Source organism: Paracraurococcus lichenis (assembly GCF_030657435.1).
In the GTDB taxonomy this organism is placed as follows: Bacteria; Pseudomonadota; Alphaproteobacteria; order Acetobacterales; family Acetobacteraceae; genus Paracraurococcus; species Paracraurococcus lichenis.
Genome location: NZ_JAUTWS010000011.1, coordinates 109,253 through 191,357, shown reverse-complemented (window position 1 = coordinate 191,357; position 82,105 = coordinate 109,253). Strand labels below are relative to the sequence as shown.

Genomic DNA, 82,105 nt, shown 5'->3' with positions numbered 1-82,105 from the left:
GGATCGGACCCTGACGACCGCCCCGGGATGGAGGTCGGGTAGGGACGCTGAGCGGACACCGCGGCCGGTGCCCCGGCAGGCCTTCGCGGATCGGGCCACACGTCGCGCCGCCCAGGCCCCCGAGCGGAAAGCCTGCGCATTGCTTATTGCGGCGCGAACTCGAGAGGGTTGCCGAGGGCAGGCGTCCGTTCGAACGGCACCCCACCGCACCAGATCTTGGGTGGGCGCACAGACGTAAACGTGAGCGGCTGATCGTGTTATCGCCGCACGGATCCGGGATCGTTCGGATTAGAACTCTCCGGAAAGACATTGCCGGTTCAGAGCCTCGGTGATTTTCCTGCAATTCAGCTTTGGGTAGGGAACATGCCAATGCGTTCTTTACACTCAAGTTGCATGGCCTGGATTGTCGCACTTGCGACGCTGGTCCTGTCCAACGGGGAAGCGTCCAGCCAGACCCTGTACAGGACCACGCGGGTACTGGACGAGAAAGGCAATGCCTGCCAGAGCGCGTCCCCGTGCACGGCCATCGAGACGGATGAGGTCTCCGTGGATGCCGGCAGATCCAGGACCGTTCTGGTCCAATGCCCTGGCGATCATCCCAACCTCCTCGGGTGGGATGCGAGGCGCCACGAGCACATCACGGTGGGTGTCGTGGCCACTGGTACCGGAGGGCTGACGCTGGTCATCGGCAACAATGCCGACGCCACCGGATCGGCCACGGTGATCCTCGGCTGCACCGAGCAGCGGATCCGCCCCACATCCTACCTGCAGTCCGTCGGGGCCGTGCCCACCAACCGCCGCGCCGTCATCAGCAACGCACCCTAGAGCATTCTCAGGCTGACTGCGCAGCGTGAGAATGCTCCAGGCGCTTGATTTACAGAGCAGAGTCTCGCCTCCGAGCGCTTCCACTCTGCGACGACTTGCTCTGGCGAGTCTATTCTTTCAAATCTTTCAGAAGCGGGAGAACACCAATGCCGCTGATCCTCGTTCGCGCCCTGCTGGTGGGCACCCTCATCCTGATCCTCTGCCCCGGCCTCGGAGCGGCCCAGTCCAGCGTCGGGAGTTCCAGCGACCCGTGTTCCGGCATCCCGAACTGTCAGCTCACGCCGCAGGCGCCCATCAAATTCGGCGCCAGCGACACCAAGGGCTGGGCTTTCTACTGCGATGGCAACTACCCCTATTACTGGGGCGGCTACTACGCAGGCGATTACAACCGTTGGAAGCAGGACAATAACTGCTTCACGACGGCAGAGAACAACGCCGGCGAGGTCGGCGCCCCCAACAAGCTGGACGTGACGATCACCAACTGGTGCTTGAAAGACGAGACTTACAACATCTCGATCGCATGCTCCAGCAACCCGCCGCCCAGCTTCGCGCCGGCCTGCGGCTCCCGCACCGAGAGCCAGCCGATTTTCAAGGATCCGGGATGCCCGCAGAGCAACACCAAGAACACCTGCAATAACACTCAGGGGATCATGTGCCTCCAGACCTGGACCGAGCAGTGCAGCAACAACATCCAGTATTTCTGCACCCTCGACATCTACCTCGACCTGACGACCTGCACGCCCTGCACCGAGACGAACTGAACGCCGGGCTGCCCTGACGGGGGCGAGGTCGGTGCAACTCGGGACCCGTTGCCTCGGCCCTGCGCGCCGGCCGCCGCGACCCATCGGGCGGGGGTTACTTCCGCGCTGCCCGCGACGAAATCAGGGGCATGATGCAGGCTATCCTCCGCACCGCCTTCCCCCTGCCCGCCGGACGCAGGCGCCCCTTCACCTGGCCCTGGCAGGACCGCGCCGGCCGGCTCTCCCTGCTGCGCGCCGTGGTCTTCGCCCTGCTGCTGGCGCCCGCCGCCTGGGTCGCGGCCGAGGCGGCGCTCGGCCTGCTGGGGCCGGAGCCCTGGAAGGCCGCACTCAAGGAGATCGGCCTTTGGACCATCCGGCTGCTGCTGGCGACGCTGGCCATCACGCCGCTCGGGACGATCGTCTCGGAGCCGCGCATCCCGGCGCTGCGGCGGCTGCTCGGCCTGACCGTGCTGGCCTATGCCGGGCTGCATCTGGCCCTCTATGCCGGGCATGAGAGCTTCGACCTCGGCAAGGTCGTCGCGGAGATCGTGCTGCGGCCCTACCTGACCATCGGCTTCGTCGCGTTGGCCGGGCTGGCGGCGCTCGGCTGGACCTCGACGGATGGCTGGATCCGGCACCTCGGCCCGCGCTGGAAGCAGGTGCACCGGCTGGCCTTCCCCATCGCCGCGCTCGGCGTGCTGCATTTCTACTGGCAGTCCAAGTCGGTGGTCTGGGAGGCGGTGCTGGCCGGCGGCCTGCTCTCCTGGCTGCTGCTCTGGCGGCTGCTGCCCGCCGCCTGGCGGGCGCGGCCACTGGCGCTGCTGGCGCTGGCGCCGCTGACCGCCCTGGCCGCGGCCGGGTGGGAGTATCTCTGGTACGCGGTGGCGACCAGGCTGCCGGCCGAGCGCATCCTGCTCGCTAACCTCGACGTCGCCTTCGGCCTGCGCCCGGCCGTCTGGGCCGGGGTCGCGGCGCTGGCCGTGCCGGTGCTCGCCCTGCTGTGGCGCCGGAACCCGGCGCGCCGCCCGGTTACGGTCGGTCGCTGAGGCGGCGGGCCGAGTCCGCCCGGCCGGCGGATAGCCCTCGCGCGGCCCGCCGGCGACACCGCCCCACGGCGGGGCTCCGTGGCGTCCCGCCGGCGCTTCGGCACCTGGGCGGCGGCCTGCGGGCGCGCCGTTCGGCGTGCGGACGACCCGGGCGCCGCCTGGCCGGCCACCGAAGGGGCGGCTCGGCTTCAGGTGAGGCTCGCGTCTCCGCCGCCGGGTCAGCCCCGTTGCAGCCGCGCCGGCGGCCGGACCAGCGCCGTGGCCAGGCCGGCGGCCAGCGCATCCTCCGTCAGGGCGCGCGCCCAGTCGGCGCCTGATCGGGTGGTGCCGCCGCGCGCCGCCCGCCCGGCCAGGGTGCCGAGCACGGCACCCGCCAGGCCGGCCAGCGCGCCCTCCGCCTCCGAGGCGCCGCGCCCGGCCAGCGCCGCGCCGCCGGCCGCGCCGAGTGCGAGCCGGAGGAGGAAGGAGGGCGCGATCCGGCGGTCCGGCGCGAAGGGCATCTTGTCGCCGGCCATCTCGGCGAGGGCGGCCGCCATGGCCAGGTTGCGCGGTCCGGCGCCGCCCGGGATCCAGCCGGCCCGCGCCCGCCCGAGCGAGGCCGCCCAGGCCAGCGCGGCCGCCGCCGTCATGGTGCGCATGCCGGCGACGAGGCCGATGCCGAAGGATGCCCAGAGACTGCCCATGCCACCGCCCGCGCCATGCGGCCCGCCGCGGTCCGGGCCATCCGGGCCGCCGCCGCTGCCGGGCAGAAGCCGCCGGCGGGGCGATGGTTGCGGCCCGCGCGGCGGCGTCAGAAGTAGGGCGCGAGGTTCGCCCGGATGCGCTCCAGCACCGGCCGGTCCCGCGCCGGCAGCGGGAAGTCCGTGCCCGTGATGGTCTCGAAGGCCTCGATATAGATCCGCGCGGCCTCGAGATTCACCTCGGGCGGGATCTCCGGCACCGCGTCCTTGTAGGGGTCGCAGCGGGCGACGACCCAGGACCGCACGAAATCCTTGTCGAAGCTCTGCGGCGCCTGGCCGGCCTCGAAGCGCTCGGCATAGCTGCCCGCGAACCAGTAGCGGCTGGAATCCGGCGTGTGGATCTCGTCGGCCAGCAGGATCCTGCCCTCGGCGTCGAAGCCGAACTCGTATTTGGTATCGACCAGGATCAGGCCGCGCGCGGCCGCCATCTCCCGGCCGCGGGCGAAGAGCGCGAGGGCGAGGGCGGAAACCTGCTCCCACTGTGCCGCCGTCAGCAACTTGCCGTCCACGATCTGCGCCGGTGTCAGCTCCTCGTCATGGCCGGCGTCGAAGGCCTTGCTGGTCGGCGTCAGGATGGTCCGCGGCAGCTTCTGGTTCGGCCGGAGGCCCTCGGGGAAGCGGTGGCCGTACATCTCCCGCCGCCCCGCCCTGTACATCGAGAGGATCGAGGTGGAGGTGGTGCCCGCGAGGTAGTCCCGCACCACCACCTCGACCGGCATGATCGAGAGGCGCCGGCAGACCAGGACATTGGGGTCCGGGTATTCGATGACGTGGTTGGGGCAGAGGTCGCCCGTCCGCTCGAACCAGTGGCGGGCGAGCTGGGTCAGCACCTGGCCCTTCAGCGGCACCGCGGTCAGGATCCGGTCGAAGGCCGAGAGGCGGTCGGTGGCAACGATGATCCGCCGCCCGTCCGGCAGGTCGTAATTCTCCCGGACCTTGCCGCGGTAGTGGTTCGGCAGCTCCGGGATCGTGGCGTCGCGGAGGACGAAGTCGGCATAGGGGGCGAGGTCGGCGGCGCTGGTCATGGGGTGGTTTAGGCTGCCGCGGCAGGCGGGCGCCAGAGGGCGGCACGGGTGCGTCGCCCTACCGCCGCAACAGCCCCATGGCGACGGGCAGGCCGGCCATGACCACGCCGAGGCCGATCCACTGTGCCGCCTCCGGCCACTCGCCGGCCACGGGGATGCCGAAGAGGACCGCGAAGGCCGGCACCATGGCCGGGAACATCGCCGCCCGCGCCGCACCCAGCAGCGCCACGGCCCGCGAGAAGGCGAAGACCGAGAGGGCGCCGACCAGCCCGCCCTGGATCGCGGCCTGCAGCGCCAGCACCCGCCAGCCCTGCGCCAGCATCGCTGCCGGGTCCCCGAAACCGAGCCAGAGGCCAAGGCTGGCGACGCCGCCGAGGACTGAAACGACCGCCGTCGCGGTCAGCGGATCCGCGCGGAACAGCCGGCTGGCGAGGGTATAGCCCGCCCAGAGCAGCCCGGCCGCGGCGAAGGCCAGGTCGCCGCGCCAGGCGCCGCCCTCGAACCCCGCGCCCGAGACGATGCCAAGCCCGAGGAGCACGACGCCCAGGCCGAGCCAGCGCAGCGGCGCCACCCGCTCCCCCAGGACCAGCGCCGCGGCCAGCATGGCGCCGATCGTCAAGGCTGCCGGCTGCACCACCGCGCCATGGGCGAGCGGGGCGAAGCGGTAGCCGAGGGTGGAGGCCAGGATGAAGGGCGGCCCGGCGAGGACCGCCAGCAGCAGCCCGCGCCGCCAGCCGAGGCCGCCGAGCCGCAACGGCCGTCGCCGCAGCAGCACCGGCAGCAGGATCAGCCCGGCGACGCCGTAGCGCAGCAGCGAGAAGTCGAGCGGCGCGAGGCCACCGGCCACCCCGACCCGCGCGAAGGCCAGGTAGCTGCCCCAGGCGAGGGCGGCGACCAGGCCCCAGACGAGGCCCAAGAGAGCCGGGTCGAGCCCGGCCATGACGGCGGGGCGCCGGGTCGGGGAGGCGAGGGCGGCGCTCATGCCACCCTCCGCGACGCCAGCGCGGCCAGCGCTTCGGCCGGTTCCACCCGGTTGCGGTAGTCGGCCTCCGCCCGGCCGAAGACCAGCCGGCCCTCGGCGCCGGCGACGAAGGTGCCTGGGATCGGCAGCGACCAGCCCACCTGGCCGTTGATCCTCGGCAGGTCGTGGCCGAAGCGGGTGTAGAGCGCGACCAGGTCTGGCGGCAGGTCGAACAGGATGCCGAAGGCGCGCGCCGCCAGCCCCTCGCTGTCCGACAGCACGGGGAAGGCGAGGCTGTTCTTCTCCAGCGTCGAGAGCGACTCGTCCGGCGTCTGCGGGCTTATGGCGACGAGCCGTACCCCTGCCGCCTCCATCGCCGCCAGCTCCCGCTGCCAGGCGCGGAGCTGCAGGTTGCAGTAGGGGCACCAGCCGCCGCGGTAGAAGACGAAGACCGCGGGGCCGAGGTCCCGGAGACGCACCGGCCGGCCGTGCACGTCCGGCAGGGTGATGTCCGGGACCTCCGCGCCGGCGCCGAGCGCCCGCGCCTCGATCCCCTCGGCCTTGAGATCCTCGATCTGCGCCGCGATCAGCGCCTGGGCCTCGGCCGGGGCCTTCTTCCGCCACTCCGCGGCGAAGGCGTCGAGCTCCTGCTGCAGCATGGTGCGTCTCCTTGGGTCGGGGGTGGGTAGGCATCAGGCCGCGCGGCGGGAGGGCGCGGTCCAGGCGGTCTTCGCCATGAAGGCGTCGAGCGGCGTCTTCGTCAGGTGGTTGACGTAGTTGCTGATGGTCTTGGTGGCGACGGCCAGCACCACCTCCAGCACCTGCGCGCGGCTGTAGCCGGCGGCGAGGAAGGCTTCGACCTGCGCCTCCGACAGGCGGCCGCGCTGCTCGACCACCGCGGCGGTGAAGCGGGCGAGCGCATCGAGCTTCGCATCCGGCAGCGGCGTGCCCTCGCGCAGCGCCGCGATGCTCGCCGCATCCAGCCTGGCCGCGCCGGCGAGGACGCTGTGGCCGGAGACGCAGTACTCGCACTCGTTGATGCGGCTGGCGGTGATGAAGGCGACCTGCTGCTCGGCCGGCGTCAGCGTGCCCTGGCCGACCAGGCCGAAGAGCGTGTCGTAGCCCTGCAACGCGGTCGGGCTCTCGGCCAGCGTCGCGTGCAGGTTGGGGATGAAGCCCCAGCCTTTTCTGATCTGCGCGAGCTGCTCGCCGGCGGGGGCGGTCTCCGGCGTGTGGCGGGTGAAGTCGGTCATGGCCCTGTTTCCTGTTTCGGGCGCCGGCGTCATCGCCGGGCGTGGGGAGACCTTGCCGTGCCGCCGCGCCCGGCGGATCGCGGCCCGAACGGCTTGCCCCTATCCGCTTTGCTGATAGGGCAACGGTCGGGCATCCTGTCCGGGCATGGACCTGCTGCTGCATTTCCGCGCCTTCGTGCGCGTCGCCGAGCTCGGCGGCTTCTCCGCCGCCGCCCGGGCGCTCAACACCTCCCAGCCCGCGGTCTCCCGCCAGGTCGCGGATCTCGAGGCGCGCCTGGGCGCGCGGCTGCTGCACCGCTCCTCCACCGGCGTCTCGCTGACCGAGGAGGGGCGGGTCTTCCTGGATGCGGCGCGGCAGGCGCTGGATGCGGCCGATGGCGCGCTCGGCGCGGTCGGCGCCCGGCGCGGCGAGGTCTCGGGCGAGGTGCGGCTCGGGACGCCGCTCGCCTTCGGGCGGCTGCACGTGGTGCCGCGCCTGCCGGCGCTGCTGGAGCGGCATCCGGGCCTCTCGATCGACCTGGTGCTGGGGGATGCCTTCGGCGACCTGGTGCAGGAGGGGCTGGACGCGACCATCCGCATCGGTGTGGTCACCGACCCGGGGCTGATCCTGCGGCGGATCGGGCTGACCCGGCGGGTGACGGTGGCGAGCCCGGCCTATCTGGCCAGGGCCGGCATCCCGGAGCATCCCGGCGACCTCACGGGGCACGCATGCCTGCGCTTCGCGGGCCTCTCGACCGGCGATGTCTGGAGCTTCGAGCGGGGGGGCGAGGTGGTGCGGGTGCCGGTCAGCGGCCGCTTCCGGGCGAGCGCGAGCGATGCGGTCCGGACGGCTGTCCTGGCGGGCATGGGCGTCTTCGTCGCGCCGGTCTGGCTGTTCGGGCCGGAGATCGCCAGCGGCGAGGTGGTGACGCTGCTGGAGGACTGGGCGCCGCCGGCAATGCCGATCCAGGTGGCGACCAGCAGCCGGCGGCAGGTGCCGCCGCGGGTGCGGGCGGTGACGGAGCACCTGGCGGCGGAGTTCCGGCTGGACCCGCTGCTGACGGATTACGGGCTGGGGTGAGGGGCTTGCCGCCCCGCTCCGCCCCGGTCAGGTTCGCCGCCCCGATCGGAGGAACAGCCCATGGCGCGGAAGTATCGCATCGCCGTCATCCCCGGCGACGGCATCGGCAAGGAGACGACGCCCGAGGGCCTGCGCGTGCTGGACGCCGCCGCCCGCCGCTTCGGCTTCGAGCTCGAGCTGACCCATTACGACTGGTCCTGCGACACCTACGCGAAGACCGGCAAGATGATGCCCGACGACGGCATGGAGCGGCTGAAGGAGAGCGACTCGATCTTCCTCGGCGCCGTCGGCTGGCCCGGCGTGCCCGACCATGTCTCCCTCTGGGGCCTGCTGATCCCGATCCGCCGCGGCTTCGACCAGTACGTCAACCTCCGGCCGTGCAAGCTGATGCCGGGCGCCCGCACGCCGCTCGCCAATCGCGGGCCGGAGGACATCGACTTCTACGTGGTCCGCGAGAACACCGAGGGCGAGTACAGCTCCGTCGGCGGCCGGATGTTCGAGGGGACGGAGCGCGAGTTCGTCTCCCAGCAGTCCATCCTGACCCGCACCGGCACCGACCGCGTGCTGCGCTACGCCTTCGAGCTGGCCATGACCCGGTCGCGGAAGAAGGTGACCAGCGCCACCAAGTCGAACGGCATCACCTTCACCATGCCCTACTGGGACGAACGCTTCGCCGCCATGGCCAAGCACTACCCGGAGGTCACGACCGACCAGTTCCACATCGACATCCTCTGCGCGCATTTCGTGCAGCACCCCGACTGGTTCGACGTGGTGGTCGGCTCCAACCTCTTCGGCGACATCCTCTCCGACCTCGGCCCGGCGGTCGCGGGCTCCATCGGCATCGCGCCTTCGGCCAACATCAACCCGGAGAAGGCGCACCCCTCGATGTTCGAGCCGGTGCATGGCTCGGCGCCCGACATCGCGGGCAAGTGGATCTGCAACCCGATCGGGCAGATCTGGTCGGGCGCGATGATGCTGGAGCATCTCGGCGAGAAGGCCGCGGCGGATGCGATCGTGACGGCGATCGAGAAGCACCTGGCCGAGGGTGGCCCGCGCACCCGCGACATGGGCGGCAATGCCGGCACGGTCGATGTCGGCAAGGCGCTGGCGGAGGTGGTCGGGCGGGCCTGACCGCCGCCCCCGGCACCGCGCCGCGGGGGCGGGATGCGCGGGGCGAGCCCGGGCGGGGGTGATGCTCCGCCCCGGCCGCCACCTGCGAGGCGCCCTCCCGCGGCGGGACAGTGGCGACGGCCCTGGGCATCCCGTAGGATGCGCCCATGTCGGTCGCCCTCCGCCCCAGCATGACGCTGGCGGAGTTCCTGGCCTGGGAGGACGGGCAGGACCTCCGCCATGAATTCGATGGTTTCCACCCGGTCGCGATGACGGGCGGGACACGTGCGCACGCCATCCTGCAGGGCAATCTCATGGGCGCGCTCCATGGCCGTCTGCGAGGCGGCCCATGCCGGGCCTTCGGCAGTGACCTCAAAGTCGAGGTTGCCGGGTCCATCCGCTATCCCGATGCATTCGTCGTCTGCACCGGCGGAGCCAATGACAGCACCGTCGTCCGTGACCCGGTGGTGATCTTCGAGGTCCTCAGCCCCTCCACCGCCGCCAACGACCGGATCACCAAGAACCGCGAATACGCCGCCACCCCCTCGGTCCGGCGCTACGTGATGCTGGAGCAGGACCGCATCGCCGCCACCGTCTTCGCCCGCATCGAGGGCGAGTGGCGCGGCGCCCTGCTGACCGAGGCCGACACGCTTCACCTGCCCGAGATCGGCATCGCATTGCCGTTAGCCGAGCTCTACGAGGACATGGACCTGCCTCCTGACCCGGATTCTGCCGCCCGCGAAACTTGAACCCCTGTTCAGGCATCGCTAGGATATCGACTGGTTGCGAGTGATTCGCAATTAGCTCGCGACCGGAGGAACTCGGAATGGGTCAGGCTGCCATCCCCGTCACGACCATCGTCCGCCGCTGCGAGCGCGCGGTGGTGACGGCCTACCGCGAACTGCGGGAGACGGGGTCGGACGATTTCTGCGCCTTCCGGGCCTGCACGACCCTCTACCGCGTCCACCACCCCGAGGCCTCGGTGCAGGAGGCCCGCCGCCTGGTGGCCGAATGGATCGACCACCATGTCGTGCACGGCGATGCCGGGCCGACCCCGGGCTGCGACTGCGACTGAACCATCCGGGCTGACCGCAGCGCCCGGTCAGCCCCGCGCCCAGGCGATCGCCGCCCGTGCCAGGGCATCGATCGTGTCGACGACCGCGAAGGGCAGGGCCGGCCCCGCGGTGATGCCGAGCGGGATCTCCGTGCAGCCCAGCACCACCGCCCGCGCCCCGCGCGCGACGAGGCTGCGCGCCGCCTCCGCCAGGGGTTCGTAGGCCTCCGCCACCCGGTTCGCCTTCACCAGCGCGATCGCCGGCGTCACCAGCCGGGCCATCACCTCCGCATCGGGCAGCAGGCAGTCCCGGCCGGCGCCGGCCAGCCCCTCCTGGTACAGCCCCATCGCCAGCGTCGCCGCCGTGCCCATGACGCCGACCGGGCCCGGCGCCACGCCCTGCCGGTGCAGGTCCTCGGCCGCGGCATCGACGATATGCAGGATCGGCAGGCGGGTCGCCGCCCGCATCCCCGCGAACCAGCCATGCGCGGTGTTGCAGGGGATGGCGATGGCGCCGCAGCCGGCGGCCTCCAGGCCACGCAGGCCGCGCAGCAGGGCGGGCAGCGGGTCCTCCCCGGTGCCGAGCCGCGCCGCCGTCCGGTCCGGCACCCGCGGGTCGGACCAGAGCACCGTCGGGATGTGGTCCTGGTCCCGCTCCGCCGGGGTCAGCAGCGTCAGCCGCACCATGAATTGCGCGCTGGCCAGCGGTCCCATGCCGCCCAGCACGCCGAGCATCTTCTCCGTCACCCCAGCGACCCTTCCCTGCCGAAGGGGCGCATCCTGCCGCATCAGGGCAGGCGCATGAAGTTGGCGCTGGCCGCGGCGCGCGACATCAGCGCCCGCATGTCCGGATCCTCGTGCCCGTCCTCCCGCGTCAGGGCGTCCATCGGGCAGAAGAACTCGTGCGGATGCGCCACCTGGGTGCGCGCGAAGCCCTCGTAGTGCCGGTTCTTCAGGCCGAAGAGCACGCGGATGTCGCGCACCGGCAGGGCCAGGGGCCGGGTCGGCTCCTCCTGCAGCAGGCGGATCAGGCGCCAGCGCGGCGTCGGGTCGCCCGGCTGCACCGGCGCGAGCAGCCAGGGCACCGGGCACACCGCCAGCAGCGAGGAGGTGGAAGGCGCGAAGCGCGAGCGCTTGTCGAGCAGGTTCTGCAGGGAGGAACAGGCTTCGATGCAGAGGATGTCGACATAGGGATCGGCGGGCGTCGGGCTGAAATGCAGCCACAGCCCGTCCGGCAGCGTGCGCAATCGGTCGGCGCCCGGGAATTTCAGGAAGGGATGCGCCGGGCCGGCGGCATCGCCCGGGCGCCCGCGCAGCCAGGTGCCCGGCTGCTTCATGCTGTGGGCCACACCGGGCGGGCGCTGTGGCCATTTCCGCAACTGGCTGCGGACCTTCCGGTCCAGGGCCAGGTGGTGGGTCGCGGCGAGGGCCTCGCTCATGGGGTGTATTCCTGCATGCTTCATACAACAAGCAGGTTAATGCTGTGAGTTGGTTGTCGACTCTGCAAGGGTTTTTCGCGCGGAGCGTGTAGAATTACCCCCGTATCACGCGCTTTGTGAGCGATGCTTTAACTCTCAATTTGAAACTCTACTGGGGTCCGGCGCGGTCGCCGCAGGATGACCGCAGAACAAACCGAGTCTATTTCGGCGATATTTGGCCACAATTCAGGCGGGCCAGAGGCTCGGTTCCGAGGCCGGTGAGACGGGCGTCGCCCGGGACCGGCTACGGCAGCCCCGAACGCAGGACGCCCGCCGGATCGCTCCGGCGGGCGTCCCAGGATCGGGCCGGCGGTGCGGGATCAGCCGCGGCGGGACACCGGCACGTAGTCGCGCAGCGTCGCGCCGGTATAGATCTGCCGCGGGCGGCCGATGCGCTGCGCCGGATCCTCGATCATCTCCTTCCACTGGCTGACCCAGCCGACGGTGCGCGCCACCGCGAAGAGCACGGTGAACATGCTGGTCGGGATGCCCATCGCCTTCAGGATGATGCCCGAGTAGAAGTCGACGTTCGGGTACAGCTTGCGCGAGATGAAGTAGTCGTCCGAGAGGGCGATCCGCTCCAGCTCCATCGCCATGTCCAGCAACGGCTCGTCCTTGATGCCGAGCTCGGCGAGGACCTCGTGGCAGGTCTCCTTCATGATCTTGGCGCGCGGGTCGAAGTTCTTGTAGACCCGGTGGCCGAAGCCCATGAGCTTGGTGTGGGAGTTCTTGTCCTTCACCTCGCGGATGAACTGCGGGATGTTCTCGGGCTTGCCGATCTCGGCCAGCATCTTCAGCACCGCCTCGTTGGCGCCGCCATGCGCCGGGCCCCAGAGGGCGGCGATGCCGGCGGCGACGCAGGCGAAGGGATTGGCGCCGGTCGAGCCCGCGAGGCGGACGGTGGAGGTGGAGGCGTTCTGCTCGTGGTCGGCGTGCAGGACCAGGATGCGGTCCATGGCGCGCGACAGGATCGGGTTGTTCTTCCACGGCTCGGTCGGAACCGCGTTCAGCATGTACAGGAAGTTCTCCGCGTAGGAGAGGTCGTTCCGCGGGTACATGAAGGGCTGGCCGAGCGAGTACTTGTAGGCCCAGGCGGCGATGGTCGGGATCTTGGCGATCAGCCGGAAGGCCGCGATCTCGCGCTGGTGCGGGTCGTTGATGTCGAGGTTGTCGTGGTAGAAGGCGGCCAGCGCGCCGACCACGCCGCAGATCACCGCCATCGGATGCGCATCGCGGCGGAAGCCGTCGAAGAAGCGGCGGAGCTGCTCATGCACCATGGTGTGGTAGGTGACGCCCTTGCGGAACGCCTCGAGCTGCTCCGGCGTCGGCAGCTCGCCATACATCAGGAGGTAGGAGACCTCGATGAAGTCGGACTGCTCGGCGAGCTGCTCGATCGGGTAGCCGCGATAGAGCAGGACGCCCTGGTCGCCGTCGATATAGGTGATCTTGCTGTCGCAGCTCGCGGTCGCGCCATAGCCCGGGTCGAAGGTGAAGACGCCGAGATCGCCGTAGAGCTTGCGGATGTCGACCACGTCCGGGCCGATGGAGCCGGAGAGCACCGGCAGGCTCGTGCTGCGATTGGACCCGTCGAGCGTGACGGTGATCGTCTTCTTCGCCGCTCCGGTTGACGAGCTGCTCATATCATGTGCGTCCTTGAGGGTTGCGTCGCCTCAAAACGGGGCGGTCGCGTGGTGCAGTGCAAGATATCGGCGCCCTGCCGGCCTTGGCAACGCGCCTGGGCACGAAGGGCGAACGTGGCGGCCCAGACTTTGGTCACAGCCCGCGCCGCCAGGTCTCCGCCGTGGGCGAGGCGGCGCCCCAGACGCCGCGGCCGTCCTGGCGCGCCGTCGCCTCCAGCGCAAGCAGCCCCGGTGCCGCGCCGGCATCGGCCAGCGCCCAGCCGGCCGCGACGAGCGAGGCGTTGATCTCCACCCCGCCCGCCTCGCAGGTGCCGGTCGCGCGGCCCTGCCGGTCCTCGCTCCGCACCCGGCAGGCCAGGTCGCGCCCGGCGACCAGTGCGGCGAGCGCCGCCGCCGCCGCGCTGCCGCAATCCTGCGCGCCGCCCGCCGCGTCCCGGCAGGCGGCGCGGCCGCGGTCCGGCACCCGCAGCGCCTCCAGCCGCAGCACCTGCGCGCCGAGCCGCAGCGTCCCGCCATCGAGCACCCGCACCTCCGCCGCCGGCACGCTGACTACCCGCGGCGGCCCCGAGGCGCCGGACAGGCCGCCCGGCAGCGCCGCCGGGATCAGCGCGGCGGAGATGCCGAGGCAGGCCGCGACGGCAAGCGGCAGCCGCAGCCGGGCCGCGAGGGAGGGTCGGAAGATCCGCCGGATGCGCATGCGTCGAGCCCTATCAAGCCGCCCTGGCCGCGCGCAAGCTTCTCTTCACGACAGTGCGAGCCCAGGTTTTCGCGGAGTTCAGAGGCGAGTCCAGGAAGGCCCGACAAGCATCAGATCTTCCCAGGCTGCCAGCGCATGCTTGCGCGCGGCGCCGACCCGGGCGGTGGCAAAGCCCTCCACCGCGCCCACCGCCCAGGCGGGCACGCCGGGGCCGAGCGAGGCGACGAGGCTGCGCGCCACCGCCGTGTCGTTGGCGAACCCGAGCTCCTCCTGCAGGGCCGAGAGCCGCTTCTGGAAGCGCCGCGTCGCCTTGCCCGGCCAGAGCGGCGCGAAGAGCTCGGCGGCATAGCGCAGGCGCTTGGCCTCCAGTCGCACCTCGTGCAGCGCCTCGGCCGAGTGCCCCTCGATTTCCTCGCCCTCGGAGCAGAGCTTGTGCCAGCGCTTGTCGAGCAGCGCGGCGGCGAACTCCGGCAATGCCTCCTCCAGCCGGGCCAGGCGCTCGGCGCCGTCCTCCTCCCCGGCCGCCGCGCGCCAGGGCCGGCGGAGCAGCAGGCCGAGGCCGGCCAGGACGAGCCGGCGGAAGCCGGGGCCATCGAGCTCCGCCCGCAGGGCGGCATAGGCGGCCTGGCGCTTCGCCTCGGCGGCCTTCATCAGGGCGGCGATCCGCTTGTCGCCCTCCAGCGCCTCCGCCACCGCGGCGCCGAGGCCGGCGAGGAAGACGTCCCAGTCCCGCGCCGGGCCCAGCCGGTCGGCCAGCACCTTCAGCCCGACATCGAATTCCTGCGCCTCCGGGCAGCCCGCCGCGGGGCGGAACACCTTCAGCACGCTGCGCAGCCGGCGCAGCCCGACCCGCATCTGGTGCACCCCCTCCGGCCCGGCGCCGAGCCGGCAGGCCGGGGCGTGGTGCAGCATCACCTCGAGCAGGTGGCCGATGGCGGCGACCAGCGCCTCCTCCACCGTCGCGGCGCCGGCGAGGTCGGGCGGGCCGCGGCGGCGGGGCCGCGGGGCCTCGCCGCGGGCGAGCGCCCGGCCTTCCTCGGCCAGCGCCGCGCGCGGCGGCAGCAGCGGCAGGTCGGCGGCGAGCTGGCCGGCCAGCGCCAGCACCGCCTCGGCCGGGCCCTCGAGCTGCAGCCGGGCGGCCGGCCGCTCATCGGCCACCGCGCGCAGCTTGCCGAGGAGGAGCTGGAGCTGCACCGGCCCGGCGGCGGTGGCGAGCGAGAGGCTGGTCTGCCGGCCGCTGAAGGCGGAGAGGGGGACCATCGGCCCGTCCTCCGGGCTGTCGAGGCGCACGGTCTCGGGCGGGGTGCCGGGCAGCCAGGGCCGGTCCGCCTCCGGCATGGTGCGCAGCAGGCGGCGCAGGCCGCGCTCCGACTGCTCCAGCGCCAGGCCCTCGGCGGCCAGCCTGCCCTCGGCGCTGTCGAGCCAGATCAGCTCCGCCGCCGCGCTGCGGGCGCGGCCAGTGCGCGCCGCGGCGACCGTGCCCTGGCGCGTGACCCGGCCCGCCGCCTCTGGCTCGATCTCGAATTCCAGGGCGAGGCGCGGCCGTTCCGGCCCGGCGACCACCTCTGGCGCCGGCGGGGTGTCCAGTCCCAGGCTGTCCGGACTGGTCAGCTCATCGTCTCCGTCGAATCGGCCGCAAGGAAGTCCCGCGGCTGGATGAATCGTACAAGTCGTCCGCCCCCGGCCTCAAGCAGGCGCCAGGGTCCGGCGATGGTGAATTCGGCGAGCGCGCCGGTCGGGTAGCCATCCGCCAGGCGCTGGATGTCCGGCCCGCCGCGGATGATGCCCTCCGCCCCGGCCAGCGCCATGGCGAGTTCGTGCAGGCCCGGGTTGTGGCCGATGACCAGCAGGCTGCGCGCGGTCTCCGGCACCGCCTGGATCAGCTCCAGCAGCCGGCGCCAGGGCGCGAGGTAGAGCGCGTCCATCGGCTCGATCAGGGCGCCGTCCTCGAAGGGCGTCAGCGCCTCGAGCGTCTGCAGGGTGCGGCGGGCGGAGGAGACGAGGACGATGTCCGGGGTGAGGCCGAGCTCGCGCATTGCGCTGGCGATGGCGGCCGCGGCCCTTCGGCCGCGCGCATTGAGCGGCCGGGCATGGTCGGAGAGGGCCGGATCGTCCCAGGAGGACTTCGCGTGCCGCAGCAGCAGGAGCTGTCGCATCGCCGGCCATGTTGCCATGGCCGGCTGCGGTTGTCCTGCCCCCTCGGCGACGGCGGGCGATGCCCTGGATGGGAATGAAGGCGATGTCACCTGCGACGGCTGCGCCGGCCCTTCCGGCCGGCGCGCGAGCGCTTATCTCGGCGCCGGACGCATCCGGAGACCCCCGCGGCATGACCTTCGCCGATGGCCTGCCCATCCTCGGCCGGCGCGGCCTGCTGGCGCTGCCGCTGCTGGCGGCGGCGCGGCCGGCGGGCGCGGCGCCGGCGCCGCTGCGCTTCCGCGTCATGCGGCAGGGCAGCGAGATCGGCTCCCACCGCGTCACCTTCGCCGAGGCGGGCGGCCTGCTGACGGCCCGTACCGAGGTGGAGATCGCCGTGCGCCTGCTCGGCGTGACGGTCTTCCGCCTCAGCCACCGCTTCGAGGAGTCCTGGTCGGGCGACCGGCTGCGCCTCGCCACCTCGCGCCGAGACCGCAACGGCACGGTGACGGAGATGCGGGCGGAGGCGGCGGGCGGCGCGATCCAGGTGCAGGGCACGGCGGGCGCCTACCGGCTGCCGGCGGAGGCCGCGCCGCTGTCCTGGTGGGACCCGCGGCATTTCACTAGGCCGCTCTTCGACAACGAGACGGGCGAGCCCGTGACGCTCTCCTGGTCGCGCAGCCCGCTGCCCGGCGGTGGCGTGCTGTGGCGCGCGAGGGGGAAGGAGGAATCGGAAGGCAGCTACGCCGCCGACGGCACCTGGACGGGCTGGCGGACCAAGGCCGAGGACGGCAGCATCGTCACCTTCGAGCGTGCCTGATGCCCGGCCTGCTGCGCGTGGTGCTGGGCGACCAGTGCAGCCGCGGCCTCTCGGCGCTCGACGGCCTCGACCCCGCGCGCGACGTGGTGCTGCTGGCGGAGGTCATGGGCGAGTGCACCTATGTCCGGCACCACAAGCAGAAGATCGTGCTGGTGCTCTCGGCCATGCGGCACTTCGCCCGGGCGCTGGCGGCGCGGGGCGTGAAGGTGGACTACATTCGGCTGGACGATCCGGCGAATACCGGCACGCTCGCCGGCGAGGTGGCCCGCGCCGTCGCGCGGCACGCACCCGAGGGCATCGTCTGCACCTTCCCCGGCGAATGGCGCGTGCTGCAGGACATGCAGGGCTGGGAGGCGATGGCGGGCCTGCCGGTCGAGATCCGCGAGGACAGCCGGTTCCTCTGCGACCTCGCCTGGTTCCGGCGCTGGGCGCAAGGCCGCAAGCAGATGCGCATGGAGTTCTTCTATCGCGAGATGCGCCGCGCCACCGGCCTGCTGATGGAGGAGGGCGCGCCGGCCGGCGGCGCCTGGAACTACGACGCGGCGAACCGCCGGCGGCTGGCGCCGGGCGTCGCGCCGCCGGCGCCGCGGCGCTTCCCGCCGGATGCCATCACGCGCGAGGTCATGGCCTTGGTCGAGGCGCGCTTCCCCGACCATTTCGGCACGCTCGAGGGCTTCGCCTGGCCGGTGACGGCGAGGGAGGCCGAGGCGGCGCTGGCCGATTTCGTCGCGCATCGCCTGGCCGATTTCGGCGACTACCAGGACGCCATGGCGACCGGCGAGCCGGTGCTGTTCCACGCCCTGGTCTCGACCAGCCTGAACATCGGCCTGCTGCTGCCGCGCGCCTGCTGCGACGCCGCCGAGGCGGCCTGGCGCGCCGGCCGCGCGCCGCTGAACGCGGTGGAGGGCTTCATCCGGCAGATCCTCGGCTGGCGGGAGTATGTCCGCGGGATCTACTGGCTGAAGATGCCCGACTATGCCGGGCTGAACGCGCTGGAGGCGGCGCGGCCGCTGCCCTGGTTCTACTGGTCCGGCGAGACGCGGCTGAACTGCCTGCGGCAGGCGGTGACGCAGACCCGCGACCTGGCTTATGCGCACCATATCCAGCGGCTGATGGTGACGGGGAATTTCGCCCTGCTCGCGGGGCTCGACCCGCGGGCGGTGAACGAGTGGTACATGGTGGTCTATGCCGATGCCTTCGAGTGGGTCGAATTGCCGAACACCCATGGCATGGTGCTGCACGCCGATGGCGGGGTGATGGCGAGCAAGCCCTATGCGGCGAGCGGCGCCTATATCAACCGCATGTCGGACTACTGCCGGCGCTGCGACTACGACGTGAGGGAGAGCACGGGGCCGCGGGCCTGCCCGATGAACGCGCTCTACTGGGATTTTCTCGCGCGGCATGAGAGGCGTTTCGCCGGCAACCCGCGCATGGCGATGCCGCTGCAGGCCCTGCGCAGGATGCCGCCGGAGCGTCTGGCGGCGCTGCGCGCGGCGGCCGCGGATTTCCTGGCCGGGCCGGAGATGGATCCCGGCCCGCCGCTTGTCGATCGACGTCCCGGCGGGACGCTCGACACCGTCGAGCGACCCCAAGCCCTGGCCATGCTGGCGGAGCGGCGTCAAGGGTCGGCCAAAGGCCGACCGCGCGGAGCGCGGCTTCGCCCTTGACGCCGCTCCGCCAGCGTGGCTTGCAGCGATAGTCGCCTTCGACGCAGTCGAAGGCGCCGCAAGGCGCCTCGGCCGCAACGACAGGCCGGCTTGCGCTCCGCCGCCGCCCGCGCGACACCCGCGCCTCAGCCATGCCGGAGGCCCCCATGACCGTCCCGCGCCGCGCCGCCCTGCTCGGCGGCCTCGCCGCCACGCTCGCCGCGCCCGCCCTCGCGCAGGGCTTCCCGACCCGCCCCGTCCGCATCGTCGTGCCCATCGCGCCGGGCGGCGCCAACGACATCATCGCCCGCCTCGTCAGCGAAAAGCTGCCGGCCGTCCTCGGCCAGCCCGTGGTGGTGGAGAACCGCCCCGGTGCCGGCGGCAATATCGGCGGCGACGCGGTGGCCAAGGCGGAGAAGGACGGCCACACGCTGCTCTTCACCAGCGCCAATCTGTTGACCGCCAACAAGTGGCTCTACGGCCGCCGCATGCCCTTCGAGCCGCTGCGCGACCTCGCCCCCGTCACCCGCGTCGGCATCGGCACCATCCTGATGGTCTGCAACAGCGCCCGGCCCTGGAAGAGCTTCCAGGACCTGGTCGCCGATGCCAAGGCGCATCCCGGCCGCATCAGCATGGGCAGCAGCGGCACCGGCACCATCAGCCATCTCTACATGGAGAAGGTGAAGCGCGCCGCCGGGATCGACATCACCCACATCCCCTATCGCGGCGGCGGGCCGGCCATCACTGACCTCGTCAGCGGCACCATCGACATCATGTTCGACGTCATCCCCGCGCTGCTGCCGCATATCCGCGAGGGACGCTTCCGGCCGCTCGCCGCCGGCAGCGCGCAGCGGATCGGCTACGTGCCGGAATTGGCCGAGGTGCCGGGTATGGCGGAACTGCTGCCGGGCTCGGGGATCGACGCGCTGAACTGGTGGAGCGTCACGGCGCCCGCCGGCACGCCCGCACCGGTGCTGGCGCAGCTCAACGCGGCGATCCGCCAGGTGCTGGAGCAGGAGGAGGTCCGGCGCCGCCTGCTCGACCTGACCGTCCTGCCGACGGTGGACGCCACGCCGGAGGCCTTCGGCGAGTTCTGGCGCAGCCAGATGCCGGTCTGGCAGGCGCTGGTCGAGGAGAGCGGCGCGACCGCCGAGTAGGGGAGGGCAGGGCATGACCACCGAGACCGAATGGATGCGGCTGACCGCCGAGGAACTGCGCGCCCGCGCCGCCGAGGATGCGCTGGTGATCGTGCCGGTCGCCTCGCTGGAGCAGCACGGGCCGCATCTGGCGACCGGCGTCGACATCATCCTGGCGGGCGGCGTCGCCGCGCGCACCGCGGCGCGCATCGCCGAGGCCGGCGCGCCGGTGGTGGTCACGCCCTGCGTCTGGACCGGCCTCGCCGAGCACCACATGGAGTTCGGCGGCACGGTCACGCTGGACTACGAGAGCTTCGCCGGCGTGCTGCGGGGCATCGTGAAATCCGCCGCCCGGCACGGCTTCAAGCGGGTGATGCTGCTGAACGGCCATGGCGGCAATTCGGAAGCGGTGATGGTCGCCGCCGGCGAGTTCAGCATCGAGTTCGGCATCAGGGTCGCGGCCGGCACCTACTGGCACATGGTGCCGGAGGCGATCGCGCCGATCCTCGAGCGCCAGGCCGGCCTGATGCATGCCTGCGAGGCCGAGACCTCCCTGATGCTGGCGCTCCGGCCCGACAGCGTGCGCACCGGACGCCTGGCCGAGGCGCATGGCCCGATGTCCACGCGGGTCGAGGGCCAGCCCCCCGCCCTGGCGCTGCGGCGCTCCTTCCGCGCCATCTCCGAGACCGGCGTCATCGGCGATGCCCGCGTGGCGACGGCGGAGAAGGGGGAGAGGCTGCTGGCGGCGATCTCCGCGCGGATAGCCGAACTCCTGCTGAACCCGAAGCTCTGGGCATGAGCGAGACCCCGATCCTCGCCGGCCACGCCGCCTGGGCGGCGCTCGCCGTGCCGCCGCCCGGCTTCGCCTTCGCGCGGGAGGAAGGCCGGCTCGACCCGGCGGAGTTCACCGCCGTGGTGCGCGCCTCCGGCCTCGGCCGCCCGGTCGATGACGCGGCGCGCATGGCGGCGATGCTGGCCGGATCCAGCCTCGTCGTCACGGCGCGCGACGCGGCCGGGCGCCTCGCCGGCGTCGCGCGGTCCTTCACCGACTTCGCCTATGGCTGCTACCTCTCCGACCTCTGCGTCGATCCGGCCTTCCAGGGCCGCGGGCTCGGCCGCGGGCTGATCGCCGAGACCAAGCGCATCATCGGCCCCGGCTGCATGCTGCTGCTGCTCTCGGCGCCCGACCCGATGACCTGGTATCCGAAGCTCGGCATGGAGCGGGTGGCGAACGGCTTCATCATCCGCCGCGACGGCTGAGCGCCGTCACCAGCGGAGGTCGATCCAGGAGAGGTGCCCGCCCTTGCCCGCGCCGGTGTCGAGGAAGACGGCGCGGCCGCCCCACTCGCCCTCCTGCACATAGGGGCGGCCATCGGGCGAGCGCCGGTCATGCCCGCAATAGACCACCATTCCCGGCGGGATGCGGTCCACCCAGCCATGCACGCGGTCGGGATAGCCATCGGCGCGCATGCGGCCGGTCACCTGGCCGAACAGCGCGCGGGAGAGGACCGGGTCGGGCTTCTGCGCCCCGGCATCGGGCGGCGACGGCCGCTGCATCATGGCGGGATGCCAGCCGGCATGCACGAACCACCAATCGCCCATCCGCAGCCAGGCCGGCGCCGCGGTGACCTCCCGCACCACGCGCTCCGCCAGCGCCTCGCCATCCGGCGCGGCCGCGAGCTGGTCGAGCGTCCGCCCGAGGCCGTCGGGCGGGACATGCACGCGCTCCCCCACCAGGACGCGGCGCAGCTTGTGGTCGTGGTTGCCCAGCAGGAAGCGGCCGCGCCGCGCATCGAGCAGGCCGAAGATCAGCCGCAGCGCCCCGGGGCTGTCCGGCCCGTGGTCGGTCAGGTCGCCGAGCTGGAGGAGGAAAAGTCCCTCCGCCTCCGCCCCCAGCACCGCATGGCGGAAGGCCACCGCATCGCCATGCACGTCGCCCACCACGCGCAGGCCGACGAAGCCGCGGCGCCTGAGGTCGGCCATGGCGGCGTCGATCATGCGGCCGGTTCCTCGGCGGCGCCGCGAAGGCCACGCAAGGCCGCCAGCGCCCGCGCCCGCCCCTCGGCATGCTCCACCACCGGACGCGGGTAGTCGCGGCCGAGCGCGAGGCCGGCGGCGCGCCGCACCTCCTCCGGCGCCTCCCAGGGGCGATGGACGTAGCGGTCCGGCAGCCCCGCCAGCGCCGGCACGAAGCGGCGGACATAGCGGCCCTCAGGGTCGAATTTCTCGCCCTGCAGCACCGGGTTGAAGACCCGGAAATAGGGCGCGGCATCGGTGCCGCTGCCGGCGATCCACTGCCAGGAGGCGCTGTTGGAGGCGAGGTCGGCATCCACCAGCGTGTCCCAGAACCAGGTGGCGCCGGCCTGCCAGGGCTGCAGCAGGTGCTTCACCAGCAGCGAGGCGGCGATCATCCGCACCCGGTTGTGCATCCAGCCGAAGCGCCAGAGCTGCCGCATGCCGGCATCGACGATCGGGTAGCCCGTCCGGCCGCGCTGCCAGGCCTGCAGCAGCGCGGCATCGGGCTGCCAGGGGAAGGTGCGGAAACGCTCGCGCAAGGCTCGCTCGGGCATCTCGGGCCGGTGCCACAGCAGGTGGTAGGAGAATTCCCGCCACAGGATCTCGGACAGGAAGGGCCAACTCCGGGCGAGGTCCCCGGGTTGCGCCTGCCGCACCGCATGCCAGACCTGGCGGGGCGAGATCTCCCCCCAGCGGAGGTGGGGCGAGAGGCCGGAGGTGCCCTCCGTGCCCGGGTCGTTGCGGCCGGTCGTGTAGCCGGCGACGGGCCCGGCGAGGAAGCGCCGCAGGCGGTCCTGCGCCCCGGCCTCGCCCGGTTGCCAGAGCGCCGGGAATTCCCGCGCCCAGTCCGGCTCGCCGGCGACGGGGTAGAGGCCGAGCGCCTCGAGCGACTCGCCGGCGGGCGGCGAGGGCACGGGGTGCAGGCGGTCAGGGGCGGGCAGCGGCGGGTCGGGCTCCCCCATCGCGGCGACCGCCTTGGCGAAGGGCGTGTAGACGGCATAGGGCTTGCCGCTGCCGCTCATCACCGTCGGCGGCTCCCGCAGGACCGCGGAGGTCCAGAGGCGGAGCCGCCGCCTCGCGGCCTCGAGCGCCTCGGCGATGCGGCCGTCGCGCTCGCGCGCCCAGGGCTCGTGCAGCCGGCCGGCATGGACCTCCGCGGCGCCCACCGCCTCGGCCATGGCGGGCACCAGGATCTCGGCACGCCCGCGCAGGACCAGCAGCGGCGCGCCGCGGGCGGCGAGGTCTGCGGCCAGCGCGGCGAGCGAGTGCCGCAACCACCAGCGCGCCGCGCCGCCCGGGCCCCAAGGCCCGGCCGCCGCCTCGTCCCAGACGAAGAGCGGCAGCACCGGCCGGCCGGCGACGGCCTGCAGCGCGGGATTGTCGGCGAGGCGGAGGTCCTGGCGGAACCAGAGCAGGGCGGGGCGGTCCATCCCCCATATCTGGGGTGGAACGCGCAGAAGGCGACATTCGCCCCCGGTCAGGCGAAGGGCACGACCTGCCCGGTCACGCCGGGCCTGCCGCCGCCAGCCGCGCCCGGCTCGGCGCGACCGGCATGGAGTAGAGCCGGTCGCGCCCGAGCAGGAAGAGCCGCGCCCCCCGCGGGAAAAGACCGGCGATGGCGGGGTCGCCGGCATCCAGCCCGCCGGTATAGGCGCCGAAGGCGGGCAGCATGACGCGCCAGGCGTCCGCCACGAAGCAGGGCCGGGTGACGCCGCCGCAGCGCGTCGGCATGGTGGCCTTGGGGTGGAAATGGCCGCTGATCTCAGCCGGCTTCACCGGGCCGCGCCGCGCCTCGTGCCGGAAGGTCAGAGGCCCGTCCTGCATCTCCTCCACCGCCGTGCCGGGCAGGCCCTCCGGCGGGATGGGGTCGTGGTTGCCCAGCACCCAGACCAGCTCGATGCCGGCCAGCAGCCGGTGCAGCAGCGCCGCATCCTCGGCCGGCAGGCGCCCGGCGCCGTCGGCGTCGTGGAAGCTGTCGCCGAGGGCAATGACGCGCGCCGGCCGCCAGCGGCGGAGCGCAAGCTGCAGGCGCTGCAGCGTCTCCCGCGTGTCGTAGGGAGGGACGAAGCGGCCGCCCCGGGCGAAGTGGCTGCCCTTCTCGAGATGCAGGTCGCCGACGACCAGCGTGCCGCGCGCCGGCCAGGCGAGCAGCCCCGCGGGGTCGAGCATCAGCCGCTCGCCCGCGACATGCAGCGGCGCGGGGGTCATGCGCCGCTCAGGCTCTTCGGCGCGCTGCGGATGAAGCGGCTGCGGCGCCGGTCCTTGCCGTCGCGGTGGCGCGGCTTGTCCACCACGCGCCCGGGGCTCGGCCGCACGCCCTCGGTCACCTCGGCGAGCAGTTCGGAGAAGATCTCGGCGCCGTCCGTCACCTCCTCGACCAGCGCCGCGGCCTCGGCCAGCAGCGCGTCCTCGGCGCCGCCGGCGACCCATTCGCGCCCTTCCTCGATCAGCGCCGGCACGGCGAGCGGCGAGACGCGGTCGAGCCGCATGTGGCGGATGCGCCCCTTCGCGCGCGCCAGCAGCAGGCCGATGCGGGCGACGTCGGTGAGGCCCCCCGCGGCCTCCTGCCGCGTCGCGCGCAACAGGATGTGGTCCGGCTCGTGCTTCCGCAGCACGTCGTAGATCAGGTCGGAGTTCATGGTCATCTGGCGGCCGGATTTTTCCTGTCCGGGGTGGTTCTTCTCGATCAGCCCGGCGATGGTCGCGATGTTGCGGAAGGTGCGGCGGAGCATGCTGCTCTCCGCCATCCAATCCTCGAGGTCCTCGCCGAGGATGTCCTCCTCGAAGAGCGGCTCCACCTCGGTCGGCTCGAAGGCCGACCAGGCCGCGAGGACGTAGTCGGTGGCCAGATACCCCAGGGGCCCGTAGCCCGCGCGCTCCATGCGCCTCGTCACCAGCATGCCGAGGGTCTGGTGCGCGAGCCGCCCCTCGAAGCAATAGGCGACCAGGAACCAGCGGCCGCCGCGCGGGAAGGTTTCGATCAGCAGCCCGTCCTTCTCAGGCAACGTGCTGCGCTTCTGCTGCAGCCGCAGCCAGTCGCGCACGGGCTCCGGCAGCAGCCGCCACTTCCGCGGGTCGTGCAGGATCTCCCGCACGCGCGCGGCGAGCCAGGTGGAGAGCGGCATGCGCGCCCCGGCATAGGCGGGGACGCGCATCTCGCCCTCGCCGCCGCGCGTCACGATGGCGCTCATCGCATCCAGCGCCTCGAAGCGCAGCGCCTGGCCGGCGAACATGAAATTGTCGCCGGGCTCGAGCGTCGAGACGAACCACTCCTCCACCTCGCCCAGCACCGGTCCGCCGCGCAGCCGCACCTTGACCATCGGCGTCTCGACGATGGTGCCGAGGTTCATCCGCAACTGCCGCGCCACCCGCTGGTCCCGCACATGCACCATCCCCTCGGAATCGCGGAACAGCTTGCGGAAGCGCTCATAGACGCGCAGCGCATAGCCGCCATCCTCGACGAAGCGCAGCACGTCGTCGAAGTCGCGACGGGTGAGGGCGGCATAGGGCGCGGCGCGCGTCACCTCGGCATACAGGGCATCGGGGTGGAAGGGCGCATAGCAGGCCATGGCCAGCACATGCTGCGCCAGCACGTCGAGGCCGCCGGGCCGCGGCGGGTCGCCATCCAGCTCCTCGTGCCGCACCGCCTCCAGCGCCGCGGCGCATTCGATGACCTCGAAGCGGTTGGCCGGGACCAGGACAGCGCGCGACGGCTCGTCCATCCGGTGGTTGGCGCGGCCGACCCGCTGCAGCAGCCGCGCGACGCCCTTCGGCGCGCCCACCTGGATCACCTGGTCCACATCGCCCCAGTCGATGCCGAGGTCGAGCGAGGCCGTCGCCACCACGGCGCGCAGCTTCCCCGCGGCCATCGCCGCCTCGACCTTGCGGCGCTGCTCGACCGTCAGGCTGCCGTGGTGCAGGACGATCGCCAGCGCGTCATCGTTCAGCTTCCACAGCGCCTGGAAGACCAGCTCCGCCTGGGCGCGGGTATTGACGAAGACGATGGTGACTTTGGCTTCCCGGATCTTGCGGTAGATCTCGGGCGCCGAGGCGAGGCCCATATGCCCGCCCCAGGGCAGGTGTCCGGCCGGAAGCTGCACCGAGAGCTGCGGCGCTGCGCCGCCGCGTACCTGCACCAGGCGCACGTCGTCGGGCCGGCCGGAGGGCGAGAGGAAGGCGCGCAGCGGCTCCGGATGCGCGACCGTCGCCGAGAGCCCGACCCGCCGCGCCTCGGGCGCGAGGATGCCGAGGCGCGCGAGGCCGAGCGCGAGCTGGTCGCCGCGCTTGGTGCCGGCCAGCGCATGGATCTCGTCCACGACCACGGCGCCGAGGCCGGCGAAGAGCGTCGCGGCCTCGGGGTTCGCCAGCAGCAGCAGCAGGCTCTCGGGGGTGGTCAGCAGCAGGTTGGGCGGGTCCTCTCGCTGCCGGGCGCGGCGGTTCTGCGGCGTGTCGCCGGTGCGGGTCTCGATCCGGATCGGCAGGCCGAGTTCCTCGACCGGCGCAGTCAGGTTGCGGGCGATGTCCACCGCCAGCGCCTTCAGCGGCGAGACGTAGAGGGTGTGCAGGCCGGGGCGCGGCGCGCGGGTGAGGTCGATCAGGCTCGGCAGGAAGCCCGCCAGCGTCTTGCCGCCGCCGGTCGGCGCCACCAGCAGAGCGCTCTCCCCCGCCTCCGCCGCGCGCAATAGCGCGACCTGGTGCGCCCGCGGCGTCCAGCCGCGGCCGGCGAACCAGGCGGCAAAAGGTTCCGGCAATGTTCCCATGCGCGCCTGACTATGGCGTCGCCTTCCGGGTCCGGGAAGTCCCTCGCGCCGGCACTTTTTCCGCCGCGGGCCGGCCCCGGCCTGCCGATCCCGGCGATGGAGGGATGCGCGGCTGCCTCAGCGACAGGCGAAGCGCAGCGTCGCCCGCACGCCCTGGCCGCCGTCCAGCTTCAGCGAGGCATGCGCCTGCCGCGCGAGGCGCGGGATCAGGTGCAGGCCGAGGCAGCCCTGCGGCGTGTTCCGGGGATGGGCGGGCGGCAGGCCGATGCCGTCATCGGTCACCACCACCTCCCCCAGGCCCGGCCCGGCCCGCCGCATCGTCAGGGTGACGCTGCCCGGCTGGCCGCCGGGGAAGGCATGCCGGGCGGCATTCACCACCAGCTCGTTCACGATCAGCGCGATGGGGGTGGCCTGCGCCACCGGCAGGGTGAGCCGGTCCTCGAGCGTCAGCGAGAAGGCGATTCCCACCCGGCCGGCGACCTCCAGCGCCGTCCGGGCCGTCACCTCCAGCTCCGCCCCCAGGTCCACCCCGGCATCGGACGGGACGCGGAACATGCGGTCCTGCACCAGGGTGGCGAGCATCACCCGCATCGCCGCGCCGCGCAGCGCGGCCGCGACCACGGCGTCGCTCGCCCGGCTCGCCTGCAGGCTGAGGAAGGAGGTGGTGGCCTGGGCGTTGTTCTTCACGCGGTGGTGCAGTTCGGAGAGCAGGTTCTCCCGCTCCTCCAGGGCCTTGCGGTGCTCCTCCAGCGCCTGGCGTGCCTCGGTGAAGTCGATGCAACTGCCGATATAGCCGGCGAAGTTGCCCTTGACCGAGAAGGGCCGGCCCTTGTCCAGCAGCCAGCGCCAGGCGCCGTCATGCCGGCGCAGGCGATAGTCTATGGAGAATTCGCGGCGCGCCTCGAAGGCTTCCCGGTAGGTGGCGAGGCAGCGTTCGCGGTCCTCGGGGTGGACGCCCTCGGCCCAGCCATGGCCGAGCTCCTCCTCCAGCGTCCGGCCGGTGAAGTCGAGCCAGGGGCGGTTGAAGAAGTCGCAGCCCATGCTGGTGTCGGCCCGCCAGATCATGACCGGCGCGTGATCCGCGAGGGCGCGGAACTGCGCCTCCTCGCCCGGCGATTCCTGCCCGCTCTCCGCTGTCTCCTCAGCCGCCATGCGGCGCGTCCCCCAGACAGGCGCCGTTGCGCACCCGGTCGCAGGTGACGCATGACAGGCCGGGCGGTTCCACGGAAATCAAGGAGATGCTTGTTGGGCGCTGCGACGGCCACATCTTCTTGAGACGTCATGCCGAGGCATCGGGCATCCGCTGCGGGCTGCCGGCGAAGGACCCGAAATATCCATGCCTCCGCATCCGGAAACCTGGCTTCGCGTCACGCCGCAGGGCCTGTATTGCGAGCCCGGCGGCTTCTTCATCGATCCGGTGCGGCCGGTGGAGCGCGCAGTCATCACCCATGGCCATGCCGACCATGCCCGCCCCGGCCACCAGGCCGTGCTGGCCACGGCCGAGACGCTGGCGATCATGCGCGCCCGCATGGGAGAGGCGGCGGCCGGCGCCGTGCAGCAGCCGATCCGCCCGGGCGAGGCGTTGCAGCAGGGCGGCGTCGGCATCCGCCTGGTGCCGGCCGGGCATGTGCTGGGCTCCGCCCAGGTGGTGCTGGACTGGCGCGGCAGCCGCGCCGTGGTCTCGGGCGACTACAAGCGCCAGCGCGACCCGACCTGCGCAGGGTTCGAGCCGGTCCCCTGCGACGTCTTCGTGACCGAGGCGACCTTCGCCCTGCCGGTCTTCCGCCATCCGCCGCCCGAGGCAGAGGTGGCGAAGCTGCTGAAGAGCCTGGCGCTGTTTCCGGAGCGCACGCATGTCGTCGGCTGCTATGCGCTGGGGAAATGCCAGCGGCTGATCCGGCTGCTGCGGGAGGCCGGGTGGGACCGGCCGATCCACCTGCATGGCGCGCTCGCCTCGCTCTGCCGGCTCTATGAGACGCTCGGCGTGGCGCTCGGCCCGCTCGAGCCCGCGACGGTCGCCAACAAGGCGGCGCTGGCCGGCGCCATCGTGCTGGCGCCGCCCTCCGCCGTGCAGGACCGCTGGGCCCGCAGGCTCGCGGAGCCGGTGGTGGCGGTGGCGAGCGGCTGGATGCGGGTGCGGCAGCGGGCGAAGATGCGCGGGGTGGAACTGCCGCTGGTGATCTCCGACCATGCCGACTGGGACGACCTGAACCGCACGATCGACGAGGTCGGCGCGCCCGAGGTCTGGGTGACGCATGGCCGCGACGATGCGCTGGTCCATGCGCTGGCGCAGCGCGGCATCCGCGGCCGCGCGCTGCACCTGGTGGGGCTGGGCGAGGAGGACGAGGGGCCGGCCACGCCCGTCGCCGAAGGCGACGCCGCCGCGGTGCACGAGGTTGGCGGGGCGGCCGTGCACCGCGGCGAGGACATGGCCGAAGGCGACGCCGCCGCGGGGCACGGGGTTGGCGGGGCGGCCGTGCGCCGCGGCGAAGGCATATGAGCGTTCCGGCCTTCGCCGCGTTGCTGGAGCGGCTGGTCTTCACCCCCGGCCGCAACGCCAAGCTCGCCCTGCTGCGCGATTGGTTCGCCACCCAACCCGACCCGGAGCGCGGCGTCGGCCTCGCCGCGCTGACGGAGGAACTGGTCTTCACCGCCGCCAAGCCCGCGCTGATCCGCGACCTGGTGGCGGCGCGGACCGATCCGGTGCTGCTCGCACTCTCCCACGACTATGTCGGCGACTTCGCCGAGACCGTCGCGCTGATCTGGCCGGAGCGGGACGGCGTGAACGCCCCGCCGCCCGCGCTGTCGGAGGTGGTGGAAGCGCTGGAGCTGACGCCCAAGACGGAGCTGCCCGCGCTGATCGGCGGTTGGCTCGACACGCTCGACAGCTCCGGCCGCCTCGCGCTGATCAAGCTGATCACCGGGGGCCTGCGCGTCGGCGTCTCCGGCCGGCTGGCGCGCGTCGCGCTCGCGGACTGGTCGGGCCGGGGCGTCGAGGAGATCGAGGAGGTCTGGCACGGCGTAGCACCCCCTTACCTCCCGCTCTTCCGCTGGCTGGAGGGCAGGGCGGAGAGGCCCGATCCGCGCGAGGCGCCGGTCTTCCGCCCGCTGATGCTCGCGCATCCGCTCGAGGATGCCGATGTCGCCGCGCTGGAGCCCGCGGCATGGCGCGCCGAGTGGAAATGGGACGGCATCCGCGTGCAGCTCACCGCCGGGCCGGGCGGGCGGCGGCTCTGGTCCCGCGGCGGGGAGGACATCACCGGCGCCTTCCCCGAGATCGTCGAGGCCATGGACTTCCACGCCGTGCTGGACGGCGAGCTGCTGGTGATCCGCGAGGGACAGGTCGCACCCTTCGCCGATCTCCAGCAGCGGCTGAACCGCAAGCAGGTGACGGCGAAGATGCTGCGCGACTTCCCGGTCGGCGTGCGCCTCTACGACCTGCTGTTTGAGGGCGCAGAGGACCTGCGGCCCTTGCCCTTCGATGACCGCCGCGCGCGGCTGGAGGACTGGGTCGCGCGCGTCGCGCCGGCGCGCATGGACCTCTCGGCGCAGATCGCCTTTGCCTCCATGGCGCAGCTCTCCGCCATCCGCGACGGGGCGCGCGCCGCCTCGATCGAGGGGCTGATGCTCAAGCGCGCCGACAGCCCCTATGTCGCCGGGCGACAGAAGGGGTTGTGGTGGAAGTGGAAGCGCGACCCGCTCTCGATCGACGCCGTCCTGATGTACGCCCAGCGCGGCCACGGCAAGCGCAGCAGCTTCTATTCCGACTACACCTTCGGCCTCTGGCGCCCCGACGGGGAGGGGGGCGAGGAGCTGGTGCCGGTCGGCAAGGCCTATAGCGGCTATACCGACGAGGAGCTGGCCTGGCTGGACCGCTGGATCCGCAACCACACCACCGGCCGCTTCGGCCCGGTGCGGGAGGTCGAGAAGGCCCTGGTGCTGGAGGTCATCTTCGATGCGGCGCAGCTCAGCACGCGCCACAAGTCGGGTGTCGCGCTGCGCTTTCCGCGCATCGCGCGCATCCGCACGGACAAGCCCGCTGGTGAAGCGGACCGGCTGGAGAACCTCATGGCCTATGTGGATACCAAGGCCAAGGTCGGATCCCCGTAGGGGCGCCTCGTCCGGAGGCTTCGTGCAGGGCGTCCGGGGCCGCGCGCACGGCCCGCGCCGGCAAGGGCGCCAAGGTGGCAGCTTGCGGCCTGCCCGGCCCGCAACCCTCCCGGCGGCTGCCAGGCCGTCTCGTCGCAGCGTCCGCTCATCGCAGGATGATCTCGACGCGCCGGTTCTGCGGCTCGCGCACGCCGTCTGCCGTCGGTACCAGCGGTCGGCTCTCGCCGTAGGCCTGGACCCTGAGGAGGTTGCGCGGAATCCCGACGCGCACCAGCTCCGCCGCGGCGTTGTCGGCCATTCGTCGCGACAGGCGCAGGTTGTCCTCCTCCGTCCCGGACCTGTCGGTATGCGCTGCGACCTCGATCGCCGTCGCATTGACGCGCTGCGCATTCGTCGCCGCCTCCTGCAGCATTTCCCGGGCGCGGTTGGTCAGCTCGGCGCTGTTCCAGTCGAAGAAGATGAGGTAGGTCCTCGCCTGCGCGAATTCCGGGATCTTCCGCACCGGCGGCGGCTCGACCCAGCTTGGTGCCGGCACCGGCAGGGCGGCCGGCAGGAAGTAGAAGTCGCCACGGCTGAGGGGCCCCGAGAGCGTCGGGCCGAATTGCGGCACGGCGAGCTGTCGCGTCAGCGCCGCGACCCGGTCCTTCAGGTACAGGCCAAGCTCATAGGCCGAGATGATGCCGTCGCGGCTGAGATCCGCCTCGCCTTGCAGCGCCTCGATCAGGAGGTCGGCCATCGGGCTCGGCTCCGGCACCGTCTGGTTCTGGTCGCCGGCGGCGATGTAGAAGCGGACCGGCCGGGTCATCACTTGGCGCACCATGTCGACGTTCAGCGTCGCGCGCGCATTCGGCTGGCCGCGCGTCTGGAAGATGCTGCCCGAGAAGCAACTGTCGAACACGGCCATCACGTGGCGCGCCGGTGATTCCTGCGCCAGGGTGTCGAACAGGGACATGGACATTGCGGTCCGCACGGCCCGCCCCGGATCGCGGTTGGGCTGCACCGTGTCTATGCCGGTGAGATAGCCGAGGTCGCGCTGCTGGTTCTGGTCGAGATTCGTGAAGCCATGCCCGGCGTAGTAGAGGAACAGGCGGTCCTCCGGCGTCTGCGGCCGGTCCCCGAGAAAGCTGGTGACGGTGGCGCGGAGCTGCGCCGCGGTCGGATCCAACAGCGCCGTCACCGTGGCGAAGTGGGGCCGCAGCGCCGCCTGGAGCGCCGGGATGGACCGCGGGATCGAGCGCAACTGGCTCCAGCCCGTCTGCGGCTGGTATTGCGACACCCCGATGAGCAGGGCATGGCCTCGCCCGGACAGGCTGCGCACGAGATCCACCGGGATCGCCTGGGCGCGCACCGGACGCGGCGCGACGAGGAGACAGGCTGCGAGGCCCAGGACATGGCGCCGCGCGCTGCGGCGGACCTCCGGGGCGCGACAGCGCCCGGGGGCGCCAGCCCGCGCGATCGGGACCTGGTCAACGCGCATGCAGCAACTTCCCCAGGAATTCCGGCGTGACGTCCTGGCTCCTGTACTGGGTCACCTTGCCGCCCGGCTCGACCACGAAGACCATGCCGGGCGGCACCGCGTGGTCGTGTATGATGCTGACCGGGCTCGGTCGCGTGTCGATCACCACTCCGCCGAAATGCTGTTGCCGGATCATCTCGAGCACAGCCTGCCAGAGGAACGGGATGGCGAGGATCCCGGTGAAGATGAGGAAGACCGGCACCCCGCGATCCGCCGGAACCTCGCGTGCCATGGCGGCCGCCGCGGCGGAGGTGTCGGGCCGGATGTCCGAGCGCAGACGAAGCGATGCCGGGAGCCGGTCGATCGTCTCCTTCGTGCTGCGGATCTCGACCTGCACGCCGGCCGAAGCCTGGGCCAGCGCGAGCGGCGGGCGCAGGCCGGGACCAACCAGGGTGGCCAGCAGCCCCGCCCATCCGCGACGTCCACAGCCAGTCATTGAAGTCCTCCCAGGCCATGGCATGGAATAGTCGAAAGCTGACCGCCCCCGATCAAGCCGCGGTGCTGCGGGCCCGCGCCGCCTTGTGCCGTGGCGCACATCGCGTACCGCCAGAGGCGTGACCAGGGCTGGAATCGCGCAACAGTGTAGCTTGGCCGGGAACCCGCAGGACTATGGCTGCGCCGAGGGCGGACGAGCCGACGCTGATGGGTTCCGCAGTTGCAGGCGTCTGCGAGAGCGGCGCAACCGCCGCGAGGTGATCCGCCTTCCGGGAGGACATCATGCATTCCAGCACCTGCCGCGCCCTGCTTCTCGCCACCGCCGCCATTGTCTTGCCCGCTGCCGCCTGGGGGCAGGCCGCGCATGATGCGCATGGCACGCCGGCCACGTCCGCGGCGCAGCCGCATGACCACATGCGCATCAATCCGGCGCTCGCCCAGGCCGAGAGCGCGCGCGCCGCCATGCCGCGCCGCACGGAGCTTGGCGGGCAGGTGCGCGACCTGCCGCGCGGCGCCGCGGCGCCGACCAGCACGGAGCCGCCGGTGCTGAACCCGGAGCTCGGCACGCTGACCTGGCCGGCCGGCACCACCAGCGCCGAGGCGCAGGCCTGGTTCAACCAGGGCTATCGCTGGGCCTGGGGCTTCAACCATGCCGAGGCGGCGCGCGCCTTCCGCATGGCGCAGCAGGCCGATCCCGACTGCGCCATGTGCTTCTGGGGCGAGGCCTATGTGCTGGGACCGCACATCAACTTCATCATGGAGGAGGACGCGAACCGCCGCGCCCTCGCCGCCATTTCCCGCGCGAAGGAGTTGGCGCCACAGGGGGCAGGCATTCCGGGCGAACTGCGCGCGGCGCTGATCGACGCCTTGTCGAAGCGCTATTCCGCCGATCCGAAGGCGGAGCGTAAGGCGCTCGACCAGGCCTATGCCGATGCCATGCTGCAGGTGCAGGCGCGCTGGCCGGCGGACCCCGATATCGCGGTGCTGACGGCCGATGCGCTGATGAACCTCTCCCCCTGGGACTACTGGGAGGATGCCGGGCGCCGGCCGAAGGGCATGACGGCGAAGACGGTCGACCTGCTGGAGGGCGTGCTCGGCGCAAGGCCATCGCCCATCAACGCCAACCCGCTGCACCCCGGCGCCATCCACCTCTACATCCACACCGTCGAGGCGAGCGACCATCCGGAGCGCGCGGCACCGCATGCCGCGCGGTTGGCGGCGCTAATGCCGGCGGCGGGGCACATCGTGCACATGCCCGCACATATCTGGTATCGCCTCGGCCAGTGGCGGGACAGCCTCGACTCGAACCTCGCCGCCGTCGCGGCGGACGAGGCGCAGATCGGGCGCGGCGGCGCCAGCCCGCTCTACGCGCAGGGCTATTTCGCGCACAACGTCCACTTCGTCATGGTCTCTTCGCTGATGGGCGGCGACGGGCCGCGCGCGGTGGAGGCGGCGACGCGCCTCGCCGCGCTCATCGCCGACGAGGCGAAGCGCGCCTTCCCGGGCCTGACCCAGCCGGTGGCGGCCGCGCCCTATGTCGCGCATGCCCGCTTCTCGACGCCGGAGACCATCCTGGCGCTGCCCGCACCGGCGGCGGAGTTCCCCTATATCCGCGCGCACTGGCACTACGCCCGCGGCGTCGCGCTGGCGCAGTCCGGCCGGGCCGGGGAGGCGCGGGCCGAGGCCGCGGCGATCGGCGAACTGGCCAAGACCCCGGCGATCGCCGAGCTGCCCGCGCAGGGCGTCCCGGCGCCGGAGGTGCTCGGCATCGCCGGGCGGGTGGTGAATGCCCGCATCGCCCAGGCGGCGGGCGACCAGGCGCGCGCCGTCGCGCTGTTCGCCGAGGCGGCGGCGATCCAGGACACGCTGCCCTATATGGAGCCGCCCTTCTGGTACTATCCGGTGCACCAGTCGCTCGGCGCCGCGCTGCTGGCCCAGGGCAAGCCGGTCGAGGCGGAGGAGGCCTTCCGCCAGGCGCTGAAGCGCGTGCCGAACAATGCCTGGGCCGCGGCCGGGCTGCTGAAGGCGGCCGAGATGCGCGGCGATGCGGAGGGCGCGGCGATCGCCCGCGGCATGCTGCAGCGGAGCTGGTTCGGCCCGCAGCCGCCGGCGGTGGAGCGGCTCTGACCGGCGGGCCGGGCGGGCTGCGCGCTCAGCCCGATCCGCCCGGCCAGGGCGCCGACCAGCGGTCGGCATGCGCCACCTCTTCCACCGGACGGCGGGAGAGTGGGCCGTGGCGGTCGAGCGGATAGCCGATCGGCATGAGCGCGAAGCTATGGACGTCCTCCGGAAGGCCGAGGACGGTGTTGAACTCCGCCTCGCAGCGCAGGTGGTTGGTGGTGATGACCGTGCCGAGGCCAAAGGCGCGGCAGGCGAGGATGATGTTCTGCAACGCGGGATAGATGCTCGCGCCGCGGATGCGGTCGAGGTAGGCGAGCTCCTCGCCGTGGCGGGCGGCAATCTCCCGCGGCAATGCCTCGGCCGGCGGCATGTCGCGCTGCCGCAGGCAGGGCACCAGCAGCACCGGCACCTCGGCCATGTGCTCCCAGAGCCAGGCGCCGGTGTCCAGCATGCGCGCCCATTGCGCCTCGGTCAGGTGGGCCGGGCGGCTGCGGGCCGCATAGACGGCGGCGGCGATGTCGGAGCCCTTGCGGTAGACCGCGCCGATTCGCGCCCGCTGCGCCGGGTCGCGCACGACGATGAAGGCCCAGTTCTGCGCATTCCCTGCCGAGGGCGCACGGATTGCGGCATCGAGTATGCGCGTGACGAGCGCCTCCGGCACCGGGTCCGGCCGGAAGCGCCGGAGGGAGCGGGCGGAATACATGGCCTCGAACAGTCCCATCTCGGTCATCGCAGCACCTCCGCTCCCGGATAGCGCGGTCGGCAGCCTTGCCGTCCCTGGCGGAGCCTAGAGGAGATCGCCGGAAGACAGTGAGTCCTGCCGGCCTGGGGCGATGCGCGGTGGGGAAGGGCGGGTCGCGCCCCCGGGGCCCGGTGGCATGCCGCACTGTGGCCGGCCGTGTCCTGGTTGACCGGGCAGGGGCCGCATGCTGCGCTCGGCACAGCCAAGATCGGGGGAAGCATCCATGCCACTCGCACCCAACCGCCTGAAGGAACGCCTCGCCCGGAACGAGCTCGCCCTCGGCTTCGGCGTCCACCACCTGCGCACCGCGGGCACCGGCATGATCGCCGCCGCCGCGGGCTTCGACTGGCTCTTCATCGACATGGAGCATGGCGCCATGTCGGTGCACGAGGCGACGCAGATCGCCATCGCCGCGCTGAACCAGGGCGTGACGCCGGTGGTGCGCTGCTGCAAGGACGCGCTCTTCGAGGGGACCCGCGCGCTCGACAACGGCGCCATGGGCGTGGTCGTGCCGCATGTGGACACGGCCGAGGAGGCGAAGGCCGTCGCCGCCGCCTATCGCTTCCCACCCCTCGGCACCCGCTCCTGGGGCGGCCCGCCCTTCGCCTACAACATGCTCCCGCCCTCGAATGCCGAGGCGCAGGCGGAGCTGAACCAGGCGATCCTGGTCTGCGTCATGATCGAGACGCCCGAGGCGGTGGAGAACGCCGATGCCATCGCCGCCGTGCCGGGGATCGACGCGCTGATGATCGGCACCAGCGACCTCACGGCCAGCATGGGCATCAGCGGCCAGATCGGCCATCCCAGGGTCAAGGCGGCCTATGAGGCGGTCGCGGCGGCCTGCAAGAAGCACGGCAAGACCCTCGGCATGGGCGGCGTCTATGACGAGACCCATGCCAGCACCTATATCGGCCTCGGCGCCCGCTTCCTGCTCTCGGGCAACGACCAGAGCTTCCTGATGGCCGGCGCGAGCGCGCGTGCAAAGTTCTTGCGCGGCTTGCAGCCGGCGGGCTAGCGACATCCGATCGGCCCGGGGCGCGAACCCCGGGCCGGGAGGATAACGTCCATGTGCAACATCTTCGCCTCGCAGGACCCGGCGACCTATGCCTGCGAGACGCGCGCCATCCGCCTGCACGGCCATTGCACCAGCATAAGGCTGGAATCCGCCTTCTGGCGCATCCTCGAACGTATCGCCGCGGCCGAGGGCAGCTCGGTCACCCGCTTCCTCGTCACCCTGCATGACGAGGTGCTGGCGCGGCGGGGGGAGATCGGCAATTTCGCCTCCCTGCTGCGGGTCACCTGCCTGCTCTGGCTGGAGAACCAGGACCGGCACGCGGCCGAGGTCGCGGCGCGGAGCCTGCAGGCGGCGTGATTCCGCGGCCGCAGTAGCCCGCTACTACCCGGGCGCCACGCGACCCTGGAAAGCTCGCCGGGACCATACCGGGGAGCCACCATGGCCAAGCCGATCCACTCCATGATCCGCGTCCTCGAAGAGGCGCGGTCGGTCGATTTCTACCGTCGCGCGCTGGGGCTGGAGGTGATCGACCGCCTCGCCTTCGACGGCTTCACGCTGCTCTACCTGCGCGCCCCCGAAGGCCCCTTCGAACTGGAGCTGACGGTCAACCACGACCGGACCGAGCCCTACGATCTCGGCGATGGCTATGGCCATCTCGCCGTGGTGGTGGAGGACCTCGCGGCCGAGCATGCGCGGATGTCGGCCGCCGGCATCGACTGCGGCCCGATGCGCGAGATGGCGCATCAGGGCCGGCCGCTGGCGAAGTTCTTCTTCATCACCGATCCGGATGGGTACAGGACCGAGGTCCTGCAGCGCTTCGGCCGCTACCACTAGGCAATCCCAGGGAGGAACCAAGAAAATGAGAGAACTGGACAAGCGCACCACGGTGCGCCGCCGCGTCTTCCTGCGCGGCGCCGCCACCGCGCCCGCGGCCGCCACCGCGCTGGCCGCGGGCATGACCATCGCGCCGGATGCCGCCTGGGCGGGCGACCTCAAGGCGATCAAGCCGGCCACCATGACCGTGCTGGCCCGCGCCGCGCGCGACATCTTCCCGCATGACCGCTTCCCCGACCGGTACTACATCGCCGCCGTCCTGCCCTATGACGACACCGCCGCCGGCGATGCCGCGCTGCGCAAGCTGCTCGAGGAAGGTGCCGCGACGCTGGATGCGGAGGCGAGGAAGCGCTTCGGCCGCGACTACATCCGCGTGGCGTCGGAGGAGCAGCGCGTCGAAATCCTGAAGTCCATGGAGACGTCCGCCTTCTTCCAGAAGCTGCGCGGCGACCTCATCGTCTCGCTCTACAACCAGAAGGAGGTCTGGGCGAAGCTCGGCTACGAGGGCTCCTCCTATGAGCATGGCGGCTACATCAACCGCGGCTTCAACGACATCGACTGGCTGCCGGAGGCCTGACCCATGGCGAACTTCGACCTGAACGACGACGGGGTCGTCGTCATCATCGGCTCGGGCGCCGGTGGCGGCACCCTCGGCAACGAGCTGGCGCAGAAGGGCGCCAAGGTGGTGATCCTCGAAGCCGGCGGCCGGCACGAGATCGAGGATTTCGTCAACGACGAATGGGCGAGCTTTTCGCAGCTCGCCTGGGCGGATGTGCGCACCACCGGCGGCTCCTGGCGCGTGTCCAAGGATTTCCCGAACCTGCCGGCCTGGATCGTGAAAGCCGTCGGCGGTACGACCACGCATTGGGCCGGCGCTTCGCTGCGCTTCCAGGACTACGAGTTCCGCGCCCGCACGCATTACGGCGCGGTCGAGGGCGCCAACCTGCTGGACTGGCCGATCACGCTGGCCGAGCTCGAGCCCTTCTACGCCCGGGCCGAGGACAAGATGGGCGTGACCGGGACCAACGGCATCCCGCGCCTGCCCGGCAACAACAACTACAAGGTGCTGGCGGCCGGCGCGAAGAAGCTGGGCTACAAGGAATTCCACACCGGCAACATGGCGATCAACTCGGAGCCGCGGGCCGATCGCACCTCCTGCCACCAGCTCGGCTTCTGCTTCCAGGGCTGCAAGATGGGGGCGAAGTGGAGCACCCTCTACACCGAGATCCCGGCCGGCGAGGCGACCGGCCGGCTCGAGGTGCGGCCGAACTCCATGGTGCTGAGGATCGAGCATGACGCCCGCGGCCGCGCGACCGGCGTCGTCTATGCCGACAAGGACGGCCGGCAGCAGCGCCAGCGCGCCCGCATCGTCGCGGTCGCCGGCAATTCCATCGAGAGTCCCCGCCTGCTGCTGAACAGCGCCTCCGCCATGTTCCCGAACGGCATGGCCAATAGCTCGGGCCAGGTCGGGCGCAACTACATGCGCCACACCACCGGCAGCGTCTATGCCATCTTCGACAAGCCGGTGCACATGTACCGCGGCACGACCATGGCCGGCATCGTCCGCGACGAATCGCACCACGACCCGAAGCGCGGCTTCGCCGGCGGCTACGAACTCGAGACGCTCTCGCTCGGCGTGCCCTTCCTGGCCGCCTTCCTCGAGCCCGGGGCCTGGGGCCGCGGCTTCACCTCGGCCATGGACTCCTACGACCATATGGCGGGCCTCTGGATCGTCGGCGAGGACATGCCGCAGGCGGAGAACCGCGTCACCCTCGACCCGACGTCGAAGGACAAGTTCGGCCTGCCGGTCGCCAAAGTGCATTTCGACGACCACCGCAACGACATCGCCATGCGCGACCACGCCTATGGGCAGGGCCGCGCGATCTACGAGGCGGTGGGCGCGACCCGGACCTTCGAGACCACGCCCTATCCGAGCACCCACAACCTCGGCACCAACCGCATGAGCGCGAATGCGCGCGACGGGGTCGTGGACAAGTGGGGCAAGGCGCATGACCTGCCCAACCTCTATGTCTCGGATGGCAGCCAGTTCACCAGCGGCGCCGCCTGCAACCCGACGCTGACCATCGTGGCGCTGGCGATCCGCCAGGCGGAGCACATCGCCGGCCGCATGGCGCGCGGCGAGGTGTGATCCTGCGCACCTGACCGGCGGCGGCGGGACCGGCCCGGCCACGGCCGCGGGCTGACCTGCCGTCATCCCTCGAAGGGCCCGTCCCGGCGCAGGCCGGGGCGGGCCCTTCTCGCGAGCGCTTCGCATTTGCGCCAGCGCAAGGCGCAATGGTCCGGCCGCGGCGCAGGCTCCCTCAGTCGCCTGCCGGAAAGCACTTGCGAATGGTTCTCATTATCCCTATCAACAAGGCCGACGGACCGGAGTGACGCCATGACCGCCCGATCGACGCGCCGCCTGCTCGGCCTGCTGGCCGCCGGCTTTGCCGCCATCGGCCTCGCCCCCGCCGCGGGGGCCGAGGAGGTCAACCTCTATTCCTCCCGCCACTACGACAGCGACCGGACGCTCTACGAGGCCTTCACCAGGGAGACCGGCATCCGCGTCCGCCTGATCGAGGGCGATGCCGACCAGCTTATCGAACGGATCCGGAACGAGGGCGCCAATAGCCCCGCCGATGTCTTCATCACCGTCGATGCCGCGCGCCTCGCCCGCGCCGCCCAGGCCGGCATCCTCGCGCCCTTCGCCTCGAAGGTGGTGGAGCAGCGCATCCCGGCCGGCCTGCGCTCGAAGGAGGGGCTCTGGTTCGCCATCTCCCAGCGCGCCCGCGTCGTCATGTACGACAAGGAGAAGGGGAAGCCCGCCGGCCTCGCGCGCTACGAGGACCTGGCCGGGCCCGCCGGCGCCGGCCTCTGCGTCCGCTCCTCCAACCATCCCTACAACATCAGCCTCGCCGCCTCGGTGCTGATCGCCGACGGCGCAGAGAAGACCGAGGCCTGGGCGAAGGGCGTCGCCGCCAACCTCGCCCGCCCGCCGCAGGGCGGCGACCGCGACCAGTTCCGCGCCATCCCCGCGGGGCAATGCACCCTGGCGCTGGCCAATACCTATTACCTCGCCGCCTTCGGCGCCTCGCAGAAGCCCGAGGACCAGGCGCTCTTCAAACGCATCGGCGTCGTCTTCCCGAACCAGGGGGAGGGCGACCGGGGGACGCATGTGAACATCTCCGGCGCCGGCCTGGTGAAGACCGCGCCGAACAGGGCGCAGGCCGCGCGCTTCCTGGAATTCCTCACCGGCGACCATGCCCAGTCCATGCTGGCGCTGGGCAACATGGAATACCCGGCGGTGCCGGATGCGCCGCTCCATCCGGCGCTGGAAGCCATGGGGCGCTTCCGGGCCGAGCCGGTGGATGCCGAGAACACCAATGCCCATGCCGCCGAGGCGCTGCAGATCCTGCAGCGCAGCGGCTGGCGCTGAGGCCTGAGGGGGACCTGGGATCGTGATCGTCTGCCTGTGCAACGCGCTGACCGATACGCAACTGAACGAGGCGGTCGCGCAGGGGGCACGCCGGCCCCGCGACGTCTATGCCGCCTGCGACTGCAAGGCCCAGTGCGGCAGCTGCACCAGGATGATCCTTTCCATGATCCGGGACAGCCAGACGGCGGGGCTTGCCAATCCGGCCGGCCTCCCGTGATCTTGAGGTGCCGGCGCATGCAAAGCCCGGCACCAGACCTGGGGGAGGAAACGCCCGCGAGAGCGGCAGCGGCGGTCTGACGGCGGGGGATGCGGGCGAAGGGTGCGGTGCCGATGGCAGGCGCGGTCCCCGCGCCGGCCCGCGCCGGCAGCCTGCCGCGGCGATGTCCCACCCACCCCCGATCCGGGAGCCGCGTCATGAAGTCCGATCCGAAGGTCATCGAGTTCCTGAACACCCAGCTCACCAACGAGCTGACCGCGATCAACCAGTACTTCCTGCATGCGCGAATCCTGCGGCACTGGGGCGTGACCAAGTTCGGCGACCACGAGTACAAGGAATCGATCGAGGAGATGCGCCATGCCGACTGGCTCATCGAGCGCATCCTCTTCCTCGGCGGCCTGCCCAACCTGCAGCGGCTGAACCAGCTCCTCATCGGCCAGACGGTCGAGGAGATCCTGCAGAGCGACCTCAAGCTGGAGGAGAAGGCGATGACCGACCTCCGCGACGGTATCGCCTATATGGAGGGCGTGCGCGACTACGTCTCGCGCGACCTCTTCCGCCGCATCCTCGACAACGAGGAGGAGCATGTCGACTTCATCGAGCGGCAGTTCGACCTGATCAAGCTGATCGGCATCCAGAACTACATCCAGCTCAACAGCGCCGCGGCGCCCGACCAGCACGGCGACACCGGCACGGGCGACTGACCGGGGCCGGCGGGCGGGCGCGCCGCCCGCCCCCTCCTCCGGCGCCAGGCCCCGACGCGCCGGGCGGCGATCCGCTCCCGGCACCCGTCGTGAGGAGCAGAGTCCCGCCGTCGGGCGATCTGCTCTGGCAATCCGCCCCGGGGACCTGCATTAGCAAGCCTCATGCGAATCTACCTGGCCGGTCCCGAGGTCTTCCTGGCCGATGCCGAGGCCGTCGCCGCGGCCAAGCGGGCGGTCTGCGCCGCCCATGGCCTCCTCGGCGTCTTCCCGCTCGAGCCGCCGCCCGTCGCGCCCGATGCCGCGCAGCCGGAATGGCTGCGCATCTACTGGGCGAACGAGGCGCATATCCGCGGCTGCGACGCGCTGATCGCCAACCTCACGCCCTTCCGCGGCGCCTCGGCCGATGTCGGCACGGTCTACGAACTCGGCCTCATGCGGGCCCTCGGCCGGCCGGTCTTCGGCTACAGCAATACCGCGCGGCGCTTCGGCGCGAGGACGCTGGCCGCGCTGGGCGGGGCGGCGCGGCGGCGGGCGGACGGGACCTGGGAGGATGCGGAGGGCATGGCGGTCGAGGAATTCGACCGCCATGACAACCTGATGCTGGAAGGCGGCATCGCCGCCTCGGGCGGCGCCTTCGAGGCGGAGGAGGTGCCGCCGGAGCGCCGCTGGCACGACCTCGCCGCCTTCACCCGCTGTGTCGCGGCGGCGGCGCGGGTGCTGCGGGCCGGCTAGCTCTCCTCGACGTCGAGCGCATAGCCGGCCGAGCGCACGGTGCGGATCACGTCCGCCTCGCCCTCGCCGTTGATGGCCTTGCGCAGGCGGCGGATATGCACGTCCACCGTCCGCGGCTCGACATGGATGTCGCGGCCCCAGACGGCGTCGAGGAGCTGCTCCCGGCTGAAGACCCGGCCGGGATGCTGCATCAGGAATTCCAGCAGCCGGTACTCGGTCGGGCCGAGATGCAGCGCCCGGCCGTTGCGGGAGACGCGATGCGCGTCCTGGTCCATGGTCAGGTCGCGGAAGGCCAGCATGCCGCGCGTCGCCAGGCTGCCGGACCGCCGCAGCAGCGCGCGGATGCGCGCCATCAGCCCGTCCATGGCGAAGGGCTTGGTGATGTAGTCGTCGGCGCCGGTGTCCAGCGCGCGGACCGTGTCCTGCTGCTCGGTCCGCGCGGTCACCATGATGATCGGCAGGTCGCGCGTGCCCGGCCGCCGGCGGAGCTGCCGGCAGACCTCGAGGCCCGAGAGCTGCGGCAGCATCCAGTCGAGCAGCACCAGGTCCGGCTTCGATTCGGCGACGCGGACCAGGGCCTCCTGGCCGTCCGCCGCCTCCTCCACCCGGAATCCCTGCTTCTCCAGGTTGTAGCGCAGCAGGGTCAGCAACGGGACCTCGTCCTCCACCACCAGGATGGTCGGGCGCGCCCCGCCGGGGACCAAGTCGGGCATGCGCGGCTCCTCCTGCTCAGACCGGCGGGCGGACCACGGCGAAGGCCGAGCTGTCGGCCTTCGGCCGCTCCTCGGTCAGGGCCTCGCCGCTGACGGCATAATGCACCGTTTCCGCGATGTTCGTCGCGTGGTCGCCGATCCGCTCCAGGTTCTTGGCGACGAAGAGCAGATGGGTGGCCGCGGTGATGTTGCGCGGGTCCTCCATCATGAAGGTCAGCATCTCCCGGAAGATGCCGTTGTAGACCTCGTCCACCGGCTGGTCGGCGGCCCAGACCTCGTCGGCGCGGGCGGCGTCGTCGTTCACCAGCGCGTCCATGGCGCCCTTCAGGTTCTCCTGCACCAGCCGCGCCATGCGCTGGAAGCCGTTGAGGCTGCCGAGCGCGGGCTGCTGTGCCAGCACCACGCTGCGCTTGGCGGCGTTGCGGGCATAGTCGCCGACGCGCTCGATCTCGTGGCTGATCTTCAGCGCCGCGACGACGAGGCGGAGATCGGCGCCGGCCGGCTGGCGCAGCGCCAGGATCCGGATGCAGAAGGCCTCGATCTCACGCTCCAGCGCATCGATCTCGACATCGCGCGCCATCACCTCGGTCGCCAGCTCGGCGTCGCGGCGCACCAGCGCGGCGACGGCATCGGCGACCTGCCGCTCCGCAAGCCCGCCCATGCGGGCGACCAGCTCGCGCAGCCGGCGCAGCTCCTTCGCATAGGACTTGACGGTGTGTTCCTGCATCCTGTCCATCCTGGCCTCCGATTCCCCGGGCCGGCGATCGCCGGCCAGCCTCAGCCGAACCGGCCGGTGATGTATTCCTGGGTCCGCGGGTGCCGCGGGGCGGTGAAGAGCTGCGCCGCCGGCGCCACCTCGATCAGCTCGCCGAGGTAGAAGAAGGCGACCTGGTCGGCGCAGCGGGCGGCCTGCTGCATGTTGTGGGTGACGATCGCGATGGTGAAGTCGCGCTTCAGCTCGTCGATCAGCTCCTCGATCTTCAGCGTCGAGATCGGGTCGAGCGCCGAGGTCGGCTCGTCGAAGAGGATCACCTCCGGCCGCACCGCGATGGTCCGCGCGATGCAGAGCCGCTGCTGCTGCCCGCCCGAGAGGCCCATGGCGCTGCTGTTCAGCCGGTCCTTCACCTCGCCCCAGATGGCGGCGCGCGACAGCGCCCATTCGATCCGCTCGTCCATCTGCGGCTTCGACAGCTTCTCGTGCAGCCGGATGCCGAAGGCGATGTTGTCGTAGATCGTCATCGGGAAGGGGGTCGGCTTCTGGAAGACCATGCCGATCCTGGCGCGCAGCTCGTTGACGTCGACGTCGTCGCCGATCAGGTTCTGGCCGTCCATCATCACCTCCCCCGTGGCGCGCTGGCCGGGGTAGAGGCTGTACATGCGGTTCAGCACGCGCAGCAGGGTGGACTTGCCGCAGCCCGAGGGGCCGATCATGCCCGTCACCTGCCGCTCCGGCAGGTTGAAGTTGATGCCCTTCAGCGCCCGGTTGTCGCCGTAGTAGAAGTCGAGGTTCCTGATGGCGACGCGGACGGTCTCGTTCAGGGCGGCGCCGGAGCGCGCCTGCATGCCGCCGAAGCCGGCCGCCTGCCGGTCCTGCGCCGGGGTCTCGGTGGTGGAGCTCATGGGTCCCGTCTCCTGGCTCGGTTCTTGGGGGCTCGGTGGTTGGGGGCTCAGTGCCTGGGCCGCACGACGAGGCGCGCGACGATGTTGATGGCCAGCACCCCGGCGGTGACGATCAGGGCGCCCGACCAGGCGATGGCGATCAGGTCCGGGAAGCCGCTATTGGCCTGCTGGTAGATGGCGATCGGCAGGCTGGACATGGACCGGCCGAGGTCCCAGGACATGACGCTGTTGCCGAAGCTCGTCAGCAGCAGCGGCGCCGTCTCGCCGGTGATGCGGGCGACCGCGAGCAGGACGCCGGTGACCATGCCCGACAGCGCCGCGCGATAGGCGACCAGCGTGATCATCTTCCATTTCGGCGCGCCGAGGCCGACCACCGCCTCCCGCAGGGTATTGGGCAGGAGCTGCAGCATGTCCTCGGTGGTCCGTACCACCACAGGGATGACGATGATGGCGAGCGCGAGGCCGCCGGCGAGGCCGGAGAAGCCGCCCATCGGCAGCACGACGAGCTGGTAGACGAAGAGGCCGATGAGGATGGAGGGCGCCGAGAGCAGCACGTCCGAGACGAAGCGGACCGCGTTGCCGAGCGCCGAGCCGCGGGCGTATTCGGCCAGGTAGGTGCCGACCAGCAGGCCGATCGGCGTGCCGACTAGCGTGCCGATCGCGGTTTGGATGACCGAGCCGAGGATGGCGTGGCTGAGGCCGCCCTTGGGCGCGTCCGGGTCGCCATAGGTGGTCGGCTGGAACTCCCGGGTGAAGACCGCCCAGTCCAGCGACCCGAGGCCGCGCCAGAGCAGCGTGAGGAGGATGGAGGCCAGGAAGAAGAGGCCGATCGCCGTCGCGCCGAGGCAGAACCAGCGGACCAGCGTGTCCATGCGGCGGCGGCGGCGGCCGAGGGCGCGCGCGGTCGCGATGTCCTTGACCGGCGAGAGGGCGGGCAGGGTGGTGGCGCTCATGGGATCAGCCCTTCAGCCGGGAGCGCAGCAGGAAGCGCGAGATGGCAAGGACGATGAAGGAGATGACGAAGAGCAGGAAGCCGAGCGCCAGCAGCGAGGACTGCTTCAGGCTGCCCATCAGGCTCTCCGGGAACTCCATGGCGACGATCGAGGCGATGGTCGTCGAGGGGTCGAAGAGGCTGCTCGGCATGCGGTTGGCGTTGCCGATGACGAAGGTGACCGCCATGGTCTCGCCCAGCGCGCGGCCGAGGCCGAGCATGATGCCGCCGACCACCGAGACGCGGGTATAGGGCAGCACGACGCCCTTCATCACCTCCCACCGCGTGCAGCCGAGGCCGTAGGCGCTCTCCTTGTAGACCGGCGGCACCTGCTCGAAGACGTCGCGCATGGTCGCGGCGATGAAGGGCAGGATCATGATCGCCAGCACCAGCGAGGCGGTGAAGACCGAGGTGCCGGTGAAGCTGTTGCTGGCCAGCAGGACGCCGATCAGCGGCAGCTCGCCCAGCGTCTCGCCGATCGTGAGCTGGATGTATTGCTGCACGAAGGGCACCAGCACGAACAGGCCCCACATGCCGTAGATGATCGACGGGATGGCGGCCAGCAGCTCGATCGCGGTGCCGATGGGCCGCCGCAGCCAGGGCGGCGAGAGCTCGGTCAGGAAGAAGGCGACGCCGAAGGCGGCCGGCACGGCGAGGAGGATGGCCAGCACCGCCGAGACGATGGTGCCGAGCATCGGCACCAGCGCGCCGTACTGCTCCCGCCCCTCGACCGGGTTCCAGGCGGTGCTGGTCAGGAAGCCCGCGCCGAATTCGCGGAAGGCGGGCAGGCCGCCGACGAACAGCGTCAGGATGATCGCGCCGAGCAGGAGCAGCACGAGGATGCCCGATCCGCGGCACATCCATTCGAAGATCAGGTCCCCGGTGCTGCCGATCTTGCGGCGCGTGCCGGCCGGGGCCTGGAGGGCGGCGGCGGTGGTCGACAAGGCTGGTCTCCCGCTTCGTGGCGACGGGCAAGGGGTGGCCGGGGGCGCGCGGCCCCCGGCCCTTGGCTCAGGCGGTCCAGACGGCCTGGCCGTTCGGACCCTTCACGCCCTTCCAGGCCTGCCGGATGCGCTCGGCGACCGCCTCGGGCAGCGGGATGTATTCCAGGCGGCGGGCCGCCTCGGCGCCGTTCCTGTAGGCCCAGTCGAAGAACTTCATGGTGGCGAGGCTGCCCTGGACGCGGTCCGCCGCCGGATTGGTCGGCAGCAGGATGAAGGTCGGGGCGACGATCGGCCAGACATTGGCGCCGCCCAGGTCGATCAGGTCGGCGGCGAAGTTCGGTGCGTTCCAGTCGGCGCTCTCGGCCGCGGCGATGAAGTTCGCCATCTCCGGCTTGACGAAGGCGCCGGACTTGTTGCGGAGCTGCGTGGTGACGAGCTTGTTCACCGTCGCATAGGCGTTCTCGGTATAGCCGATGGCGCCGGGCGTGTTGCGGACGGTATTGGCCACGCCCTCGTTGCCGCGGGCGCCCTGGCCGCCCGGCCATTGCACGCTGGTCGCCGCGCCCGGGCCGGACTTCCAGGCCTCGGAGACGCGGGAGAGATAGGTGGTGAAGACGAAGGTCGTGCCGGAGGCATCGGCGCGGTAGACCGGGGCGACCGGCAGGTTCGGCAGGCGCAGGTCGCGGTTCAGCTCGGCGACGCGCGCATCGTTCCAGCGGCCGATCTTGCCGAGGAAGAGGTCGGCCAGGACCTCCGGCGTCAGGCGCAGCGCGTTGTCGGCGACGCCCGGCAGGTTCACGATTAGCACGACCGAGCCCATGACGGTCGGGAACTGCAGCAGGCTGCGCTCGGTGAGCTGCGCCGCCGGCAGCGGCGCGTCGGAGGCGCCGAAATCCACCGTGCGGTTGGTGATCTGGTTGATGCCGCCGCCGGAGCCGATGGACTGGTAGTTGAGCTGGACGCCGGCGGCCTCGCGGGCCTGCTGGCCCCAGCGCTCGTAGACCGGGCGGGGGAAGCTCGCTCCGGCACCGGTGATCTGCGCCTGCTGGGCGAAGGCCGGACGGCCGAGCAGCGGGACGGCGGCGGCGGCACCGGTGGCGATGAGAAGGGAGCGTCGATTCACGCGGTTTTCTCCGACAGGGAGGGGCCCGGAACGGAGCGGTCCCGGGCGGCGCCCCTACCTAGTCGCACCGAAAGTCCACAAGGTTGCAGTTTTGCGAAGGTTCGATGACAGACCAGCGGATGACCGGCCCGGTTATCCATCCGTCAAGGATTGCCTGATCCGCCCTCCGGCCGCCCGGACCAGGAAGGCCGCCGCTTCTCCCGGAAGGCCGCCAGCCCCTCCCGCCCCTCGGCCGAGGCGCGCTGCATCCAGCCCTCATGCGCCAGCAGCGCCATCTGCCGCGCATCCAGCTTCAGGCCATTGGCGCCGAGCAGGCTGTCCTTCGTCACCGCCACCGCGCCGGGGGCCGAGAGCAGCGTCTCCTCCAGGATCGCCGCCAGCCGCGCCTCGATCGCCGCGGCCTCGTGCACCTCGTGCACCAGGCCGATCCGCAGCGCCTCCGCCGGCCCGAAGCGCTCGCCGGTGATGGCGTAGCGCCGGGCCTGCCGCAGCCCCATGGCATGGACCATGTGGGTCGAGATCGGGGTGGGGGAGACGCCGACGCGCACCTCCGTCAGGCCGAAGATCGCCTGCGGCGTCGCCAGCGCCACGTCCACGCAGCAGGCGATGCCGGCGCCGCCGCCGAAGCAGGCGCCCTGGATGAGGGCGAAGGTCGGACGGGGGAATTCGTTGAGCTTCTGCATCGCCTGGGTCGTGGCCAGCGAGGCCGCGAAGGCGCGCTCCGGCGGGTAACCCGCCACCTCGGACAGCCAGTGGATGTCGGCGCCGGCGGCGAAGTGGCGCCCGGCGCCGCGGATGACCAGCGCCCGGACGGTGGGATCGGCGGCCAGGGCGTCCAGCCCCTCGATCAGGGCGCGCAGCAGCGCCTCGTTATAGGCATTGCCGCGCTCCGGGCGGTTGAGCGTGGCGGTGACGACGCCGCGCGGGTCGCGGTCGAGCAGGACGGGCGGTTCCTCGGGCATGGCGGCCTCGTTGGCAGGGTTGCCGCCCTTGTGCCCCTGCGCCGCCCGGCCCGCCAGACCGCCCGCCGCGCCGCCTGCGCCCCAGGCCCGGCCCGCGGCCGTTGACAGCCGCCGGGCGGGGCGCGGACCCTCTCGGACGACCGACCCCGGAGGCCGTCCCATGTACGCCACCCGCCCGACGCTCTACGGCACGCGCCACGCCGTCTCGGCCGGCCATTACCTCGCGGCGTCAGCCGGCTTCGCGGTGCTCGAGGCCGGGGGCAATGCCATCGATGCCGGCTGCGCCGCCGGCATCGCCCTCGGCGTGCTGCTGCCCGACCTGGTCAATGTCGCGGGCGTCGCGCCCATCCTGATCCGCAAGGCGGACGGCACGGTCGAGACCATCGCCGGCCTCGGCCACTGGCCGCGCGGCATCCCCGCCGACCTCTTCATGCGCGAGCACGGCGGCCGGATCCCGAACGGCGTGCTGCGCACCGTCGTCCCCGCCGCACCCGATGCCTGGATCACCGCGCTCGAGCGGCACGGGACCATGGGCTTTGCCGATGTTGCGCAATACGCGATCCGCTATGCGCGGGACGGTTTCGCGGTCTACCCGCTGCTGGCCGACAATATCCGCGACCACGAGGCCGACTACGCGCGCTGGCCGGGCAATGCCGCCATCTTCCTGCCGGGCGGGCGCCGACCGCAGGTGGGCGAGCGGTTCGTGCAGTCCGACCTCGCGGCCACGCTGCAATACATGGCCGATGAGGAGGCGAAGGCGGCGGGGAAGGGGCGCCTCGCCGGCCTCGCCGCCGCGCATGCCGCCTTCTATCGCGGCGACATCGCGCGCGAGATCGCCGCCTTCATGCGGCGCGAGGGCGGCTACCTGACGATGGAGGACCTGGCGGGCTACCGCTCCCGCCTCGAACCGGCGGTGCGGCGCCCCTGGCGCGGGCATGAGGTCATCACCTGTGGCCCCTGGTGCCAGGGCCCGGCGCTGCTGGAGGCGCTGCTGCTGATGGAGAAGGGCGGCATCGCCGGCCTGGCGCATAACAGCGCCGAGTACCTCCACCTCCTCACCGAATGCATCAAGGCGGCGATGGCCGACCGGGAATACCATTTCGGCGATCCGGCCTTCCTTGAGGTGCCGGTCGAGGCGCTGCTGTCCGACGCGCATCTCGCGGCGCGCCTCGCCGAGATCGACCCGGACCGCGCCCTGCCCGGCATGCCCGGCCCGATCCTGAATGGCGGCACCGCGCTGCCCGGCGCCGCCGACCGCGCCGCGCCGCTGGTGGAGGCCGATACCTCCTATTGCTGCGTGGTGGACCGCTGGGGAAATGCCTTCTCGGCGACGCCCTCCGACGGGTCCTGGAACTCGCCGGTCGTCCCTGGCCTCGGCCTCATCCCCTCCAACCGCGGCAGCCAGAGCCGGCCCGACCCGGCGCATCCCTGCGGCGTCGCGCCCGGCAAGCGGCCGCGCCTGACGCCGAACCCAGCCATGGTGGTCACGGCCGAGGGCGGCGTCATGCCCTTCGGCACGCCGGGCGGCGACGTGCAGATCCAGGCCATGATCCAGGTGCTGCTGAACATCCTGCAGCACGGGATGGAGGTGCAGGAGGCGATCGAGGCGCCGCGCGTCGCCTCCTACTCCTTCCCCTCCAGCTTCGCGCCATTCGACTTCTTCCCCGGCCGCCTGGCGGTGGAGGAGGCGATCCCCAAGGCCACGCGGGACGCGCTGGCGGCGAAGGGGCACGACATCAGGGACTGGCCGGCCAAGACCTGGCTCGCCGGCACGGTGGAGGTGGTGAAGTCCGACCCCGCCACCGGCCTGCTGGCCGCCGGCGCCGACCCGCGGCGGCCGGCCTATGCGGTGGTGGGATAGGCGACCGGCTGCGGCGGCCGGCGGAGATGCACCAGGTCGCCGGTCGCCAGATAGCCCCTCTCCTCGGGCGTCGAGGCCCGGCCGAGCAGGGCGTTCCGGTGGGGATAGCGGCCGAAGCGGGCGATCACCGCCTGGTGCCCGCGCGCCTGCTCGGCCGAGAAGCGGTAGAGCGGCAGCAGGGGCTCCGGCGCCGACCAGGCCACCGCCTCGGCCATCGCCACCACGCGGATCATCCGCTCCCGGTGGTCGGGCCCCTCGGCATGCGCCAGCGGCAGGAAGAAGAAGGTCCTCTCCCAGGGATGCGCCAGCGCGTCGTACTGGCCGTTGCGCAGCCCGTCCTCGGCGATCCGCAGCGCATCCGCATCGCCGGCATAGGCCTCCGGCGTCCCGGCGCGGAACTGCCGCGGCGCCTGGTCCAGCAGCAGGATCAGCGCGAGCCTGCCGAGCGGCGCGGCTGCCCATTCGTCGAGTTGGCCCCGCAGCGCGGCCTCCGCCAGCGGCGCGAAGGCGGCGGGCAGGACCTGGCCGCCGCCGAACCACTGCCCGAACATCCAGTGATGCGTCTCCGCCCCCGCCTCGGCGAGGCCCGATGGGAACCAGGCCTCGATCACCGGCCGCCAGTCCTGCTTCGCCAGCCCTGTCATCGTCCGACGCCTCCCGCAGGAATGTCCATGACAGGAAAGCTGCCCGGCAGGGTCCACCGGGGTCTTTGCGCCAGCGCACACCGCCTGCTGCATCGCACCCGGATCAGGCCATGGACGGGCGGGCCGGCCGCCGGCACACTCGGTCGTCCGACCAAGCGGCAGGAGGAGGGCGCGGGCCATGCATGACGTCGTGATCCGGGGGGGCACCATCGTCGATGGCACCGGCGCGCCCGCCTTCGCCGGCGACCTCGCCATCACCGGCGACCGCATCGTCCAGGTCGGCGGCAAGGCCGGCCCGGGACGGCGGGAGGTGCAGGCCGAGGGCCGCCTCGTCACCCCCGGCTGGGTCGATGTGCACACCCATTACGACGGCCAGGCGACCTGGGACCCGGTGCTCGCGCCCTCCTCCTGGCACGGCGTGACGACCATCCTCTTCGGCAATTGCGGCGTCGGCTTCGCGCCCGTCCGGCCCAGCCATCACCAGGCCTTGATCGACCTGATGGAAGGTGTCGAGGACATCCCCGGCATCGCGCTGGCCGAGGGGTTGAAATGGGACTGGGAGAGCTTCCCGGAATACCTCGATGCCCTCTCGCGCCTGCCGCGCACCATCGACGTCGCGGCGCAGGTCGCCCATCACCCCCTGCGCGTCTATGCCATGGGCGAGCGCGCCATCAACCGGGAGATGGCGACGGCCGACGACATCGCGCTCATGGCGAAGCTGACGGAGCAGGCGCTGCAGGCCGGCGCCTTCGGCTTCACCACCAGCCGCACCGACCAGCACAAGACCCCGGCCGGCGAGCTGGTCCCTGGCCGCTACGCCGAGTATGAGGAGCTGATCGCCATCGGCAAGGCGATGGGCCGCGCCGGCCGCGGCGCCTTCGGCATGCTGTCCGACTTCGAGGACGAGGCCACCGAATTCGGCTGGCTGCGCCAGGTGGCGAAGGACAGCGGCCGTCCCGTCTGGTTCCTGCTGACCGACCGCAGCTACGACCCGGATCGCTGGCGCCGGCTGATGGACGGCATCCGCGCCGCGCGGCAGGAGGGCCTGCCGCTCTCGGCCCAGGTCGCGGGCCGGCCGGTCGGGCTCATCCTCGGCCTCACCACCTCGCTCAATCCCTTCGCGCTCCGCGAGGGCTTTTCCGAGCTGTCGCGCCTGCCGCCGGCGGAGCAGCTTGCCCGCCTGCGCGACCCGGAGGTCCGCGCGCGCATCCTGGCGGAGGAGGCGAGCCCGCGCCTGCTGGAGATCCTGCCGCCGCTGTCGCGCCAGATCGCCACGCGCTGGGACCGCATGTACATCCTGGGCGACGATCCGAATTACGAGCCGCCGCCTGAGCGCAGCATCGCCGCCATGGCGGCGCGCACGAACCAGTCGGCGCCCGAGTTCTGCTACGACTACCTGACCGGCGGCGATGGCGGGCGGATGCTCTATTTCCCCGTCACCAACTACGTCCATGGCGACCTGGAGGTGGTGCGGGAGATGATCACCGACCCGCACACCATCCTTGGCCTCTCCGATGGTGGCGCGCATTGCGGCGTGATCTGCGACGCCTCGCTCTCCACCACCATGCTGACGCACTGGGTGCGCGACCGCACGCGCGGCGAGCGGCTGCCGCTGGAATTCGTCATCAAGCGCCAGACCAGCGAGACGGCGGACTTCTTCGGCTTCCACGACCGCGGCCGGCTGGCCCCGGGCAAGAAGGCCGATGTCAACGTCATCGACTTCGCGGCGCTGCGGCCGCACCACCCGGAGATGGCCTATGATCTGCCGGCCGGCGGGCGGCGGCTGGTGCAGCGCGTCGATGGCTACGAGATGACGCTGGTGAGCGGCGTGCCGATCTTCGAGCGCGGCGAGGAGACGGGGGCAAGGCCAGGGAAGCTCGTCAGGGCGGAGTAGCCTCAGGGAGGGCTCTGCCCTCCCCGAACCCCACCCGCCAAGGGCTTAAGGCCCTTGGAACCCTTGAGTCGGGCGCGCGCGGGTCGGTACGCTTCCTCTAACGATCGATGGGAGGAACGCCATGTCCCCGACGCGCCGCGGCCTGCTGGCCGCCGCCGCGCTGCTGCCCGCGCCGGCGCGCGCCCAGGCCTGGCCGACGCGGCCCGTGCGCCTCGTCGTCGGCTTCACCCCCGGCAGTTCCACCGACGTCACCGCCCGCATCTTCGCCCAGGCCTTCTCCCAGGCCTGGGGGCAGCCCGTCGTGGTGGAGAACATCCCGGGCCAGGGCGGCGCCATCGGCGCCGACCGCGTCGCCAAGTCGCCGCCCGACGGCGCGACGCTGCTCTGGGGCGCGAACGGCGCGCTGACCATCGTGCCGACCCTGCAGCCCGTGGGCTTCGACCCGCTGAAGGACCTGGCCGCGATCGGCCGGACGCTCTCCATGGCCTCGGTCTTCCTCGTCGCCAACGGGTCGCCCTTCCACAGCCTCGGCGACGTCATCGCCGCCGCACGGGTGCGGCCGGGCGGCCTCGCCTACGGCACGCCGGGTGTCGGCACGCCGCAGCACATCGCGGTCGAGATGCTCTGCCGCCTCGCTGGCATCCGCATGGAGCACGTGCCCTATCGCGGCGCCAACCTGGCGGATGTCATGAACGGCGTCCTGCCGCTCGGCGTGCAGAATTCCGGCGTCGCCATGCCCCTCGCGCAGGAGGGCCGCATCCGCGCCATCGCCGTCTCCTCCCTGCAGCGCTCGCCCGCCATGCCGGAGATCCCGACCGTCGCCGAGCAGGGCTTCCCCGGCTTCGAGGCGCTGTCCTGGTTCGGCCTGATGGCGCCCGCCGGCACGCCGCGCCCCATCCTCGACAAGGTGCATGCCGAGGCGATGCGCGTGCTGGCCGATGCCGAGCAGCGCGCGCGCTTCGCGCAACTCGGCCTCGACCCCGCGCCGAGCACGGGCGAGGAGATGCAGGCGCTGATCGCGGCCGACATCCAGAAATGGGCCAGGGTGATCGCCGAGGCGGGGATCCAGGCGGGGCGGTAGCCTTCGCCGCGGCGCCACCGATCCCGTCGCCACCCGTCACGCGGGGGCCTGACCCGCGCATCTCCCGCCCGTCGGGTGCCGCGTCGCCAGCGATGGCCGGCCGGGCGCGGCCTGCTACCCCGCATCCTCCGCCAGCGCCGCCACGGCCCCGCGCAGCGGCGCCCAGAGCGCGGCGCGCTGCGCCGGCGTCATCCCCGCGGCCAGGCCGCCATCGATGGTGAGCGCGATGCCGGTGACGAAGCCGGCGCGGTCGTCGGCGAGGTAGAGCACGCCCTCCGCGATGTCCTCCGCCCGGCCCTCCCGGCCGATCGGGTGCATGGCGGCGGCGTTCCGCGACGCCTCCTCCGCCACCTTCGCGTCGAGTTGCGTCGGCAACCCCGCCGAACGGCCGAAGATCGGCGTGGCGATCACGCCGGGGCAGATGCAGTTCACCCGGATCCCGTGCCCGGCCAGCTCCAGCGCCGCGCATTTCGTCAACTGGATCACCGCCGACTTCGCCACCGAATAGGCCGTGGCGGTGGAGCCGGGGATCAGCCCGGCGACGCTCGCCGTGTTGACGATGGCGCCCGAGCCCTGGCGCGTCATGACGGGCGCCGCGTGCTTGATGCCGAGCATGACGGAGCGGACCAGCACCGCCATGGTCGCGTCCCAGCCCTCGGTCGGCATGGTCTCGATCGGGTCCGGCACGCCGGGGCGGCCGGCATTGTTGAACATCAGGTCGAGGCGCCCCCAGCTGCTCTCGGCCAGCGCCACGGCCGCCGCCACCTCCTCCTCCCGCGTCACGTCGCAATGGACGAAGCGGGCCGCGGGGCCGAGCGTCTCGCAGAGCCGCTCGCCGGCCGCGTCCTGGATATCGGCGACGACGGCGCGGCCGCCTTCCTCGAGGAAGCGCTCCACTGTCCGCTTCCCGATGCCCGAGGCGCCGCCGGTGATGACGGCCACCTTGCCCTGCATGCGCATGGCGCTTCCCCCTTCTTGTGGTGCGCCGATCCTGCCGGGCTTCGGCGCGGCGGGCGAGGGGGGATCAGCAGCAGCGGAAGCCGCGCGTGCCGCCGCCGAAGCGCGCCGCCTCGCGGTCGCGGAAGAACTCGGCGTGCGTCATCGGCGCCTTGTCGGGATGCAGGCGGCGCGCATGCTCCAGATAGGCCTCGTAGCTCGGCTGCCCGACCATCAGCCGCGCCGTGTCGCAGAGGCAACGCAGCCAGGCGCGCGGCGCATCCGCGCGCGTCATTCGGCCGCCACCCGCGCCGGGCCGCCCACCTCCTGCGCCGTCCAGCGCTCGGCGCGCCAGGCCTCCCAGCAGGACTTCACGCCGAAGGCGATGATGGCGACCACGACCGCGACGAAGAGCGCGGCGAGGGCCGCGTCGATGCGGTCGTTGAAGACGATCTGGCGCATCTGGTCGAGGTTCTTCGCCGGCGCCAGCACCTGGCCGCGGTCCAGCGCCTCGGCATAGCGGGAGGCATGCGAGAGGAAGCCGACCCGCGGATCGGCCGAGAGGATCTTCTGCAGCCCGGCCGTCAGGGTGCAGGCCGCCAGCCAGAGCGTCGGCAGGATCGTCACCCAGGCGTATTGCTGCCGCTTCATCCGGAAGATGACGACGGTGCAGAGCGTCAGCGCGACCGCTGCCAGCATCTGGTTGGAGATGCCGAAGAGCGGCCAGAGGGTATTGACCCCGCCCAGCGGGTCGGTGACGCCCTGGTAGAGGAAGAAGCCCCAGGCGGCGACGCAGAGCGCGGTGGCGACGACCCCCGAGGCCCAGTTCGCCGTGTCCCTCATGGCGGGGACGAAGACGCCCAGCAGGTCCTGCAGCATGAAGCGCCCGGCGCGGGTGCCGGCATCGACGGCGGTCAGGATGAACAGCGCCTCGAACAGGATGGCGAAGTGGTACCAGAAGGCCATCATCGCCTTGCCGCCGATGACCTGGTGGAAGATATGCGCCATGCCGACGGCCAGCGTCGGCGCGCCGCCGGCGCGGGAGATGATGGAGGTCTCGCCCACGTCGCTCGCGGCCTGGGAGATGTCGGCGGCGGAGACGGCGAAGCCCATGTTCGTCACGGCCGTCGCGGCGCTCTCGGCCGTGGTGCCGATGACGGCGCCCGGGCTGTTCATGGTGAAGTAGATGCCCGGCTCGATCACGCTCGCCGCGATCAGCGCCATGATCGCGACGAAGCTCTCCATCAGCATGCCGCCATAGCCGATCAGCGGCGCATTCGCCTCACTGTCGATCAGCTTCGGCGTGGTGCCGGAGGAGATGAGGGCGTGGAAGCCCGAGACGGCGCCACAGGCGATGGTGATGAAGAGGAAGGGGAACAGTGCCCCGGACCAGACCGGCCCGCTGCCGTCCACGAAGCGCGTCACGGCGGGCATGCGCAACTCGGGCAGCACCACCAGGATGCCGATGGCCAGCCCCATGATCGTGCCGATCTTGAGGAAGGTGGAGAGGTAGTCGCGCGGCGCCAGCAGCAGCCAGACCGGCAGGATGGAGGCGACGAAGCCGTAGCCGATCAGCATCCAGCAGAGCTGCGTGCCGCTGAAGGTGAAGGCGGCGGCCCAGGCCGGGTCCTCCGCCACCCATTGCCCGCCGAGGATCGCCAGCATCAGCAGCACGAAGCCGAGGACCGAGACCTCCCCGATCGCGCCGGGCCGGATGACGCGGAGATAGATGCCCATGACAAGGGCGATCGGGATGGTGGCGGCGACGGTGAAGGTGCCCCAGGGGCTCTCGGCCAGCGCCTTCACCACGATCAGCGACAGCACCGCGAGGATGATCACCATGATCAGGAAGGTGCCGAAGAGCGCGATGACGCCGGGCACGGGCCCGAGCTCGGCGCGGATCAGCTCGCCGAGCGAGCGCCCGTCGCGCCGCATGGAGACGAAGAGCACCATGAAGTCCTGCACCGCGCCGGCCAGCACGACGCCCGCCAGGATCCAGAGCATTCCCGGCAGGTAGCCCATCTGCGCCGCGAGCACCGGGCCCACCAGCGGCCCGGCGCCGGCGATGGCCGCGAAATGATGGCCGAAGAGGACGGTGCGGTCGGTGGGCACGTAGTCGAGCCCGTCGTTGCGCCGGACCGCCGGTGTCGGCCGCGCCGGGTCGAGCCGCATGACGCGGCCGGCGATGAAGCGCGCATAGTAGCGATAGGCGATGAGGTAGGTGGCGACCGCGGCCGCGAGGACCCAGACGGCGCCCACCGGCTCGCCCCGCGCCGAGGCGATGACCGCGAGCGCCCCCGCCCCGACCAGCCCGACCAGGACCCAGGGCAGGTGCCTTCCGAGTGTTCCTTGCATGCGTCCCTCCCGTCACCCGGTGCGCGGACGGGAGAGCGCATGGCCGCGCACCCGGTTGCGCCTGCGGTCAGGGCGCTTCCCAGTCCTCCACGGCGAGGTCGGGGATGCGGGCGAATTCCCGGATGTTGCGGGTAACGAGGGTGAGGCCGCGCGCCCTGGCCTGGCCGGCGATCAGCAGGTCATAGGGGCCGATAGGCGTGCCGCGGCGGACGAGCTCGGCGCGGATGGCGCCGGCGGTGCGGGCATCCTCGGCGTCGAAGGGCAGGATCGGAAAATCCAGCCGTTCCAGCCGGTGCAGGTTCAGTCCCGAGCGCTGGCTGCGGAAGGCGCCGAAGGACAACTCGTGCCAGACAATGGCGGAGACCTGGATGTCTTCCCCGCCATGCTCCCGCACGCGGCGGGCGACGGGCCCGCGCGGATCGCGCATGATGGCGATGACGGCATTGGCGTCCAGCAGCCAGCCCATCAGTCGTCGAACAGGGTGTCGAGTTCCGGCCGCGCCTGCATCGGCGGCTGCTCCAGCGCGTAGCGCGCGGCATCCTCATCCAGGGGCTCGAGCGCGTCGAGCCAGGCCCAGTCATCCGCGATGGGCTCGAGGATCACCGCATTGCCCTCGCGGCGGATGCGGACCTCCTGGCCCTTGAAGCGGAATTCCTTGGGCAGCCGGACCGCCTGGGATCGGCCTGACCAGAAGAGCTTGGCGGTCGGCATCGCGGCACCCCACGGTAGCTACCACTGCTATATACCGTGGTGCCCCTCTGCTTCAACGCCGCCAGCTATGCCGCGGCGCGTAGCCCAGCACCCGCTTCGCCTTCTCGACGGAGAGCAGCGTGCCGTGCTCGGCCAGCTCCCCGCGGATCGGCACGCCGGGAAAATGCTCGGCCATCAGGTCGCGGCTCGGGCGCTCCATCACCGTGTCGGCGGCGGCGATGGTGAAGGCGTCGCAGCCCGCCACATCGGCCTCCAGCGCCAGCCGCGCGGCCTGGGCGACGTCGCGCGCATCCACCCAGCTCCAGAGATTCCAGCGCCGCAGCGCCGCGTCCGCCTGGAAGCCGGGGATCAGGGCGTAGTCCGCCTCCTCCAGGATGTTGCTGATGCGGAGCGCCGTGAAGCGGGTGCCCGGGTTCCAGCGGTGCATCTCCTCCGCCATCCGCTCGCAGAGCGCCTTGGCCAGCGCATAGCTGCTCTCGGGCACCAGCGGATGGTCCTCGGTCACCGGGGCAAACAGCGGCGGGCTGCGGGTGAGGGGAAGGCCGTAGGTGGTCTCCGAGGACGCCCAGACCACCCGCTCCACCCCGGCCAGCGTGGCGGCGGAGAAGATGTTCCAGGTCGTCATCATGTTGTTGTGGAAGGTCGCCGCATCCGTCGCCAGGCCGGGCGCCGGGATGCCAGCCATGTGCACCACCGCGAAGGGCTTCCCGAGCGGGTCCCGCCGGCGGTCCAGCGTCCCCGCCATGCGCGCCAGGCTCTCCACCGCCGAGCCGAAGCCGGTCAGGTCCACCCGCATGAAGTGGCACGGCGGCCCGCCGGACGGCGGCGGCTCGGCGGGCGGCCGCACGTCCACGTTCAGCACGGCATAGCCATGCGCGAGCAGTTCCCGCACGATGGCGGTGCCGGCCTTGCCGCTGCCGCCGGTGACGACGACGCTGCGCATCGCTCAGTGCCGCTCGAGGAAGGCGAGCACCGCGGCATCGAAGGCCGCCGGGTTGTCCTGGCTCATGCTGTGCGCGGCATTCGGGATCGAGACGCGCGCGCAGCCCTTGATGTGCTTCTCCAGCGCATCGGCGTTCGCCACGAAATTCGGCAGGGTCTGCGCGCCCACCACCAGCAGGGTCGGCGCCCGGATCGCCTCCGCCGCCGCGCGTGAATAGGGGCGGCGCTGCTCGTGGCGCTGGCCGAGCAGGGTGCGGGCATTCGCGCGGTTGATCGCCTTGCGCGCCTCGCTGCGCTTCTCCCAGGCGCCCGGGCCGCCGGTATGCTCGGCGATGCGCCTGAGGCCACCCTCCACGTCGCCGGCCTCGATCAGCGCGGCGCCCTCGGCGAAGGCGCCGGCCTGGGCGCCGCTTGCGGGCCTGCCGCCCAGGCTCTCGTCCAGCTCGCCCCCCGGCTCGGCCAGGACCAGGGCGCGGACGAGGTCCGGATGCCGCTCGGCGACGCGGAAGGCGATATGGCCGCCACGCGAGTGGCCAACCAGCCGCACCGGCCCGGCGCCGAGGCCGCGGATGAAGGCGGCCACGTCGGCCACGTGCCGGTCGATGGTGAAATCCCCGTCCGCGGTCCATTCCCCGGGCCAGCAATGCCGCAGGGACAGCGCCAGCACGCGGTAGTGCTTCCCGAGCGTCTCCATCTGCGGCGCCCAGTAGCGCTGGTCGCCGAGCGTCCCGTGCACCAGCACCAGCGGCTCGCCGGCGCCGCTCTCGGCATAGCTCAGGTCGTAGCCGTCCACGGTGAAGCTCGGCATGGCGTTCCTCCTCGTCCCGGCCGGACCATGCGCCGGCCGGCGCGCGCCGCCAAGGCTTGGCGCCGCCGCGACCACGTCCCATGTCATCGCAACGACATCCGGGGTCCGTCCATGCAGCGCCGCAGCATCCTTGCGCTCCCGGGGGGCCTCGCCGCCGCACCTGCCGCCGCGCAGGTGCCGGAGGTGGACACGCTCCTCGTCCTCGCCGTCGATGCCTCCGGCTCCATCGATGCCGACGAGTTCCGCCTGCAGCGCGAGGGCTATGCCGAGGCGCTGTCGCATCCCGCCGTGCTCGCGGCCATCGCCAGCCGGCCGCGCGGCGCCATCGCGGTCGCCATGGTGGAATGGGGCTCGCCCGGCGGCGCGGCGACGGTGGTCGATTTCCACCGCATCGCCGATGCCGCCGATGCGCGGCGCCTCGCGGAGGCGGTGCTGGCCGCGCCGCGCAGCCCGCAGAGCTGGAACGCGATCGGCGATGCGCTGGACCATTGCGCGCGCCTGCTGCTCGCCGCGCCCTTCCGCGCGGCGGAGCGGGTGATCGACCTCTCGGGCGACGGGCCCGACCTGCGCTCGCTGCGGCCCGCCGAGGTCGCGCGCGACGAGGCTGTCGCGGCCGGCATCCGGATCAATGCGCTCGCCGTCGCCGCCGCCGGCCAGGTCACCCGCTTCGGCGAGCCGCTGGCCGAGACCTATCGGCGGGAGGTGGCGGGCGGGCCCGGCGCCTTCGTGGTGACGGCGGAGGACCGGCGCGACATCGCCCGCGCGCTGCGGGCCAAGCTGGTCCGGGAGATCGCCTGACATCCAACCGCCGACGGGCGTCGCGCGCAGGCTCGGGCCGACACGAGACCGGCCGCGCCCGTCCAGACCGAGGGGCCGATCCGGGGCGCCGGGCCGGCGACCGGCGCCGTCAGGCCAGGGGCGCGGTCCGGTACAGCGTCACCCGCAGCCCGCCATGCGGCACCGGCGGGCCGGGCGGCAGGAAGGGCAGCCCGGTCACCTGGGCCAGCCGCGGCTCGGCGGTGACCAGGCCGACGCGCCAGCCCGAGAAGCGTGCCCGCAGCACCTGCCCCAGGGCGCGGTAGAGCGGCCCCAGCGCCTTCCCCTCGCCGAGGCGCGCGCCATAGGGCGGGTTGACGATGACCAGGCCCGGCGGCCCCTCCGGCGGCGCGGCGTCGCTGATCGTCGCCTGGCGGAATTCGGTGCCGGCCTCGACGCCGGCCCGCGCGGCATTGGCGCGGCTCATCTCCACCGCCCCCGCGTCCCGGTCGCTGCCGAAGCAGCGGAACGCAGGCTCGCGCCGGCTCTGCACCGCGCGCATGCGCGCCCAGGCCTCGGCGTCGAAGCTGGCGAGGTCCTCGAAGGCGAAGCGGCGCGCCCGGCCGGGATTGAGGCGCGCCGCGATCTCCGCCGCCTCGATGACGAAGGTGCCCGCGCCGCACATGGGATCGAGCAGCGGCTCGGTGCCGGCATAGCCGCACTGCATCAGGAAGAGCGAGGCGAGGGTCTCGCGCATCGGCGCCGGGTTCACCGCCTCCTTGTAGCCGCGCTTGTGCAGCGGCTCGCCGGAGGTATCGACGCTGATGGTGCAGAGGTCGTGCTCGAGCCGCGCCCGCACCAGGATGCCGCCCGCCTCGGCCTCCGGCGCGCCGAGCGTCTCGCGGATGGCGGTGGCGATGCGCTGGGCGGCGGCGCCGCTGTGCCAGATGCGGGAGGCGGCGCAGGTGGCCTCCACCCGGAAGGGCCGGTCGGGGCGCAGCACGCTCGCCCAGGGCACGCGCCGCGCCCGCTGGTCGAGCTGCGCGAGGTGGACCACGCGGAACTGGTCGAGCCGCGCCAGGACCCGCCCGGCGCCGCGGATCCAGAGATTGGCGCGCCAGACCTCCGGCCAGCCGCCCTCTATGACCACGCCGCCGGGCACCGCCCGCGGGCGGCGGAAGCCCTTACCGCGCACCTCTTCGCAGAGCACCGGCTCCAGGCCCGGCGCGGCCGCCAGGAAGATCTCGAATGTCGTGTCCGTCGTCATCGCATTGGCCGGGCGGGGCGCCCGATCCGGGGCGGGGCCGCCGGGGTTGGAGGGCCGGGCGGGAAAGGCGTGGCCGCGCTGTACCATCGCGGGGGAGGGGCGGCCATCCCGGCCGAGGGGCCTGCCGCCCGGGATCACATCCCGAGCCCGGCCGCCACCTCCGCCGGCGTGCCGAAGACCCAGCGCGGCCCGCGTGCCAGCAGCGCCGCCGGCGCCGCATAGCCCCAGGTCACCGCGGCGAAATCCATCCCCACCTTCGCCGCCGCCTCGGCATCCCGCGTCTCGTCGCCGACATAGACCGCCGCCGCCGCGGGTAGCCCCGTCGCCCGCAGCACCTGTCGCAGCTTCGGCGCCTTGCCGAAGAGCGAGGCGCCGCAGGCGAAATGCGAGACCGCGGCGGCCGCCGCGCCCAGGGTCCGCCGGATGTTCGGCTCGGCATCCGAACTGGCGATCGCCACCACCGCGCCGCCCGCCGCCAGGCCGCGCAGCATCTCGGGCACGCCGGGGAAGAGCGGGATGCAGGCCGCCGCCTCGGCCTTCATGGCCCTGAGGTCGCGCGTCAGCGCCGGCAGCTTCCAGGGCGGGACCTGCATCGCCCGCAGGATCTCCGGTGTCGGCAGCAGGCGCAGCGACTCCACCTCCTCCGGCGCCACCGGCCGCAGCCCGTGCCGCGCCCCGACCTCGTTCAGCACGGAGCGGAACCAGGGAAAGGAATCGGCCAGGGTGCCGTCGAAGTCGAAGATGACGAGGCGCGGCGGCGGAGCGGGCGGCATGCCGGCATCCTGCCCTGCGGCGCCGCGGCCGTTGAGGGGGAGGCGGCGATGACGTCGCTGCGCGGCGGCAATGGGGTGCTGGAAATTCTGAATATATTCCTATAAGCTGGTCGTGGACTGTTCGGCGGGGCAATCATAGCGGCTGGGCTGGACAAGGCGGCGGGTGATGGCGAGGCGGGGGTGGGCCCGGAGGCTGCCGGCCGGGCCCGCCCCGGTACCGTTCCGGTGCCTCTCGCGGCGCGGTGCAGGGCCGGTCGTCGCAGGCGCGGGTGGCATGTCCGGGGCCGGCCCGGCGGCCGCCCGACACCTCATGCCGAGCCGTCGGGCCATGGCCTGCCACGATTCCGCCGCGATCCGCCTGCGACCTTTGTCCGAATCCAGCACGCCGAGGCGTCTTACGGCCATCGTCCGACGCCCCGGTGCTCCCGGCGGTCGCCTGGGCCGGTCCCGGTGGCCGGCGATCCGCCCGGATCCCGCATCCCCGCACGGCCGGCTCGTTCCGCTGACCGGCCTCCCGCCGCGGCGCTCCTCCCCTCGGGGTCCGGGGCCGGCAATCCGTCCGGAGTCTGCATCTCCGCTCCCCTTGCGCGGCCCCGCCCCCGCTGCCACACCCGGCCGGTCATGACCGACGACGACGCGCCCAACCCCGCCCTGCTGCCCGCGGGCCTGATCGACCTGCTGCCGCCCGAGGCCGAGCGCGAGGCCGCCCTGGTCGAGAGCCTGATGGCCGCCTTCGCCGCGCATGGCTACGAGCGGGTCAAGCCGCCGCTGCTCGAGTTCGAGGACAGCCTGCTCGCCGGCTCGGGCGCCGCCGTCGCGGAGCAGACCTTCCGCCTGATGGACCCGGTGTCCCAGCGCATGATGGGGCTGCGCGCCGACACCACGCCGCAGGTCGCCCGCATCGCCGGCAGCCGGCTCGGCCTGCAGAAGCGGCCGCTGCGGCTCTGCTATGCCGGCCAGGTGCTGCGGGTGAAGGGCACGCAGCTCGCCCCCTCCCGCCAGGTGGCCCAGGCGGGGGTGGAGCTGATCGGCAGCGACGCCGCGACGGCGGATGCCGAGGTGGCCGCCGTCGCCGTCCAGGCGCTGGCGGCGATCGGCGTCACCGGCCTCTCGCTCGACGTCACGCTGCCCACCTTCGCCGCCGCGCTCTTCGAGGCCGCGGGGCTCGAGCCCGGGCTGCGGCAGCGCCTCGGCCGCGCGCTCGACCGCAAGGATGCCGCGGCCGTCGCCTCGCTCTCGGCCGAGGCCGGGCCGCTGGCCGCCGCCCTGCCGGCGCTGCTGCAGGCCGCCGGCCCGGCGGAGGGGGCGCTCGCCGCGCTCCGCGCCGCCACCCTGCCGCCCGCCGCCCAGGCGATCGCCGACAATGCCGCCGCCGTCATCGCCGCCATCCGGGCGCTGATGCCGGAGCTGCGCATCACCCTCGACCCCGTCGAGTTCCGCGGGCTGCGCTACCATGTTGGCGTCGCCTTCACCCTCTACGGCCCCGGCGCGGCGGGGGAGCTGGCGCGCGGCGGCCGCTACCTCGCGGGGGAGGAGCCGGCGACCGGCATGACCCTCTACCCCGAGGCGGCGATGCGCGCCGCGCCGCTGCCGCCGGTCCGCCCGCGCGTCTTCGTCCGCCTCGGCGAGGAGGCGGAGGCAGCCCGGCTGCGCGGCGCCGGCTTCGTCACCGTCGCCGCCCTGACCCCGGCCGATACGCCGGACGGGCTGCGCTGCACGCATATCCTCCGGGACGGCCAGGCCGTCCCGCTCGGCGGAACGCAGACCCACCCCGCGCCGCAGGGCGCCGCGGGCCGGGGCGCGGCGCCGTGACGTGGCCAGCTCACATCAGGAAAAGGGACTAGCCCGATGGCCAATGTCGCCGTGATCGGCGCCCAGTGGGGCGACGAGGGCAAGGGCAAGGTGGTGGACTGGCTGGCCAGCCGCGCCGACATCGTCGTGCGCTTCCAGGGCGGCCACAATGCCGGCCATACCCTGGTGGTGGGCGACCAGACCTACAAGCTCAGCCTGCTGCCCTCGGGCGTGGTGCGCGGCAAGCTCGGCATCATCGGCAATGGCGTGGTGCTCGACCCGCAGGCGCTGCTGGACGAGATCGCCAAGGTCACGGCGCAGGGGCTGGTGGTGACGCCGGAGAACCTCCGCATCGCCGAGAACACGCCGCTGATCCTGCCCCTGCACCCGGCGCTGGACAAGGCGCGGGAGGCGGCACGCGGCGGCGACAAGATCGGCACGACGGGGCGCGGCATCGGCCCAGCCTATGAGGACAAGGTCGGCCGCCGCTCCATCCGCCTCTGCGACCTCGCCGAGCCGGAGACGCTGTCGCGGAAGCTCGACGAGCTGCTGCTGCACCACAACTCCCTGCTGCGCGGGCTCGGCGCGCCGGAGTTCGAGAAGCAGGGGCTGCTCGACCAGCTCCTCGGCTGGGCGCCGAAGCTGCTGCCCTTCGCGGAAGCGGTGTGGGAGCGGCTGGACCAGGCCCGCCATGCCGGCCAGCGCGTGCTCTTCGAGGGCGCGCAGGCCGTGATGCTGGACGTCGACCACGGGACCTATCCCTACGTCACCTCCTCCAACACCGTCGCCGGCAATGCCGCCGCGGGCGCGGGCGTCGGGCCGGATGCGGTCGGCATGGTGCTCGGCATCGCCAAGGCCTATTCCACGCGGGTCGGCAGCGGGCCCTTCCCGACCGAGCTGCATGACGAGATCGGCCAGGGCCTCGGCGACCGCGGGCGGGAGTTCGGCACGGTGACCGGCCGGCGGCGGCGCTGCGGCTGGTTCGATGCCTGCATGGTCCGCCAGGCCGTGAAGATCGGCGGCGTGCAGGGCCTGGCGCTGACCAAGCTCGACGTGCTGGACGGGCTGAAGGAGCTCAAGATCTGCACGGGCTACCGGGTGGGCGGGCAGGTGCTGAAGCGCCTGCCTTTCGCCATGGGGAGCCAGGCCGCGGCCGAGCCGATCTACGAGGTGCTGGAGGGCTGGTCCGGCAGCACCGCGGGCGCGCGCAGCTATGCCCAGCTTCCGGCGGCGGCGGTGAAGTATGTGCGGCGGATCGAGGAGCTGGTCGAGGCGCCGGTCGTGCTGCTCTCGACCAGCCCCGACCGGGACGACACCATCACCCTCCGCGATCCCTTCGCGGGCTGAGAGGGCGGCGCGCTGCCGCGCCGCCCCTTCCTGCCCGGGGCGGTCAGATCAGGTTCAGGTCCTGGCCGATGCCGGTCAGGCCGTCGCGGACGGTGGTGAAGGCGTCGTTGGCCGGGGGCTGCAGGGTGTCGGCGATGTCCTGGCCGGTCTGCTGCAGGTCGTCGCGCAGGTCCTCCCCGAAGCGGCCGAGCAGGTCGTTCACGACAGCCTGCTCCGCGCCGGGCGTGCGGTTGTCGCCGTCGTAGAGCGCGTGCAGGAAATCGAGCTGCTGGTCGCCGGTGGTGGCGTCCGGCACGACGCGATAGCCCGGGCCGGTGCCGGACCAGGCCGCCTGCACCTCGGTGACGTAGTTCGAGACGTCGTGCCGGTCGGCGTTCAAGGCGGCGACGCCGGCGATGGCGCCGGCATAGTCCAGCTTCCCGTCGGCCGTCGGCAGCAGGACGATGTTGCCGTGGTTGTCGTAGTTCACCGTCAGGTTGGGCAGGGACTCGCGTGCCTGGGCCGCCGTGATGCCCGGCAACTCCGCGGCGATGCGCTCGGCGGCCGGATCGACCAGGACGGTGTTGTTGCGCAGGAAGTCGCCGATCTCGGCGCGGTGCGCGCCGAGCACCACCGCCGGGTCGTCGGCGATGACGTAGTTGGTGATGCGGTCATCCGTGCCGGCCGGCAGGATGGCGCCGGCCGAGCCGAAGGTCACCGCGGCATGGCCCGGCTCGCCCGCGACGTTCGGGTGGCTCGCCATGTAGAGCTGCGCCATGGAGCCGCCGAGGCTGTGGCCGGTGACGACCACCGGGATGCCCCAGGCCGCCGAGGCCTGGTCGACGGCGGCAACCAGCGAGGTGAAGGCGGGATAGGCGGCGTTGATGCCGTTCAGGTCCTGCAGGCTGTCCTGCGTATCGTCGCTGCCGCGGAAGGCGATGACGATGGTCGGCAGATCCTCGATGAAGCCGACGGTCACCAGCGCCGCGCCGTTGCCGCTGGTGTAGATGCCGTTCGACAGGCTCTCGCCCGCCTGCAGGGCGATGCCGAAATTCGAGGTGTCGAGGGCGGTGAAACCGGCCGGCAGCGTCACCGGCGTGGCGGAATAGGCGTCGCTCGAGAGCTGCGCCAGCAGGGCGTCGGTGGTGGGCGTCACTCTGTGTCTCTCCTGCAAACCCGTGGGAGCGCGTGCCCCGCGCACGGGCGTGGATGCGGCAAGCGGACCGGTTCGGTCGCTGCGCGTTGCGGCCTAAGAACACTGGGAACCGGCGGCGGTTTCCGGTCCTGCAACATGCAGCCAGGCCCGGCGCGCCGCGTTGTGCCGCCCCGGTCCCATCCGGGAGCGGGCGATGCAGGGATGCGGAGCCCGGCCCTGGCGGGGGGCCGGACGGCGTTGCAGTCAGGCCAGGGCAGCTTCGGCATCGGCCTTGCGGATCGCCGATGCGCCTTTCATCGAGCCCGATATTTCCTGCACCAACGGCCTGGTCCATAACATTGACCACCTGCTGGTGCATTGAGCCGAGAGGGGAACGGTATGTGGGACATGGCGGTCATGGCGCCGCGGATGCGCGCGATCCTGCGCATCGTGGCGGCGCTGATCTTCCTCGAGCACGGTACGCAGAAGCTGCTCGGCTTCCCCACGCCCATGGGCGGCACGCTGCCGCCGACCTTCGGCCTGCTCTGGTTCGCGGGGCTGTTCGAACTGGTGGGCGGGCTGCTGCTGATGCTCGGCCTCTTCACCCGGCCGGTCGCCTTCGTGCTGGCGGGCGAGATGGCCTTCGCCTACTGGATGTCGCATGCGCCGCGGAGCTTCTTCCCGGCGCTGAACGGCGGCGACGCGGCGATCCTCTACTGCTTCGTCTTCCTCTACTTCGTCGCGGCCGGGCCGGGCGCCTGGGCGATCGATATCGGGCGCGGCGCCGAGGCGGAGCCGGTGCCCTCGCGCCGCGACCTCAGCGTGGCGAACCGGTAAGGGCCGAGAGCACCACCCCGCCATGGGCGGGGTGAGGGCGAGGCTCAGCGCGTCGCCGCGATCAGCCCGTGCTGCTCCCGCACTGCGTGGAAGCGCAGCATGGGCCATTCCTCCTCGGCCCGCTTGCGCCGCCAGTCGGAGCCGAAGAAGGCGACGAGCTCGCCGTCATGGTCCTCGCCGGCATCGCGCCGGTTGGCGGCGGCGAAGCGCTCGAGCGCCGCCTTATCCTCGCCGGTGACCCAGCGCATCATGGACCACATCGTGTCCTGGAAGCGCGCGGGGACGCCGTATTCCACCTTCAGGCGGGACTGCAGCACGTCGAGCTGGAGCTGCCCGACGACGCCGACCACGGGCAGCGAACCATCGAGCGGGCGGAAGAGCTGCACCACGCCCTCTTCCGCGAGCTGCTCGAGCGCGGTCTTCAGCTTCTTCGCCAGCATCGGGTCCTCGAGCTGGACGTGACGCAGGATCTCCGGCGCGAAGCTCGGCACGCCGCGGAAGTTCAGCGCCTCGCCCTCGGTCAGCGTGTCGCCGATGCGCAGCGTGCCGTGGTTGGCGACACCCACCACGTCGCCCGGCCAGGCCTCCTCGGCCACCTGGCGGTCCTTGGCGAAGAAGAAGAGCGGTGCGTTGACCGGCACCTGCTTGCCCGTCCGGACCTGCTTCAGGCGCATGCCCTTGGTCAGCTTGCCCGAGCAGAGCCGGACGAAGGCGACGCGGTCCCGGTGGTTCGGGTCCATGTTCGCCTGCACCTTGAAGACGAAGCCGGTCAGCTTGTCCTCGCCCGGCTCCACCGCGCGCGGGTCGCCCTCGCGGGGGCCCGGCGGCGGGGCGTAGCGGGCGAGGCCGTCCAGCAGGTGGCCGACGCCGAAGTCGCGCAGCGCCGAGCCGAAGAAGACCGGCGTCAGGTGCCCCTCGCGGAAGGAGTCGAGGTCGAAGGCGTTCAGCCCGGCCTCGGCCAGCTCAGCCTCCTCGCGCAGCGCGGCAGCGCGCGCCTCGCCGACCAGCTTGGCCAGCTTCGGGTCGTCGAGGCCGGAGAGCGGGATGGCGGCGGCGTCGTCCGCATCCACCGGCAGGAAGTGGCGGTGCAGCAGGTCGTAGGTGCCGGCGAAGTCGCCGGCGCGGCCGACCGGCCAGGCGACCGGGGCGGCGTCGAGGGCCAGGGTCTTCTCGATCTCGTCGATCAGCTCGAAGGGATCGCGGGCTTCCCGGTCCATCTTGTTGACGAAGGTGATGATCGGGATGTCGCGCAGGCGGCAGACCTCGAAGAGTTTTCTCGTTTGACTCTCGATGCCCTTCGCCGCGTCCAGGACCATGACGGCCGCATCCACCGCCGTGAGCGTCCGGTAGGTGTCCTCGGAGAAGTCCTCGTGGCCCGGGGTGTCCAGCAGGTTGAAGACCAGCCCGCCCCGCTCGAAGGTCATGACGGAGGTCGCGACCGAGATGCCGCGATCCTGCTCGATCTTCATCCAGTCGGAACGGGTTCGCCTGGCATTGCCCTTGGCGCGCACGGCGCCGGCAAGCTGGATGGCGCCGCCCTTCAGCAGGAGCTTTTCCGTCAGGGTGGTCTTGCCGGCGTCCGGATGGGCGATGATGGCGAAGGTGCGCCGCCGGGCCGCTTCGGCGGCGACCGGCGTCGGGGCGACGAGGGCGTCCACGGGCGATGTCTCTGGATCTGGAGCGGGGAATGTCGCGGATCATGTAGGCGCCCGGGGCCGCGAAAGCCAGCCTGACGGGGGTGCCGCCCTCCCCCGCCCGGGCCGGGGCGGGCGGTCAGGGCGCCGCCGGGGCGGGCAGCGGGACGGTTTCCGGTTCCGCCGCCGGCACGACCGGGGCCGCCTGCGGCGCCACCGCCGCGAGGGCGATCACCCGCTCGGCCGAGGCGCGCCAGGTCGCCAGCCGCGGCATGTGCTGCACCGGCCAGCGCAGCGCCTCCGAGACCGTCTGGAAGGCCTGCGCCGCCTGCATCAGCCACCCGAGGCTCGCCACCCCTGCCAGATAGGCCGGCGTCGCCACCAGATAGGGCAGGCCGAACCCCACCCGGGTCACGGCGCAGACGAAGAATTCCAGCCGGGCGAAGGCGCGGCTCTGCCGCTCGAAGACGGCGGCGAGGTCGCCGAAGAGGCTGGCGAGCAGCCCCGCCTCGCCGCGTCCGGCCCGGTCGGCATCCCGTACGCGGACCAGGGCGGCGCGGTAGTCGGCCTCCCTCGCCTGCCGGTGGTCCGTGCTGCGGACCAGCGGCCGCCCGGCCAGCACGGCGACCGTCATGCCGAGCAGGGCATAGAGCACCGCGAGCCAGAGCAGGTAGCCGGGCAGGGCGAAGGAGACGCCGCCGAGGAGGGTCGGTGGGTGGTCCGACAGCGCCCAGAGCACGCCGACGAAGATGCCGAGGGTCATGGTGGCGTGGAAGAGGGAGGCGGCGAGTTCCACCGCCTCCTCGGTCGCCACGCGGGCGTCCTCGGCGATGCGGCCATCCGGGTTGCCCGGGCTGCCGTCGCGCGCGCCGATCCAGCCGGCGGTCAGCCGCCAGCCGAGCCAGGCGCGCCAGCCCAGCGCCAGCCGCCGCCGGCAGAGCAACTGCCCGGCACTGGCGATGCAGAAGCCGCCGACGATCGCCAGCAGCACGCCGACCTGGAGGAGCACGGCATGCGCATCGCGCCGCTCCAGGGCATCGAAGAGGTCGCGGTTCCAGGTGTTGAAGCGCAGCATCAGCGCCACCTCGGAGCCCGCGAGGAGCATGAGCGCGCCGGCGGTGCCGAGGGCCCGGCGGCGGCTCTCGGCGCCGGTCCAGAAGCCGCCGGCGAGGGCCCAGAATTGCGCGACGGTCGCCCGCCAGGTCGCCTGTGGTGTCTCCGTCGGGGTCATCACGCGCGTCCCAGCTTGCCCGGCCTCTCCTCCCTAGTCGTCCTGGCCGCCGGAAGTTCCGCCCGGCAGCGCGGTCCCGAACGTCATCGCGCGGGGCGGGAGACCGGCCGTGGCTCAGCCGGCGCGCGGCAGTTCCGCCAGCAGGGCCTCGAGGTCGAAGCGGCGGTTGGTCATGCGCAGCCGGCCCGCCTCGTCGCGCGGCCATTCGATGCGCGGGCGGTCGCGATAGAGCTCGACGCCGTTGCCGTCGGGGTCGCGGAGATAGATCGCCTCCGAGACGCCGTGATCGGAGGCGCCCTCCAGCGGCACCCCGGCCTGCAGCACGCGGTAGAGGGCGGCGGCCAGCGCCGGGCGGTCCGGGTAGACCAGGGCGACATGGTAGAGGCCGGTGGTGCCGCGCGGCGGGGGCGGCCCGCCGGCGCTCTCCCAGGTGTTGAGGGCGATGTGGTGGTGGTAGCCGCCGGCCGAGAGGAAGGCGGCCTGCCCCGCCATGACCTGCTGCACCTCGAGGCCGATGACGTCGCGCCAGAAGGCGAGGGCGCGGTCGAGATCGGCCACCTTCAGGTGGACATGGCCGATGCGGGCCTCCGGATGGATGGCCGCGGCGGGGTGCGGGGTGTCGGGCATGCGGGCGGGCTCCTCGTCTCGGGGGCGAGGATGCAGCCGCGACCGGCCGGGCGCCAATCGGGACCCGGGATGGGCGATATGGGCGGGGGGAATGACGGCGGCCGGGGGAGGGCGGCGCTCCTGGCCTCCCTCCCCCGGCGCGGGTTCAGGCCGGCGGCGGCGCGGTGCGGGTCATGGCGGGCAGCGCCGCCACCTTGGCGTACCAGGCCTCCAGCTTCGGGTGTCCCGGCCGCCAGGGCTCGTGCGGGTAGCGGAAGTCGAGATAGCCGAGCGCGCAGGCGATGGTGACCTCGCCGATCGTCGCCAGCGCGCCGAGGCGGTCGGCCTCGGCCTCCAGCACCTCGAGCGCCCGGGCGACCTTGCCCTGCTGCAGGGTGATGTATTGCTGCCGCCCCTCGTCCTGCGGCAGCGCCACCTCCCGCCGCCGGGGCTGGGTGGCATCCAGGATGCCGTCGCCCAGCGCCTCCTGCCGCAGGGCATTCCAGCGCGCCGGGCCGGGCGCGGGGAAGAGCGGCGGGGCATCGCCGATGCTGTCGAGATATTCGCAGATGACCGGGCTGTCGTAGAGCACCGTGCCGTCATCGAGGACGAGCGTCGGCACCTTCGACAGCGGGTTCACCGCGGCCAGCGCCGGGTCGGTGGTCGGCACCGTCCAGAGCTCGATCCGGTCGTCGATGCCGCGCAGGATGGCGCTGGCGAGGCATTTGCGGACATAGGGGCTGGCGGGCGAATAGGCGAGCTTCATCGTGCCGGGTTCCTCCGATGGCGGGAGGAACCTTCCGACGGCGGCGCCCTCCCGTCCAGTCGGGCCGGAGGCCCGCATCAGGCGTCATGCCGAAGGCATGCATCAGGCGTCATGCTGCATGCCCCAGATCAGCGACAGCACCCGCTCCCGCGCCGCGATGAAGTCCGGGCTGGACTTGACCTGGCGGATGTCCTCCTCGGCCCGCTCCCGCGCGAAGGGCAGCGGGATGCGCTCGACGATCCGGCCGGGGCGGGGCGACATCACCACCACCTCGGTGCCGAGATAGACGGCCTCCTCGACGCTGTGGGTGATGAAGACCACGGTCATGCCGGTGCGGCGCCAGACGGCGTGCAGCTCCTCCTGCATGTGCTCGCGGGTCAGCGCATCCAGCGCGCCGAAGGGCTCGTCCATCAGCAGCACCAGCGGCTCGTTGCACAATGCGCGGGCGATGGCGAGGCGCTGCTGCATGCCGCCCGAAAGCTCGTAGGGGTAGCGCGCCCGGAACTCCCAGAGGCCGGTGGTGCGCAGCCAGTATTCCACCCGCTCCGTCGCCTGGCGCGGCGCCTCGCCGCGCATGCGCGGGCCGAAGCCGGCATTGGCGGCGACCGTCATCCAGGGGAAGAGCGTCGGCTGCTGGAAGACCACGCCGCGCTCCGGCGCCGGGCCCGTGACGGGCCTGCCGTCGAGGAAGACCGCGCCGCCGGTCGGGCGCAGGAAGCCCGCCAGCGTCTGCATCAGCGTGGTCTTGCCGCAGCCGGACGGCCCGACGATGCAGACGAAGTCGCCGCGGGCGAAGCCGAGATCCGCCCGCTCGAGCGCGAGCACCGCGCCGGCGCCCTCCCCGTAGCGGACGGAGACCCCGTCGAAGCGGACGAAATCCGTCACGCCACCGCCTTCTGCAGGAAGGTGGAGTTGAGCGCCTTGCCGAAGGCCTCGATGCCGGGGGCGGAGCGGATGGAGCGCTGCTCGACCAGGAAGTCGGCGGTGCCCTTCAGGACCTCGGCGAACTTGCCGGGCTTGCCCGGCACGCCGAGCCACTGCTCGCCGGCCTGGGCGGCGAGGTCGACGAAGTCGTAGGCCTTCATCTCCGCCAGCGCGACCTCGGGCGTCACGCCGGCCTGCTGCGCCACGATCTTCGCCGCCTCCTCCGGCGTGTCGCGCCACATCTTCAGCGCGCGGCCATAGGCGCGGAGGAAGCCGACGACCGAGTCAGGGTAGGTCTTGGCGAAGTCGTTGTGGACGATGATGACGTCGGCGATGGCATAGCCCGCCTTGTCCAGCGTGTCCCAGGTGCGGAAGGGGGCGCCGCCGGCCTCGATGATCTTGCTCTTGGCCGGGGCCCAGACATAGGCGGCGTCGATCTCGCCCTTGATCCAGGCGGCCTGGATGGCGGCCGGGCGCATATCGAGCACCGTGACGTCGCGCAGCGTCAACCCATTGGTCTTGAGGAAGCCGAGCAGGCGGAAATGGCTGGTCGAGCCGAAGGGCGTCGCCACCTTCTTCCCCTTGAAGTCGGCGGCGGTCTTGATGTTGGCCGCGGTGCGGACCGTCATCTCCTCGGCCGGGCCGATATTGTCGACGAGGCCGACGACCTGGAAGGGCAGCCCCTGGGCGATGCCGGAGGCGGTGGCGACCGAGCCGGTGGCGAGGCCGATGTCGCAGGAGCCGCCGATCATCGCCGTGTTGATCTCGGCGCCGCTGCCGTACTCGGTCCAGGTGATGGGCGCGCCGACGCCCTCGGCGAACCAGCCCTGGCCCTTGGCGATCATGGTGGGCTTGGCTTCGGTGAAGAAGCCGACCTTGGCGCCGGCGGGCTTGCCTTGCGCGCCGGCGCGGCCGGCGACCAAGGTCGCGGCGGCCGCGGCCAGCGCGGCGCGGCGGGTGATGGCGGTCATGGTATTCTCCCCCGTGGTGTGCGGATGCATCAGCGGCCGGCCCAGTGCACCACGCGGCGCTCGAGCCAGAGCAGCAGCCGGTCGATCAGCACCCCCGTCACGCCGATGACGAGGATGCCGACGAAGGCGTAGTCGGAGCGCAGGAAGCGCCCGGCATCGAGGATCATCCAGCCGATGCCGTTGGACCCGGCGATGATCTCGGAGGCGATGAGCGTGCCGTAGACGATACCGAGCGCGAGGCGCGCGCCGGTCAGGATTTCTGCGAGTGCGCTCGGCGCGATGACATGGCGGAAGATCTGCCCGCGGCTGGCGCCGAGGGATTCCGCCATGCGGATCCGCTCGGGCGGGATGTTCCGCACGCCGTCCCGCGCCGCGACGGCAGCGACGGGGAGCGCGGCGAGGAAGAGCATGGTGATCTTGCTCGCCTCCCCGATGCCGAGCCAGACGATGAGCAGCACGAGATAGGCAAGCTGCGGCAGGGGGCGGAGGAACTCGATGAAGGGCGCCGCCGCGGCGTCCAGGCGGCGCGACATGCCCATGGCGAGGCCGAGTGCGGTACCGGCGATGGCCCCGGTCAGGAAGCCGGCGCCGACGCGCAGCAGGCTCATGCCCAGATGCTCGAAGAGGCTGCGGCCCTTGTAGCCGTCCTCCCAGAGCTCCTCGAAGCCGAGCCAGAGGTCGCGCGGCCCCGGCAGGAAGAGGTCGCGGACCCATCCCATCTGCGTGACGAGGATCCAGGCCGAGAGGACCAGCAGGACCGAGAGGGTGGTGACGAGCCAGTTCGGGAGGGCGCGCATCAGTCCCGTCCCCGCCAGTGGACGATCCGCCGGTCGAGCGCCCGGAGCGCCCAGGCAAGCGCCACGCCGAGCAGGCCGAGCACCAGGATGCAGAGGATGATGACGTCGTTGCGGAGGAAGTGGCTGGCCGAGATGACCATCCAGCCGAGCCCGTCGGTCGCCGCCATGAGCTCGGCCGAGACGACGGTGGAGAAGGCGGCGGCGAGGGCGATCTGCAACCCCGTGAAGATCATCGGCGCGGCGGAGGGCAGGACGATGTGGCGGAAGACCTGGGCGCGGGAGGCGCCGAGCGCCTGCGCCGCCTGGATGCGCTGGCGCCGGACGCCGCGCACGCCGGCGGCGCTGGCGGCGACCACGATCGGGAAGGCGGTGAGGAAGAGCAGCGCGGTCTTCGAGGCATCGCCGGTGCCGAGCCAGAGGATCAGCAGGATCATGTAGGAGAGCGGCGGCAGCGGCCGCAGGAACTGGATGATCCAGTCGATGGCCGCGGCGGCATGGCGGTTCAGCCCCATCCAGAGGCCGAGCGGCACGCCGGTGAGCACCGCGAGGCCGAAGCCGCCGCCGAGTCGGCCCAGCGTCGAGAGGATGTTCCCGCCGAGGGTGGTGCCGCGATAGCCCTCTCGCAGGATCTCGCCGAGGGCGCGCCAGACCTCGGCCGGGGAGGGGAGGAGCGCGGCCGGGACGACGCGGCCGCCCGAGACTGCCCACCAGGCCAGCAGCATGGCGAGGACGGCGGCGGCGCCATAGAGCGGCCGGGGGAGGGCGGCATGCGGCCGGCGCGGCGCTGATGCGGCCGGGCGCGCCAGGGCCAGGGATGGATCGGACATGAGCGGAAGAGCCTCGCCGCAGCGGGCGTGGTTTTGCAATGCCCATGCCAGGGGCGGGACGGAGATCCCTGCCGCTGGCCGGCCTATGCTGCGCATGCAGCGCGCGGCAGCGCCGGGCCGACGGGACCAAGTGCTGCGGCGGCCTCCTTGGCCACTGCCATGGTCTCATGCCGCGAAAGTTGAGTGGTGACTGCGATTAAATACTTGCGCGTTATATGAGCGACAGGGCCTTGTTCCGGCACAAGTCTGGCGTGTTGCATTCTTCTTCCACACCACCACGGCCGACTGTAGGCTCGCGCGGGTCTGCTCCATTGAGGAGGCGCCTCGTGCCGGTGCGCTGCCGTGCCACCACCATGACCAGGCTGTGCCCGGCCTTGCATCCGCTGGGCGAAGCCTTGGTCGAGGCCGAGGCTCGCGCAACCGGCGGCCGGCAGCGAGGACCGGCCGTTGCCAGAGTTCAGACCACTCGCGCCTGACGCCCGCATCCAAAGAGGTGCGGGTCACCGCCTGCAATAACGGGAGGAAGGAATGACCACGAAAGCATGGAAGCGTGCCGGACTCGCCTGCGGGCTCGCGGCGGCCTGCATCCTGGGGGCCGACGCACAGCGCGGTGCCAAGGCCCAGGGCGATGCGGGCCAGACAGGGGAGGTCGGCGCGCAGAGGCTGCTGAACGCCGACCAGAGCCCGAACGACTGGCTGATGTACCACCAGTCCTACAAGTCGCATCACTTCAGCGCCCTCGACCAGATCAACACCGAGAACGTCAAGAACCTGCGGATCGCCTGGCTGCATACGCCGAGCGGCGCCAAGCGCGGCGTGCAGTCCTTCCCGCTGGTGGTGAACGGCACCCTCTACTACACCACCGCGAACAGCCAGGTCTGGGCGCTCGACGGCGCGACCGGCGCCTTCCTCTGGAAGTACGAGCCGCAGCTCGACGAGGAGCGCGCCCAGGGCACCATCTACAATCCCTATAACCGCGGCATCGCCGTCGCCTATGGCAAGGTCTATGTCGGCACGGTCGACGGCCGGGTCATCGCGCTCGACGCCAAGACGGGCAAGGAGATCTGGGACACGCAGGTCGTCGGCAACGACGAGAGCAACAAGGGCTTCACCGGCGCGCCGCTGATCGTCAAGGACAAGCTGATCATCGGCACGACGGGCGGCGAGTATTCCGGCTGCTGCGGGCCGATCTACGGGATCGACGCGCAGTCGGGCAAGAAGCTCTGGCAGTTCGACACCATCGGCGGCGACGAGAGATCGCGCGCGAGCTGGGGCAACGAGAGCTGGAAGATCGGCGGCGGCGGCGGCTGGATGACCGGCGGCTACGACGCGGCGACCGACACCGTCTACTGGGGCACCGCCAATCCCTCGCCCGACTACGACTGGGGCGGGGCCAATTGGAAGACCGAGGGCGCGCGTCCCGGCGACAACCTCTACACCTCCGGCATCGTCGCGCTCGATCCCAATACCGGCAAGCTCAAGTCCTACTTCCAGGAGAACCCGCACGACGCCTGGGACTTCGACGGCGCGGTCGGCGAGTTCGTCATGGTCGAGCGCGACGGCAAGAACTACGTCGTGCATCCAAACAAGGGCGGCTTCGTCTATGTCTACAACCGGGACACCAGCCAGGTTCCGCTGAAGGTCGAGAATGTCTGGCAACTCGGCAAGACCGCCAATTTCGTCAAGGGCGTCGATCCGAAGACCGGCGCGCTGATTGGCCGGCGCGACCTGCAGATCGGCATGAACAAGGCGGTCTGCCCGGCGATCGACGGCGCGATCAGCTGGAATGCCGGCAGCTACGATCCGGCGAACAACCTCTACTTCAAGGTCGGCATGGAGTTCTGCGCCGATATCGACGTGCAGAAGGTGGAGCGGCCCGGCTCGTCGCAACTGCACCTCGGGGCGAGCTACGAGTTCATCGCCCCTCCGGGACACCAGAAGGCCTTCGGCCATGTCTCGGCGCGTGACCCGATCAGCGGCAAGGTGGCCTGGGAGGTCGAGTACAAGTACCCGCCGCTCGCCAGCCTGCTCGGCACCAAGGGCGGGCTGGTCTTCGTGCCCGGCGCCGATGGCTGGTTCGACGCGCTGGATGCGAAGACCGGCAAGAAGCTCTGGACGCACAACAACGGCATCGGTCACCACGGCGGCGTGATTTCCTACAAGATCGGCGACAAGCAGTACATCGCCGTCGTCACCGGCTGGGGCAGCCATGTCTCCGGCGACTACAAGGTGCTGTTCGGCGAACCCTTCAACAGCATGCCGACCAACAACGGGCAGCTCATCGTCTTCAGCCTGCCGTAACGCGTCGATGCTTCCGCACCGGCCCGCGCACCGCGGGCCGGTGCCATGTCATGCGAGAACACGAATGCAATCTGGAATAGCGTTGCGCATCGCCGTCGTCGCGGCATGCCTCGGCCTCGCGCATCCCCCGGCCCTGGCGGCGGAGGAGGGGGCGCAGGCCCCGCCCCAGGCCGCCGCCGAGCACGGGGGCGCCGAGGACGGGATCGACGTCAAGAAGCTCTTCGCCGCCCAATGCGCCTGGTGCCATGCCGACTACGGCCTGAAGCCCGGCAAGGGGCCGCGGCTGGCAGGGACGCGGCTGACCGAGCGGCAGGTCGCCAATACCATCCGCAACGGCCGGGCCGATGCCATGCCGTCTTTCAAGAAGACGCTGACGGACGAGCAGATCCAGGCCTTCGCCACCTACATCAAGGGCCTGGAAGTGCCGAACTGAGGTTGCGTGGCCGGACGGGGCGGAATCCGCGCCTCCGGCCCCGCGACGGACAAGGAGGCGCCCCGGAACAGGACATGGCCGGATCGGGCCCCGACGGGGATCGATGCCGGCCATGCCGTGGCGCTGCGGCGAGGGAGAGCGGGCCTGCGGCCCGCCCTCGGCGATCAGACCGCGAGCCGCCGCAGGCTCAGACCGCGAGCCTGCGCTAGCTCAGACCGCGAGCCGCCGCTCGACGATCTGCGTCTTCATGCTCTTCTGCAGCTTCTCGAAGGCGCGGACCTCGATCTGGCGCACGCGCTCGCGGCTGATGTTGTACTGCTGCGAGAGCTCCTCGAGCGTCGTCGGCTCGTCCTTGAGCCGCCGCTCGATCAGGATGTGGCGCTCCCGCTCGTTGAGCGTCTTCAGCGCCTCGCCCAGCAACTGGCGGCGGTTGGTCAGGTCCTCGCGCTCGGAGAGCTCGCTCTCCTGCGTCTCCTGGTCGTCGACCAGCCAGTCCTGCCACTCGCCCTCGGAATCCGCGCGCACCGGCGCGTTGAGGGAATGGTCGGGCGAGGCCAGGCGGCGGTTCATGGAGACCACGTCCTGCTCCGGCACCTGCAGGACCCGGGCGATCTTCTCCACCTGCTCCGGCTTCAGGTCGCCGTCCTCGAGGGCCGCCATCTGGCCCTTCAAGCGCCTGAGATTGAAAAAGAGCTTTTTCTGGGCTGCCGTCGTCCCCATCTTCACCAGCGACCAGCTATGGAGGATGTATTCCTGGATGGCGGCACGGATCCACCACATGGCATAGGTGGCCAGGCGGAACCCGCGGTCCGGATCGAACCGCTTCACCGCCTGCATCATGCCCACATTGCCCTCGGAGATGAGCTCGCCGACCGGCAGGCCATAGCCGCGGTAGCCCATCGCGATCTTCGCCACGAGGCGGAGATGGCTGGTGACGAGCTTATGGGCCGCGCCTTCGTCGCCGTCGTCGCGCCAGCGTTTGGCCAGCGACAGCTCCTCGTCGGGCGAGAGCATGGGGAATTTGCGGATCTCCTGCAGGTAGCGGGAGAGGTTGCCCTCGGGGGCAATCGGAATGACCGAGCTGGAAGCCATAGGGGACATCTGCCTCCTGCGCGCGGCGGACGACCCCGTGACGGCGGTGTCCTGGCCGCGACCGATCCTGGCAGTTCGAACGTCATGCAGGCCCACCGGACGACGCCTGCCCCGGTCACGACGGGGCGAGAAGGCGGCGGGTCCAGCTTTCTCGGCACCTGATGCGCTGCCGTCGGAGGGTTTGTACCGCTTGCGCCGCGTCCTGTCCAGAAAAACCGAGTATCCCGGTTGGTTACTCAGCGTTACCCGACAGCAATGTCGTCAGCGCAACAAAATCCGCCGGTGGCGGGACCGAGAAGCTGAGGGGCTGGCCGGTCACGGGGTGCCGGAAGGCAAGGCTTTCCGCGTGCAGCGCCTGGCGGGGGAAGGCCAGCAGGGCGTTCCGCACGGCCTCCGGCAGGCCACGCGCCGCGGCGGGCACGCGACGAAGATAGACCGGGTCGCCTACCAGCGGGTGATTGATCTCGGACAAGTGAACGCGGATCTGATGCGTCCGCCCGGTCGCCAGGCGGCAGCGCAGCAGGGCGCAGGCGGCGTCCCAGGCGCGTTCGGTGCGGTAGCGCGTCAGCGCCGGCTTGCCGCCCTTCTGCACGACGGCCATCCGCTTGCGGTCGGCGGGATGCCGGCCGATCGGTCCCTCGATCTCCCCCGCCGGCGGGTTCGGCACGCCCCAGACCAGCGCCAGGTACTCCCGCTCGAGGTCCCGGTTGGCGAAGGTCTCGGATAGGACCCGCAGCGCCCGCTCGGTCTTCGCCACGACCATGACGCCGGAGGTGTCCTTGTCCAACCGATGGACGATCCCCGGCCGCTTCTCGCCGCCGATGCCCGGCAGGTCCTCGCCGGCATGGGCGAGCAGCGCATTGACCAGCGTGCCGTCCTGGTTGCCCGGCGCGGGATGGACGACGAGGCCCGCCGGCTTGTCGAGGACGATCAGATCGACATCCTCGAACAGGATGGTCAGCGGGATGTCCTGCGCGACCGGCAGCGCGGGGGCCGCGGCCGGCATCGCCAGGGCATAGGTGCTGCCGGGCCGTACGGCCTCCGATGCGTCGCGCAGCGGCTTGCCGTCGCGCGTCGCGGCGCCGGCGGCGATCAGCGCCTTGACGCGCGAGCGGGAGAGCCCGCCTATCGCCTCCGCGAGGAACCGGTCCGCCCGGAGGCCGGCCTGCGCCGGCGCGGCCGTGACGGTGAAGGTCTCGCCGGATGTGGTCTCGGGGGAGTGGTCGGTGCGCGCGCTCAAGGTCCTGGTCGTCGTCATGGGGGTGCTGATCGTGGGCGGCACCGTGACCCTTGCCATGCTGCTCGTCCAGCGGGTCGGTGGCGCGGGCGGCGGCACGCGGTGGGAGGCGGCGCTCGACCAGCCCGAGGGCACGCGCATCGCCGGCGTCGCGGCGACCGAGAGCGGCATCGGCGTGCTCGTGACGCGGCCGGATGGCGACCGCGTGCTGGTGGTGGAGCCGAAGCGCGGCCGGGTGGTCGGCGAGATCCGGCCGGGGCGCTGATGCCGCATCGCAAGCCGCACCTGCCGGAGAAGACCTGCGCCGCCTGCGGCCGGCCCTTCGCCTGGCGGCGGAAATGGGCGCGGGACTGGGAGAGCGTGCGCTACTGCTCGGAGGCCTGCCGCGACGGGCGTCATCCGGCGGCCCGAAAGGGTGTTGACCCCCAGCGCCGCCGGCCCTAGAAGGCGCGCCTCGCCTCCACGTCCCATTCGTCTAGAGGCCTAGGACACCGCCCTCTCACGGCGGCAACAGGGGTTCGAATCCCCTATGGGACGCCATCCTCCCTGGGGAGTTGGCTGACGTTGGCAGGGCGACCTCCGATTCCGTCTTCAGAAGCGCTCTCGGCCACTCAGGATCGCGGCCGGCGACAGTGCTGATGCGCCTGGTGTTCTGGCGAGGCTGAACCGGCCGGGTCTTCGGCACCTCCCGACATTCGCCCATCCGGTTGCCCGGCAATCTTCAAGATCCGTCCGCCAAGGCCCGGTAACATCGAAGGTCGTATGCAAGCGATTCCCCCCGCTCACAGCAACCTGCCGACGCGATCGCTTTTGCTGCCCGCCAAATAGGATGGGCCAGCACAGCATTGGCGTGACCAGTTCGGATGCATTCTGGGCTGGCTCGAAACCTCTTCTTCTCACGCGATCACCTGTGCACTATAGCGGATCAATGCACACGCATTCGCGAGGAAACTATGGCCGATTGGCGTAGGGAGGAATTTCTAAATACAATCAAAGCTGCGATCCCGGGAAAGCAGGCCCTCCGTCAGGGGATGCGTCGGATCAAGCCTTACCAAACTGACCCACAAATAGACAACAATCTTTTCGAGAATGCCATTAGGCAGATCGAGATGTTGCGCCGCGCTGGCCTGGATGTCCGAGGACGTCGGGTTCTGGAAATCGGCTCAGGCTGGCACCCCATATTGCCTGTGGTCTTCATTGCATCGGGTGCGGAAAGCGTCGCATTGACAGACGTTGAGCGACTGCTGGACCTGCGCCTTATACGCTCTGCCATTCAATTTGTGCTTACAAAGCGTGAATTGCTCGCCGAAAGAGTCGGGGCAGACAGATTCGATCGCCTCGAAGTTGATGATACCAATCTGATCACTCAACTCAACAGATTGGGACTGACCTATCAGGTACCCTATAGGACGTCCGATACGCCGGATGCAGCGATGGACCTCATCGTGTCATGCTCCGTCCTGGAGCACATTTCTCCAAAGCTTCTTGAAGCCATGATGTCGGACTTTTGGCGCATCCTCGCCCCCGGCGGCGCGATGGTGCATTTTGTCGATTGTTCCGACCATCGTGCCATGAGCGACAAGTCCCTCTCACGCTGCGACTTCCTGCGCTACGAAGACCGCGTGTGGCGCCTGCTTTGCCTGAACCCTCAGTCTTACCATAACCGACTTCGCCATTCGGATCTGAAAGCCGTTCTGCAGAAGGCCGGTTTCGAGATTCGTGCCGAATGGAGGGAAACCCGTTCCAGAGAGTTGGAGGAGTTGTCCACCATACCCTTGGCCAAGCGGTTCCGTAGCCGGAATCTTGAAGATCTG

Annotated in this window: 83 protein-coding genes and 1 tRNA gene (1 of these 84 only partly in view); 37 read left to right on the top strand and 47 right to left on the bottom strand. The window is 71.8% G+C overall.

Features of this window, described 5'->3' with window-relative positions:
- Positions 1 to 393 precede the first annotated feature (393 nt).
- The 3 genes from Q7A36_RS13990 to Q7A36_RS13980 all read left to right on the top strand — a co-directional run bounded on the left by Q7A36_RS13990 (position 394) and on the right by Q7A36_RS13980 (position 2,611).
- The gene (locus Q7A36_RS13990; RefSeq protein ID WP_305104322.1) at positions 394 to 825 is read left to right on the top strand and encodes a hypothetical protein; all 432 of its coding nucleotides are present in this window, start codon (positions 394 to 396) and stop codon (positions 823 to 825) included.
- A 146-nt stretch (positions 826 to 971) separates the two neighbouring features.
- A complete protein-coding gene (locus Q7A36_RS13985; RefSeq protein ID WP_305104321.1) occupies positions 972 to 1,586 on the top strand; it encodes a hypothetical protein in 615 nt (204 codons plus the stop codon).
- 128 nt (positions 1,587 to 1,714) lie between these two features.
- Complete coding sequence (locus tag Q7A36_RS13980; RefSeq protein ID WP_305104320.1) at positions 1,715 to 2,611, top strand: protein-methionine-sulfoxide reductase heme-binding subunit MsrQ; 897 nt, start codon at positions 1,715 to 1,717, stop codon at positions 2,609 to 2,611.
- 218 nt (positions 2,612 to 2,829) lie between these two features.
- On the opposite strand, the gene Q7A36_RS13975 is transcribed toward Q7A36_RS13980, so the two are convergent.
- The 5 genes from Q7A36_RS13975 to Q7A36_RS13955 all read right to left on the bottom strand — a co-directional run bounded on the left by Q7A36_RS13975 (position 2,830) and on the right by Q7A36_RS13955 (position 6,590).
- A complete protein-coding gene (locus Q7A36_RS13975) occupies positions 2,830 to 3,294 on the bottom strand; it encodes a hypothetical protein (protein WP_305104319.1) in 465 nt (154 codons plus the stop codon).
- Positions 3,295 to 3,401: 107 nt separating this feature from the next.
- A complete protein-coding gene (locus tag Q7A36_RS13970; RefSeq protein ID WP_305104318.1) occupies positions 3,402 to 4,376 on the bottom strand; it encodes a phosphoribosylaminoimidazolesuccinocarboxamide synthase in 975 nt (324 codons plus the stop codon).
- A gap of 58 nt (positions 4,377 to 4,434) precedes the next feature.
- Complete coding sequence (locus tag Q7A36_RS13965) at positions 4,435 to 5,358, bottom strand: DMT family transporter (RefSeq protein WP_305104317.1); 924 nt, start codon at positions 5,356 to 5,358, stop codon at positions 4,435 to 4,437.
- A complete protein-coding gene (locus Q7A36_RS13960) occupies positions 5,355 to 5,996 on the bottom strand; it encodes a peroxiredoxin-like family protein (RefSeq protein WP_305104316.1) in 642 nt (213 codons plus the stop codon). The genes Q7A36_RS13965 and Q7A36_RS13960 overlap by 4 nt, the downstream gene beginning before the upstream one ends.
- A gap of 33 nt (positions 5,997 to 6,029) precedes the next feature.
- Positions 6,030 to 6,590 carry a carboxymuconolactone decarboxylase family protein gene (locus Q7A36_RS13955; RefSeq protein ID WP_305104315.1) on the bottom strand — a complete coding sequence of 187 codons (561 nt, stop codon included), beginning with the start codon at positions 6,588 to 6,590 and terminating at the stop codon, positions 6,030 to 6,032.
- 145 nt (positions 6,591 to 6,735) lie between these two features.
- On the opposite strand from Q7A36_RS13955, the gene Q7A36_RS13950 reads away from it, so the two are divergent.
- The 4 genes from Q7A36_RS13950 (at position 6,736) to Q7A36_RS13935 (ending at position 9,835) form a co-directional block, all read left to right on the top strand.
- On the top strand, positions 6,736 to 7,650 hold the full coding sequence (locus tag Q7A36_RS13950) for a LysR family transcriptional regulator (protein ID WP_305104314.1): 915 nt from the start codon (positions 6,736 to 6,738) through the stop codon (positions 7,648 to 7,650).
- Positions 7,651 to 7,710: 60 nt separating this feature from the next.
- A complete protein-coding gene (locus Q7A36_RS13945; RefSeq protein WP_305104313.1) occupies positions 7,711 to 8,781 on the top strand; it encodes a tartrate dehydrogenase in 1,071 nt (356 codons plus the stop codon).
- A gap of 146 nt (positions 8,782 to 8,927) precedes the next feature.
- A complete protein-coding gene (locus tag Q7A36_RS13940) occupies positions 8,928 to 9,509 on the top strand; it encodes a Uma2 family endonuclease (RefSeq protein ID WP_305104312.1) in 582 nt (193 codons plus the stop codon).
- Between the two features lie 77 nt (positions 9,510 to 9,586).
- Positions 9,587 to 9,835 (top strand): hypothetical protein, encoded by a 249-nt coding sequence (locus tag Q7A36_RS13935; protein ID WP_305104311.1) that lies wholly within the window; start codon positions 9,587 to 9,589, stop codon positions 9,833 to 9,835.
- A gap of 27 nt (positions 9,836 to 9,862) precedes the next feature.
- Here Q7A36_RS13935 and cuyB read toward each other — a convergent pair whose 3' ends face one another.
- The 6 genes from cuyB to Q7A36_RS13905 all read right to left on the bottom strand — a co-directional run bounded on the left by cuyB (position 9,863) and on the right by Q7A36_RS13905 (position 15,785).
- A complete protein-coding gene (cuyB, locus tag Q7A36_RS13930) occupies positions 9,863 to 10,561 on the bottom strand; it encodes a cysteate racemase (RefSeq protein WP_305104310.1) in 699 nt (232 codons plus the stop codon).
- Between the two features lie 41 nt (positions 10,562 to 10,602).
- Positions 10,603 to 11,253, bottom strand: a complete 651-nt coding sequence (locus tag Q7A36_RS13925; RefSeq protein ID WP_305104309.1) for a hypothetical protein — start codon at positions 11,251 to 11,253, stop codon at positions 10,603 to 10,605.
- Positions 11,254 to 11,612: 359 nt separating this feature from the next.
- The gene (gltA, locus tag Q7A36_RS13920; protein WP_305104308.1) at positions 11,613 to 12,932 is read right to left on the bottom strand and encodes a citrate synthase; all 1,320 of its coding nucleotides are present in this window, start codon (positions 12,930 to 12,932) and stop codon (positions 11,613 to 11,615) included.
- 133 nt (positions 12,933 to 13,065) lie between these two features.
- A complete protein-coding gene (locus Q7A36_RS13915; protein WP_305104307.1) occupies positions 13,066 to 13,629 on the bottom strand; it encodes a thermonuclease family protein in 564 nt (187 codons plus the stop codon).
- A gap of 78 nt (positions 13,630 to 13,707) precedes the next feature.
- Positions 13,708 to 15,192: a CYTH and CHAD domain-containing protein gene (locus tag Q7A36_RS13910; RefSeq protein ID WP_305104306.1), complete on the bottom strand. Its 1,485-nt coding sequence runs from the start codon at positions 15,190 to 15,192 to the stop codon at positions 13,708 to 13,710.
- 44 nt (positions 15,193 to 15,236) lie between these two features.
- A complete protein-coding gene (locus Q7A36_RS13905) occupies positions 15,237 to 15,785 on the bottom strand; it encodes a SixA phosphatase family protein (protein ID WP_305104305.1) in 549 nt (182 codons plus the stop codon).
- Between the two features lie 170 nt (positions 15,786 to 15,955).
- Here Q7A36_RS13905 and Q7A36_RS13900 point away from each other — a divergent pair, with 170 nt between their 5' ends.
- The 5 genes from Q7A36_RS13900 to Q7A36_RS13880 all read left to right on the top strand — a co-directional run bounded on the left by Q7A36_RS13900 (position 15,956) and on the right by Q7A36_RS13880 (position 20,624).
- The gene (locus Q7A36_RS13900; protein ID WP_305104304.1) at positions 15,956 to 16,582 is read left to right on the top strand and encodes a DUF6134 family protein; all 627 of its coding nucleotides are present in this window, start codon (positions 15,956 to 15,958) and stop codon (positions 16,580 to 16,582) included.
- Positions 16,582 to 18,249 carry a cryptochrome/photolyase family protein gene (locus Q7A36_RS13895; protein WP_305104303.1) on the top strand — a complete coding sequence of 556 codons (1,668 nt, stop codon included), beginning with the start codon at positions 16,582 to 16,584 and terminating at the stop codon, positions 18,247 to 18,249. Before Q7A36_RS13900 ends, Q7A36_RS13895 begins: the two co-directional genes overlap by 1 nt.
- Positions 18,250 to 18,395: 146 nt before the next feature.
- The gene (locus tag Q7A36_RS13890) at positions 18,396 to 19,385 is read left to right on the top strand and encodes a Bug family tripartite tricarboxylate transporter substrate binding protein (RefSeq protein WP_305104302.1); all 990 of its coding nucleotides are present in this window, start codon (positions 18,396 to 18,398) and stop codon (positions 19,383 to 19,385) included.
- A gap of 13 nt (positions 19,386 to 19,398) precedes the next feature.
- Positions 19,399 to 20,163: a creatininase family protein gene (locus Q7A36_RS13885; RefSeq protein ID WP_305104301.1), complete on the top strand. Its 765-nt coding sequence runs from the start codon at positions 19,399 to 19,401 to the stop codon at positions 20,161 to 20,163.
- Positions 20,160 to 20,624: a GNAT family N-acetyltransferase gene (locus Q7A36_RS13880; protein WP_305104300.1), complete on the top strand. Its 465-nt coding sequence runs from the start codon at positions 20,160 to 20,162 to the stop codon at positions 20,622 to 20,624. The genes Q7A36_RS13885 and Q7A36_RS13880 overlap by 4 nt, the downstream gene beginning before the upstream one ends.
- Before the next feature lie 6 nt (positions 20,625 to 20,630).
- Here Q7A36_RS13880 and Q7A36_RS13875 read toward each other — a convergent pair whose 3' ends face one another.
- The 5 genes from Q7A36_RS13875 to Q7A36_RS13855 form a co-directional block, all read right to left on the bottom strand.
- Positions 20,631 to 21,362 (bottom strand): metallophosphoesterase, encoded by a 732-nt coding sequence (locus tag Q7A36_RS13875; RefSeq protein WP_305104299.1) that lies wholly within the window; start codon positions 21,360 to 21,362, stop codon positions 20,631 to 20,633.
- Positions 21,359 to 22,810 carry a cryptochrome/photolyase family protein gene (locus Q7A36_RS13870; protein ID WP_305104298.1) on the bottom strand — a complete coding sequence of 484 codons (1,452 nt, stop codon included), beginning with the start codon at positions 22,808 to 22,810 and terminating at the stop codon, positions 21,359 to 21,361. The genes Q7A36_RS13875 and Q7A36_RS13870 overlap by 4 nt, the downstream gene beginning before the upstream one ends.
- A gap of 73 nt (positions 22,811 to 22,883) precedes the next feature.
- Entirely contained in the window at positions 22,884 to 23,588 is a 705-nt protein-coding gene (pdeM, locus tag Q7A36_RS13865; protein WP_305104297.1) for a ligase-associated DNA damage response endonuclease PdeM, read from the bottom strand.
- Positions 23,585 to 26,140 carry a ligase-associated DNA damage response DEXH box helicase gene (locus tag Q7A36_RS13860; RefSeq protein ID WP_305104296.1) on the bottom strand — a complete coding sequence of 852 codons (2,556 nt, stop codon included), beginning with the start codon at positions 26,138 to 26,140 and terminating at the stop codon, positions 23,585 to 23,587. Before Q7A36_RS13860 ends, pdeM begins: the two co-directional genes overlap by 4 nt.
- Positions 26,141 to 26,257: 117 nt before the next feature.
- Positions 26,258 to 27,292, bottom strand: a complete 1,035-nt coding sequence (locus tag Q7A36_RS13855) for a sensor histidine kinase (RefSeq protein WP_305104295.1) — start codon at positions 27,290 to 27,292, stop codon at positions 26,258 to 26,260.
- Between the two features lie 184 nt (positions 27,293 to 27,476).
- Between Q7A36_RS13855 and Q7A36_RS13850 the strand changes: the two genes are divergently transcribed.
- Both Q7A36_RS13850 and Q7A36_RS13845 read left to right on the top strand, forming a co-directional pair.
- Entirely contained in the window at positions 27,477 to 28,640 is a 1,164-nt protein-coding gene (locus Q7A36_RS13850; protein ID WP_305104294.1) for a ligase-associated DNA damage response exonuclease, read from the top strand.
- Positions 28,637 to 30,250, top strand: coding sequence for a cisplatin damage response ATP-dependent DNA ligase (locus Q7A36_RS13845; RefSeq protein WP_305104293.1), 1,614 nt, complete (start codon positions 28,637 to 28,639; stop codon positions 30,248 to 30,250). The genes Q7A36_RS13850 and Q7A36_RS13845 overlap by 4 nt, the downstream gene beginning before the upstream one ends.
- Before the next feature lie 145 nt (positions 30,251 to 30,395).
- Here Q7A36_RS13845 and Q7A36_RS13840 read toward each other — a convergent pair whose 3' ends face one another.
- Positions 30,396 to 31,727, bottom strand: coding sequence for an OmpA family protein (locus Q7A36_RS13840; protein ID WP_305104292.1), 1,332 nt, complete (start codon positions 31,725 to 31,727; stop codon positions 30,396 to 30,398).
- Positions 31,717 to 32,202, bottom strand: a complete 486-nt coding sequence (locus tag Q7A36_RS13835; RefSeq protein WP_305104291.1) for a hypothetical protein — start codon at positions 32,200 to 32,202, stop codon at positions 31,717 to 31,719. Before Q7A36_RS13835 ends, Q7A36_RS13840 begins: the two co-directional genes overlap by 11 nt.
- 281 nt (positions 32,203 to 32,483) lie before the next feature.
- Here Q7A36_RS13835 and Q7A36_RS13830 point away from each other — a divergent pair, with 281 nt between their 5' ends.
- Complete coding sequence (locus Q7A36_RS13830) at positions 32,484 to 34,328, top strand: tetratricopeptide repeat protein (protein WP_305104290.1); 1,845 nt, start codon at positions 32,484 to 32,486, stop codon at positions 34,326 to 34,328.
- A 25-nt stretch (positions 34,329 to 34,353) separates the two neighbouring features.
- On the opposite strand, the gene Q7A36_RS13825 is transcribed toward Q7A36_RS13830, so the two are convergent.
- Positions 34,354 to 35,052 (bottom strand): nitroreductase family protein, encoded by a 699-nt coding sequence (locus Q7A36_RS13825; RefSeq protein ID WP_305104289.1) that lies wholly within the window; start codon positions 35,050 to 35,052, stop codon positions 34,354 to 34,356.
- A gap of 235 nt (positions 35,053 to 35,287) precedes the next feature.
- Here Q7A36_RS13825 and Q7A36_RS13820 point away from each other — a divergent pair, with 235 nt between their 5' ends.
- From Q7A36_RS13820 to Q7A36_RS13780, 9 genes are all read left to right on the top strand, one after another.
- A complete protein-coding gene (locus Q7A36_RS13820; RefSeq protein WP_305104288.1) occupies positions 35,288 to 36,079 on the top strand; it encodes an HpcH/HpaI aldolase family protein in 792 nt (263 codons plus the stop codon).
- 51 nt (positions 36,080 to 36,130) lie between these two features.
- Complete coding sequence (locus Q7A36_RS13815; RefSeq protein ID WP_305104287.1) at positions 36,131 to 36,436, top strand: ribbon-helix-helix domain-containing protein; 306 nt, start codon at positions 36,131 to 36,133, stop codon at positions 36,434 to 36,436.
- 81 nt (positions 36,437 to 36,517) lie between these two features.
- Positions 36,518 to 36,913, top strand: a complete 396-nt coding sequence (locus Q7A36_RS13810; RefSeq protein WP_305104286.1) for a VOC family protein — start codon at positions 36,518 to 36,520, stop codon at positions 36,911 to 36,913.
- A 25-nt stretch (positions 36,914 to 36,938) separates the two neighbouring features.
- The gene (locus Q7A36_RS13805; protein ID WP_305104285.1) at positions 36,939 to 37,490 is read left to right on the top strand and encodes a gluconate 2-dehydrogenase subunit 3 family protein; all 552 of its coding nucleotides are present in this window, start codon (positions 36,939 to 36,941) and stop codon (positions 37,488 to 37,490) included.
- A gap of 3 nt (positions 37,491 to 37,493) precedes the next feature.
- A complete protein-coding gene (locus tag Q7A36_RS13800; protein WP_305104284.1) occupies positions 37,494 to 39,062 on the top strand; it encodes a GMC family oxidoreductase in 1,569 nt (522 codons plus the stop codon).
- Positions 39,063 to 39,311: 249 nt separating this feature from the next.
- The gene (locus tag Q7A36_RS13795; RefSeq protein WP_305104283.1) at positions 39,312 to 40,349 is read left to right on the top strand and encodes an extracellular solute-binding protein; all 1,038 of its coding nucleotides are present in this window, start codon (positions 39,312 to 39,314) and stop codon (positions 40,347 to 40,349) included.
- A gap of 22 nt (positions 40,350 to 40,371) precedes the next feature.
- Positions 40,372 to 40,566, top strand: coding sequence for a (2Fe-2S)-binding protein (locus tag Q7A36_RS13790; RefSeq protein ID WP_305104282.1), 195 nt, complete (start codon positions 40,372 to 40,374; stop codon positions 40,564 to 40,566).
- Between the two features lie 197 nt (positions 40,567 to 40,763).
- Positions 40,764 to 41,270 carry a bacterioferritin gene (bfr, locus tag Q7A36_RS13785; RefSeq protein ID WP_305104281.1) on the top strand — a complete coding sequence of 169 codons (507 nt, stop codon included), beginning with the start codon at positions 40,764 to 40,766 and terminating at the stop codon, positions 41,268 to 41,270.
- A 162-nt stretch (positions 41,271 to 41,432) separates the two neighbouring features.
- Positions 41,433 to 42,002 (top strand): nucleoside 2-deoxyribosyltransferase, encoded by a 570-nt coding sequence (locus Q7A36_RS13780; protein ID WP_305104280.1) that lies wholly within the window; start codon positions 41,433 to 41,435, stop codon positions 42,000 to 42,002.
- On the opposite strand, the gene phoB is transcribed toward Q7A36_RS13780, so the two are convergent.
- From phoB to Q7A36_RS13745, 7 genes are all read right to left on the bottom strand, one after another.
- Positions 41,999 to 42,715 carry a phosphate regulon transcriptional regulator PhoB gene (phoB, locus tag Q7A36_RS13775; protein ID WP_305104279.1) on the bottom strand — a complete coding sequence of 239 codons (717 nt, stop codon included), beginning with the start codon at positions 42,713 to 42,715 and terminating at the stop codon, positions 41,999 to 42,001. The two genes, Q7A36_RS13780 and phoB, sit on opposite strands and share 4 nt — an antisense overlap.
- 16 nt (positions 42,716 to 42,731) lie before the next feature.
- Positions 42,732 to 43,451 (bottom strand): phosphate signaling complex protein PhoU, encoded by a 720-nt coding sequence (gene phoU, locus Q7A36_RS13770; protein WP_456306793.1) that lies wholly within the window; start codon positions 43,449 to 43,451, stop codon positions 42,732 to 42,734.
- Positions 43,452 to 43,492: 41 nt separating this feature from the next.
- Positions 43,493 to 44,278: a phosphate ABC transporter ATP-binding protein PstB gene (gene pstB, locus Q7A36_RS13765; RefSeq protein WP_305104327.1), complete on the bottom strand. Its 786-nt coding sequence runs from the start codon at positions 44,276 to 44,278 to the stop codon at positions 43,493 to 43,495.
- A 104-nt stretch (positions 44,279 to 44,382) separates the two neighbouring features.
- On the bottom strand, positions 44,383 to 45,288 hold the full coding sequence (gene pstA / locus Q7A36_RS13760) for a phosphate ABC transporter permease PstA (protein ID WP_305104277.1): 906 nt from the start codon (positions 45,286 to 45,288) through the stop codon (positions 44,383 to 44,385).
- 4 nt (positions 45,289 to 45,292) lie between these two features.
- Complete coding sequence (gene pstC, locus Q7A36_RS13755) at positions 45,293 to 46,270, bottom strand: phosphate ABC transporter permease subunit PstC (RefSeq protein WP_305104276.1); 978 nt, start codon at positions 46,268 to 46,270, stop codon at positions 45,293 to 45,295.
- A 67-nt stretch (positions 46,271 to 46,337) separates the two neighbouring features.
- Positions 46,338 to 47,393: a phosphate ABC transporter substrate-binding protein PstS gene (gene pstS / locus Q7A36_RS13750; protein WP_305104275.1), complete on the bottom strand. Its 1,056-nt coding sequence runs from the start codon at positions 47,391 to 47,393 to the stop codon at positions 46,338 to 46,340.
- 143 nt (positions 47,394 to 47,536) lie between these two features.
- Entirely contained in the window at positions 47,537 to 48,355 is an 819-nt protein-coding gene (locus Q7A36_RS13745; RefSeq protein ID WP_305104274.1) for an enoyl-CoA hydratase-related protein, read from the bottom strand.
- Between the two features lie 160 nt (positions 48,356 to 48,515).
- On the opposite strand from Q7A36_RS13745, the gene Q7A36_RS13740 reads away from it, so the two are divergent.
- Complete coding sequence (locus tag Q7A36_RS13740) at positions 48,516 to 50,216, top strand: gamma-glutamyltransferase family protein (protein WP_305104273.1); 1,701 nt, start codon at positions 48,516 to 48,518, stop codon at positions 50,214 to 50,216.
- Here the strand turns inward: Q7A36_RS13740 and Q7A36_RS13735 are convergent.
- Entirely contained in the window at positions 50,198 to 50,860 is a 663-nt protein-coding gene (locus Q7A36_RS13735) for a DUF924 family protein (protein WP_305104272.1), read from the bottom strand. The two genes, Q7A36_RS13740 and Q7A36_RS13735, sit on opposite strands and share 19 nt — an antisense overlap.
- Positions 50,861 to 51,038: 178 nt before the next feature.
- Here Q7A36_RS13735 and Q7A36_RS13730 point away from each other — a divergent pair, with 178 nt between their 5' ends.
- Positions 51,039 to 52,754, top strand: coding sequence for an N-acyl-D-amino-acid deacylase family protein (locus tag Q7A36_RS13730; protein ID WP_305104271.1), 1,716 nt, complete (start codon positions 51,039 to 51,041; stop codon positions 52,752 to 52,754).
- A gap of 121 nt (positions 52,755 to 52,875) precedes the next feature.
- Positions 52,876 to 53,835, top strand: coding sequence for a Bug family tripartite tricarboxylate transporter substrate binding protein (locus tag Q7A36_RS13725; protein ID WP_305104270.1), 960 nt, complete (start codon positions 52,876 to 52,878; stop codon positions 53,833 to 53,835).
- A 114-nt stretch (positions 53,836 to 53,949) separates the two neighbouring features.
- Here Q7A36_RS13725 and Q7A36_RS13720 read toward each other — a convergent pair whose 3' ends face one another.
- The 7 genes from Q7A36_RS13720 to Q7A36_RS13690 form a co-directional block, all read right to left on the bottom strand.
- Positions 53,950 to 54,789, bottom strand: coding sequence for an SDR family NAD(P)-dependent oxidoreductase (locus tag Q7A36_RS13720; protein WP_305104269.1), 840 nt, complete (start codon positions 54,787 to 54,789; stop codon positions 53,950 to 53,952).
- A gap of 70 nt (positions 54,790 to 54,859) precedes the next feature.
- Complete coding sequence (locus tag Q7A36_RS13715) at positions 54,860 to 55,066, bottom strand: YbdD/YjiX family protein (protein WP_305104268.1); 207 nt, start codon at positions 55,064 to 55,066, stop codon at positions 54,860 to 54,862.
- Entirely contained in the window at positions 55,063 to 57,126 is a 2,064-nt protein-coding gene (locus tag Q7A36_RS13710; protein WP_305104267.1) for a carbon starvation CstA family protein, read from the bottom strand. The genes Q7A36_RS13715 and Q7A36_RS13710 overlap by 4 nt, the downstream gene beginning before the upstream one ends.
- A 67-nt stretch (positions 57,127 to 57,193) precedes the next feature.
- Positions 57,194 to 57,592, bottom strand: a complete 399-nt coding sequence (locus tag Q7A36_RS13705; RefSeq protein WP_305104266.1) for a type II toxin-antitoxin system VapC family toxin — start codon at positions 57,590 to 57,592, stop codon at positions 57,194 to 57,196.
- A complete protein-coding gene (locus Q7A36_RS13700; RefSeq protein ID WP_305104265.1) occupies positions 57,592 to 57,837 on the bottom strand; it encodes an antitoxin in 246 nt (81 codons plus the stop codon). The genes Q7A36_RS13705 and Q7A36_RS13700 overlap by 1 nt, the downstream gene beginning before the upstream one ends.
- 52 nt (positions 57,838 to 57,889) lie before the next feature.
- Positions 57,890 to 58,780, bottom strand: a complete 891-nt coding sequence (locus tag Q7A36_RS13695) for an NAD-dependent epimerase/dehydratase family protein (RefSeq protein WP_305104264.1) — start codon at positions 58,778 to 58,780, stop codon at positions 57,890 to 57,892.
- A 3-nt stretch (positions 58,781 to 58,783) separates the two neighbouring features.
- Positions 58,784 to 59,587 carry an alpha/beta fold hydrolase gene (locus tag Q7A36_RS13690; protein ID WP_305104263.1) on the bottom strand — a complete coding sequence of 268 codons (804 nt, stop codon included), beginning with the start codon at positions 59,585 to 59,587 and terminating at the stop codon, positions 58,784 to 58,786.
- 111 nt (positions 59,588 to 59,698) lie between these two features.
- Here Q7A36_RS13690 and Q7A36_RS13685 point away from each other — a divergent pair, with 111 nt between their 5' ends.
- Complete coding sequence (locus Q7A36_RS13685) at positions 59,699 to 60,385, top strand: DUF1194 domain-containing protein (protein WP_305104262.1); 687 nt, start codon at positions 59,699 to 59,701, stop codon at positions 60,383 to 60,385.
- 109 nt (positions 60,386 to 60,494) lie between these two features.
- Here the strand turns inward: Q7A36_RS13685 and Q7A36_RS13680 are convergent, their stop codons facing one another.
- Positions 60,495 to 61,610 carry a THUMP domain-containing class I SAM-dependent RNA methyltransferase gene (locus tag Q7A36_RS13680; RefSeq protein WP_305104261.1) on the bottom strand — a complete coding sequence of 372 codons (1,116 nt, stop codon included), beginning with the start codon at positions 61,608 to 61,610 and terminating at the stop codon, positions 60,495 to 60,497.
- Between the two features lie 134 nt (positions 61,611 to 61,744).
- A complete protein-coding gene (locus Q7A36_RS13675; protein WP_305104260.1) occupies positions 61,745 to 62,383 on the bottom strand; it encodes an HAD hydrolase-like protein in 639 nt (212 codons plus the stop codon).
- Positions 62,384 to 63,004: 621 nt separating this feature from the next.
- Here Q7A36_RS13675 and Q7A36_RS13670 point away from each other — a divergent pair.
- Together Q7A36_RS13670 and Q7A36_RS13665 are read left to right on the top strand one after the other, a co-directional pair.
- A complete protein-coding gene (locus Q7A36_RS13670) occupies positions 63,005 to 64,195 on the top strand; it encodes an ATP phosphoribosyltransferase regulatory subunit (protein WP_305104259.1) in 1,191 nt (396 codons plus the stop codon).
- A gap of 36 nt (positions 64,196 to 64,231) precedes the next feature.
- Complete coding sequence (locus tag Q7A36_RS13665) at positions 64,232 to 65,521, top strand: adenylosuccinate synthase (RefSeq protein ID WP_305104258.1); 1,290 nt, start codon at positions 64,232 to 64,234, stop codon at positions 65,519 to 65,521.
- A 43-nt stretch (positions 65,522 to 65,564) separates the two neighbouring features.
- On the opposite strand, the gene Q7A36_RS13660 is transcribed toward Q7A36_RS13665, so the two are convergent.
- Positions 65,565 to 66,656, bottom strand: coding sequence for an alpha/beta hydrolase family protein (locus tag Q7A36_RS13660; protein WP_305104257.1), 1,092 nt, complete (start codon positions 66,654 to 66,656; stop codon positions 65,565 to 65,567).
- Between the two features lie 396 nt (positions 66,657 to 67,052).
- Here Q7A36_RS13660 and Q7A36_RS13655 point away from each other — a divergent pair, with 396 nt between their 5' ends.
- Positions 67,053 to 67,472 carry a DoxX family protein gene (locus Q7A36_RS13655; protein WP_305104256.1) on the top strand — a complete coding sequence of 140 codons (420 nt, stop codon included), beginning with the start codon at positions 67,053 to 67,055 and terminating at the stop codon, positions 67,470 to 67,472.
- Between the two features lie 44 nt (positions 67,473 to 67,516).
- Here the strand turns inward: Q7A36_RS13655 and Q7A36_RS13650 are convergent, their stop codons facing one another.
- The 8 genes from Q7A36_RS13650 to Q7A36_RS13615 form a co-directional block, all read right to left on the bottom strand.
- Positions 67,517 to 69,130, bottom strand: a complete 1,614-nt coding sequence (locus Q7A36_RS13650) for a peptide chain release factor 3 (RefSeq protein ID WP_305104255.1) — start codon at positions 69,128 to 69,130, stop codon at positions 67,517 to 67,519.
- A 115-nt stretch (positions 69,131 to 69,245) separates the two neighbouring features.
- Positions 69,246 to 70,337 (bottom strand): SbmA/BacA-like family transporter, encoded by a 1,092-nt coding sequence (locus tag Q7A36_RS13645; protein WP_305104254.1) that lies wholly within the window; start codon positions 70,335 to 70,337, stop codon positions 69,246 to 69,248.
- A 114-nt stretch (positions 70,338 to 70,451) separates the two neighbouring features.
- Positions 70,452 to 70,964 carry a VOC family protein gene (locus tag Q7A36_RS13640; protein WP_305104253.1) on the bottom strand — a complete coding sequence of 171 codons (513 nt, stop codon included), beginning with the start codon at positions 70,962 to 70,964 and terminating at the stop codon, positions 70,452 to 70,454.
- A 145-nt stretch (positions 70,965 to 71,109) separates the two neighbouring features.
- Positions 71,110 to 71,709, bottom strand: a complete 600-nt coding sequence (locus tag Q7A36_RS13635) for a glutathione S-transferase family protein (RefSeq protein WP_305104252.1) — start codon at positions 71,707 to 71,709, stop codon at positions 71,110 to 71,112.
- Positions 71,710 to 71,811: 102 nt separating this feature from the next.
- Positions 71,812 to 72,594: an ABC transporter ATP-binding protein gene (locus Q7A36_RS13630; protein ID WP_305104251.1), complete on the bottom strand. Its 783-nt coding sequence runs from the start codon at positions 72,592 to 72,594 to the stop codon at positions 71,812 to 71,814.
- Positions 72,591 to 73,604 carry a taurine ABC transporter substrate-binding protein gene (locus tag Q7A36_RS13625; protein WP_305104250.1) on the bottom strand — a complete coding sequence of 338 codons (1,014 nt, stop codon included), beginning with the start codon at positions 73,602 to 73,604 and terminating at the stop codon, positions 72,591 to 72,593. The genes Q7A36_RS13630 and Q7A36_RS13625 overlap by 4 nt, the downstream gene beginning before the upstream one ends.
- A 29-nt stretch (positions 73,605 to 73,633) precedes the next feature.
- A complete protein-coding gene (locus Q7A36_RS13620) occupies positions 73,634 to 74,401 on the bottom strand; it encodes an ABC transporter permease (RefSeq protein ID WP_305104249.1) in 768 nt (255 codons plus the stop codon).
- Positions 74,401 to 75,228 carry an ABC transporter permease gene (locus Q7A36_RS13615; protein ID WP_305104248.1) on the bottom strand — a complete coding sequence of 276 codons (828 nt, stop codon included), beginning with the start codon at positions 75,226 to 75,228 and terminating at the stop codon, positions 74,401 to 74,403. The genes Q7A36_RS13620 and Q7A36_RS13615 overlap by 1 nt, the downstream gene beginning before the upstream one ends.
- A gap of 528 nt (positions 75,229 to 75,756) precedes the next feature.
- Between Q7A36_RS13615 and Q7A36_RS13610 the strand changes: the two genes are divergently transcribed.
- Together Q7A36_RS13610 and Q7A36_RS13605 are read left to right on the top strand one after the other, a co-directional pair.
- A complete protein-coding gene (locus Q7A36_RS13610; protein WP_305104247.1) occupies positions 75,757 to 77,529 on the top strand; it encodes a pyrroloquinoline quinone-dependent dehydrogenase in 1,773 nt (590 codons plus the stop codon).
- A gap of 64 nt (positions 77,530 to 77,593) precedes the next feature.
- On the top strand, positions 77,594 to 77,962 hold the full coding sequence (locus Q7A36_RS13605; protein ID WP_305104246.1) for a c-type cytochrome: 369 nt from the start codon (positions 77,594 to 77,596) through the stop codon (positions 77,960 to 77,962).
- Between the two features lie 210 nt (positions 77,963 to 78,172).
- Here the strand turns inward: Q7A36_RS13605 and rpoH are convergent, their stop codons facing one another.
- Together rpoH and Q7A36_RS13595 are read right to left on the bottom strand one after the other, a co-directional pair.
- Positions 78,173 to 79,054, bottom strand: coding sequence for an RNA polymerase sigma factor RpoH (gene rpoH / locus Q7A36_RS13600; RefSeq protein ID WP_305104245.1), 882 nt, complete (start codon positions 79,052 to 79,054; stop codon positions 78,173 to 78,175).
- A gap of 232 nt (positions 79,055 to 79,286) precedes the next feature.
- The gene (locus Q7A36_RS13595) at positions 79,287 to 80,312 is read right to left on the bottom strand and encodes an RluA family pseudouridine synthase (RefSeq protein WP_370655668.1); all 1,026 of its coding nucleotides are present in this window, start codon (positions 80,310 to 80,312) and stop codon (positions 79,287 to 79,289) included.
- Between Q7A36_RS13595 and Q7A36_RS13590 the strand changes: the two genes are divergently transcribed.
- The 4 genes from Q7A36_RS13590 to Q7A36_RS13575 form a co-directional block, all read left to right on the top strand.
- The gene (locus Q7A36_RS13590; protein WP_305104243.1) at positions 80,281 to 80,556 is read left to right on the top strand and encodes a DUF6476 family protein; all 276 of its coding nucleotides are present in this window, start codon (positions 80,281 to 80,283) and stop codon (positions 80,554 to 80,556) included. The genes Q7A36_RS13595 and Q7A36_RS13590 overlap by 32 nt on opposite strands.
- Positions 80,556 to 80,735, top strand: coding sequence for a DUF2256 domain-containing protein (locus Q7A36_RS13585; RefSeq protein ID WP_305104242.1), 180 nt, complete (start codon positions 80,556 to 80,558; stop codon positions 80,733 to 80,735). Before Q7A36_RS13590 ends, Q7A36_RS13585 begins: the two co-directional genes overlap by 1 nt.
- Before the next feature lie 20 nt (positions 80,736 to 80,755).
- A tRNA-Glu gene (locus tag Q7A36_RS13580) sits at positions 80,756 to 80,831 on the top strand.
- A gap of 413 nt (positions 80,832 to 81,244) precedes the next feature.
- A protein-coding gene (locus tag Q7A36_RS13575; protein WP_305104241.1) for an SAM-dependent methyltransferase crosses the window boundary here: on the top strand, positions 81,245 to 82,105 show its 5' portion. It continues 36 nt past the right edge of the window; the window shows 861 of its 897 coding nt (coding positions 1-861); the start codon lies at positions 81,245 to 81,247; its stop codon lies beyond the right edge, outside the window.

Coding starts and splice junctions, on each gene's coding strand:
- Q7A36_RS13845 (WP_305104293.1), top strand. CDS start 28,637: ATGAGCGTTCCGGCCTTCGCCGCGTTGCTGGAGCGGCTGGTCTTCACC.
- Q7A36_RS13735 (WP_305104272.1), bottom strand. CDS start 50,860: ATGACAGGGCTGGCGAAGCAGGACTGGCGGCCGGTGATCGAGGCCTGG.
- Q7A36_RS13900 (WP_305104304.1), top strand. CDS start 15,956: ATGACCTTCGCCGATGGCCTGCCCATCCTCGGCCGGCGCGGCCTGCTG.
- Q7A36_RS13890 (WP_305104302.1), top strand. CDS start 18,396: ATGACCGTCCCGCGCCGCGCCGCCCTGCTCGGCGGCCTCGCCGCCACG.
- Q7A36_RS13820 (WP_305104288.1), top strand. CDS start 35,288: ATGCCACTCGCACCCAACCGCCTGAAGGAACGCCTCGCCCGGAACGAG.
- Q7A36_RS13935 (WP_305104311.1), top strand. CDS start 9,587: ATGGGTCAGGCTGCCATCCCCGTCACGACCATCGTCCGCCGCTGCGAG.
- Q7A36_RS13990 (WP_305104322.1), top strand. CDS start 394: ATGGCCTGGATTGTCGCACTTGCGACGCTGGTCCTGTCCAACGGGGAA.
- phoU (WP_456306793.1), bottom strand. CDS start 43,451: ATGGACAGGATGCAGGAACACACCGTCAAGTCCTATGCGAAGGAGCTG.
- Q7A36_RS13665 (WP_305104258.1), top strand. CDS start 64,232: ATGGCCAATGTCGCCGTGATCGGCGCCCAGTGGGGCGACGAGGGCAAG.
- Q7A36_RS13615 (WP_305104248.1), bottom strand. CDS start 75,228: ATGTCCGATCCATCCCTGGCCCTGGCGCGCCCGGCCGCATCAGCGCCG.
- Q7A36_RS13965 (WP_305104317.1), bottom strand. CDS start 5,358: ATGAGCGCCGCCCTCGCCTCCCCGACCCGGCGCCCCGCCGTCATGGCC.
- Q7A36_RS13730 (WP_305104271.1), top strand. CDS start 51,039: ATGCATGACGTCGTGATCCGGGGGGGCACCATCGTCGATGGCACCGGC.
- Q7A36_RS13945 (WP_305104313.1), top strand. CDS start 7,711: ATGGCGCGGAAGTATCGCATCGCCGTCATCCCCGGCGACGGCATCGGC.
- Q7A36_RS13940 (WP_305104312.1), top strand. CDS start 8,928: ATGTCGGTCGCCCTCCGCCCCAGCATGACGCTGGCGGAGTTCCTGGCC.
- Q7A36_RS13780 (WP_305104280.1), top strand. CDS start 41,433: ATGCGAATCTACCTGGCCGGTCCCGAGGTCTTCCTGGCCGATGCCGAG.
- Q7A36_RS13885 (WP_305104301.1), top strand. CDS start 19,399: ATGACCACCGAGACCGAATGGATGCGGCTGACCGCCGAGGAACTGCGC.
- Q7A36_RS13710 (WP_305104267.1), bottom strand. CDS start 57,126: ATGCAAGGAACACTCGGAAGGCACCTGCCCTGGGTCCTGGTCGGGCTG.
- Q7A36_RS13715 (WP_305104268.1), bottom strand. CDS start 55,066: ATGACGCGCGCGGATGCGCCGCGCGCCTGGCTGCGTTGCCTCTGCGAC.
- Q7A36_RS13800 (WP_305104284.1), top strand. CDS start 37,494: ATGGCGAACTTCGACCTGAACGACGACGGGGTCGTCGTCATCATCGGC.
- rpoH (WP_305104245.1), bottom strand. CDS start 79,054: ATGGCTTCCAGCTCGGTCATTCCGATTGCCCCCGAGGGCAACCTCTCC.
- Q7A36_RS13835 (WP_305104291.1), bottom strand. CDS start 32,202: ATGACTGGCTGTGGACGTCGCGGATGGGCGGGGCTGCTGGCCACCCTG.
- Q7A36_RS13915 (WP_305104307.1), bottom strand. CDS start 13,629: ATGCGCATCCGGCGGATCTTCCGACCCTCCCTCGCGGCCCGGCTGCGG.
- Q7A36_RS13725 (WP_305104270.1), top strand. CDS start 52,876: ATGTCCCCGACGCGCCGCGGCCTGCTGGCCGCCGCCGCGCTGCTGCCC.
- Q7A36_RS13620 (WP_305104249.1), bottom strand. CDS start 74,401: ATGCGCGCCCTCCCGAACTGGCTCGTCACCACCCTCTCGGTCCTGCTG.
- Q7A36_RS13905 (WP_305104305.1), bottom strand. CDS start 15,785: ATGCGACAGCTCCTGCTGCTGCGGCACGCGAAGTCCTCCTGGGACGAT.
- Q7A36_RS13740 (WP_305104273.1), top strand. CDS start 48,516: ATGTACGCCACCCGCCCGACGCTCTACGGCACGCGCCACGCCGTCTCG.
- Q7A36_RS13870 (WP_305104298.1), bottom strand. CDS start 22,810: ATGGACCGCCCCGCCCTGCTCTGGTTCCGCCAGGACCTCCGCCTCGCC.
- pdeM (WP_305104297.1), bottom strand. CDS start 23,588: ATGACCCCCGCGCCGCTGCATGTCGCGGGCGAGCGGCTGATGCTCGAC.
- Q7A36_RS13895 (WP_305104303.1), top strand. CDS start 16,582: ATGCCCGGCCTGCTGCGCGTGGTGCTGGGCGACCAGTGCAGCCGCGGC.
- gltA (WP_305104308.1), bottom strand. CDS start 12,932: ATGAGCAGCTCGTCAACCGGAGCGGCGAAGAAGACGATCACCGTCACG.
- Q7A36_RS13670 (WP_305104259.1), top strand. CDS start 63,005: ATGACCGACGACGACGCGCCCAACCCCGCCCTGCTGCCCGCGGGCCTG.
- Q7A36_RS13880 (WP_305104300.1), top strand. CDS start 20,160: ATGAGCGAGACCCCGATCCTCGCCGGCCACGCCGCCTGGGCGGCGCTC.
- Q7A36_RS13925 (WP_305104309.1), bottom strand. CDS start 11,253: ATGAGCGAGGCCCTCGCCGCGACCCACCACCTGGCCCTGGACCGGAAG.
- Q7A36_RS13805 (WP_305104285.1), top strand. CDS start 36,939: ATGAGAGAACTGGACAAGCGCACCACGGTGCGCCGCCGCGTCTTCCTG.
- Q7A36_RS13585 (WP_305104242.1), top strand. CDS start 80,556: ATGCCGCATCGCAAGCCGCACCTGCCGGAGAAGACCTGCGCCGCCTGC.
- Q7A36_RS13595 (WP_370655668.1), bottom strand. CDS start 80,312: ATGACGACGACCAGGACCTTGAGCGCGCGCACCGACCACTCCCCCGAG.
- Q7A36_RS13685 (WP_305104262.1), top strand. CDS start 59,699: ATGCAGCGCCGCAGCATCCTTGCGCTCCCGGGGGGCCTCGCCGCCGCA.
- Q7A36_RS13980 (WP_305104320.1), top strand. CDS start 1,715: ATGATGCAGGCTATCCTCCGCACCGCCTTCCCCCTGCCCGCCGGACGC.
- Q7A36_RS13680 (WP_305104261.1), bottom strand. CDS start 61,610: ATGACGACGGACACGACATTCGAGATCTTCCTGGCGGCCGCGCCGGGC.
- Q7A36_RS13605 (WP_305104246.1), top strand. CDS start 77,594: ATGCAATCTGGAATAGCGTTGCGCATCGCCGTCGTCGCGGCATGCCTC.
- Q7A36_RS13610 (WP_305104247.1), top strand. CDS start 75,757: ATGACCACGAAAGCATGGAAGCGTGCCGGACTCGCCTGCGGGCTCGCG.
- Q7A36_RS13955 (WP_305104315.1), bottom strand. CDS start 6,590: ATGACCGACTTCACCCGCCACACGCCGGAGACCGCCCCCGCCGGCGAG.
- Q7A36_RS13850 (WP_305104294.1), top strand. CDS start 27,477: ATGCCTCCGCATCCGGAAACCTGGCTTCGCGTCACGCCGCAGGGCCTG.
- Q7A36_RS13675 (WP_305104260.1), bottom strand. CDS start 62,383: ATGCCGCCCGCTCCGCCGCCGCGCCTCGTCATCTTCGACTTCGACGGC.
- pstB (WP_305104327.1), bottom strand. CDS start 44,278: ATGCAGGCGCGCTCCGGCGCCGCCCTGAACGAGACCGTCCGCGTCGCC.
- Q7A36_RS13815 (WP_305104287.1), top strand. CDS start 36,131: ATGTGCAACATCTTCGCCTCGCAGGACCCGGCGACCTATGCCTGCGAG.
- Q7A36_RS13855 (WP_305104295.1), bottom strand. CDS start 27,292: ATGGCGGCTGAGGAGACAGCGGAGAGCGGGCAGGAATCGCCGGGCGAG.
- Q7A36_RS13795 (WP_305104283.1), top strand. CDS start 39,312: ATGACCGCCCGATCGACGCGCCGCCTGCTCGGCCTGCTGGCCGCCGGC.
- Q7A36_RS13690 (WP_305104263.1), bottom strand. CDS start 59,587: ATGCCGAGCTTCACCGTGGACGGCTACGACCTGAGCTATGCCGAGAGC.
- Q7A36_RS13810 (WP_305104286.1), top strand. CDS start 36,518: ATGGCCAAGCCGATCCACTCCATGATCCGCGTCCTCGAAGAGGCGCGG.
- Q7A36_RS13640 (WP_305104253.1), bottom strand. CDS start 70,964: ATGCCCGACACCCCGCACCCCGCCGCGGCCATCCATCCGGAGGCCCGC.
- Q7A36_RS13720 (WP_305104269.1), bottom strand. CDS start 54,789: ATGCAGGGCAAGGTGGCCGTCATCACCGGCGGCGCCTCGGGCATCGGG.
- Q7A36_RS13705 (WP_305104266.1), bottom strand. CDS start 57,592: ATGGGCTGGCTGCTGGACGCCAATGCCGTCATCGCCATCATGCGCGAT.
- Q7A36_RS13875 (WP_305104299.1), bottom strand. CDS start 21,362: ATGATCGACGCCGCCATGGCCGACCTCAGGCGCCGCGGCTTCGTCGGC.
- Q7A36_RS13695 (WP_305104264.1), bottom strand. CDS start 58,780: ATGCGCAGCGTCGTCGTCACCGGCGGCAGCGGCAAGGCCGGCACCGCC.
- Q7A36_RS13700 (WP_305104265.1), bottom strand. CDS start 57,837: ATGCCGACCGCCAAGCTCTTCTGGTCAGGCCGATCCCAGGCGGTCCGG.
- Q7A36_RS13830 (WP_305104290.1), top strand. CDS start 32,484: ATGCATTCCAGCACCTGCCGCGCCCTGCTTCTCGCCACCGCCGCCATT.
- pstA (WP_305104277.1), bottom strand. CDS start 45,288: ATGAGCGCCACCACCCTGCCCGCCCTCTCGCCGGTCAAGGACATCGCG.
- Q7A36_RS13645 (WP_305104254.1), bottom strand. CDS start 70,337: ATGACCCCGACGGAGACACCACAGGCGACCTGGCGGGCGACCGTCGCG.
- bfr (WP_305104281.1), top strand. CDS start 40,764: ATGAAGTCCGATCCGAAGGTCATCGAGTTCCTGAACACCCAGCTCACC.
- Q7A36_RS13985 (WP_305104321.1), top strand. CDS start 972: ATGCCGCTGATCCTCGTTCGCGCCCTGCTGGTGGGCACCCTCATCCTG.
- Q7A36_RS13860 (WP_305104296.1), bottom strand. CDS start 26,140: ATGGGAACATTGCCGGAACCTTTTGCCGCCTGGTTCGCCGGCCGCGGC.
- Q7A36_RS13960 (WP_305104316.1), bottom strand. CDS start 5,996: ATGCTGCAGCAGGAGCTCGACGCCTTCGCCGCGGAGTGGCGGAAGAAG.
- Q7A36_RS13975 (WP_305104319.1), bottom strand. CDS start 3,294: ATGGGCAGTCTCTGGGCATCCTTCGGCATCGGCCTCGTCGCCGGCATG.
- Q7A36_RS13840 (WP_305104292.1), bottom strand. CDS start 31,727: ATGCGCGTTGACCAGGTCCCGATCGCGCGGGCTGGCGCCCCCGGGCGC.
- phoB (WP_305104279.1), bottom strand. CDS start 42,715: ATGCCCGACTTGGTCCCCGGCGGGGCGCGCCCGACCATCCTGGTGGTG.
- Q7A36_RS13625 (WP_305104250.1), bottom strand. CDS start 73,604: ATGACCGCCATCACCCGCCGCGCCGCGCTGGCCGCGGCCGCCGCGACC.
- Q7A36_RS13635 (WP_305104252.1), bottom strand. CDS start 71,709: ATGAAGCTCGCCTATTCGCCCGCCAGCCCCTATGTCCGCAAATGCCTC.
- Q7A36_RS13745 (WP_305104274.1), bottom strand. CDS start 48,355: ATGCCCGAGGAACCGCCCGTCCTGCTCGACCGCGACCCGCGCGGCGTC.
- Q7A36_RS13825 (WP_305104289.1), bottom strand. CDS start 35,052: ATGACCGAGATGGGACTGTTCGAGGCCATGTATTCCGCCCGCTCCCTC.
- Q7A36_RS13655 (WP_305104256.1), top strand. CDS start 67,053: ATGGCGCCGCGGATGCGCGCGATCCTGCGCATCGTGGCGGCGCTGATC.
- Q7A36_RS13970 (WP_305104318.1), bottom strand. CDS start 4,376: ATGACCAGCGCCGCCGACCTCGCCCCCTATGCCGACTTCGTCCTCCGC.
- Q7A36_RS13950 (WP_305104314.1), top strand. CDS start 6,736: ATGGACCTGCTGCTGCATTTCCGCGCCTTCGTGCGCGTCGCCGAGCTC.